Origin of the sequence: Streptomyces sp. NPDC005898, assembly GCF_040629635.1 — a bacterium.
In the GTDB taxonomy this organism is placed as follows: domain Bacteria; phylum Actinomycetota; class Actinomycetes; order Streptomycetales; family Streptomycetaceae; genus Streptomyces.
Map to the genome: position 1 here is coordinate 113414 of NZ_JBEXWC010000011.1, position 110615 is coordinate 224028.

The following is a 110615-nucleotide window of genomic DNA, read 5'->3' on the forward strand; positions in this document are numbered from 1 at the left end:
CTCGCGTTCCTCTTTCCTGCGCTTCGCCTTGCGTTCCGCCTCACTCTTCTCCGCGGCCCTCTGCGCTGCCTCGCAGGCCTTTCGATTCCTCTCCTTCTCGGCTGCCTCAAGGGTCAATTGCGCCCGTTCCAGCAGGGGGTCCCCGAGCATCCCGACACGATGGTCTACCGGTACTGCCTCCAGTTCATGCCTGATGTCGTCAAGGTCGCCCAGCGCCTCCATGGCCACTGTGGCCTTGGCCAAGCGCTCCAGTGTTGCAGCGAGTTCGCGGCGCAGGTGGGTGCGATCAGCTTCGGACAAGGCGTCAGATGGGGAATCAGGGTCACTCAGAGCTTCGATCGCCTGATGCAGCCGGGCTCGGGCCTTCCGCAGCTGTTCAGCGGCTCGGCGGTGTCGCTTGGCGGGCAGACCGACGAGCGCCGACGCCGCGGCGGCCAGGACGTCGACCGATCCCAGCCCATCCGTGTCATCGAGTTCCTCGCAGACGGCCTCGATGCGATTACCCGCGTACTGGCTGAGGTAGGGCGCTACCTGTGCCAACGCGCCATAGAGTTCCACTGCCGCGGTCCGGGCGCGTAGGTCACCCGCGCTGAGCATCTCCGCCCGGGAGTACAGCGTCATGACGGCATCCAGTTCCCCCGCCGCCTCGGCGATCGCCGCTGTCCCGGCCGCCGGGTCCTGGAGCACTGCGCGAAGGATGGGCCGGGCGGCTCCGGGACCGTTCAGACGAGTGAGCGTTCCGGCGGCACAGAGGAGTCGTGCGTACGGCTCGGGTTCTCGGAGGGCACCGGGAAACCCCTGATGCGCACGGTCCCGGGCCAGCCACTCTGCTGCCTCCCGCACGAGGGAATCGGTGTGCGAATTGGCCTGTCCGACGGAGGGCTGCCCCGCGTAGGCCAGTTCGACCGCCATGTCCGCCAGGTGCACGGCCCTGTCGACGGCCGTGGGCGCGGAGCGCGCCAAGCCGCGTGCGCGCTCCGCGTCCCCGAGCCTGACGTAAAGAGCCGGGGCTCCGTCGGGCACGGGCGTGTCATGTGCCCGGCGCAGCAGGGACCGCGCGCCGTAGAGGGAGATGAGCGTCGCCAGACGGTCGGCGTCGGAGGTGATGTCCGTCGCCGCTCTGATCTCCGTCTCGAAGGAGTCCAGCTGAGCGAGCGGGACGTCCGGACCGGTGGCGCGGGCCAGTTGACGCAGACGGAGCGGATCGAGGACGTACGACGCGCGTTGGGAGGTACCGCTCAGCAGGCGGAGCTGATGCCTCAGAGGATACGGAGGAGTGTCGTCCGGCCAGCCGGCCGCGTGCCACCTCCGCGACCAGAGCAGCAGCTTCTCGGTGTAGCGCAGGACCATGGCATCTCCCAAGTCCTCGCACACGGTGCGCACGAGGCGGGAATCCGCCAAGGCATACGTCCCGAGCAGTGGATCCTCGGTCACCAGGGCACGCCCCGCCGGGCCCTGTGCCAAGCGGTCCAGATGGGCTGCGGAGAGCCCGGTCAACTCCGCCAGATCTGTGGTCCGCAGGCCGCCGTCCGCCACAGCCAGTAGCGCCACGACCGGTTCGCCCAGAACAGTGATGTCGGGCGGTGGTCGCCGAAGCTTCGGTACCCCTGTGAGCGGCAAAAGCGTTCGCAGATAGCGGTTCTGACGCAGTGGATGCCGTTTTTCGGGAACGTCACGGGGAAGAGGGGCACAGCGCCGGAGAGAGACGATGACGCGCATGTTGGGCGGGGGGCGGGAGGGCAGAAGCGCGGCGATGCTCCTGCTCGCGGATCTCCGTACGGCTCGGTCCGGGTTGTCGAACTCGCCCCCGAAGTGATCCCTGGGCCTCACAGTTCCGCACCTGTTTGCAGGCTCCGGCCCGACCAGGTCGTCCGACCAGGCCACGTCGTCGTCGAGGCCGTCGACCATGAGCAGCAGGCTCCGTTCATGCTTCGCGCTCTTCGCGGCGGCTTTGGCGAAGAGCGCGTTCCACGCCCGCGTGCCTTTGGGCACCGGGCGCTCGGTCCTGCCGAGGAAATGGGCGATCTGGTCGGCGATCTCTCTCTCGAACGCGCCTCGCGTATCCGTGCCGTGGGTCTCCGAGACGAAAAAGGTCAGGATGTCGCAGTCGACAGGAGGCTTATGCCGGACGTAACCGGCGAGCAGCGTCGTCTTGCCCACAGGGCCATCGGCGTGCCAGCACAGATAGGACGGCGCCTCAGGGCGGGATTCCTGGACGAACGCCTTCATCTCCGCACGTTCGTTCGCCCGCAGGCGCACCTCGGCCACGGAGACCTCAGGGGCCGGATCGTGTAGCCCGATGAAGCGAGTGCCGGGGACCACGTGTCTCCGGTCCACGGGCCTCGGCTCGTGCCGCGCACTCTTCGCTTCCTTCTGCGCTGCCTTGAAGGCGGCTTCCCAGTCGGCTTCCGAGTACGTCGGAGTGCCGCTGTGCCCGCCCTGCGCCCTGGCCACTACGGCCAGGAAGTGACGCAATCGGTCCGGCGGGGGAACCGTCGCCCCCGCGATCCACCCTCGCAGCGTGGTGCGAGGGACCTCCAACTCCTTGGCCACGCCGCTGTAGGTGAGCTTCTGGGAGCACCACACCTCCTGCAGCATTCTGCGCAGCTCGTTCCTCGCGCGTCTGGTCGAACGCTTCACCGGCCCGCTCCCCTCCGTGGTCGCTGCGCGGAAAAACTTGGCCGCCACCGTACGATCTCAAGTTTCTGACCAGGGGAAACCGTGATGCCGGGGTTGGCGCAACTAGCGGCCACAAGGCCGCTGCCGCCAGCCTGGAGCCCTCACCACAGCAGCTGAAAGCGGCTCCCGACAGAAGGATGGCCCATGTCCCAGCTCCCCGAACTTCTCCCCTACACCCTGCTCCTGAGCGGGACCGCCGGCCTGCTCTATGTGGTCGCCCTGCTCACTGTGGCCCTCGTCTCGGTCCTCGCCTCCGCACAGGAGCGCCGCAGGGACGCGCGGACGACGCTCAGCATCCTGGTGCGTCGGCGATCGCGTTGAGCGCGACGGACGCATCCGATGCCGCGCGCGCCGACCGTACCGGCGCCTGCGCCTTGTGGCAGGCCCTGATGGGGCAGAACAAGTGCGTGACCCAGGAGGGGGAACTCGGGTACTTGAAGTGCACTGCACTCACTGAGTGCTCCCGCCCCTTGGATGGCCTGAAATCCCCTGTCAGACAGGGGAGTTGGCGGGAGAGGATCGTGCGCGTTGCCGCCCGCTCAAGCCGTGGCGCGGCCTGCAGCTCCGTGACCGCGGAGCTGCAGGCCCCGACACGAAGGGAGGGGCATGAAGAAGGCAGCACGCAAGTGGCTGGGGCGCCGCAAGGAGGAGTTGTTCCTGATCCTGGTGGCCGGAGTGGTCAGCGCGGTAGCGGCCAAAGTGGTCGACCAACTCTGGTAGATGGCCGTTCTCGACGCGAAGAAGGCGCCGAGAACGGCCGCCTCCGGCAGTGAGTGGTTCTCGTTCCGCGCGCACGGGGCGGGAACCACTCGCACCTCACCGGTCTCCCGGTGGGGTGTTACCGGGGGTGCCGAGACATCGGCACCCCCGAGTTTAGACCTTTGCTCAGGTGTCATCCGGCCGAGTGATCGAGTACCAGGTGCGACAAGGACCGACATGGCCGGCGAAGCGCTTCCCGCTCACTGCGGGAATGGCCCGTCGGGAGCCTGCAGAGCCCTGGAATGGGCTTTTCCCCGCGTGTGCGGGGGTATCCCGTACCTCCGGTCCTCACGAACCGCCCGGAGGACGGCTCGATGCGGGGACACCACCCTCGTCGGAGCCACCACCCGTTGGGTTTCCGGACATCGAACAGAAGGAGGTGGCACGGACTTGGCGGAGGTTCGACTGCCGATTCCCGCCGGACAGGGCGCCAGCTGGGACCCTCGCTTGCAGCCGTGCATCCCCGCCGTCGACCTCGACGGGGCGACCGCGCACCACTCACTGAGCGAGGTCTTCAACCGGGCCGACGACCTGGCCGCCCTCGACTGCGCCTCACCGGGCGAGACCGTCGCCGTCATCGAGTACTTGTTGGCCATCTGCTTCGCCTCCGGCACCTGCCCGTCCTCCGACGGGGACTGGAATGCCTGGGTCCTTGGCCAAAGATCCCTCGCGCCGGCCGCCGAGTGGCTGTTGGAACAACCAGCGGAATTTTGGGACTTGTTCCATCCTGTCTACCCTCTGGCGCAGAATTCCGACCTGTCGAAGGATCTCCGCAAGAGCGGCACGGGAACCGCCCAGCTGATCATCGAGCACTCCGGCGACTACAACCAGCACTTCGACCACCATCATCTCGAACGCGACAACCCTCTCCCGGCAGCCGACGCGTTCCGCGCCACCCTCACCCAACACGTCTACGGCCCTTATGGACGCGCGCGCATGTCCGGGGGTGAGCTCGGCGCCAGGGTCACCAATCTCGCGGCGGGCCGCCTGACGGGCCGGATCCGGGTCGTCATCCTGGGGGGAACGCTCGGTGAGACACTGCGTCTGAACCTCTATCCGCCCGACGGGCCGGGGAAGCCGCTCAACACCTCCTGGACCAACTCCGTCTTCGAGCAGCGCAGGTTCGAGGAGAAGCGGAAGCCCCGGGCGCCGCGGAGCTCCGCGGACCTGCACAGCGCCCTGGGGCGTTCCGTCCTGCTGCGTCCAGCCCACGGTCCCCACGGGCAGCTCATGGTCGACCGGGTTCTGATCGGAGCCGGTGAGGTACTGGAACTCGACCCGGCACGTCATCTTCAGGACGCCGTGTACAGCACGACCACGAACGGCGTGTCCAAGCCCCTGTGGCCCTCACCCAGCCGAGCCCTCTGGCAACAGGCCCACGCTCTGTACGGCGCCGTCAACGACGGCCGGGGCGGGATGTACGCGCGGCTGCGGTCCCTTCTCCCGTACCGTCGACCAGAACCCGAGGAACCGGGCCCGGAAACGCTGCAGGGCGCCCCCTACCACCTCTGGGCTGTCGGCCTGCTGACCAACAAGACACTCCCCGTCATATGGACCCACGGTTCCTACCCCTACGCCCCCGGCATGGCCGCGCACCTCTACCGCGCGTCACACCGCGGCTCGGACATCGCCGAACACCTGGCGCGGACTCTCAAGCACGCGGCGATCGTCGCCGCGGAGATCGCGTTCCCGGCCATGAGTGCCGCGGACGAGGCCGGTCCGGTGGCGCGTCTAGATGCCCGGTACGACTTCTGGCCCGCAGCCGAGGACCCCTTCCTCAAACTGCTGGACGAGGTGATCGACCGGGGGCTCGAGGACGACGACCCGGTGTCCGCGCCCTTGGTCGCCTACGCGATGAGCCTGACGACCACGGCTCGCACCCGGTTGCTCCAGCTCCTCGACACCCTGCCGCCCGGCGACCGCTACCACCGAGCACGGACCCGGGCCGTGCGACTTTTCGAGGAGGCCGTGTCCGGCGACCGGGCCCCGGCCGAACTCCGAGGGGAGACAGCGCTTGACTGAGCAGGATTCGTCGGCCGGTACGGATGCACCCCGTTTCACCCACGACAGCGCGGCACTCACCCATTGGCTCACCACCCTCGTCCGCAACCGCGAGTACGGGACGCTCGCCGAGCTCCGCCGGTCCCGGGTCCGTACCAACGCGCACATCCGCGCGGGCTGGTACGGAGGGGACGACCACCGCGACCTCTTCGAGCGGATGGCCTTCCTGTTCGCGATCTACCACCAGGGGCGCTCCACACCCTCGTACGGCCACGGCAGTCTCGGCGCCGCGGCCCGCAGGATCGGGGACGGGACCGGACGCGGTCCGGACAACCCCGGCGCTCAACGGCTTCTGGACCGTGTCGTCGCGAGCCGGCGCGTTCCCTGGCGACACCTCCAGCACGCGATCACCCGGCTCCGCTCCTGTGAACAGCCCCCGCCGTCCTGGACCACCCTCACCGAAGACCTCATCCGGTGGAACGACCGCAAGGCGCGCATCGCCTACGAATGGTCGGTCCATTTCCACACCCCTCCGGGGGCAGCCGGGAAGCGTGGAACGAACCCGTGACACGGGCGGCTCCTCCACCGACGTCTCGAAAGGACACCACCTCGTGACCGAGCCACCTCGGAGCCAGTTCCTCTCCTTGCATCTCATCGAGACCCTGGCCGCTGTCCTTCCCGTACGTGATGAGAACGGGCAGCCCAAATCCCTGGTCTTCGGCGGTGTGGAACGCCACATGATCACGAGCCAGGCCCGCAGGCGCGCCGAGCGGGTCCACGCCCGTGACCGGGCCAATGCCGGCCTGGGGGAGCTCAAGAGACGAAGCATGGGCGTCCGCACCCGGGAGTGGGCCCTTCTCACCGGACGTGAACTCGAGTCCGCCCACGGCTGGGAGCGGGACAGGGCTCTGGTCACGGCCCGTGCGGTGATGGAAGCCAGCGGTCTCAAATTCGGCGATCCGAAGAAGAAGACCGTGGCCAACCTGACCAAGGTGCTCATCTTCGCGCCGTCCGATGCCGGGGCGAGGATCGCGCACCACATCGCCGATCGGGCGGCGGAGGTCGAGGAGTGGCGCGACGCCTACCTCGAAGCCCAGGCTCGCGCCGAGGCGGCGAAGAAGACACGCCGCGGGGCGAGGGGCAAGGACACGACAGCAGGGGAGAACGAGGAGGCTCCCGCGGAAACCGCCAGGGCCATGCCCCTGCCTCCGCTGCCCAAGGCCACCCGCGACGCCGTCCTCCTGGCCCTCGCGCCTCGCGACGCCGTGGACATCGCCCTCTACGGTCGGTTCCTCGCCGAGATCCCCGACTCGCCCAATGTCGACGGCGCCGTCCAGACGGGGCATGCCTTCACCGTGCACGAAGCAGAACAGATCGAGGATTTCTACGCGGCCGCTGACGATGCGAAACTCGACCGCAAACGCAACGCTCTCGATTTTCTCGACGCCGCAGACGACGCGGGCGCGGGTATGACCGGGTACCAGTCCCTGATCTCCGGCACCTTTTACCGACACGCGGCCCTTGACCGCATGCAGCTTCGCGTCAATCTGAGGGTCGCCGGAATGGACGAGGCCGAGGCCGAACAGGTGGCGTCCGAGGCCGAGAAGGAGTTCGTGAACTCCTTCGTGGAGGCATTCCCGGAGGCGAAGAAGAATTCCACCGCGTCCACCGGGTCACTGCCGGTGCTCGTCCTCGCCTTCGAAGGGGAACGTCCCTACAACTACGCGTCCGCCTTCCAGAGGCCGGTGGACGAGGGGGCCTTGTCCGACGGTGGGGAAGGACCGGCGGGACCCGCCGCCGTACGCAGGCTGCTGCGTCACCACACCTTTGTCAGCCGCCGTCGTGGCGATCTGCGCACCACGCGGTTGCTCACGTACGACCCTGAAATCGATCTGCTTCTGGGAGAGCTGGAACTACCGGAGTCGCTGTCCGTTGTGGAACGCGTCGAGGATCTCACTCCGTGAGCGGCACGAACGACTCGCACGTCCTCCTCATCCGGTTGGCCGGCCCCCTCCAGTCCTGGGGCATCGCCGGCAGATTCGCCCGTCGCGACACACACAGCCGTCCGACGAAGTCGGGTGTGATCGGCCTGTGCGCCGCGGCCCTCGGGCTTTCCCGGGAAGAACCTCTGGGGGAACTCGCCGAGGTGCGCTTCGGAGTGCGGGCCGACCGGCCCGGCACGTCGCTCCGCGACTACCACACAGTCGGCGGCGGGAAGTACCCGCTGCGGCCACGGGACCTGATCACCGACCACCAGCGAGCTGCCAAGGCGACCACCGACTCATCGCCGACACCACCGCAGGATGACACCTTGAGGCCCGGTCCGTTCGGACGCGCCGAACTGCGTGCCTGGTACGGCTCACCGAAGTACGTCGGCACCGACCCGAGGTCAGGCGTGCTCATCTCCGGAGAGGTCCGCCGCCACAGCCTGATCACGGAACGCTGGTATCTCGCCGACGCTGCCTTCCTCGTCGGTCTGGAGCACCAGGACAGGGCGCTCCTGGAGCGTGTGGCCCATGCCCTGGAGCACCCGAAGAGGCTGCTCTGGCTCGGCCGCAAAGCCTGTCCGCCGTCGGGAGACCTTGCCGTCGGTATCGCTCCGGGCTCGCTCAAGGAGGTCTTCGAGACACACTCCCTGCTTCCCGATGCCGTCGGTCCCGAAGCCGAGCCGTCGGCGACGGCGCAGCGCATACGCCCGTGGGCCTGGCTCGAGAGCAGACGCCCACTCCCAGGCGTCGGCCCCCTGTCCGATCAGCCCGTGCAATTCGGAGCGGACGGAGGGACCCACAGCCTGCGTTGGGAAACCCGCCACCGCATCACCATCGCCGCACACGCCCGTGGATGGGACATCATCCTGTGAACACGAACACCACTGCGTCGGGCGCGGGTCGGGCCGCCAGATTCGTCGCCGCGCAGACTCTGCTGACCCTGGACGCCCGGCACCCTTTCGTCGGCAAATCGCTCATCGACGCACAGGACATGCACCGAACCGTCATGAGCGGCTTCCCCGGCTGGGTGGACGACGGCAGCCCGGACCCTCGTGCCCAGATGGGCATCCTGTCGACCTGGACCGTCGACCTCCGGCAGGCGCGGCTCAACTTGGTGGTCCAGTCGTCACTCCCCGCCGACTGGAGCGGCATTCCCCGTGCGGCCCTGGCCGAGAAGCCGGAGCCTCTCACCGTCGATCGCACCTTCCGCATCGGCGACCGGGTCGCCTTCCGCGCGGTCGTCAATCCCGTCCGCAGCGTTCCCCCTCCGCCGGGTTCTCCGCCGAAGACCCGGGGCACTCGCGTCCCCCACACCCGTCCCGAACACGTGAAGGGATGGTTCACGCGCCGCCTCCAACCGCCCGGCGAACCTGCGGTCGCCCCGGACGGCGTCACCCGCATCGGAGCAGACGCCGATACGGACCGGATCGCCGTACGCATGCTCCCGAACGTCTCGAGCCAAGCACCCCATAAGGGCCTGCGTATCGCTCGTGCGGAGATCAAGGGCACCTTGACGGTCACCGACCCCACGGCCTTCGTCACGGCCCTCGCCCAGGGCATCGGCCACGCACGCGCGTACAGCTGCGGACTGATTCTCGTACGTTGAACCGCTCAACGACCGACGAAAGCAGACCCTCCACCATCCAGACACCTCTCGTGTCCCGAACTGCATGCTTCCGAGATCACATGGCCTGCACACCGGACCGGTGGCACCGCACCCACACACACCGGACACCCGGTCCGCGTACACGCGGCCCTGATCCGCCGACTCCCTCGCGCCGGAGGCGTGTACGCACGACACTTGTGACCGCTGGTGACCGTTGCTCTCGGAGGGGGACCCATATGCGGGACAGCCATCGGGCCGAGGCCGAGCGGCTGTTGGCTCGGGCCGTGGAGGAGGAGGTGCGGCGTTCGGGCGGGCGCGTCGACGGGGGCGTTCTGCTCGCGCGGGCGCGCGGCTCGCTCGACGCCATGGCGCGAACGGCCGCCGAGGAGTACGAGACGTACACCCGGGCGCTCGACGAGGCCGACGCCGGGCAGCTCACCTTCGGGCAGCGCTACGCCCGCGAGGGCGCCGGGACGCCGCTGCTGGTGGCGGTGGTCGCCGCCGTCGCCGCCGGGGTCTGCGACCTGTCGTTCGGCACGGGCGCCGGCACGGCTTTGGGCACCGGCGCGATCGTCGTCGTGGCGGGCGCGGCGGCGACCGTCCTGAAGGTGACCGCCTCCCACGTGCCGGCCGCCGGCCGCCGCGCCGGGGCGCTCAGCCGGCCCGGCGGCGCCGAACAGCTGCGGCTCCAGTGGCTGACCGCGCTGGAGGTGCGGGGCATCCGGCCCTTCCTCGACCAGCAGCGGCTCCTCGCCGCCGCCACGGGCACCCGTACGACGAAGAAGGCGACGCCCCAGCTGCGCGGCACGGACAAGAGCGCGGCGGCGCGCAGGCGTTCCGTGCTGGAGCAGTCCTTCGCCCAACTCCCCGAGGTCGCGGGGCCCTTCGCCGGGCGCAGGGCCGAGCTGGCGCAGATCGCCCGCTGGGTGCACGCGGCGCGGGCCAGCACCGACACCCGGCCCACGGTCGTCGTGCTGCACGGCGCGCCCGGCTCGGGCAGGTCCTCGCTGGCGGTGCGGGCGGCGCACGATCTGCGGGACCAGTTCCGGGGCGCGTGCGTGGTGGACCTGCGCGGCGACGCCCCCGGGGAGAGTCCGCTGTCCACGCGTGACGCGCTGCTGCACCTGCTGAACCGGTTGGGGGCCCCGCGCGATCAGCTGCTCTTCCGGATCGGCGTCCCCCCTGCCCGGGCGCAGGCGGCAGCGGCGGGCGGCTCCTCCCAGGAGCAGCAGGTCAAACGGCTGAGCGAGCTGTATCACCAGTATCTGACCGGCCTCGCGGTCACCGTCGTCCTGGACGACGCCGCCGACGCCGAACAGGTCCGCACCCTCATACCCGAGCGCTCCGACAGCCTGGTCCTGATCACCGCCCGCGAGCCGCTGGAGCTGCCCGCGGACCTGCCCGCCTGGGTGCACCGGCTCCCCGTCGAGGCGCTGGACGAGGCGGGCGCCGAGGAGCTGCTGCGCGAGTCCGCCGAGGATCTGTCCGGACCCTACGACGCCGAATCGACCCAGGCCGTACGGGAGTTGTGCGGCGGCCTGCCACTCGCGCTGCGCGCCGCGGGCTCCTCGCTCGGACCCCGCTCTCCGCGCCGGCTGGCCGCCGATCTGGCCGCGTACGGGCCCGTCGGGAAGGTCGGTCCCGTCGAGCGCGTCCTGTGGCTGCGCTACACCGACCAGCCCGAGCAGGCCCGGCGGCTGCTGCGGCGGCTCGCGCTCGCCGGGCGCGCCTCGCTGGGACCGGCCGCCGCGGCGGCGCTGCTCGCCACCGACGAGCAGGAGGCGGGCCGCCAGCTGACCTCGCTCTCCGACGCGGGTCTGGTCGACCGGCTCCGGGGCGGCCGTTACCGTCTGCACGATCTCGTACGTTCCTTCGCCCTGGCCCGTCTCCTGGACGAGGAGGAGCCCGCCGAGCGCACGGCCGCGCAGGAGCGGCTCATCGTCAGCTACGGCGAGCTGGCCGACACGGTGATCCGCCTGGTCGACGGCAAGACGTCCACCAGGGCGGACCACTTCGGGCAGCACGGTTTCGCCTCCCTCGACGCGGCGCTGCGCTGGCTGGACGACGAGTCGACGTTCATCACCGCCGCGCTGCGGCACGCCGAGGGCGTCGACCAGCGGGCCGTGCTCAATCTCCTGGGCGCCCTGTGCGACTACTGCCTGCTGCGCGGCGACCTCTATCGCCTCGGCGAGATCAACGAACTCACCCAGTCCATCGACCAGGGCCCGCTCGGCCGCAGCGTGCAGTGGCGCACGGGCATCGCGGCCCGCCAGCTCGGCGAACTGGACCAGTCGCGCACCACGTTGAACTCCGTCGTCGACCTCTACTTCGAGGCCCACCAGGACGCGGCCGCCGCCCGCGCGCTCGGCTCCCTCGGCATCACGCTGCACCACCAGGGCAACCTCACGGAGGCCGCGGCCCGGCTCACCGAGGCGCTGGACCTCCAGGCCGCCGACGAACTGGCGGGCGACCGCGCCTGGACCCTGCACGCGCTCGCGGCGGTCGAGCGCGACCGCGCCCACCTCGCGCACGCGCTCGACATGCTGGAGCGGGCGCTCACGCTGCACCGCGCCGGCGGCTCCGTGCACGGCGAAGCGTGGACGCACTTCCAGCTCGGCCAGCTGCGGCTGCGCATGGGCGACGTACCGAGCGCGGAGAGCGAGCTGCGCGCCGCCCTCGAACTGTACGGGCGCACCCGCGACCAGCGGGGCGAGGCGTGGGCCATGACGCAGCTCGCGCGGGCCCGGCTGGTGGACGGCGACCCCTCACCCGCCCTGGACGGCCTGCGCCAGGCGGTCTCCCGGCACCGCGAGAACGAGGACGCGCGCGGGGAGGCGTGGACCCTGTACTACCTCGGCCAGGCCCTGGAGGAGACCGGCAGCCTCGATCAGGCGGTACGGGAACTGGAGCGGGCCCGCACGATGTTCTCGCGGATGCGGGACGTGTACGGGCTGGCGTGCGCCCGGCACCACTCCGCGCGCGTCACCCGCGACCAGCGTGCCGCCCAGACCGGCTCGCTGCGCAACTCCGGCTTCGCGCGCCAGCTCCTGGTGGACGCCCGCGCCGACTTCCAGCGGATCGGCGTCGCGCACGGCGAGGCGTGGACGTGCCTGGAGCTGGCGGTCGTGGACGCGGGCAACAACCGTACGCAGCAGGCGCTCGCCCTCTGCGACGAGGCGGCGGAGCTGTTCGCCTCGTACGGCGACCGGCGCGGCGGCGACTGGGCCGGCTTTCTGCGCTGCACCCTGCTGCCTTACGCCTCGCCGGGCGGCTGGGAGATCGGCACGGCGGTCGCCCAGGAGGAGCTGAACCGCCTCGCCCGCGCCGACCACCCCACGCGGGACGGCAAGCTCGCCGACTACTTCCAGGCCTACGCCCTGCTCCTGGAGCGCGGCGCGGACCTGGAGACGGGCTGGCAGGCCTGGCGCCTCGGCATGGTCCCGAACCGCCACGCGCGGGAGGTCATGGGGGTGGAGGTGCCGACAGCGGGGTCGGGCTCGGAGGTGCCGGGGGCGGAGGTGCCAGGGGCAGCCGGGTGAGGGGGCGCGGGGGGCGTGTGTTGGCGCCGGGGGCGCATGGCCGCGCGCCCGGCGTGCCGTCCCTACGCGCTGACGGGCGGCGTCGGCGTCGGGGGCGCATGGTCGCTGACCGGGGACGCCGTCCCTCCGCGCTGACCGCTGGCGCCGGGGGCGGGGGCGCATGGTGGCTGACCGGGGACGCCGTCCCTCCGCGCTGACCGGCGGTATCGCTCCCCCGCGCTGACGGGCGGCCCGGCTCCTCCGCGCTTACGGGGGACACCGCTCACCCGCGCTGACCGGGGACGCCGCTCCTCCGCACTGACCACCGGCGCCGGGGCCGGGGCGCATGGTCGCTCCCCGGCGACACCGTCCCCCCGCGCTGACCGGAGACGCCGCTCCCCCACGCCCACCGGCAACGCCACTCACGCGCGGCGCCGCTCCTCCGGCCACGGCCGCAGCCGCCTGCGACCGTACTCCGCCCCCCGCTCGATCATCCGGCGGCGCAGCCACGCCGCCCACAGGGCCAGAGGCGTCACCACGAGGCCGAACAGCAGCGCCGTCCACCAACTCGTACCGCCGTCGGCAAACCGCACGACCAGCACGGCGAACACATACAGCGCCGCCACACCCAACGCGTTCTTCGTCCGCTTCGAGAGCTCCATCGCCTCCCGCTACCCCGGTCACGGGACCCCGCGCACGGGACGTAGAAGATCTACGTCATCGTCCGCGGGGCCCTTCATCCGGCGCAAGGCCGGGTCCCTCGTACGGAGGCGGCGAACGGTTGCGCCGCTCAGGCGCGGCGAGGGGCGGGAAAGGATCACCGGCTCCCCCGGTTCCGGGCCCGCCCGCCACTCGAAGGTGAACAGCCGTGATCCTGGTCATCGTCGTCGCCGTGCTCGCCCTGCTCGTCGGGCTCGCCGCCAACCAGTTCCTGCGGCCCCGTCTGCTCAGCGAGGATGACGACACCGGTATGGCCGTCAAGGACCTCGTCGGCCCCTGCTGACGCTGACCGTCCTGTTGCTGGCCTTCGTCCTGGTCACCGCCAACGGCTCCTACGGCAAGGCGGAGGTCGCCTCCCGCGGCGAGGCCCGCGCCCTGGACCAGCTCGTGGAGACCGCCGAATACACTCCCGAGCCCCAGCGGGGGCGGATCCACGCCGACGCCGTCTGCTACGCCCGCGCGGTGCGCACGCAGGAGTGGCCCGCCATGGCCGACGGCAAGGGTTCGCGCGCACCCAGCGTGTGGTCGACGGACCTCCGGCAGACGTTCCGCGCCCTCCAGGGCAAGCCCGCCTTCGGCATGCTGGTCGGCGCCGACCACAAACGCTCCGACGAGCGCGAGGAACGCCTCACGCAGGCGACCGCCGGCATCCCCGGCGCCATCCTCTGGTTCCTGCTGGCCACCCTCGCCATCACCGTGATCGCACTCGGCATCTGCATCCCCCGCAGAACAGCCGCGGCCAGCTGACCACGCTCGTTGTGATCACCGCGCTGCTCACCACCACGCTGTGCATCATCCGTGACGTGGACCGGCCCTTCGGCGGCATCATCGACGTCGAGCCCACCGCGATCACCGAAGTCGAACACCAGGCGCAGCGCGACTTCCTCGCCCACCACACCGCCGCCGAACTGCCCTGCGACGCCAAGGGCAACCGCCGCACGACCTGACCTGCGCGAACCTCACCAGCCACCCCCGGCCCTCGACCCTTGGCCCTCGGTCCTTACTGGGGCTAGCCCCACCGGAAGTCGGGCGGCAGCAGGATCGTGGTGGACCCTCGCGGCCGGACATCCTGATGGGGCCCGGCGCGGACGCCGCCGGTCTCCCCCCGATCTCCAGGAGTTGGCGCGATGCGTGAGCAGGTGTGGCAGAGGTTCCGTACCCCCGGCCGGCCGAACGGCGGACGGAACGGCCGGCGCGTGACCGCGACGGCCGCGCTGGCCCTCGGCGTGCTGACGCTCGGCACCCTGGCCCAGCCCGCGGCATCCGCCGCACCCGCCGCACCCGCCGCTCACGCGGAGCCCGCCGCCGCCCGGCAGGACCCGGTCCAGCGGAGCCTGGACGCGCTGGTGCGTGACGGCGCCGTGCCCGCCGCGCTGGCGAGCGTCAAGGAGCGCGAGGGCCATACCCGTACCTACACCGCGGGCGTCGGGGACCTGGCCACCGGTGCGAAGGTGCCGAGGGACGGTCAGGTGCGGATCGGCAGCAACACCAAGGCGTTCACCGCGGTGGTCGTGCTGCAACTGGTCGGCGAGGGCCGGATCCGCCTGGACGACCCGGTCGACACCTACCTGCCGGGCCTGGTCCGCGGCGAGGACATCGACGGGAGCCACATCACCGTCCGCCACCTCCTGCAACACACCAGCGGCCTCCCCGACTACGTCCCCCACCTCGACGACGAGATACGGCCCTACGAGCCCCGCGAACTGCTCGACCGGGCCCTGGCGCACAAGGGCGAGTCCGAGCCCGGGAAGAAGTGGCACTACAGCAACACGAACTACGTACTGGCCGGCCTGATCGTCCAGAAGGTCACCGGGCACTCCCTCGCCGAGGAGATCGACCGGCGCGTCATCGAGAAGCTCGGGCTGCGCCACACCTACTTCCCCGCGCCCGGTGACGTGACCCTCCACGAGCGCCACCCCAAGGGCTACCACCAGAACGCCCCGGGTACGCCGCTGCTCGACGCCACCGAATGGGACCCCTCCTGGGCCTGGGCCGCCGGCCAGCTGGTGTCCACCAACTCCGACCTGAACCGCTTCTTCACCGCGCTCCTGGACGGCCGCCTCCTGCCGGACGCCCAGCTCGCCCAGATGCGCACCACCGTCCCGGCCGGCCGCCCCTTCGCCGCCGGCGCCCGCTACGGCCTCGGCCTCGTGAGCACCCCGCTGTCGTGCGGGGGCGTCTACTGGGGCCACGGCGGCAGCATGACGGGTTACGAGACGCGGGGCGGCGTCACCGAGGGCGGCCGCGCCGCGAACATAGCGGTGACCACCCAGCCGACCGACCCGACGACGATGGGCCGGGTCGAGAAGGCGGTGGACACAGCCCTGTGCCGCTGACCGACCACCGCAGGGTGCCGGGGGGCCGGGCACGGAGGTCAGACCTACGCCCGGTGGATCTCCCGAGGCCGACGTCGGAGCCCCCACCCGGCGAAGGCCCCGCTAGTCGAAGGCGTTCGTCCCCGGATCGACGATCTCGTCCAGCACCTTCCTCACGGCCTCGTACGCGACGACGCGGACCTCCGCGTCCGCCGCCCCGCCCGGCCCCTGACTCCCCCCGTCACCGGCCCGCGCCCGCCAGCGCCCCTCCTCCTGCCGGGCCCAGTCCCGGGCCCTGCGAATCCTGCGCAACAGTTCGTCCGAGTCCACGACATCACTCATGCGCGAAAGCTACCCACGAACACCGTGCGGCTAGCCCGCGCGCACGAGTTTCTCCCGCTCCACGAGCATGAGGCGGCGCGCGACCGTGTGCGGCCGCACCAGCCCGGCCCCTTCTCCGAGCGGCCGGCCCCTTCTCTGAGCGGCCGGGCCCTTCACGCCGCGCGGGGAGCGGGCGCGCCGGGCAACCGGACCGCGGCTACTTCCCCGCGCCGGGGAGCTTCTTCTCGGGTGCGGCGGCCTCGCCGGCCACCGCGCCGACCGGCTGCTTGCCCGATCCCGCCTGCGGCTCCGTCTCCGGCTCCTCGAAGTCGACCTTCCGCATGTGCCGGTTCATCGACTTCATCAGGCCCCACACCGCCAGGGCCATCACCGCGAAGACGATGAAGCCGAGGACGCCGGGGGTCACCTTGTCGTCGTCGACCTCCTTGGCAAGAGGGACGAGATGCGTCATTGCCAGATGTGCGTTCACGCTAGGCATTGTCGCGGATGCCCGCAAAGAGGTCGTCCTCGGGGAGGGACGTATCGACGAGCGACTTCGCCAGCTCGTACTCCTCCGTGGGCCAGACCTCCTTCTGGAGTTCCATCGGGACGCGGAACCAGCCGCCGTCGGGGTCGATCTGCGTGGCGTGCGCGATCAGCGCCTTGTCGCGGATCTCGTAGAACTCGGCGCACGGCACGTGCGTGGTCAGCGTGCGCTCGACGCGCTCGAACTCGTCCCACCGCTTGAGCCAGTCCCCGTACGGCGACTCCAGGCCGCGGTCGAGCATCGCCTGGTGCAGCGCCTCGGTGCGCGGGCGGTTGAAGCCCTGGTTGTAGTAGAGCTTCTGCGGCTGGAAGGCCGGGCCGTACTCGCTCTCCGGGTACTTCTCCGGGTCGGCCGCGCCGTCGAACGCCACCATCGTGATCTTGTGGGTCATGATGTGGTCGGGGTGCGGATACCCGCCGTTCTCGTCGTACGTCGTGATGACCTGCGGACGGAAGGAGCGGATCTGGCGCACCAGCTCGCCGGCGGCCTTGTCGACGTCCTCCAGCGCGAAGCAGCCCTCGGGCAGCGGCGGCAGCGGGTCGCCCTCGGGCAGCCCCGAGTCGACGAAGCCGAGCCACTCCTGCTTGACGCCGAGGATCTCGCGCGCCTCGTCCATCTCCTTCTTGCGCACCTCGTGGATGTGCTCCTGGATGTAGGTGTCACCCTGGAGCTTCGGGTTGAGGATGTCGCCGCGCTCCCCGCCCGTACAGGTCACGACGAGCACGTCCACCCCCTCGGACACGTACTTGGCCATGGTGGCCGCGCCCTTGCTCGACTCGTCGTCGGGGTGGGCGTGCACGGCCATCAATCGAAGCTGCTCAGTCAAGACTCGATCCTCAAGTTTTTGGGCGCCCTCGGTGATCCGGCGCAACGACCGGCTTCTATAGTGACGGAACCGGGGGGCGGAAAATTCCGGCATCCCCTGTTCCTGGAGGACGATCATGGCGGCGGTGGGTTCGAAGCCTTCCGAGGGCCCTTCCGAGGTCCCTGCCGAAGGTTCGGCCGAGGGCCCGGCCGAGGGGCTCCCCCAAGGCCGGTACGGCCGCTCGCGCACGGCCGACGAGGCCGCCGACCGCAAGCTGAAGATCGTCGGCTCCGTGCTCGGCGTCGTCCTGCTCGGCGTCATCGGCTGGTTCGGCTACGACTACATCAACGGTACGAAGCTCAGCGCCGAGGTCATCAAGTTCGATGTCGTCTCGGCCACGACCGTCGAGGCGCACCTGGAGGTGCGCAAGGACGCCGACGCCAAGGGCTACTGCACCCTGCGCTCACAGGCCGAGTCCGGCACCGAGGTCGGCCGCGCCGACTTCCGCTTCGACCAGCACCGGGGCCGTATCGACAAGGTCGTCACGCTGCGTACGACCCAGAAGGCGACCAGCGTCGAGCTGCTGGGCTGCCACTCCGACTGACAGACCGGGGTTTGGGTCGCTCACCTGCGTGGACGCATTTCTGGGGGGTTATGTCCTCCCCATGGAGCGCCTGAATTGTTAGGCTCGTGGTTTCGCCCACCCGTGAAGGAACATGCTTCTGGGTAGGGCGATGCTTTGTATTCCCAGTACCTACGAGGAGCACCTGTGACCCAGACCAGCGAGAACGTCACCTGGCTGACCCAGGAGGCGTACAACCAGCTCAAGGCCGAGCTGGAGTACCTGTCTGGTCCCGCGCGCACCGAGATCGCGGCCAAGATCGCGGCAGCACGCGAGGAGGGGGACCTGCGCGAGAACGGCGGGTACCACGCGGCGAAGGAGGAGCAGGGCAAGCAGGAGCTCCGCGTCCGCCAGCTGACCCAGCTCCTGGAGACCGCCAAGGTCGGCGAGGCCCCGGCCGCCGACGGTGTGGTGGCGCCCGGCATGGTCGTGACCATCGCCTTCGACGGCGACGAGGACGACACCCTGACGTTCCTGCTCGCCTCCCGGGAGTACGCGAGCGACGAGATCGAGACGTACTCGCCGCAGTCCCCCCTGGGCAGCGGGGTGAACGGCAAGAAGGTCGGCGAGAACGCGCAGTACGAACTGCCGAACGGCAAGCGCGCCGCCGTCAAGATCCTGGAAGCCAAGCCGTACCAGGCCTGAGCCGCACCGCAGAGCCGAGCAGCAGACAGGACACGGGCCCCCGCACCTCGGTCAGGTACGGGGGCCCGTGCTGTGTCCGGCCCCCGCCCGGGCAGCCGGTCTCGGTCCTCGCCAAAGGACGCCTACGTCCTCCACGGAGACCTCGGAGCGCTCACTCGATCTCCGCTCTCCAAGCTCCTCGACTGATCGTGCAGACGCCCTCCGGACTGATCTCCACCCGGGCGTGCGTCAGCGGGAGGGCTCCCTCCATGTTGAGTCGGAGCCGAATGCGCTCCAGATCGTCGTAGAGGCGCCTGGGTCCGCCTTGATGCACCGTGGGGAATTCCTTCCAAACGCCCTCAGCGCGAGCCCAGGAGCCGTCCGGATGGATCATCCACGCCTTTCGCCCCCGGTCGGCATCGTGCGAGAAGTAGTGCTGGATCCCTGGCACGGTCAGTTCGAGCATCGACCACACGTCATAGGACTCAGGGACATTCAAGACGGGGAAGCGGCCCATGGAGACCTCCTCCCCCTCCAAATGGGACACCTCCTTGAATGCAGGGCCCGTGTTGGGTGGGTAGTCGGCGCCCTGGCGTGTCGTCATGAAGCTCGCCCGGTCCGCTTCCACGCGGCCAATGGCGCTGCCGTCCTCTTGTTTGTCCGCTGTGACGATGAGCCAGGTGCCGGCCAGGGTCGTCACGAGCCTTCCACCAGGGCGAAGGGCCCTCAGCCAGGGAGCCGGAACGCCCCTCGTGGACACCGTGGCGATGATGCGGTCGAACGTGCCGGGAAGAGGCCCCGTGATGTCGCAGACGGCCGTCTGAGGGTGATGACCGATGTCGTGCAGTCGGTCGGCCGCTGCTGCCACGAGGTAGGGATCTACGTCCACGCTCGTCACGTGCTCAGAGCCAAGGCGTGCACAGGCCAGGGCCGTTCCATAACCCGTTCCTGCCGTCACAAGGATGTCCGAGTCGTCCGCCATCATTGCGTGGCGGTACATCTGGACCACCAGGGACGGCAGCGTCGAGGAGGACGTCGGAAGACCGTCAGCCTGTTCCTCCTTCGCCTGATCGGCGTGCACCTCTCCCACTCGGGTCACAAGGGTGCGGTTGGAGTACGCCGCAGCCATCCACGCCTCCGGATCCTGAGGGCCGTCCTGCAGCCACCAACGCCCCTCATCGGCCTTCCACCAACGGGGGACGAAGAGGTGACGTGGCGTGGTCGCCAACGCCTCCCGCCAGCGTGAAACCGGATGAGCGACTTCTTCGGCGAGTCGAGCGGCGCAAGTCGTCCACTCCATGAGCGCCCTCTCAGTCATAGGCGGGGTTACAGGCTTCAGTCTCCGCAGGAGAGCAGTCCGAACCATCCTGGTCCGGATTGCACGCGGTCACTGTGGTGAAATCGTCGGCCCCCGGAGAGGGCTGGCAGGAATCTTCCTTGGGGGTGCAGGAGTCAGGGACACACGCACCGCTGTTCCGCCGTGGAACAACGGCTGTGTGCGCTGCCCACTCGGAGCCGCGCACGATCTCGGTGAGGGGCTGTTCCTTCACATTGCCGGCGACCATCCAGCGGGACATGACGCACGGCGTCACCTCGCCATCGGGGTGAACGGCTGCCCGGTTGTCCCCGCAGTTGCCGCACAGCTCCTTGGGGTCGTGGAAATCGACGCCTGCGGGGTCGCCCTTGCCGATGGCCCTGACGCGGTCGTACCGGATTTCCCCGGTGACACCAAGGGCACGCAGCTCTGCCCTAGCACCGTCGACCCGCTGCCCCTCGAGAACGTGCACCAGCGACACCCGAAGCGGGATGCCGCGCCGCAGTGCTTCGATGATGTTGCCCTTGGTCCGTTTGTAGGAACCTCGGCCTCCTGTGAGTGCCTCGTGCTCCGCCTCAGTGTCGCTGTAATAGCTCGTTGCGAGACTCACGCCAGGAAGCGAGAAGACCCTCCACATTGCCGGGCGGACGTGCACGAGGTTCGAGAAGACCTCAACGCGGATGGTCCGAGCAAGAGTTCGCTCGACAAGTTGTGGAAGGTAGGGGTGAAGTGTCGCCTCCCCTCCGATGTACTGGATCAGCTTCACACCCGCAGCGGCGGCTTGGTCGATCACCGCGTACCAGTCGGCCGGCGTCATCGTGCCGTGGCTGCCCTGCGGCCCCGATTTTGCGTAGCAAAAGGTTCCGCACTGGTTCTGGCACTTCCCAGTGATCTCCAGCGCCAGGGTTTTGAGGGTGTTGGTCGGGGAGTCAAGGATGACTGTCACGCGACTTCCTCTCACAGTTGGGGCATGAGTTCCCTCGCCCGGAGTCGAACCGGGATCAGCGCCGGCATCAAGGAAGGAGGGAAACCTTGGCGTGGGTGCTGGCTCTGCCATGGAGCCACGAGGGATAGAACCCGCTTTCCGCCACGCGTCACCGCAGCGGTTGGCCGGGCGCGGGCGCGTGAGCCGTTCGTTGGCTGCCTGCCTCATCGCATGGAGACAGCCGCGATGAAGAACCCGATGGCGGCCAGGATCAGGGCGGTGCCCGCCACGGCCACCCGGCGGCCGTTCACAGGGGCCTCGGGTGACTCATGAGACCGGTACCACCGGGCGGTGCGCTGTCCTGGGGCCCGTGATGACCCACAGGCCGTGGTCCGTGAGGGTGAGCACCCGTCCGCCCAGGGATGTGCCCGGTCGTTTGGCCTCGACCCGGCGGTACGCCCCGGCCACCCAGATGTAGTCGCCCTCCTGGACGCTGTCCCCGTCCACCGTCGTGGGGACGGTGCCGCTGGGCGCGGCGTGCACCGCAGCGGCATGTGCCGGTGCGCACCGGCCCGCCGGCACGTCACGGCTACGCCCGTCCCTGTCCTGGATGCGGAGTGTGTCGCCGTGGCAGCTGATCACCCTGGCGAACACCCCGCGCCCCGAGTCCCAGATCTCCTCGTCCGGCGCGAACTTCCGCACCTGCGGCGGAACATAAGTTTCGCTCAGCCGTCGGCACAGGGTGTGCGCCTCCGCCAGGTTGACCGACCCCAGCACGATGCGGGGCTCCTCGCTCAACCAGTCCACGCGAATTTCCGGCAGGGGGGTACCGCCGTCGAGGAGCACCTTTCTCAGCGCTTCCAGGGTCGCCTGGGCCACGTTCGCGTCCTCGCTGATGGCGAACAGGGTGGGATGCGTGCGGGTGGAGTCCATCAGCGGTCCTCTGGTGTCTGCGTCTACGTCACGTTCTGTGTCCCACCGTGGACCCTGCGCCGGTAGCCTGAACAGAGCTGCATTGTTGCCCAGTTGGAGGGGACAACAGGATGGGAGCGGCATGCCGAGACGACGGCCGGAGGAGCGAGGAAATGACGAGTCTGCGCGCCATGTGCTCGCCCGGGAATTACGGAACCTCCGCGCTCGTTCAGGTAAGTCCCTGGCGCAGCTACACGAGGACACTACGTATGACCGGACGTACCTGCACCGGGCCGAGACCGGGGAGCGCCTCCCATCGATCCAGGTGATCGAAGCGCTGGAAGTCGTTTACAAGACCCACGGGCTCCTGGTCGGGCTTTGGAAGCTGGCCCGGCAGGAAGCTTTCAAGGAGCAGTACAAAGACTTCATGGCTTGTGAAGCCAAGGCCTCGATCATTCACAAGTTCATGTGCTCGATCCCTGGACTGCTCCAGACAGAGGACTACGCGTGGTTGCAGCTCTCGACGGATCCTGTCATGTGTGATCCAGACGAGATCGAAGAACAAGTAGCACTGCGGATCGGACGGCAACACCTGCTACGCCGCGACCCTCCTCCGCACCTGCGCGTCATTCTTGATGAGTCGGCTCTCCGTCGTGCCCCAAGGGATCGCAAGATCTGGGCGGGCCAGCTCGCTCATCTGCTGTTGTCGGCAGAGCAGCCGCACATAGTGATCCAAGTACTTCCGTTTGCAGCCGGGGTGCACGACCTGATGGGCGGGTCTCTCTCGCTGCTCTGGGACGCGAAGGGAAGCGCTGTTGCCTACCTAGAAGGCAACAAGTCTGGGGAGCTTATCGAGGACTCACGCGAAGTCGCTGCACATCGACTGTCCTACGATCGGCTTAGAGACCTGGCGCTCTCCCCGCCTGCGTCGGTGGAGTTCATCAAGGAAGTCATGGAGGACCGCGCAACATGAACGGCACACCCAACCTCTCCGCCGCCGTATGGCGTAAGAGCAGCTACAGCAACGGCGGCGACGCCAACTGTGTGGAGGTCGCTGGAGGACTGACAGGCATCGTTCCCGTCCGGGACAGCAAGAACCCCGAAGGCCCGGCCCTCGCCCTCTCCGACACCGCGTGGAACGTCTTCATCGAAGAACTTCGAAGGGGCACCTCGTGACCGACAATCCGCAGTGGTTCACGTCTTCGTACAGCAACAACGGCGGCCAGTGCGTTGAGGTCGCCGTCAATCTGGTCGCCTCGCGCGGCATCGTCCCCGTCCGGGACAGCAAGAACCCCGAAGGCCCCGCTCTGGCGATCTCCGACACCGCGTGGAACGTCTTCGTGGGCGCTGTGGGCGGCACCACGCGCTGACCCCATACGCCCAAAGCAAGAGCCCCCGTCCATATCCGTGACGGGGGCTCTCGTCGTCCGGCGCCGCCCGTCAGGCCGTCAGGCCGTCGCCGAGCGGTACTTGCGGACCGCCAGCGTGCGGAAGAGCAGGATGATCAGGATCGAGTAGAGCGCCGAGGCCCAGACCGGGTGCTGCATGGGCCAGGCCGTGGACGTCGAGACGCCCGGGTTGCCGAACAGTTCGCGGCAGGCCTGGACGGTCGCGCTGAAGGGGTTCCAGTCGGCGACATGGCGCAGCCACGGCGTCATCTGGCGGGAGTCCACGAACGCGTTCGAGATGAATGTGACCGGGAAGAGCCAGATCAGGCCGCCCGAGGTGGCCGCCTCCGGGGTGCGCACGGTCAGGCCGATGAGCGCGCCGACCCAGGTGAAGGCGTAGCCGAGCAGGAGCAGCAGCCCGAACGCGCCGAGCGCCTTCGCGATCCCCTCGTGGGCGCGCCAGCCGACGAGCAGCGCCACGACCGCGAGGACCAGCAGTGTCAGTGCGGTCTGCACGAGGTCGGCGATGGTGCGGCCGGTGAGGACCGCGCCGCGCGCCATGGGCAGCGATCGGAAGCGGTCGACGAGGCCCTTGTGCATGTCATCGGCGATGCCCGCGCCGGCGCCCGCGGTGGCGAAGGTGACGGTCTGCGCGAAGATGCCCGCCATCAGGAAGTTGCGGTAGACGGACGGGTCGGTGCTGGTGCCGATCTTCATGGAGCCGCCGAAGACGTAGCTGAACAGCACCACGAACATGACCGGCTGGATGAGCCCGAAAAGGATCATTTCCGGGATTCGGGACATGCGGATCAGGTTCCGCTTGGCCAGGACCAGGGAGTCCCTGACGGACTGGCCGATGCCCCCCGCGGGCCGGGGGCCCGGTGTGCGCACGGCGTCGGTGACGGTGCTCATGAGCCGTCCTCCGTGTTCTGGGTGTTCTCGGCGCCCTCCGCGACATGGCCGGTGAGGGAGATGAAGACGTCGTCCAGGGTGGGGCGGCGCAGACCGATGTCGTCTATCTCGACGCCCCGGACGTCCAGCTCGCGGATGACCTCGGCGAGCAGCTTGGCGCCACCCGTGACGGGCACGGTCAGTTTGCGCGTGTGCTCGGCGACGGTCACCTCGCCCTTGCCGAAGCCGCGCAGGACCTCGGAAGCGTCCGCCATGCGCTCGCGCTCGTGCACCACGACCTCGACGCGCTCGCCGCCGGTCCTGGCCTTGAGCTCGTCGGAGGTGCCGCGGGCGATGACGCGGCCGTGGTCGACGACGCAGATGTCGTGCGCGAGGTGGTCGGCCTCTTCGAGGTACTGGGTGGTCAGCAGCAGCGTCGTACCGCCCGCGACGAGTTCCTGGATGACCTCCCAGAGCTGCTGGCGGTTGCGCGGGTCGAGGCCGGTGGTGGGCTCGTCCATGAACATCACGGGCGGTGAGACGACGAGCGCGGCGGCCAGGTCCAGGCGGCGGCGCATACCGCCGGAGTACGTCTTCGAGGGGCGGTCGGCGGCGTCGGCGAGGTGGAAACGGTCGAGCAGCTCGGCCGCCCGCGCCTTGGCCTCCTTGGCCTTCATCTGATAGAGCCGGCCCACCATCTGGAGGTTCTCACGGCCCGTCAGATACTCGTCCACGGCGGCGAACTGGCCGGACAGGCCGATGGACCTGCGCACCTCGTTCGGATGCTTGAGGACGTCGATCCCCGCGACGACGGCCTTGCCGCTGTCGGGTGTCAGAAGCGTCGTCAGGCAGCGGACCGCGGTGGTCTTCCCCGCGCCGTTCGGCCCGAGGAGTCCGAGCACGGTGCCTTCCGGGACATCCAGATCGACGCCGTCCAGTGCCCTTACGTCGCCGAACGTCTTCACCAGACCTTCGGCATAGATGGCGCCTGGCATGTGGGTTCTCCCAGTGGTGTGGGTGACTTCCTGGGGAAAAGCTTAGATTTGCCGGACACCTCGCGCCCGGCGATCAGTGACGTGAGACACACCATAACGCGATACATCGCGAATCCGCAGCTGTTTTCCCGAAAGTTCACCCCCGCCTTCGCCTTCTCCCCCGCCCTCTCCCCGCCGGGCGGTGACGGCCGGCCCAGCCCGGGGCTCAGCCGATGATCGTGTAACCGGCCTCCCGGAGCGCCGAACCGACCTCCGCGCAGTGCTCGGGGCCCTTCGTCTCCAGGTGCAGCTCCACCTCCGCCTCCGTCAGACGCAGGCGCGGATCGGTGCGTACGTGGCTCACGTCCAGGACGTTGGCATCCATCACAGTCAGCACGCCGAGGAGCGTGGCCAGAGCGCCGGGGTGGTCGGTCAGGCGCAGCCGCAGCGAGAGGTAGCGGCCCGCCGCCGCCATGCCCTGGCGCAGGATGCGCTGCATCAGGAGCGGGTCCACGTTGCCGCCCGAGAGCAGCGCGACCACCGGGCCCTCGAACGACTCCGGCCGGCTCAGCAGGGCCGCGACCGGACTGGCGCCGGCCGGCTCCACGACCATCTTGGCGCGCTCCAGGCAGAGCAGCAAGGCGCTGGACAGCTCGTCCTCGGAGACCGTCACGATGTCGTCGACCAGGTCCGCGATCAGCCGGAACGGCACGTCCCCGGGGCGTCCGACCTTGATGCCGTCGGCCATGGTCGCGGGGTGGGACATCGACACCGGGTGCCCGGCGGCGAGCGAGGGCGGGTAGGACGCGGCGCCCGCCGCCTGCACGCCGACCACCCGCACGTCCGGGCGCAGCGCCTTGACGGCCACCGCGAGACCGGCCGCGAGACCGCCGCCTCCGACGCCGACGACGACGGTGCGCACCTCGGGGCACTGCTCCAGGATCTCCAGGCCGACCGTGCCCTGCCCCGCGACGATGTCGGGGTGGTCGAAGGGGTGGATGAACACCGCGCCCGTCGCGCGCGCGTACTCCTGCGCGGCGGCCAGCGTCTCGTCGACGACCTGGCCGTGCAGGCGCACCTCGGCGCCGTAGTCCCTGGTCGCCGCGGTCTTGGGCAGCGGCGCCCCGACCGGCATGAACACCGTGGAGCGCACACCGAGCAGCGAGGACGCGAGGGCCACTCCCTGGGCGTGGTTGCCCGCGCTGGCGGCGACGACTCCGGCCGCGCGCTCCTCGGGGAGCAGTCCGGCGATGCGCACGTACGCCCCGCGCAGCTTGAACGAACCGGTCCTCTGGAGGTTCTCGCACTTGAGGTGCACCGGGGCGCCCACCAGCCGCGTCAAGTGCCGGCTGCCCTCCATCGCCGTCATCCGGGCGACTCCGGAGAGCATCTTCCGCGCGCCGTGCACGTCATCGAGGGTGACCGTCGGCAGGGACTGGGGCAAGCGGTGACTCATGTCGGCAAGTCTGGCAGCCGTCGCCCGGGGCCTCCCGCGGTGACCAAGGGTCGAGACCGTTCCGGACGTAGGTTTGCGCAGCGCAGGTACGGTCCGCGCCGTGTCCGCGTACCCTGTCCCCCAACCCACCGCCCTCGCATGAAGTGAGCCCCCGGCCATGCCCACAACTCCGGACATGACGACCGCCAGCGAACCCGGTCTTCTCGACAGCCTGCAGCACCAGGTGGCGGTCTTCGCCCGCCGTGCCGAGCAGACCCGCCTCGGCGGCGTAGGCCAGGTCCGCAACTCCATGGACCGCGCCGCGTATCTGCTGCTCAACCGCCTCGACAAGGAAGGCCCAATGGGCGTCAAGGCGCTGGCCGCGAGCATGGGGATCGACTCCTCGACGGTCACCCGGCAGGTCGCCCCGCTGGTCGACACCGGGCTCGTCAAGCGCACCTCGCACCCGGAGGACGGCCGTGCCGTCGTGCTCCAGCTGTCGCCGCGCGGCCAGGCCAGGCTGGACGAGGTGCGCTCCTCGCGGCGCGAGCTGATGGCCGAGCTGACGCAGGACTGGGCCCCGGAGGAGCGGGAGAGCTTCTGCGCGCTCCTCACCCGCTTCAATGGCGCCCTCTCAGCGCGCCAGATGTCCCACGCGGCGCCCGGCGCGGAGGTTTCGGCCACTCCGGAGTCTTGACCCCGGCCCCGCGCCTGGCCTCATATGAGACCGGGACACTCCCTCGCCGGGGGTTGCCCTCTTCCCTGTGACCGGGAGGCGCGGTGCGAGGACGGCAGGCGCTCCAGGACGCCCGCCGGGCCCGGGAGTTCGAGGCGTTCGTCGCGGGCGCGGCAGGCAGACTCCTGCATGCCGCGACGCTGCTCACCGCCGAACGCCCCGACGACAACCCACGCGCGCGTGCCCTGCTGACCGGCGCCCTCGCGCACACGTACGCCACGTGGGACCGCCCGCGCGGCGAGGACCCCTACGACCGCGCGCGCCGGCAGGTCGCCCTGCGCTTCGTGCGGGGCGCCTGGCGCCACCACCGCGGCCACGGCGGCGTACTGGAGCGGCTCGGCCCCCAGGAACGGCTGATTCTCGTGCTGCGGATGTACGAGGGGGTGGCCGAGGAGCAGACGGCGGCACTGCTCGGGCTGACCACCGAGCGGGTCCGGGTCACCTGCGCCCGCGCGATCGCGAGGACCCTGCACCCGCCCCGCGGGCCCGCCCCGGAGCTGAGCGGGGCCGCGCCCTCATGAGCCGGTACGAGCGCAAGGAGAGCGCTGTGCGGCGCCTCCTGGAGGGCGCGCCGCCGCCGGTCCCGCCCGAGCTGTGCGCGCAGGCGGTGCGGCGGGGCGGGCGGATGCTGCGGCGGCGCAGGGTCGTGCGGCGCCTGCTGTGGCTCGTCCTGCTGGCCGGTGCCGTCGCGTTCGCCGTGTGGGCGTCCGTGGCCCAGCCGTGGGCGCCGCCGCCGGCCGACACGACCCCGCCGCTCACCCGCTGGTGACCGGTGGCCTACCGGCCGGTGCCGAGGGCCTGCTGGAGGTCCGCCAGCAGGTCGTCGGCCGACTCGATGCCCACCGACAGGCGCACCAGGTCCGCCGGGACCTCCAGGGCCGAGCCGGCGACCGAGGCGTGGGTCATGCGGCCCGGGTGCTCGATCAGGGACTCGACGCCGCCGAGGGACTCCCCGAGCGTGAAGAGCTTGGCGCGGTTGCAGACCTCGACGGCCGCCTCCTCGCCGCCCTCGACGCGGAACGACACCATGCCGCCGAACGCCTTCATCTGCTTGGCGGCGATCTCGTGACCGGGGTGCTCCGGAAGGCCCGGGTAGAGGACCTGCGTCACGCGCGGGTGCCGGGTCAGCATCTCGGTGACCTTGGTGGCGTTCTCGCTGTGCCGGTCCATGCGCACCGCGAGGGTCTTGATGCCGCGCAGCACCAGCCAGGCGTCGAAGGGCCCGGCGACGGCGCCCATCGCGTTCTGGTGGTACGCCAGCTCCTCGCCCAGCGCGTCGTCGTCGACCACGAGGGCGCCGCCGACGACGTCCGAGTGACCGCCCATGTACTTCGTCATGGAGTGCACGATCACGTCCGCGCCGAGCGCGAGCGGCTGCTGGAGGTAGGGGCTGGCGAAGGTGTTGTCGACGACGAGGCGCGCGCCGGCGTCCCGGGCGATCTGCGCGACCGCGGGGATGTCGGTGATGCCGAGCAGCGGGTTGGAGGGGGTCTCCACCCAGATGACCTTCGTACGGTCGGTCAGCGCGGCCCGCACGGCCTCCGGGTCGGAGGTGTCGGCCACGGACCACTCGACGCCCCAGCGCGAGACGACCTTGGCGAAGAGGCGGAACGTGCCGCCGTAGGCGTCGTTCGGGATGACGACGTGGTCCCCGGGGGAGAGCAGCGCGCGCAGGAGGCAGTCCTCGGCGGCCAGGCCGGAGGCGAAGGCGAGTCCGCGGCGGCCGCCCTCCAGTGCGGCCAGGTTCTCCTCCAGGGCGGTCCGCGTCGGGTTGGCGCTGCGGCTGTACTCGTAGCCGCCGCGCAGGCCGCCGACGCCGTCCTGCTTGTAGGTCGACACCTGGTAGATGGGCGGGACGACGGCGCCGGTGAGGGGGTCGGCCGTGTTGCCCGCGTGGATCGCCACGGTCTCGAAGCTCGGGGCGGTGGGCGTGCTGTGCAAGTCACTCATGCGGCCTGAGCGTAATGCGCGGGAGGGACCTTTGGCGGCCCGGGCACGGGGGTCGCCCTTCGGTGGGGGCGTCCGTCGGACATCCGGCGGGGACGGCCGCCGGACCATCCACCGGAACGTCCGCCGGGAGGTACGCCGGGAGGTCCGGTCGGTGCGGTTACGTCCCGGCAGGTTGGCCAATTGTCGGACCCGTCTGGTTCGCTTGTGCCATGGAGATTCTCTGGTTCCTGTTCGCGGTGATCATGATCGGTGCGGTCCTCGGGCCCGTGCTGCTGCGCAGGCGCGGCGGAATCAGGCAGGTGGAGCCGGGCTCCCCGGACGCCGCCGACCCGGCGGACTACGGCTTCGCGCGTCAGGAGGAGCTGGACATCCGCATGCCCGGCCCGGACGCCGACCTCGTCCAGGTCCTCGACCTCGTGCAGCGCACGCAGGAGTGGAAGGCCGCCTCGCAGTTGCTCGCGGGCACGGAGACGCACGGCGAGCTGCGCTGGCAGCGGGTGCAGGCCTTCGCGGGGGCGGCCTCCCTGGAGCTCCAGCACCGGCCCGGCGGCGTGAGCGACACCCCCGGCGGCCAGTGGCTGCGGGTGTGGCGGGCCGAGGCGCCCAAGGACGCGGGGGGCGCCGCGGTGCACGCGGAGTTCCTGGTGCAGCAGGCGTGGCGGACGGCGGTGCGGGGCACCGACGAGTTCCGGATCATCCTGGAGGAGGCCAAGGAGGCGTGCGCGCAGGCGGCGCTGCTCGCCCCGGGCGACCCCATCCCGTACATCATCGAGCTGTCCATCGCGCGTGGCCTCGCCTATCCGCGCGCGGAGTTCGAGCAGCTGTGGCTGAAGATCCTGGACCGCGCGCCCGCGCATATGGGGGCGCATCTGTCGGCGCTGCACTACTGGTGCGAGAAGTGGCACGGCTCGCGCGAGCTGGCGTACGCCTTCGCGGAGGCCGCCGCCGCGCGTGCCCCCCGGGCCTCCCTGCTCGCGGCGCTCCCGCTCTTCGCCGTCTACGAGCACATGCCCGAGGTCAATCTGGTCCGCGGCTTCTACGAGAGCGAGGTCGTCACCAAGGCCCTGGAGGGCGCCCTCTTCGCGGTGCACGCCGCGCGCCCGGACGACCCGATGCTGGCGCACGTCCGCCATCTCCTGGTGTTCTTCCTGGTCCGCTGCGAGCGCTGGGCGGAGGCGATGAACCAGCTGGTGCACGTGGACGGCCACGTCGGCGCCCTGCCCTGGACGCTCACCTCCGACCCCGCCGAGAGCTACGCGGTGTACCGCGCGCTGGCGGTGGCGGGCTACGAGGCGAACGGCGGCAGCCCGGCGACGCTGCCGCACTGACCCCGAGGAATGCCGGGGGCCGCCCGCACGTTCCCTTGATGCGTCCCCGCACCCCTGTCAGGTCCCGTACGAGGAGAGACCCCCATGATCTTCGGCCGCACGCCCGAGCTCCCCACCCCCGAGCAGGCCCTGAAGGGCCGGGCGACCCCGGAATTCGAGGTCCCCTCCCGCCACACGGTCCTCGGCAACGCGCTGCTGGGCCCCTACCCCGAGGGCCTGGAGGTCGCGGACTTCGCGCTCGGCTGCTTCTGGGGCGCGGAGCGCAAGTTCTGGCAGACGGAGGGCGTCTGGACGACGTACGTCGGCTACCAGGGCGGCTACACCGAGAACCCCTCCTACGAAGAGGTCTGCTCCGGTCTGACGGGCCACACGGAGGCGGTCCGCGTCGTGTTCGACCCCACGCACGTGTCGTACGCGGCGCTCCTGAAGCTGTTCTGGGAGTCGCACAACCCCACGCAGGGCTTCCGCCAGGGCAACGACGTCGGCACGCAGTACCGCTCGGCGATCTACACCCACTCCGCCGAGCAGGAGGCGGGCGCCAAGGCGTCCCTGGAGGCCTACCAGCGGGTCCTCACCGCCGCGGGCCACGGCACGATCACGACGACGGTGCTCCCCGCCGACCACAAGCCGTTCTGGCCGGCCGAGCCGTACCACCAGCAGTACCTGGACAAGAACCCCGACGGCTACTGCGGCATCGGCGGCACGGGCGTCCGCCTGGAGGACCCGTTCGAGACCAACTGGGGAGCGTCCTGCCCCACGGGCGTCGCCCCCGCACCGGAGGCGGCGGACCAGTAGGCCCGCCGCAGGAAAACCGGCAGGCGCTACGCGGCCAGTCGCACCTCGCCCCAGGAGGACGTCCTGGACGGCCTCGCGGTGGGGAGGGCGGTCAGTTGGCGGTGGGCCAGGGAGAGGAGGTCGGAGAGGCCGAGGCCCAGGGCGTGGGCGGCGGCCGCGAGGACCTCGGAGGAGCCTTCCTTGCGGCCGCGCTCCAGCTCGGAGAGGTAGGGCATGGAGATCTGCGCGGCGTCGGCCACGTCCTTGAGCGTGCGCTCCTGCGCCAGGCGCTCACGGCGCAGGACGTCACCCACGACGTCCCGCCAGAGAGGTTCCTTGGGGCGCTCCTCGACCGGTCGCAGGGGGATCACACGGGCTTCGTTCGGCTTCCGCCGCTCCTGGCTGCTCATCCTCCCAGCCTAGGAGCCAACGGCCCGGCGGGTCGCGCGGGGTGTTCCGCCACCCGCGAAATCCCGCCGACCGCGCCGCGTCGGGCCCGGCGCTACTTCGCCGCCGAGCCCACCGACGTCGCGTCCCGGCCCCAACTGGCCAGCAGCCGCAGGCCCTGCGCCGACGCCGAGTCCGGCTCCGCGTGGTACATGACCAGGGACTGGTCGCAGTCGTCCGGCAGCCGCAGCGTCTCGTACGCCAGTGTCAGCTCGCCCACCAGCGCGTGCCGCATCCGCTTGACGCCGTGGCCCTTCTCCCGCACGTCGTGCGTGGCCCACAGGTTCCTGAACTCCTCGCTCTTCACGGAGAGTTCACCGACGAGGGCGGACAGCTGCGGGTCGTCGGGATAGCAGCCCGCGTCCATGCGCAGGAAGCTCACGATGTCGGACGCCTTGTGCTCCCAGTCCACGAACAGCTCCCGCGAACGTACGTCCAGGAAACAGATCCGCGCCCAGTTACGGTCCTTCGGCGCCAGCTCGCCCCAGTCGCCGAAGAGCGCCGCGGCCAGCGTGTTCCAGCCGAGGATGTCCGTCCTGCGCCCCACGACGTACGCGGGCACGCCGTCCAGGGAGTCCAGGAGCCGGCTCAGCGCGGGCCGCAGATACTGCTGGCGGGTGGCCCGCTTCTTCTTCGCCGCCTTCGGCTTCGCGAGCCGCGTGAGGTGCGCGTGCTCGGCGTCGCTGAGCCGCAGGGCGCGCGCGATGGCGTCGAGCACCTCGCCCGAGACATTGCGGCCGTTGCCCTGCTCCAGGCGCGTGTAGTAAGCGACGGACACCCCCGCGAGCTGCGCCAGCTCCTCGCGGCGCAGCCCCGGCACCCTGCGGTGCCGCCCGAAGCTGGGCAGCCCGACGTCCTGCGGCTGGAGCCGCGCCCTGCGGGTGCGCAGGAACTCGCTCAGCTCGGCGCGGCCGTCCAGGGACACGGCCTCGGCGCCCCGGGGGTGCCCGGCGGTGGCCTCGGGGTTGTCGTCCATGCCTTCCATTGTCCCAGGCCGTGAGCGCGTGTCGCCGGTCGTAGGCCCAGGAGCCTGACCCCGTCAGTAGTAGGACCGCTGGACGTAGGCAGAACGGGTGGCTGGGTGATGTCGCAGGTCAAGGGCAGTGTCATAGGTATGACTGAGCAGATCACCACCGTTTCCGCCTACGCCGCCCCCGCCCCCGACGCCCCCCTGGAGCGCACCACCGTGCCGCGCCGCGCCGTCGGCGAGTTCGACGTCCTGATCGACATCAAGTACGCCGGTATCTGCCACTCGGACATCCACCAGGCCCGGGACGGCTGGGGCGAGGGCATCTTCCCGATGGTGCCCGGCCACGAGATCGCCGGCGTCGTCGCCGAGGTCGGCCCCGGGGTCACCAGGTTCGCCGTCGGCGACCGCGTCGGTGTCGGCTGCATGGTCGACTCCTGCCGCGAGTGCGAGAACTGCCGGGCGGGCCTGGAGCAGTACTGCGCCAAGGGCAACGTCCAGACGTACAACGCGCTGGACAAGAACGGCGAGCCGACCTACGGCGGCTACTCCACGCACATCGTCGTGGCCGAGGCGTTCACCCTGCGCATCCCCGACGGCCTCTCCCTGGACGTCGCCGCGCCGCTGCTGTGCGCCGGCATCACCACGTACTCCCCGCTCAGGCGCTGGGAGGCGGGCCCCGGCAAGAAGATCGCCGTGGTGGGCCTCGGCGGGCTCGGCCACATGGCCGTCAAGATCGCGCACGCGATGGGCGCCGAGGTGACCGTCCTCTCGCAGTCCCTGCGCAAGAAGGCCGACGGCGAGCGGCTGGGCGCCGACCACTACTACGCGACCAGCGACGACGCCACCTTCGAGCGGCTCGCGGGGTCGTTCGACATGATCCTGTCCACCGTCTCCGCGCCGCTGCCGCTGGACAAGTACCTGGGGCTGCTGCGCCCGGAGGGTGCCTTCGTGAACGTCGGCGCCCCGGAGGAGCCGGTCTCCCTCAACCTGTTCTCCGTCATCGGCGGCGGCAAGACCCTCGCCGGCTCCATGATCGGCGGCATCCGGGAGACCCAGGAGATGCTGGACTTCTGCGCCGAGCACGGCCTCGGCTCGGAGATCGAGCTGATCCGCGCCGACCAGATCAACGAGGCGTACGAGCGGGTCCTGGCCAGCGATGTCCGCTACCGCTTCGTGATCGACGCGGCGACGATCTGACGGCCTCCGTGGCCTGACGACCCCCGTGGCCTGACGACCCTCGTGGCCTGACGGCCGCGTGGCCTGAAGACGCCTCGGTCGCGGGACCTGGTCCGCTGGGCGCGGCGGAACCGGGACCCGTGACCGATACGGGCGCCGGGTGCCCCGGCCTAGCGTGGGCCGTGTCCGCGCGGGGTCCGCGTCCGCGCGGGAGCACGCGGGTTTCCGGCACACGAGGAGGTCACACGATGTCCATCGAGTTGAACCACACGATCGTCCCGGCCATGGACAAGAAGGCGTCGGCACGGTTCCTCGCCGACATCCTGGGCCTCGAAGTGGGCCCGCAGTTCGGCCCGTTCCTGCCGGTGGAGATCCCCGGCGGAGTCACCCTCGACTTCTACGAGAGCGACGGCGGCCCGATCACCCCGCACCACTACGCCTTCCTGGTGTCCGAGGACGAGTTCGACGCGATCTTCGGGCGCGTCAAGGAGCGGGGCCTGCCCTACGCGGCCGACCCGCACGGCCACCACCCGGGCGAGATCAACACCAAGGACGGCGGCCGGGGCGTCTACTGGGACGACCCGAACGGCCACCGCCTGGAGATCATCACCAAGCCGTACGGCAGCGGAAGCTGAGCCGGCACGAAACGGCGCCGACGGATACCGGCGATACGTGATCGCCGGTTCCGTCGGCGCCGCGCCGCGGGAACCGCGCCGACCGGGGTCGACGCGTCAACGGGGCAAGATCACTTGCCGTAGTACGCGTTGAGGATCGACACCGTCGACTTGTTCCCCTTCTTGTCCGTGATCTTGGCGTGGAAGGAGATCCCCTCGCCCTTCGCGGGGTTCTTCACGCTGACCTTCCCGGACCTGACCTTCACTTCCTTCCACGTCTGGCCGTAGTCGTAGGACACGTAGACGTAGAGGGACTTGAGGTTCGAGCCCGCCGCCGCGCCCTGGAGCGTGACCGGCACGGACTGGGTCCTGCCGGCCTCCGCCCTGCTGCGCAGGTCGACCGCCGGGCTGAACCGCGCCGTGGAGACGGGCAGGCTCGCGCCCTCCACCTTCTTGGAGCGGAACTTGAAGCTCGCGTCGACCCGCGTGGTGGCGGCCGCCACCTTCACGGAGCGCTTCACGGACGTCTTCAGCTCGTACGCAGCATCACCCGCGGGCACCTTGAACGGCTGCGCGCCGACCAGCGGGTCCTCGTTCTCCCCGACCTTGGTGCCGTTGCGGTACAGCGTCGTCTTCGCGGACGTGTAGAGCGACGAGCCCACGTGGTTGGCCCCGTCCGCGAACAGCGGCAGGGAGCCGAAGATCTCGTTGCCCTGGCGGAAGACACCGAGGTCGCCACCGATCCGCGGCCCGAACACGGCCGTGTTGAACGTCTTCTCGTAGCTCTGGCCGGCCTTGAAGGTCTGCGCGGCACCGAGCGTGTAACCCGCGTCGACGATGGGCCAGCCGTCGGCGTCGAGCCCGGCGTGCTGCTCCATCGTCATGCCCCACTTCACCTTGTCCGCGGTGGACAGGTAGAGCGTCCGCGTGGTGGGCAGCGGCCGGGGAATGCCGATCGACGAGCCGCTCGAGCTGCCCGGGATGGCGCCCATGGCATTGAGCGCGCCCTTCTTGCCGCTGGACGACGCGCCGAGGCGCGCCGTCACCTTGGCCAGCTCGTTCGCCTTGAAGTGCCGGGTGTACCCGGTCGCGAGCTGTTTGACCTTGCCGCCGGTGACGACGTCGTACTCGGTGTCCTCACCCTGGGTCCAGTGCCCGTCCCACTGCTGGAACAGCGAACCGTCGGTGATCTGCGGGCCGAGATGGGCGGTGCGGAAGTTCGCGTACGAGTCGAGGAACCAGCCGAAGCCGTAACCCGCCTCCGCGGTCTCGATGTTGAAGTCCGGCGCCGCGAACTGCATCTTCGCGCCCGCCGCCGGCACCGTGACGTCCACCGGCTTCGTCGTCCGCGCGTCCAGCGTCACCGTGGTGTTCCTGGTGATGCTCAGCTTGGGCTGGGCGATCCAGTCGGCGCCCTTGGCGAAGTCCGCCGGGTCCACGGTCATCCCGGAGTTCAGGATGTAACCGCCCTTGGGCACGCGCACCTTGATGGTGCCCGACGCGTCGAACGGGTCGTACGACTTGTCCTTGGCGAGCCCGCTGACGCCTTCGAGGTCGACGTCGTAGTCCTTGGCCGGAGCGCCGTCGCGGCCGATCAGCTTCAGCGTCAGGTCGTAGGACTCGACCTCGTTGTCCACCACGGCGGCCGTCCGCACGGACTGCCCGTCGCCGGTCGCGACGACGTACGCGGAGTACGTGCCGTCCAGGGCGGCGCCCCGCTTGGGGTCGGCGGTCAGGTCGACCGCGGCCGTGCCGCCCGCGGGGACGGTCACCTTCTTCGCGCCGAGGGCGAAGAAGCCGGACGGGGCCGGGCGGCCCTTGGGGTCGGTGCCGGAGACCGTGACGTCGAGGGTGACGTCCTTCTTGCCGACGTTCCTGTACGTCACCTTCTTGGTGACCGACTTGTCGTCGGCGTGCGGCCACCGCTGCGTGCCGAAGCCGACCGACACCGGCTCGGCGAACACGCTCTGCTTGATGGCCCTGTCGACGGCGATACGGCCCGAACCCTGCTGGAACGGCGTGTACTTGCCGCCCTTCGTGGACGCCGTCAGGGCGCCCTTCAGCTCGGCGTACTTCCAGTCGGGGTGCTGCTGCTTCAGCAGGGCGGCGGCGCCCGCGACGTGCGGGGTCGCCATCGACGTACCGGAGATCGTCAGATAGCCCTCGGGCTGCTGGCCGACCTCCTTGTCGAGGACGCTGCCCGACGCGGCGGCCGCGGTGATGTCCACGCCCGGAGCCGTCACGTCCGGCTTGATGGCGCCGTCGCCGAGGCGCGGGCCCTGGCTGGAGAAGTCCGCCAACTTGTCGTCGCCGTCGACCGCGCCGACGGTGAGCGCGGAGTCCGCGCTGCCGGGCGAGCCGACGGAGCCGGGGGCGCCGTCGTTGCCGGCGGCGATCGCGAACAGGATGCCCTTGTCCGCGGAGAGCTTGTCGACCTGCGCTTCGAGCGGGTCGACGCCCGGGGTGTCGCCGCCACCGAGGCTGAGGTTGACGATGTCGGCGCCCTCGGCCGCCGCCCAGTCCATGGCGGCGATGACGCCGGAGTCCTCGCCGTAGCCGTCGTCGCCGAGGACCTTGCCGTTCAGGAGCTTGGCGCCGGGCGCCACGCCCTTGAACCTGCCGCCCGACTTGGCGCCCGTGCCGGCCGCGGTGGACGCGACGTGCGTGCCGTGGCCGTAGCGGTCCTTGGCGTCCGGCGAGGGCGTGAAGTTCTTCTCGGCGACCACCTGGCCCGCGAGATCCTGATGAGTGGTGTCGATACCCGTGTCCAGGACGGCGATCTTCACGCCCTTGCCGTCGAACCCGGCGGCCCAGGCCTTGTCGGCGCCGATCTGCTTGACGCTCTTGTCCAGGCTCGCCTTGCGGACGCCGTCCAGCCACACGTGGCGGACACCGGCGGCGGCGGTACGGGTGTCGCCCTTGCCGCTGGTGAGCGCGGCCCACAGGTCGGCGGCGTCCCGCCGGGGCGTGGTGAGCGCGTCGGCGTTCAGCGACTTCAGGGTCCTGCGGACCGTGGTGTCACCGGCGGAGCGCACCTCGGCCCGGGCGCCGGTCGCGGCTCCCCGGTAGCCGACGATGACCTTCAGGCCCTTCTTCTGGGCCGCGCGGTTGCGCTTCTTGTTCAGCTCGGTGACGTCGAACAGCCGCTGGTCGATCCGGCCGTCGGCTATCAGGCGGCGCGCGTCGGCGGGTATCAGCAGCGTGTGTCCGCCACTGCGCCGGACCTGTACGGGGATGTGCTCGCGCCCCTTGGCCCGGTCGAGTCCGACCACGCGGCCCTCGGCGTCCAGGACGGCCCGGTCGCCGGTGATCAGCGTGAGGCGGGTGCCGGCCCCGGCGCTCGCGCCCCGGGCCTGGTAGGCGGGCCCGCCCGGCGTCGGCGCCGCGGTGGCCGGGCTGGTCATGCCCGCCGCCAGTGCCACGGCCGCCGCCGCGGCGACGGTGGCCCCGCCCGCTCTCTTCACTTGTCTGTGCAAGTCTCCCCCTGGAGGTTAAGGAGCTGTCGCCCCTCGGAGAGAGAAGTATGCCGATGGTCGAACATCTGCTCAACAGCGGGGCGAAAGGGGAGAGTTGGTGCCCGCGGTACGGGTGTCGACACGGGTGCGGCCCGCACCCCTCCTCGGAGTGCGGGCCGCGCCCGTGTCGTGCCGATGGGACGGCACCGCGGGTGGGGTCAGACGGCGGAGCCGGCCTTCCACTGCGCCCAGTCCATGTTCCAGCCGTTGAGGCCGTTGTCCGGGGCGATGACCTTGTCGCCGGTGTTGCGCACGTCGACCACGTCACCGGTGATGGTGTTGTCGAAGAACCAGGCGCCGGGCTTGCTCTTGTCGCCCGCGCCCTTGGCGTCCTCGAGGCCGATGCAGCCGTGGCTGGTGTTGGCCTGGCCGAAGATCGACGGCGAACCCCAGTAGTTGCCGTGGATGAACGTGCCGGAGGAGGACAGGCGCATGGCGTGCGGCACGTCCTTGATGTCGTACTCGCCCTTGCCGTCGCCGTCCTTGAAGCCGACGGTCGCGCCGTCCATGCGGGTCTCCTTGAACTTCTCGGAGATCACCATCTTGCCGTTGTACGTCTTGTTCTCGGGCGAGCCGGCGGAGATCGGGATGGTCTTGACGACCTTGCCGTCCCGCGTCACCTTCATCGTCTTGGTCTTCGCGTCGACGATGGAGACCTGATTGCGCCCGATCTTGAACTGGACGGTCTTCTGCTGCACGCCGTAGACCCCGTCGGCGCCCTCGACGCCGTCCAGGTCCAGCTTCAGCGTGACCGTGGAGTTGCCCTTCCAGTACTGCTCGGGGCGGAAGTCCAGGCGGTTGTTGCCGAACCAGTGGCCGACGACTTCCTGACCGCTGGTGGACGACACCTTGATCGCGGACTGGACTTCCTTCTTGTGCGTGATGCCCTTGTCGAAGCTGATCGACACGGGCATGCCGACGCCGACCGTCGAGCCGTTCTCCGGCGTGAAGTTGCCGATGAAGCTGTTGGCCGGCGAGACGGTCGTGAACGTCGAGTTCTCGTGCGCCTTGCGGCCCTCGGAGTCCTCGGCGGTCGCCGAGATCCGGTACTTCGTGGCGCGTTCGAGCTGGGCGGTGGGCTTCCAACTCGTCTTGTCGGCCGATATCTGACCGGCCACGGCATGGCCGTCGGCGGTCTTCATGGTCACCGAGCTGAGCGTGCCCTCGCTGACCGTGACCTTCGCCGCGCTGTTGATACTGGCGTTGTCGGAGCCGTCCTTCGGCGCGATCTTGATCTGGGCGGCGGAGGTCTTCTTGGCCGCCGCCTCGTCGACCTGGTTCTGCGACTCCTTGCCGCCGGAGGCCTTGTCGCCGTCGTCGCCGTTGCACGCCGAGAGCACCAGCACGCCGCCCACGAGAGCGGACACGGCCGCCAGGCCCCTGCGTCCACGTACTCGTCCGCGGCGCCTACTGTCCGTCATCACACGCATCTCCATAGTTGCCGAATCCCCGAATGCCGCCGAAATCCCGACCCGCCCCGGGAGTCCCTCGTAACCCCGCATAACGTCCTGCCCGGTTCGTCCCGTTCCACTACCGGGCGGACTGTGGGGAACACCACGTCCGCGGTACTGGAACCGTCCCGTGCCTCCACTGTGCGGCATTGGACGGCTCACACGAAAACGATCACCGTGCGGGGGCGGGACGACGGGACCCCGGACGGCGGTCGCTGTCCGGGGTCCCCGATTCCGGATCTTCCAATCCGGTAATCGCCGCCGAGCACTTCAGTCACGCGTCCGACCACACCGGTGACTACACCAGCTCGTCGTCCTCGTCGTCATCATCCTCGTCCGCCTCCCAGTCGGGCGAATCGGGGTCGTAGTCGATCAGCTCGCTGCTCCACGAGGCCTGGGTCAGCTCGATCCCGGGGACCTCGTCGACCAGGTCGAACGGATCCACCAGATAGGCGAGCGCCTCCGCCACGTCCTCCTTGACGGCGGCCTGCGCGTGCGCGCGCTCCTCGGCGGGCATCCGCTCGTCCTGTGCGACGCGGTCCAGCGCGGCACCCGTCAGTTTCCGGGCGTCATCGACCTCCACCACCATTTCAACCCGCAGTCGCACAAACCGTGATGTCTCGTCTCCAGTCATATGACGGAGCGTACGGCCCGGGCGCCCCGCGACTTTCCCGCGACCCGCGCCTTTCACTACCATCGCCCCACACGGCCAATTCGCCAGCACCACAAGGGGGATCCGATTCCGTGTCCGCACGTCGATCCATGCTGACCGCCACCGCCGCCGGAGCCCTCCTCGGCGCCCTGTGGTTCGTCCCCTCCGCGAACGCGACGCCCACCCCCGCGCACGAGAGCGCCCAGGGCGAGCGGCCCGCGGCCTCGCCGGCCCGGCCCCACGAGGCGACCATGACCACGGCGACGACCACCGCGACCACCACCGCGGCCGGCACCCTCGCCGACACCGGCGCCTTCGACACCACCCCGTACGTGATCGGGGGTACGGCCTTCCTCGGTCTCGGGGCGGGCTTCGTCGCCTACTCCGTACGCCGGGAGCGCACGGGCGGCGCCCGGGGCGCGGCCTACTGACCGGAGGCGCCCCCGGGCGCCGGCGAGAGTTCGCCTAGGCGAGCGGTCCGGTGACCGGCTCCACCGCCGCGAGCAGCGCGCCGGAGCGTACGAACGCGTCGGCCGCCGCCAGATCGGGGGCGAGGAAGCGGTCCGGGCCCGGGCCCTCGACGCCCGCCTCGCGGATGGCCTCGACGACCGCCCGCGTGGCGGGGGCCGGGGTGAGGCCCTCGCGCAGCTCGACGGCGCGGGTGGCGGCGTACAGCTCGATGGCCACGACGCGGGTGAGGTTGTCCACGGCCGTACGCAGCTTGCGCGCCGCCGACCAGCCCATGGAGACGTGGTCCTCCTGCATGGCGGAGGAGGGGATGGAGTCCGCCGAGGCGGGAACGGCGAGCCGCTTCAACTCGCTGACCAGGGCCGCCTGCGTGTACTGGGCGATCATCAGCCCGGAGTCGACGCCCGCGTCGTCCGCGAGGAAGGGCGGCAGGCCGTGCGAGCGGTTCTTGTCGAGCAGCCGGTCGGTGCGGCGCTCGGCGATCGAGGCGAGGTCGGCGGCGGCGATCGCGAGGAAGTCCAGGACGTAGGCGACGGGGGCGCCGTGGAAGTTGCCGTTGGACTCGACGCGCCCGTCGGGCAGGACGACGGGGTTGTCGACGGCGGCGGCCAGCTCGCGTTCGGCGACGGTGCGGGCGTGCGCCATGGTGTCGCGGCCGGCGCCCGCGACCTGCGGGGCGCAGCGCACCGAGTACGCGTCCTGCACGCGCGGCGCGTCGTCCTGGTGGTGGCCGGTGAGCTGCGAACCGGCGAGGACGGCCAGCATGTTGGCGGCGGAGGCGGCCTGGCCCGGGTGCGGGCGGATGGCGTGCAGCTCGGGGGCGAGGACCTTGTCCGTGCCGAGCAGGGCCTCCAGGGTGAGGGCCGCGGTGACGTCGGCGGACTTGTAGAGCTTCTCCAGGTCGGCGAGTGCCATGATCAGCATGCCGAGCATGCCGTCGGTGCCGTTGAGGAGGGCCAGGCCCTCCTTCTCGCGCAGCTCGACGGGGGTGATGCCGTGCGCGGCGAGCAGTTCGCCGGCGGGCTTCAGCTCGCCGTCGGGGCCCTCGGCGTCGCCCTCGCCCATGAGGGTCAGCGCGCAGTGGCTGAGGGGGGCGAGGTCGCCGGAGCAGCCGAGGGAGCCGTACTCGTGGACGACCGGCGTGATGCCGGCGTTGAGGACGTCCGCCATGGTCTGCGCGACCTCGGGGCGTACGCCGGTGTGGCCGGAGCAGACCGTCTTCAGGCGAAGGAACATCAGGGCGCGGACCACTTCGCGCTCCACGCGCGGGCCCATGCCGGCCGCGTGCGAGCGGACGATGTTGCGCTGGAGCTGGGCGCGCAGGTCGGGGCCGATGTGGCGGCTGGCAAGGGCTCCGAAGCCGGTCGAGACGCCGTAGACGGGTTCGGGCTTGGCCGCGAGCGCGTCGACGATCTCCCGCGAGGCGGCGAGGGCGGCGCGCGCCTCGTCGGTCAGCTCGATCCGCGCGTTCCCGCGCGCGACGGCGATGACGTCCGCCGCGGTCGTCCCGGACGTCCCAAGGGCCACGGTGCCCACGCTGTGCATATCCATATTCAGCAGCGTACGTATTGAATCGCCAGGTGTCACGGGCGGATCCCACCCGGGCCGCTTACCCCCCTCCGGGGCGCGGCGCCTTACGGGCGGGGGTCCCGTCCCCGGAAGCGGCGGCGCTCCTGGGGGCCGCCCTCGCGCGGGGGCGTGTCGGCGAGGCGGACCACCGCGTCGGGGCCGCTCGCGCCGCCCTCGCGGCCCGCGACCACCGGCTTCGCCGAGCGCGCCGCCTTGGCGCGGTACTGGGCCGCGTCCGCGAGGCGGAACAGGCGCCGGGCCGAGCGCACCGGGCCGATCGGGTCCCCGGTGGACGCGACCCCGCAGGCGACCCCCTCTCCCAGCTCCAACTCCGCCGCGCGCAGGCACAGTTCGTCGGCGACCCGCACCACCTCGTCGGCACTCGGCCCGAGGGAGAGCAGGCAGAACTCGTCCCCGCCGAGCCGCGCGGCCAGCGTCCCGGGGAGCATCGCGCCGCAGAGCGAGAGGATCGAGCCGAAGCGTTCCAGGAGGCGGTCGCCGACCGCGTGGCCCCGGGTGTCGTTGACCCGCTTGAGCCCGTTCAGGTCGCAGACGACGAGGCTCACCACGGCGCCCTCGACGCGGTGCCGCTCCACCGCCTCGTCGAGCCCGAGGTCCACCGCCCGGCGGTTGGCGAGGCCGGTCAGCGCGTCCGTGAAGGCCAGCCGGCGGACCTCCTCCAGGCGCTCGGTCTGGGCGATCCCGGCGGCGGCGACCGCCGCGAGGACGGTGGCGAAGTCGGCGTCGGCGCGGCCGAAGACGGGCGCCCCCACCGGCCGGGCCACATACAGCTCGCCCCAGGCCCGTCCGTGCAGCACGATCGGCGCGACCACGCAGCAGCCCCGGCCGCGCCGGCGCAGCGCCGTGACGCGCTGGTGGCAGTAGCCCGCCGTGCGGCCGCCCCGGGGGCCCTCGGCGGTCTCCACCCACGCGTTCGGCTCGCCGCCGCCCACCCAGCGCTCGTGCAGGAACTCGGTGATCTCCGGGAACTGGTGGACGGGGTAGGCCTCCCGCTCCGGGAACTCCTCCTCGCCCTCGGCGCGTTCGCCCGCGTTCACGAGCACGCGCAACCGGCCGAGGTCGCGCTCCCACACGGACAGCGCCGCGAAGCTGCCGCTCAGCGCGCGGCAGGCACCGAGGGCGGCCGCCCGCCAGGACTCACGCGGAGTCTGCGCGGCGGCCATCCCCTGCGCCAGCTCCACCACGGCCCGCAGCCGGACATCCTCACCCATCACTCCAGGTTATGACGTTTACGGCAATGTGGAACTTCGGGGCACAAAGCCGTGTATATCCCGGGAAGGCGCTCACCCGCCGGGAAGGCGTTCACTCCCCGGGCCACTGGGGCGCGCGCTTCTCGTTGAACGCCGCGACGCCCTCCGCCCGGTCGCCGGAGAACGCCACCGTGCGCCACGCGGCGTCCTCCACCTCCAGGCCCGCCCGCAGGTCGAGGCCGTGCCCCAGGCGCAGGGCGCGCTTGGCGGCGCGCAGGCCGACCGGCGAGTTGGCGGCCATCCGGGCGCCCAGCGCGAGCGCTTCGGCACGGGCCTCGCCGTCCCGCACCAGTACGTCGACGAGCCCCAACTCCCGTGCCTCGGGCGCCTCCACGCGCCGCGCCGAGAAGATCAGCTCGGCGGCGCGGGCGGCGCCGACACGGCGGGGCAGGAGCTGGGTGCCGCCGCCGCCCGGGATGACGCCGACGGACACCTCGGGGAGCCCGACGACGGCCGTCGGGTCGGCGACGATCACGTCGCAGGAGAGCGCCAGCTCGAACCCGCCGCCGAGGGCGAAGCCGCGGACGGCGGCGATGGTGGGCATGGGCAGCTCCAGCACGCCGGTGTAGCAGGCCCGGGAGGCGGGCCGCTGGCGCAGCAGCTCGGCGTCGCTGAGGGAGTTGCGCTCCTTCAGGTCGGCGCCGACACAGAAGGCCCGCTCGTGGGTGGACGTCAGGACGACGACCCGGGCGGCCGGGTCGTCGGACAGGGCGGCGCAGGCGGCGGTGATGGAGCGGGCCATCTCCAGGGAGACGGCGTTCATGGCCTTCGGGCGGTCCAGGACCAGCTCCACGACATGGCCGTGCCGCCTGACCGCCACGTACTGCCCGTACCGCTGCTCGTCGCCCATGACCGACGCCTCCTGTGGTTAACGACCGTTACCCCGGGATCATGTCAGCCGGGCGCCGCACCGGAAAGAGGCTCCGGGCGGCGAAGAGGGCGCCGCACCGGCAAGAGGCTCCGCGCCCGGAAGCGGGCCCGGCAGCGGGTCACCTCACGTACGGCGGGCCAGCAGCCACGGCTCGACGACACCGAGGCCGCGCACGGGCCGCTGCCACATCGGCTGGAGGGCGAAGCGGTACGAGGGCGGCTCCTCGCCCTCCTTCTCCGCCGCGGCGGCCGCCTCCGCGGCCTGCGCCTCGGAGGCCGGCGCGTCACCGGTGCGCGTCAGCTCCTCCGCGAACGCCCCGTCCACGAGGACCGCGTCCCGGGGCGCTATCGAGGTGAGCCGGCTCGCGAGGTTCACGGTCGTGCCGAAGACGTCGCCCATGCGGGTCGTCACGGTCCCGAAGGCGATGCCGACGCGCAGCTCGGGCATCGTCTCGTCGTTGGCCATGGTCTCGATGAGCCGCAGCGAGATCTCCGCGGCGACGCCCGCGTCGTCGGCCGCGTACAGGACCTCGTCGCCCAGCGTTTTGATGAGCCGCCCACCATGGGCGGCCACTAGGTCCGCGGCGGTGGTCTCGAAGGCCTCGACCAGCTCGCCCAGCTCCTCCTCCTCCATGCGGCGGGTCAGCCGCGTGAAGCCGACCAGGTCGGCGAAACCGACGGCCAGGCGCCGGTCGACCATCTCCTCGTCGTCCGCCGCCTGCACGACCCGGCCCGTGGCGGCGGCCAGCTGGCGGCGCCACACGTAGACGAGGAACTCCTCCAGCTCGGGAAGGAGCAGCTCGATCAGCGGGTACGTGACCTCGGTGCGGGTCATGCCCGGCTCGGGCGGTTCGGTCAGCCCCTCCAGGAAGGAGTCGATCTGCCACTCGGCGAGCCGCGCGGTGGTCTGGCCCGTGGAGCGGGCCACCTGCACCGCCATGGCCTCGCTCAGCAGCCCCGCCTCGACCAGACCGGCCAGCCGCCGCAGGGCCAGCACGTCGGCCTCCGTCAGCGCCTTGGCCTGGCCGATGTCGGGGAAGCCCATGGCCCGCCAGAAGCGGGACGCCAGCTCCATCGAGACGCCCGCGCTGCGCGCCGCCTGGAACGGGGTGTAGCGGCGGTCCGCGCCGAGGATGAGCTGTTCCAGCTGGAGGGCGAGGGGGTTCTTCGCGGGGCCGCCGTCCGCCTTGTCGTCCCTCTCGTCCACTTCGGGAATCCCGGAGGCGCCGGCCCCGGCGTCGGGACCGCGCTGTGCGCCCGCGCCCGAGCCCGTGTCGTCGACGCTCACGCCTGCTGCCCTTCCGATCTGCCGCGGTCAGGTATCGACCCGCGCCAACTTTACGGCAGGTGTGCCGCAGCTCACTCCCGACTCCCCGTGACCTCGCGCGCGGGCCCCTTCCGGCGGCCTGTGGTGTCCGTGCCGTTCCCGCGCCCCGCGGCCTCCCGGCGCTCCTCAGCCCGCCGGCCGCAGATGCACGATGTCGCCCGCCCCGACCGGCTCCTGCACGCCGTCCCCGGTGGCCAGGACCAGGCGGCCGTCGCCGTCCACCGCCACCGCCTCCCCCACAAGGGCCCGGTCACCGGGGAGTTCCGCGCGCACCCGGCGCCCGAGCGTCGCGCAGCCCGCCGCGTACGCCTCCTGGAGCCGGGAGGCACCCGGGTCGCCGTCCGCGTCCCGCCACAGCCCGTACCAGTGCTCCAGGGACCGCAGCACGGCCCGCAGCAGTGTGTCCCGGTCCGTGGTGGAGGCCCCGGCCAGGGCGAGCGAGCCGGCCGTGGGCACCGGCAGCTCGCCCTCACGCAGCGTGACGTTGAGCCCGATGCCGATGACGACTCCGCCGCCGGACCCTACGGGGCCCCCGGCGCGTTCCACGAGGATGCCTCCCGCCTTCCGTTCCTGCTCACCGACCGTGACCAGGAGGTCGTTGGGCCACTTGAGTGCCGTGTCCACGCCGGCCACCCGGGAGAGGCCCGAGGCGACGGCGACGCCGGTGAGCAGCGGCAGCCACCCCCACCGCTCGACGGGCACCTCGGCGGGCTTGAGCAGCACGGAGAAGAAGAGCCCGGAGCGGGCGGGCGCCGACCACCGGCGGTCCAGGCGGCCGCGCGCCGCGCTCTGCTCCTCGGCGACCAACACGGCCCCCTCGGCCAGGTCCCCGGCCCGGGCCGCGAGGTCGGTGTTGGTGGACCCGGTGGTGGGCACCACGTCCAGGGAGGTCCACAGCCCGCCCTCCCGCAGCAGGGTCCGCCGCAGGGAGGCGGCGTTCAGGGGCGGTCGCGCGAGGTCGGACCAGCGGTTGTCTTCAGCATCTGGCGGCGTCATGCAAGCCACCCTAGGTGTGGTAAACGCCGCACTGCCGAACGGTATCCGCGCCGATACGCTACGGGTCAGTAGCCAGCCGCAAGCCGCCATACGCACCTTTGAGCAGGCAGGGAGCCGCATCCCTATGTCCGAGATCGACATCCACACGACCGCCGGAAAGCTCGCGGACCTCCAGCGCCGCATCGAGGAGGCGACGCACGCGGGATCGGCCCGCGCGGTCGAGAAGCAGCACGCCAAGGGGAAGTTGACGGCGCGTGAACGGGTCGGGCTGCTGCTCGACGAGGGCTCCTTCGTGGAGTTCGACGAGTTCGCCCAGCACCGCTCGACGCAGTTCGGCCTGGAGAAGAACAGGCCCTACGGCGACGGCGTGGTGACCGGTTACGGCACCGTCGACGGGCGCCCCGTGGCGGTGTTCTCGCAGGACTTCACCGTCTTCGGCGGTGCGCTCGGCGAGGTCTTCGGCCAGAAGATCGTCAAGGTCATGGACTTCGCGCTGAAGACCGGCTGCCCGGTCATCGGCATCAACGACTCCGGCGGCGCCCGCATCCAGGAGGGCGTCATGGCTCTTGGCATGTACGGCGAGATCTTCCGCCGCAACACCCACGCCTCCGGTGTGATCCCGCAGATCTCCCTGGTCGTCGGGCCGTGCGCGGGCGGCGCGGTCTACTCCCCCGCCATCACCGACTTCACGGTCATGGTCGACCAGACCTCGCACATGTTCATCACCGGGCCCGACGTCATCAAGACCGTCACCGGGGAGGACGTCGGCTTCGAGGAGCTGGGCGGCGCCCGCACCCACAACGCCACCTCGGGCGTGGCGCACCACATGGCGGGCGACGAGAAGGACGCCATCGAGTACGTCAAGTCGCTCCTGTCGTACCTGCCCTCGAACAACCTCAGCGAGCCCCCGGCCTTCCCCGAGGAGGCGGACCTGGCGCTCACCGACGAGGACCGCGAGCTGGACACGCTGATCCCGGACAGCGCGAACCAGCCGTACGACATGCACGGCGTGATCGAACACGTCCTGGACGACAGCGAGTTCTTCGAGACGCAGCCGCTGTTCGCGCCGAACATCCTCACCGGCTTCGGCCGCGTCGAGGGCCACCCGGTGGGCATCGTCGCCAACCAGCCGATGCAGTTCGCCGGCTGCCTGGACATCGACGCCTCCGAGAAGGCCGCGCGGTTCGTGCGCACCTGCGACGCGTTCAACGTGCCGGTCCTGACCTTCGTGGACGTCCCCGGCTTCCTGCCGGGCGTCGAGCAGGAGCACACGGGCATCATCCGCCGCGGCGCGAAGCTGATCTACGCCTACGCCGAGGCCACCGTCCCGCTCATCACGATCATCACCCGCAAGGCCTTCGGCGGCGCGTACGACGTCATGGGCTCCAAGCACCTGGGTGCCGACCTGAACCTCGCCTGGCCCACGGCGCAGATCGCGGTGATGGGCGCGCAGGGCGCGGTCAACGTCCTGCACCGGCGCACGATCGCGGCGGCCGGTGACGAGGAGGCCCAGGAGGCGGCGCGGGCGAAGCTGATCCAGGAGTACGAGGACGCGCTGCTCAACCCGTACACGGCCGCCGAGCGCGGCTACATCGACGCGGTGATCATGCCGTCGGAGACCCGCTCGCACCTCGTGCGGGGTCTGCGGCAGCTGCGGACGAAGCGGGAATCCCTGCCCCCGAAGAAGCACGGCAACATCCCCCTCTAGTCCCCACCAGTCCCCCAATCCCCCCAGGGAGCGGTCATGATCAAGGTCGTACGGGGCAACCCGACCCCGGAGGAGCTGGCCGCCGCGCTCGCGGTGGTCCAGGCGCGCGCCGCGGCGGTGGCGAACCAGCCGTCCGGCGCGCCCGCGCCGCCCGCCGCGTGGGCCGACCCGGCCCGGGTGGCCCGCGACCGCCTGCCGGCCCCCGGCCCCACGGCATGGGGCCGCACGTACTGGCCCGCCTAGGCGGAGTGGGCCGGGGGAACCTGAGTACGCGTACTCAGGCGTCCCCGGCCCGCGCGGGCGCAGTATCGGAGTCATGCTGTGGTCGGATCCGGAGAACAACCCGCCCGAGGACATGCGGGACATGCAGGCGAAGATGCGCCGCGCGGGATTCGTCCTCGCCCTGGCCATGGTGATCGCGATGATCGTCCTCGGCATCCACTGAGGGCGGGCCCGCCGCATCCGTACGCTCGCTACGCTGACCGGCATGAACGATCAGCCGCGCCGTCTCGTCCTCGCCTCGCAGTCCCCCGCCCGTCTCGCCCTGCTCCGGCAGGCGGGCCTCGCCCCCGAGGTGATCGTCAGCGGGGTCGACGAGGACAAGGTCTCCGCGCCCACCCCCGCCGAACTGGCCCTCGCGCTCGCCGAGGCGAAGGCCTCCGTCGTCGCCGCGCGGCCCGAGGCCAAGGGCGCCCTGGTGATCGGCTGCGACTCCGTCCTGGAGCTGGACGGCCGAGCCCTCGGCAAGCCCGCCGACGCCGCGGAGGCGACCGCCCGCTGGCAGGCCATGCGCGGCCGCGCGGGCGTCCTGCAGACGGGCCACTGCGTCCACGACACCCTCACGGGGACGTACGCCTCGGCGACGGCGTCGACCGTCGTGCGCTTCGGCGAGCCCTCCGACGAGGAGATCGCCGCGTATGTCGCGAGCGGCGAACCGCTGCACGTGGCGGGCGCGTTCACGCTGGACGGCCGCTCGGCGCCGTTCATCGACGGCATCGAGGGCGACCACGGCAACGTCATCGGCCTCTCACTGCCGCTGCTGCGCCGTCTGCTCGGTCAACTGGGCGTGGACATCACGCGGTTGTGGGCGTAGGGCGGGCCGCCCTGTCGTAGGCCACGAGCGGCAGGACGATCAGGGCGAGCACGGCCATCATGAACACGAAGGCGGGCCAGCCCACCGGGCCGACGCAGAAGGCGCCGAGCACGCCGTGCACGACCGCGCAGCCGATCAGCAGCAGGCGCCCGAGGCGGCCCGGCGCGCGGTCGCGGAGGCCGACGAGCGCCAGCAGGACGCCGCACAGCGCCAGATAGCCGCCGAAGAGGGCGCCGCCGATCCAGGCCGCGACGGTCATCGCGTGCGGGTCGAGGCCGGCCAGGGACATCTTCTGGTTGTCGACGACAAGGCCGAGGAACCAGTTGAGGAGCACGATCCCGACCGCCTCCACGAGGAGAACGATCGCGCCCACCCAGGCCACCGGTCTGCGCGCCACGGCACCCACCCTCTTTCCGCCCCGCTGTTACCGCCAGTACGGTCGAACATCGCGCACGCTACACGGACCCGCGTCGGGCCGCGGGCAAAGAATCATTGGGCCATTCGTAGGGACTCCACAAAGAATGAGTCCGTGCCGCGGTGCGGCTTCACAGAGACCTTGACCACACCGGAGGGCTAGGCTGCCGGGCAGGAACCCCGCGTACCGTGGTGGGACAAGGGTTTTCGCGGTTCGAGCGCGCCTCGCATCACACTCCGTGTGGGCAAGCTCACCCTTGGGGACGGGTCGTACAGCCGTGTCGGCAGTCCCTAAACTCGGCTTGTTTCAAGGAGGGAGCCATCGTGCGCAAGGTGCTCATCGCCAACCGTGGCGAAATCGCTGTCCGCGTTGCTCGGGCATGCCGGGACGCTGGGATCGCGAGCGTAGCCGTCTACGCAGATCCTGACCGGGACGCCCTGCATGTCCGGGCGGCCGATGAGGCGTTCGCGCTGGGCGGTGACACTCCGGCCACCAGCTACCTGGACATCTCCAAGGTGCTGGCCGCGGCCAAGGATTCGGGGGCGGACGCGATCCACCCCGGTTACGGCTTCCTTTCGGAGAACGCCGACTTCGCGCAGGCCGTCATCGACGCGGGCCTGAACTGGATCGGCCCGCCCCCGCAGGCCATCCGCGACCTGGGCGACAAGGTCGCCGCCCGGCACATCGCGCAGCGCGCCGGCGCCCCGCTGGTGGCGGGCACGCCGGACCCGGTCTCCGGTGCCGAGGAGGTCGTCGCCTTCGCGGAGGAGCACGGCCTGCCCATCGCCATCAAGGCGGCGTTCGGCGGTGGCGGGCGCGGCCTGAAGGTCGCCCGCACCCTCGAAGAGGTCCCGGAGCTGTACGACTCCGCGGTGCGCGAGGCGGTGGCCGCCTTCGGCCGCGGCGAGTGCTTCGTGGAGCGCTACCTCGACAAGCCGCGGCACGTGGAGACCCAGTGCCTGGCCGACAAGCACGGGAACGTGGTCGTCGTCTCCACCCGTGACTGCTCGCTCCAGCGCCGCCACCAGAAGCTGGTGGAGGAGGCCCCGGCGCCCTTCCTCTCCGAGGCGCAGGTCGCCGAGTTGTACGCCTCGTCCAAGGCGATCCTCAAGGAGGCCGGCTACGTCGGCGCCGGCACCGTCGAGTTTCTCGTCGGCGTGGACGGCACGATCTCCTTCCTGGAGGTCAACACCCGCCTCCAGGTGGAGCACCCGGTCACCGAGGAGGTCGCCGGCATCGACCTGGTGCGGGAGATGTTCCGCATCGCCGACGGCGAGGAGCTCGGCTACGGCGACCCCGAACTGCGCGGCCACTCCTTCGAGTTCCGCATCAACGGCGAGGACCCGGGCCGCAACTTCCTGCCCGCGCCGGGCACGGTGACGAAGTTCGAGGCCCCCTCCGGTCCCGGTGTCCGCCTGGACGCGGGCGTGGAGTCCGGCTCCGTCATCGGCCCGGCCTGGGACTCGCTCCTGGCCAAGCTGGTCGTCACCGGCGCCACCCGTGAGCAGGCCCTGCAGCGCGCGGCCCGCGCGCTGGAGGAGTTCACCGTGGAGGGCATGGCCACCGCCATCCCCTTCCACCGCGCCGTCGTCAAGGACCCGGCGTTCGCCCCCGAACTGACCGGCTCCAGCGACCCGTTCACGGTCCACACCCGGTGGATCGAGACCGAGTTCGTCAACGAGATCCCGGCCTTCACCGCGCCCGCCACGGACGCCGAGGCCGACGAGGAGCCGGGCCGCGAGACGGTCGTCGTCGAGGTCGGCGGCAAGCGTCTGGAGGTCTCCCTGCCCTCCTCGCTGGGCATGACCATCGCGCGCACCGCGGCCGCGGGCGGGGCCCGCCCCAAGCGGCGCGCCGCCAAGAAGTCCGGCCCGGCCGCCTCCGGCGACACCCTGGCCTCGCCCATGCAGGGCACCATCGTCAAGATCGCGGTCGAGGAGGGGCAAGAGGTCAACGAGGGCGACCTCATCGTCGTCCTGGAGGCGATGAAGATGGAGCAGCCCCTGAACGCGCACCGCTCGGGCACGATCAAGGGCCTCACCGCGGAGGTGGGCGCCAGCCTGACCTCCGGCGCGGTGATCTGCGAGATCAAGGACTGATCCTGGTCCTCGGACGCCGGACGGGCTGAATTTCCGGGTATACCAAGCCCGTCCGGTGTTCGAGGACCGACTCGGCGGAGCCCATGACCGACCGGGCCGCGCTGCGGGGCACCCCCGCAACCGGCCCGCCCCCGCCCCGCGTCCTCCCCCACGCAGAACCGAGGACCACGGGGGGCTTCAGTGACACGCACAGGGGAATTACTGGCGCTGCTGACCACCGCGGGCGCCCTCAGCGGCACCGGGTGGCTCGCGGCGACCGCCGACACCGGGCAGCGCTACGAGGCGGGGCTCGTCCTCGGCCTCACCGCGGGGCTCGCCGTGGCACTCCTGCGGCGCTTCACCGGGCTGCCACCGGCCCGGCGCCGCCCCTACACCTACGCCCTGCCGCTCCCCGCGCCCGACTGGCGCGCCCCGCTGCCCGACCCGGCCGGCGACCCCGACGCCCTGCGCCCGTACGCCGAGCGGCGCGCGCGGCTCCTGAGCGACGCGTCCGCGCTCGGCGGCTCGCTGCGGCACAGCTGCGCGCTGGCGCCCCGGCTGCGGGACGAGCTGGCCGCCTTCGCCACCACGGCCTCCATCCAGGCGAGCAACTGCGTGCTGTACCCCGCGGGCGACGGGCCGAGCAGCCCCGATCCCGCGTACGACGCCGCGTACGCCCTGGGGGAGCTGGTGGCCGCCGTGGAGTTCAGCCGGATCGGGCTGCGGGCCGTGGAGGCCCTGGTGACCGAGCGGCCGCTGCGCGCCGACCCGCCCTGCTACTTCAATCCGCTGCACGAGCGCGGCCACGCCCGTCTGGCGATCGGGGACGCCGAGGAGGCCGCCGTCTGCCACGGCTGCGCCCGGCGGCCGGCGCCGCTGCTCGTGCCGTCGGCGGCCGGGCCCGTGCCCTACCACGACAGTGACGCCGTCGACCCGCGCTGGCGGCTGCTCGGTTACGGCGCGCTCGTCCCGGACAGCGGCGCCGCGATGATCGCCGCCGCCCAGGACGGCTGCCACGCGCCGCCGCGCGGTCGTGGCCCGCGCCGGGACCGGGCCAAGGCGCTCCGCGCGAAGGTGAGTTGATGATCATGGAAGAGTTGGTGGCCGGGGTGCTGAGCGGGCTCGCCGTCGGCACCTGTGTGACGTACCCCCTGGTGCTGTGGCTGATCCGGAACCTGCGCGGGGGCGCTCTGCCGCCGCACCGGCGCGAACGCAGGGCGCGAGCGGAGCTGGAGGCCTTCTTCGGGCCCGGGGAGACATGAGCGCGGCAGCGCGGGGCGCGACCTCCGCCGATCCGCCCGAGGCGGCAGTGGCATCCTTGAAGGACGCGTACGTTCACGAAGGGTGCGGGGATGACGACCGGCATGGACCAGCAGGCGGGTGCGGCGCAGCAGTCCACGCGGGCCATGCGGGCCGACGCGCGCCGGAACTACGACCGGCTGCTCGCACAGGCGCGGGCTGCCTTCGCCGAGCACGGCACGGGCACGTCGCTGGAGGACGTGGCGCGCCGCGCGGGCGTCGGCATCGGCACGCTCTACCGGCACTTCCCCAACCGGCACGCGCTGATGAGCGCGGTCTGGGAGGACGCGGTCAGCGATCTCCTGGCCCGCTCGCGGGCGCTGCTCGACGATCCGCAGCCCTGTTCGGCGCTGGTGACGTGGCTGCGCGCCATCGTCACCCACGCGGGTGAGTACCGCGGTCTGTCCAGCGCCCTCATGTCGGCCTCGCAGGACGACAGTTCGGCGCTGGCCCGGTGCAGCGCGCCCATGCGGCAGGCGGGCGCGGCGCTGCTCGCCCGCGCGCAGGAGGCGGGGGCCGTGCGGCCCGACGTCTCCATCTCCGACCTGTTGCAGCTGACCAACGCGATCTCCCTGGCGGCGGAGGAGACCCCGGACGATCCGGAGCTGGCCGACCGGCTGCTCACGCTGACCCTGCGGGGCCTGAAGGCCGACGGCCGCGCGGCGGCGTGAGCACCGCGCCGCGCCGGCCGTACCCGGCCGTCCCGGTCCCGCCCCTCGGTCAGCGGCGGCGCAGGTCCGCGACGCGCGCGGTCCGCTCCCCCGGCTGTTCCGCCAGGAGGGCGTTGCGCAGCTGCTGACCGGGGCCGGCCGCGTGGTTGCGGCGCTGGCCCGGCAGGGGCACGTCCCGGCGCGGCGGGCGGCCCGCCTGGGCGGCATCGGCGCCGGGCCCGGTCCCGGGGCCGGCGGCGCCGCCCGTCACCGCGATCTGGACGCCCTGGTCGGCCAGGGCCTGCAGTTCCGTGCCCGCCCGGTCGTCGTGCGCCGGGGGCTCGTCGGTGACCAGGCGGGTGATGACGTCCGTCGGCACCGTCTGGAACATCGTGTCGGTGCCGAGCTTGGTGTGATCGGCGAGGACCACGACCTCGGAGGCCGCCTGCACCAGCGCCCGGTCCACGCTCGCGGAGAGCATGTTGGACGTGGACAGGCCGCGCTCGGCGGTCAGACCACTGCCCGACAGGAACGCGCGGGACACCCGCAGCCCCTGCAGGGACTGCTCCGCCCCGCTGCCCACGAGGGCGTAGTTGGAGCCGCGCAGGGTGCCGCCGGTCATGACGACCTCCACCCGGTTGGCGTGGGCCAACGCCTGGGCCACCAGCAGCGAGTTGGTGACGACGGTCAGACCGGGGACCCGCGCGAGCCGTCGGGCCAGCTCCTGCGTGGTCGTCCCCGCTCCGACGACGATGGCCTCGCCTTCTTCGACGAGTCCCGCCGCGAGGTCGGCGATGGCCGTCTTCTCGGCGGTCGCGAGATGTGATTTCTGCGGAAAGCCGGACTCCCGCGTGAATCCGCCCGGCAATACCGCACCGCCATGCCGGCGGTCGAGGAGTCCTTCTGCCTCCAGCGCGCGCACGTCCCGCCGTACGGTCACTTCGGAGGTCTGGACGACGCGGGCGAGCTCGCGGAGCGATACCGCTCCGTTGGCCCGCACCATTTCGAGGATCAATTGGCGACGTTCTGCAGCGAACACGAAACTGACAGTAACCCCAACGACCGTCTGCTTTCAGCAGTATGCGCCGAATAACAGAAGTTGTTCGCACGGCCGCACAGGAAGTGGTATAGCTGCCCATCTCCCCGGCCTATGCCGCGCGCCTGGGTGACAACAGCGCGTGACCTGCGGCGCGTTGGGCCAAGGGCCGCGCCGGTCAGCCCTCGCCCGCCGTCTTGCGCGTGTGGAGCTGGCGCGCCACCTCCGCGATCGACCCCGAAAGCGAGGGGTACACGGTGAACGCGTTCGCGATCTGCTCGACCGTCAGATTGTTGTCGACCGCGATCGAGATGGGGTGGATCAGTTCCGAGGCGCGCGGTGCGACGACCACACCGCCGACCACGATGCCCGTACCCGGCCGGCAGAAGATCTTGACGAAGCCGTCGCGGATGCCCTGCATCTTCGCGCGCGGGTTGCGCAGCAGCGGGAGCTTGACGACGCGGGCGTCGATCTTGCCCGCGTCGACGTCGGCCTGGCTGTAGCCGACGGTGGCGATCTCCGGGTCGGTGAAGACGTTCGCCGAGACGGTCTTCAGGTTCAGCGGCGTCACCGCGTCGCCCAGGAAGTGGTACATCGCGATGCGCCCCTGCATGGCGGCGACGGAGGCGAGCGCGAAGACCCCGGTGACGTCACCGGCCGCGTAGACGCCCGGGGCGGACGTCCTGGAGACCTTGTCGGTCCAGATGTGCCCGGAGTCCTTGAGCTTGACCCCGGCCTCCTCCAGGCCCATGCCGCTGCTGTTGGGGATGGCGCCGACGGCCATCAGGCAGTGCGTGCCGGAGATGACGCGCCCGTCGGCCAGCGTGACCTCCACGCGGTCGCCCACGCGCTTGGCGGAGGCGGCGCGGGAGCGGGACATGACGTTCATGCCGCGGCGCCGGAAGACGTCCTCCAGGACGGCGGCGGCGTCGGGGTCCTCACCGGGCAGCACGCGGTCGCGGCTGGACACCAGGGTGACGTTCGAACCGAGCGCCTGGTAGGCGCCGGCGAACTCGGCGCCCGTGACGCCCGAACCGACCACGATGAGCTCCTCGGGCAGCTCGTCGAGGTCGTAGACCTGGGTCCAGTTCAGGATCCGCTCGCCGTCGGGCAGGGCGTCCGGGACCTCGCGCGGGTGGCCGCCGGTCGCGATGAGCACGGCGTCCGCCACGAGGGTCTCCTCGCTGCCGTCGGCGGCCCGCACGACGACCTTGCGGGAGCCGTCGGACTCCTGCTGGCCCTCCAGGCGGCCACGGCCGCGCAGCACGCGTGCGCCCGCCCGCGTGACGGACGCGGTGATGTCGTGGGACTGCGCGAGCGCGAGGCGCTTCACCCGGCGGTTGACCTTGCCCAGGTCCACGCCGACCACGCGCGCGGGCGTGTCGATGTGCGGGGTGTCGTCCGCGACGATGATCCCCAGCTCCTCGTACGAGGAGTCGAAGGTGGTCATCACCTCGGCCGTCGCGATCAGGGTCTTCGAGGGCACGCAGTCGGTGAGCACCGACGCCCCGCCCAGACCGTCGCAGTCGACGACGGTCACCTCCGCGCCGAGCTGGGCGGCCACCAGGGCCGCCTCGTATCCGCCGGGTCCGCCGCCAATGATCACGATCCGAGTCACGTCCTCCATTGTCCCGCACGCTCGCGGACGGGGACGCGCCGGGGCCACCGTCCGGGCGAGCCCCTCCCGCGCGGGCGGTACTCCCGCCGCGGGACCTGCGTCCTTGATTGCTGCCGTACCCTCGACCACATGTCGCTCTACGCCGCGTACGCCGGCAATCTGGATCCGCGGCTCATGTCACGCCGCGCCCCGCACTCACCGCTGCGCGCGACCGGCTGGCTGACCGGCTGGCGGCTCACCTTCGGCGGGGAGCACATGGGGTGGGAGGGTGCCCTCGCGACGATCGTCGAGGCACCCCGCTCGCAGGTCTTCGTCACCCTCTATGACATCGCGCCCATGGATGAGGAGTCCATGGACCGGTGGGAGGGCGTGGGCCTGGACATCTACCGGCGCATGCGGGTCCGCGTGGACACCCTGGAGGGCAAGGAGCCCGCATGGGTCTATGTCCTCAACGGCTACGAGGGCGGCCTTCCGTCGGCGCGCTACCTCGGTGAGCTGGCCGACGCGGCGGAGTCGGCCGGGGCGCCCCATGACTACGTGATGGAGCTGCGCAAGAGGCCCTGCTAGGGCATGTTTCGACGGGACTTTCGAAACATGCCCTAGCGGCCTCGGCGGGTCCTTGTCGGAAACGACAAGACAACGATCGGAATCCCGTGACCATCGTCATCTACGCGCGTAGGCCTTGACCGGCTACTCTCGTCGGCGTGAACGCTTCAGTTATTCCGGACGACATCCAGGGCGACCCCTACGCCGCCGCCGACGCCGCCGCCGCGCGGCTGCGCGAGCTGACGGGCGCCGAGACCCACGACGTCGCCCTCGTGATGGGCTCCGGCTGGGCGCCGGCCGTCGACGCGCTGGGCGAGCCCGAGGCCGACTTCGCCGTCACCGAGCTGCCCGGCTTCCCGCCGCCGGCGGTCGAGGGGCACGGCGGGCGCATCCGCTCCTTCCAGATCGGCGACAAGCGCGCCCTGGTCTTCCTGGGCCGCACCCACTACTACGAGGGCCGCGGCGTGGCCGCCGTCTCGCACGGCGTGCGCACCGCGGTGGCCGCCGGCTGCAAGACGATCGTGCTGACCAACGGCTGCGGCGGTCTGCGCGAGGGCATGCGTCCCGGGCAGCCGGTGCTGATCAGCGACCACCTCAACCTCACGGCGACCTCCCCGATCGTCGGTGCGAACTTCGTCGACCTGACGGACCTGTACTCGCCCCGGCTGCGCGCCCTGTGCAAGGAGATCGACCCCTCCCTGGAGGAGGGCGTCTACGCGCAGTTCCCCGGCCCGCACTACGAGACGCCGGCGGAGATCCGCATGGCCCGCGCGATCGGCGCGGACCTGGTGGGCATGTCCACCGTCCTGGAGGCCATCGCCGCGCGTGAGGCCGGGGCGGAGGTGCTGGGCATCTCCCTGGTCACGAACCTGGCCGCGGGCATGACGGGGGAGCCGCTGAACCACGAAGAGGTGCTTCAGGCGGGGCGGGACAGCGCTACGCGCATGGGTGAGCTGCTCGGCAAGGTCCTCAACCGGATCTGACGGGGGCGTCTTGGGCGACGTCTTTGTCGTTGCCCCGGGTCCCGGCTCGCTCTCCGGCGCTCCGCGCCGGGTCTCCCACCCACCCACCCGTGCACCCCGCGCACACCGGCGAGGTAGGGGCGGTCGCCCCCGCGCGGGTGGGTGGGCGGGGCCGTTTGCCCCGTACCAACCGGCGAGGTAGGGGCATGGCCCCTGCTCGGGTGGGCGGGCGGGACCGTTTAACCCGTACCAACCGGCGAGGTAGAGGCATGGCCCCTGCTCGGGTGGGCGGGCGGGACCGTTTAACCCGTACCACCCGGCGGGGTGGGGGCGTGACCTCCGCGCGGGTGGGTGGGACCGTTTGCTCCGCCGACCCCCATCCCATCCCCCGGACACACCGCCGACCGCTACAGCGACCGCCGCAACGAGAGGCTGACGACCCCGTGCAGGACAACCCCGTGCAGGAAAACTCCGAACTCATCGCGCGAGCCCGGACCTGGCTGGCCGAGGACCCGGACCCCGAGACCCGCGACGAGCTGGCCAAGCTCATCGACGCACAGGACACCACCGAGCTGACGGCACGTTTCGCCGGCACCCTCCAGTTCGGCACGGCGGGCCTGCGCGGCGAGCTGGGCGCGGGCCCCATGCGGATGAACCGCTCCGTGGTCATCCGCGCAGCCGCGGGCCTCGCCGCGTACCTGAAGGCCGAGGGCCACACGGACGGCCTGGTCGTCGTCGGCTACGACGCCCGCCACAAGTCCGCGGACTTCGCCCGCGACACCGCCGCCGTGATGACCGGCGCCGGCCTGCGCGCGGCCGTCCTGCCCCGCCCGCTGCCGACCCCGGTCCTGGCCTTCGCCATACGGCACCTCGGCGCGGTCGCGGGCGTGGAGGTCACCGCCAGCCACAACCCGCCGCGCGACAACGGCTACAAGGTCTACCTCGGCGACGGCTCACAGATCGTGCCGCCCGCCGACGCGGAGATCGCCGCGCACATCGACGCGGTCGCGAGCCTGCACGACGTGCCCCGCCCGGAGTCCGGCTGGCAGACCCTCGCCGAGGACGTCCTGGAGGCCTACCTGGCCCGTACGGACGCCGTCCTGTCCCCGGAGTCCCCCCGCACCGCCCGCACCGTCTACACGGCGATGCACGGCGTCGGCAAGGAGACCCTCCTCGCCGCCTTCGACCGGGCGGGCTTCCCCGCCCCCACGCTCGTCGCGGAGCAGGCCGAGCCGGACCCGGACTTCCCGACGGTCGCGTTCCCGAACCCGGAGGAGCCGGGCGCGATGGACCTGGCCTTCGCGACGGCGGCCCGCACCACCCCCGCCCCGGACCTGATCATCGCCAACGACCCGGACGCGGACCGCTGCGCCGCGGCCGTGGTGGACGGCGGCGAGTGGCGGATGCTGCGGGGCGACGAGGTGGGCGCGCTGCTCGCCGCGCACCTCGTGAAGCGCGGCGCCCGCGGCACCTTCGCCGAGTCGATCGTCTCCTCCTCCCTCCTCGGCCGCATCGCCGAGAAGGCGGGGCTGCCGTACGAGGAGACGCTGACCGGCTTCAAGTGGATCGCCCGCGTCGAGGGCCTGCGCTACGGCTACGAGGAGGCGCTCGGCTACTGCGTGGACCCCGAGGGCGTACGCGACAAGGACGGCATCACCGCGGCCCTCCTCCTCACGGAGCTGGCGTCCGAGCTGAAGGAGGAGGGCCGCACCTTCCTCGACCTCCTGGACGACCTCGCCCTCCAGCACGGCCTGCACGCCACCGACCAGCTGTCGGTCCGCGTGGAGGACCTCTCCCTGATCGCGGACGCCATGCGCCGCCTGCGCGAGCAGCCGCCGGCCGCGCTCGCGGGCCTGCCCGTGACGAAGGCCGAGGACCTGACGCGGGGCACGGAGACGCTGCCGCCCACGGACGGCCTGCGCTACACGCTGGACGGCGCCCGCGTCATCGTGCGGCCGAGCGGCACGGAGCCGAAGCTCAAGTGCTACCTCGAAGTGGTGGTCCCGCTGTCGACCAAGTCCGAGCTGCCGGCGGCCCGCGCGCGGGCGGCGGAGCTGCTCGCCGCGATCAAGCGGGACCTGTCGGCGGCCGCGGGCATCTGACCCGGGACGGGTGGCTCCGCCCCGGGAGCCACCCGTTCGAGTGATTCCGCTCCCGCAGCTGCCGCAGCGGAACGCTGCGCCGCCGGTCCCCCAGGAAGGGAGGACCGGTAGCGCACGTTCACCTCCGGGAGCCGCCGCAGTGCCGTACGGACCGATTCCCTCGACCGCCGCTCCCTCCCGGGTCCCGGCGTCGCGGCGCCCCCCGGGTGCCGCGCGGCCGCTGCCGGGCCTGCGCCGACGCGCGGCCCGTGCCCTGCGCCACGCCCTGCCCGCGCTCCTGGCGTACGCGGCGGTCCGCGGACTCGGCCTGCTGGTCTTCGTGCCCTGGGCGCACAGCGAACGCCGGAGCGTGCGGCACCTGCTCATGGCGTCCTGGGACTGCGACTGGTACCTGCGGATCGCCTCGCAGGGGTACACGCAGACGCTGGGCAGCGCGTACGACGCGAACAACCTCGCGTTCTTCCCGCTCTACCCCCTGCTGATCAGGGCGGGCGACACCCTGGTCCCCGGCCTGCCGCGCGGCGCGGCCGGCCTCGGCGTGTCGCTGCTCTGCTCGTTCCTCGCGGCGTGGGGGATCTTCGCGGTGGGTGACCGGCTGTACGGCCGCCGCACGGGGGTCGTCCTCGCGTTTCTGTGGGGCAGCCTCCCGGTGGCCCTCGTGCAGTGGATGGGCTACACCGAGTCCCTGTTCACGGCCCTCACGGCGTGGTCGCTGTACGCGCTGCTGACCGGGCGCTGGCTGTGGGCGGGCTCCCTGGCCGCGCTGGCCGGCCTGACCCGGCCCACGGGCGTGGCGCTGGCGGCGGCGGTCTGCGTGCCGGCGCTGCTCACCCTGCGGCGCGGGCTCTCGGCACGCCCGCTCCTGGGCGCCCTCCTGGCGCCCCTCGGCTGGCTCTCGTACGTCGCCTGGGTGGGCCTGCGTCTCGGCCGCTGGGACGGCTATTTCGCCGTACAGAAGCTGTGGCACAACAAGTGGGACGGCGGCGTGGAGACGGTCCGGCGCATGCAGGCGCTGTTCATGACCGAGCGGCCCGCGCTGTTCTACGCGATGGTGACGGCGGTGCTGCTCGGCGCGGTCGTGCTGTACGCGCTCGGCGTCGCCGACCGGCAGCCGCTCCCGCTGCTGGTCTTCACCGGCCTGCTCCTGCTGATCGTGGCGGGCAGCAGCGGCGTGTACTTCCCCCGGGCCCGCTTCCTGCTCCCCGGCTTCCCCCTGCTGCTGCCGCTCGCCGCGGCCCTGGCACGGGCGCGGACACCCGTCGCGGTGACGCTGCTGACGGCGGCGGCGTTCGCGTCGGCCGTATGCGGCGGCCACATGCTCCTGGGGTGGCACGGCCCGCCGTAAGACACACCGCGCCGGATCAGGTCAGGTCGGGTCAGGTCGCGCCGGATCAGATCAGGTCGGTCAGGTCGCGTCAGATGAGATGAGTCAGATCAGGTCAGATCGCGTCAGGTCACCGCGAGGAGCACCGCGAGCAGCACCGCTCCCGCCACGGCCGGCGCGAGGATCTCGTAGGCCCAGCGCACCTCGGCCTCACCCCGCGCGGACTCGGCGTCGGCCTGGCGCTCGGCCAGCTCGCGCAGGTCGTCCATGGCCAGGTCGCCGCCGGAGCGCGTGGGCGGGGCGGACGGGTCGAGGAAGGGGCGGCCGCCCGTCGGGTCACCGGCCGCGGCGGCCTGGGACCGGCTGCGGGCGGCCTTCTTGCGGCCGCGCAGCGAGACGGGGATGGCCCACAGCTGGTACTTGGCGCCCGAGCGGGTGAGGACCTCGTTGGAGTAGCCGGAGCGCAGCGCCGCGACGGACGCCCACGGCAGCGTGATGGTCCGGAAGGGGTTGCGCACGCGCAGCCTGTCGTCGTTGGCGAACACGACGGGCCGCACGGTGTACGCGACGACCAGCGGCACCGCGAGGAGCAGCCCGGCGAGCGCGATCCAGGGGGTGCGGCCCTCGCCGCGGATGACGGCGTCGAGGCCGAGCCACAGGCCCAGGGCGAGCAGCAGGACGCCGCCGGCGATGCCGGCGGGGGACCGGAAGGCGCGGTCCTGGTACGCGGGCTCCGCCACGGGCTTCTGGGGGTCGCTCATACCCTGATTCTGCCTGACGCGCGGCGCGGGCCCCGCGGGCCCACCCCTGTACAGCAGCTACGCGCGTAGATATGCTCCCCTCGTGACCATGCCCACTGCATTCGCTGACGTGACCGCGTCCGACAGCACGCTCCGCCGCTTCCTCCACGGGCTGCCCGGCGTCGACGCGGTCGGCCTGGAGGCGCGCGCCGCCTCGCTCGGAACCCGTTCGATCAAGACCACGGCGAAGGCGTACGCCATCGACCTGGCCATCTCGATGATCGACCTGACGACGCTGGAGGGCGCCGACACGCCGGGCAAGGTCCGCGCGCTCGGCGCGAAGGCCGTCCATCCGGACCCGACGGACCGGGGGGCGCCGCGCACGGCGGCCGTCTGCGTCTATCCGGACATGGTCGCCACCGCCAAGGAGGCCGTCGCGGGCAGCGGCGTCAAGGTCGCCTCCGTCGCGACCGCCTTCCCGGCGGGCCGCGCCGCGATCGAGGTGAAGCTGGGCGACGTGCGCGAGGCCGTGGCCGCGGGCGCCGACGAGATCGACATGGTCATCGACCGCGGAGCCTTCCTCTCCGGGGACTACATGACGGTGTTCGAGCAGATCCGCGCCGTGAAGGAGGCCTGCGGCACCGCCCGCCTGAAGGTCATCTTCGAGACGGGCGAGCTGTCGACGTACGACAACATCAAGCGCGCCAGCTGGATCGGCATGATCGCGGGCGCCGACTTCATCAAGACCTCGACCGGCAAGGTCGGCGTCAACGCCACCCCGGCCAACACCCTCCTGATGCTGGAGGCGGTGCGCGACTTCCGCGCGCAGACCGGGGTGCAGATCGGGGTGAAGCCCGCGGGCGGCATCCGCTCCACCAAGGACGCGGTGAAGTTCCTCGTCCTGGTGAACGAGACGGCGGGCCCGGACTGGCTGGACAACCACTGGTTCCGCTTCGGCGCCTCGTCGCTCCTCAACGACCTGCTGATGCAGCGCCAGAAGCTGGCCACCGGCCGCTACTCCGGCCCCGACTACGTGACGGTGGACTGACCCATGACTTCCACTCCCTTCGAGTACGCACCCGCGCCCGAGTCCCGCTCGGTCGTCGACATCGCGCCGAGTTACGGCCTGTTCATCGACGGCGAGTTCGTGGAGGCCGCCGACGGCAAGGTCTTCAAGACGGTCTCCCCCGCCACCGAAGAGGTCCTCTCCGAGGTCGCGCAGGCCGGCTCCGAGGACGTCGACCGCGCCGTGAAGGCGGCCCGCAAGGCCTTCGAGAAGTGGTCCGCGCTGCCGGGCGCCGAGCGCGCCAAGTACCTCTTCCGCATCGCCCGGATCATCCAGGAGCGCAGCCGCGAGCTGGCCGTCCTGGAGACCCTGGACAACGGCAAGCCGATCAAGGAGACCCGCGACGCGGACCTCCCCCTGGTCGCCGCGCACTTCTTCTACTACGCGGGCTGGGCCGACAAGCTCGACCACGCGGGCTACGGCCCGAACCCGGCGCCGCTGGGCGTCGCGGGCCAGGTCATCCCCTGGAACTTCCCGCTCCTGATGCTGGCGTGGAAGATCGCCCCGGCGCTCGCGACCGGCAACACCGTCGTCCTGAAGCCCGCCGAGACCACTCCGCTGAGCGCGCTGTTCTTCGCGGACATCTGCCGCCAGGCGGGCCTGCCCAGGGGCGTCGTCAACATCCTTCCCGGGTACGGCGACGCGGGCGCGGCCCTGACGGCGCACCCGGACGTGGACAAGGTCGCGTTCACGGGCTCCACGGCCGTCGGCAAGGCCATCGCCCGCCAGGTCGCGGGCACGGACAAGAAGGTCACGCTCGAACTGGGCGGCAAGGGCGCGAACATCGTCTTCGACGACGCCCCCGTCGACCAGGCCGTCGAGGGCATCGTCACCGGCATCTTCTTCAACCAGGGCCAGGTCTGCTGCGCCGGGTCGCGCCTCCTAGTGCAGGAGTCGATCCAGGAGGAGCTGCTGGACTCGCTCAAGCGGCGGCTGTCCACCCTGCGCCTGGGCGACCCGCTCGACAAGAACACCGACATCGGCGCGATCAACTCCGCCGAGCAGCTGGCCCGCATCACCGCGCTCGCCGACACCGGTGAGGCGGAGGGCGCCGAGCGCTGGTCGCCCGCGTGCGAGCTGCCCTCGTCCGGCTACTGGTTCGCCCCGACGCTCTTCACGAACGTCACGCAGGCGCACACCATCGCCCGCGACGAGATCTTCGGCCCGGTCCTGTCGGTGCTGAGCTTCCGCACGCCCGACGAGGCCGTCGCCAAGGCAAACAACACCCAGTACGGGCTCTCCGCCGGCATCTGGACGGAGAAGGGCTCGCGCATCCTGGCGGTCGCGAACAAGCTCCGGGCGGGCGTCGTGTGGGCCAACACATTCAACAAGTTCGACCCGACCTCGCCGTTCGGCGGCTACAAGGAGTCGGGCTTCGGCCGCGAAGGCGGCCGCCACGGTCTGGAGGCGTACCTCGATGTCTGACGCGCGACTTGACGTCTTCAAGACCTACAAGCTGTACGTGGGGGGCAAGTTCCCCCGCAGCGAGAGCGGCCGGGTGTACGAAGTGACCGACGCAAAGGGCAAGTGGCTGGCGAACGCGCCCCTCTCCTCCCGCAAGGACGCCCGGGACGCGGTCGTCGCGGCGCGCAAGGCGTTCGGCGGCTGGTCGGGCGCGACCGCGTACAACCGCGGGCAGGTCCTCTACCGCATCGCCGAGATGCTTGAGGGGCGCCGCGAGCAGTTCGTCCGCGAGGTCGCGGACGCGGAGGGCCTGTCGAAGTCCAAGGCCGCCGCCGTCGTGGACGCCGCGGTCGACCGCTGGGTCTGGTACGCGGGCTGGACGGACAAGATCGGCCAGCTCGTGGGCGGGGCGAACCCGGTCGCGGGCCCCTACTTCAACCTCTCGACGCCCGAGCCGACCGGTGTGGTCGCCGTCCTCGCGCCGCAGGACTCGTCCTTCCTCGGCCTCGTCTCGGTCCTCGCCCCGGTGATCGCCACGGGCAACACCGCCGTCGTGGTCGCCGCCGAGCAGGCGCCGCTCCCGGCGCTCTCGCTGGGCGAGGTCCTCGCGACCTCCGACGTGCCCGGCGGCGTGGTCAACATCCTCACCGGCGGGACCGCCGAGATCGCGGCGCCGCTCGCCGCGCACCAGGACGTCAACGCGATCGACCTCACGGGCGCGGACGCCGATCTGGCCCGCGAGCTGCAGATCGCGGCGGCGGACAACCTCAAGCGCGTCCTGCGTCCACAGCCTGTGGACACGGACTGGACCGCCGACCCCGGCACGCGCCGCCTGACGGCCTTCCTGGAGACCAAGACGGTCTGGCACCCCACGGGCTCCCTGGGCGCCTCGGGCTCGGCCTACTAGCCGCCCGTCCCGCACCCGATGAGGCCCCGGTTTCCTCCGTCCAGGAGGCCGGGGCCTCGTCGTGCCGCCACTCCAGGTCGCGGCCTAGCCTGGCAGCAGGCCCGCCGCGTGGCCGACCAGCGGGAGGTCGGCCGCCGACGCGCCCTGGGCGAGCGGGCCGGTGGCGACAGCCGTGGTGACCGGCTTGAAGTCCCCGATCTGGGTGCCCAGGGAGTTGTCGAGCGGGTCGACGCCGGTGCCCGCGAGCGGGTCGAGCTGGAGGTTCTTGGCCGGTGCGAGGCCGCCCGCCGTCGCGTCGCGCACCGCCCCGGTGAGGGCCCCCACCGCCGAGGCGCCGTCGAGGTCGCCCAGCGGCGTGGGGATCCCGGCCGCGCGCGCCGCCTGGACGGGCTCGGCCGCACTCGCGCCCGCGCCCCCGGCGCCCAGCGCCGCGCCCGCCGCGCCGATGACCAGCCCGGCGCGCAACAGCGCCCGGGAGCCGGCGCGCAGAGACCTGGATGCCGCGTGTCGTGTCATGAGTACCGCCCATATCCGTGCGTCGTCAGTAATCGCGCGAGCACGTAGCGTAGTTGACAGGTGGCGTGGCCGCCAATGCCGACCCGCGGGGGCGGTCGCGGGGCGCGATGCCGCACACTGTTCTCTCGTGACTTCCCATCCGCCGATACCCACCCGCGTCGTGCTGCTCTGCGGCCCCTCGGGCTCGGGCAAGTCGTCCTTCGCCGCCCGCTCGGGACTGCCCGTCCTGTGTCTGGACGACTTCTACAAAGAAGGCGACGACCCTACGTTGCCGCAGGTCCCCGGCAGTTCGGACATCGACTGGGACTCCCCCGCGTCCTGGGACGCGGACGTGGCGGTCGCCGCCATCAAGGAGCTGTGCCGCACCGGCCGCACCCGCGTCCCGGTGTACGACATCGCGACCAGCGCGCGGGTGGGCCAGGAGGACCTGGAGATCGAGCGCACGCCCGTGTTCATCGCGGAGGGGATCTTCGCGGCGGACATCGTGGAGCGGTGCCGGGAGATCGGCGTGCTCGCCGACGCGATCTGTCTGCGGGGGCGGCCCGCCACCACGTTCCGGCGGCGGCTTGTCCGGGATCTGCGGGAGGGGCGCAAGTCCGTGCCGTTCCTCCTTCGGAGGGGGTGGCGGCTCATGCGGGCGGAGCGGGCGATCGTGGCGCGGCAGGCCGCGCTCGGGGCGGATCCCTGCGGGGGCGAGGAGGCGGTGGGGCGGGTTGCCGCCGCCGCGGCTGTTTCTGCGCCGGGGGAGCTGGGCCGCCGCTTCGCGGCGGATTCTCTCCCACCCACCCGCCCGTTTGCCCCGCGTTGAGCCCGTACCGGAAAAGCAGTTCGTTTGCCGGGTAAACAGAAGGACCGGAAAGGCCCCCCCGGCCTTCCGGTCCCGCTGTTTCCCCCGTGCCCCCGTGCTTCCGCCGCTTCCCCCCGGAGCGGCGGCCCCCGTTCCCCCCGATCCTCAGGCGACCAACTCGCCGAAGGACTCCTCCTGGTCGCGGCCAAAGCTGAGGACCTCGTCCTCGCGCAGCCGGCGCAGGGAGCGCCAGATGCTGGACTTGACCGTGCCCACGCTGATGTCGAGGATGTCCGCGATCTCCGGGTCGGTGCGGCCCTCGTAGTAGCGAAGGACCAGCATCGTGCGCTGGAGTTCGGGCAGCCGGGCCAGGGCCTGCCACAGGACCGCGCGCAGCTCGGTGCCGCGCATCGCGTCCGTGTCGCCCACCGTCTCCGGCAGCTCCTCGGTCGGGTACTCGTTCAGCTTGCGGCGGCGCCACGCGCTGATGTGCAGGTTGGTCATGGTACGGCGGAGGTAGCCCCCGACCGCCGCCTTGTCGCTGATCCTGTCCCAGGCCCGGTACGTCGAGAAGAGGGCGCTCTGCAGCAGGTCCTCGGCCTCGAAGCGGTCCCCGGTCAGGTGGTAGGCCGTCGCGTACAGGGAGGCGCGGCGCTCCTGGACGTAGGCGGTGAACTCCGCCTCCGACAAGGTCTTCCGCTCCCCCGAGCCCTCCCCGCACACGCTTGTCCCGCGCGGCGCGTCAACCACCGTCATGTACGTGGTGTGCTGACGCCCGGCACCGCGAGCGCACCCCCGCCCGCTCACGGCACCGGACTTCTCAGAGCCCCGCCCGACGTCGTGGAGACGCGTGACAACTGCGCTTGAGCTGGTGCTGTGCAGCGTGTTCATCTCGCGCCCCCCGTCGGTGGAGTCCGGCTTGTTCCGTCTGGCTTCTGTACTTCTTGCGTGTGACCAGAACTCTGCCGGACCCACTTCATGACGGTGTCCGCCGACTGTCACAGGCCTGTCACAGGGCGCGGGGCCCGTCCTTCCGCGCGTGAGGGTGCGGTGAGGGAGCACGCCAACAGTCGAACTGGGGCCGAGCATGGGACAGAATGACCTCCGTGCCTTCCCTGTTGCTGATCGAGGACGATGACGCCATCCGGACGGCCCTGGAGCTCTCGCTGACGCGCCAGGGGCACCGGGTGGCCACTGCTGCCACCGGCGAGGACGGCCTGAAACTGCTCGGTGAGCAGCGGCCCGACCTGATCGTGCTGGACGTGATGCTGCCGGGCATCGACGGGTTCGAGGTGTGCCGCCGCATTCGGCGCACCGACCAGCTGCCGATCATCCTGCTGACGGCGCGCAGCGATGACATCGACGTGGTGGTGGGCCTGGAGTCCGGCGCCGACGACTACGTGGTCAAGCCCGTGCAGGGGCGGGTCCTGGACGCCCGGATCCGGGCCGTGCTGCGGCGCGGCGAGCGGGAGGCCAACGACGCGGCGACGTTCGGTTCGCTCGTCATCGACCGGGCCGCGATGACCGTGACGAAGAACGGCGAGGACCTCCAGCTCACGCCGACCGAGCTGCGGCTGCTCCTGGAGCTGAGCCGCAGGCCGGGGCAGGCCCTGTCGCGGCAGCAGTTGCTGCGCCTGGTGTGGGAGCACGACTACCTCGGCGACTCGCGGCTGGTCGACGCGTGTGTGCAGCGGCTGCGCGCCAAGGTCGAGGACGTCCCGTCCTCGCCGACGCTGATCCGCACGGTGCGCGGGGTCGGATACCGGCTGGACTCGCCTCAGTGACCACACCGCACGACGAGCTCCGCGGGCTGCCCGCGGCGCGCAAGGCCCTGCTGGCGGGGTGGCGCTTCACGAGTCTGCGGCTGCGGCTCGTGGTGGTGTTCGGCCTCGTCGCGCTCACCGCCGCCGTCACCGCGTCCGGCATCGCGTACTGGCTCAACCGCGAGGCCGTGCTGACGCGCGCGCAGGACGCGGCGCTCAAGGACTTCCGGCAGCAGATGCAGACCCGCGCGGGCGCGCTGCGGGCCGACGCCACGCAGGAGGAACTGCAGGCGGCGGCCGGGCAGATGGCCAGCAGCGGCCAGCGCTACAGCGTGCTCCTGGTCGCGGAGAAGAAGGGCGGCGGCCGGATCGTCGGCTACTCCGACCTGGACGCGTTCACCCTCGCCAAGGTGCCGCACCCGCTGCGGCAGGCCGTGGCCAAGAAGCAGGAGCTGACCTCCGGCAACGACAGCCCCTACCACCTGTACTGGCAGCGGACCGTGGACCACGGCACGCCGTACCTGGTGGGTGGGGCCACGGTGATCGGCGGCGGCCCGACCGGCTACATGCTCAAGTCTTTGGAGCCCGAGGCGAAGGACCTCAGCTCGCTCGGCTGGTCGCTGGCCATCGCCACGGCCCTCGCGCTGATCGGCTCGGCGCTGCTCGCGCAGGCCGCCGCCACGACCGTACTCAAGCCCGTGCACCGCCTCGGTGTCGCCGCGCGCAGGCTCGGCGAGGGCAAGCTCGACACCCGGCTGCGGGTGTCCGGCACCGATGAACTGGCCGATCTGTCCCGGACGTTCAACCGGACGGCCGAGAACCTGGAGAAGAAGGTCGCCGACATGAGCGCCCGCGACGAGGCGTCCCGGCGCTTCGTCGCCGACATGTCGCACGAGCTGCGGACGCCGTTGACGGCGATCACCGCGGTGACCGAGGTCCTGGAGGAGGAGCTGGACGCGCAGACCGGTTCCGTCGACCCGATGATCGAGCCCGCGGTGCGGCTCGTGGTGAGCGAGACGCGGCGCCTGAACGACCTCGTGGAGAACCTCATGGAGGTCACCCGCTTCGACGCGGGCACCGCGCGCCTCGTCCTGGACGACGTCGACATCGCCGACCAGATCACCGCGTGCATCGACGCCCGCGCCTGGCTGGACGCGGTGGAGCTGGACGCCGAGCGCGGCATCACCGCCCGGCTCGACCCGCGCCGCCTGGACGTCATCCTGGCCAACCTGATCGGCAACGCCCTCAAGCACGGCGGTTCCCCGGTGGAGGTGGCGGTGCGCCTGGAGGACCAGAAGCTCGTCATCTCCGTACGCGACCACGGGCCGGGCATCCCGCAGGACGTGCTGCCGCACGTCTTCGACCGCTTCTACAAGGCGAGCGCGTCCCGGCCCCGGTCCGAGGGCAGCGGCCTCGGCCTGTCCATCGCCCTGGAGAACGCGCACATCCACGGCGGTGACATCTCCGCGGCCAACTGCCCCGACGGCGGCGCCGTCTTCACGCTGTGGCTGCCGTGCGAGAGCGAGAGCGAGACCGGCTGCGGGGGCGCCGGCGAAGCAGCCGAGGGAGGCCAGGCATGACCGGTCGCAGGACGCGGGCGGCGGTGGCCGCCGTCACGCTCGCCGCGGCGCTCGCGGGGTGCGGGATCAGGTCGACGGAGGTGCCCACCGACTTCGGGCCCGCGCCGTCGCGGGTGCCGTGCGTGATGTCGGGCCCCGACATCGCCTCGCAGTCGAGCGGCGGGGTGCCCGTGCAGGTCTTCCTGGTGTGCGCGGCGCAGCTGGTGTCCGTCGACCGGACGGTACGCGTGCCGCAGGACAAGGCCGACACGGCGGCCACGGACCGGGTGCGCATCGCGCAGGCCCTCCTGGACGAGCTGGCCGTCTCCCCCTCGCAGGCCGAGAAGCAGGCGGGTCTCGCCACGGACGTGCGGGGCGGGACGCGGGTCCTCGGCCCCGCCGAGGGCGACCCCGAGGAGGCGCTGCGCTTCAGTACGCCGCCGGAGAACCTGTCCGCCTTCGCGCTCGCCCAGATCGTGTGCACGCTGGCCGACAGCGCCGCGGCGGCGGACGGGCCCTCGGTCGTGATGGGCGGCCCCGGGCACGGCCCGCCGCGGCGTTACACGTGCACCCCGGAGGTCCGCTCCCGGCCCGGCACGGTGGCGCCGCCCACCAAGACCCTGGAGTAACCGGCGCGCCGGTACGCGGAACCGATCCTGCCGCCTGAGGCGTCTTGGGGGGCGTGCGTCAAGGCTCGGGCGGCCGTACTGCCGCCATCCGCTTCCGTGCGGCAGGGGGATTCCTCCTCGTCGCACATCTTCTGCTCGTCGGATGGATCACGCTGCGTCCGCTGGACGTGCCCTGGGTGAGCGCCGCGAACCTGCGGCCGCTGGCCGGGATCAAGGCGGATCTGGCGCTCGGCGGCCTCCAGGCGGCCCGCCGGCTCGGTGAGGCGGTGCTGCTGCTCGCCCCGCTCGGGGTGCTGCTGCCCCTGGCCGGCGGGCGGCTCGTCGTCTCGCCGTGGGGTTCGCTGGTGCGCACGGTCGCCGCGGGGGCGCTGCTCTCGCTCGGCATCGAGCTGTTGCAGACCGGTGTGCCGGGGCAGGTCGTCGACATCGACTCGCTGCTCCTGAACACCCTCGGGGTCGCCGTCGCGCATGTCGCCGTGGTGCCCTGCGCCCGGGCGTGGCTGCGCCGCCGGACGGATCCCGCGCATGTCACGGCCCTCCTGCGGGAGGAGGCGTCTCAGGGGTCGACCCCGACGATTCCCAGGGTCGGGATCGCACCGTAGAGCGATGTTTTGGGGTACTTGGCAACCGTAGCTTCGAGGTATCGGGGTACACAGAGAGCCTCGGTCCCGACGGTTTGTGAAGGAGCCCGACATGAGTGCCCTTGCCCGCCCCACCCACGGCCGGATGATCGGCGGCGTGTGCGCCTCCCTGGCCCGGCGATTCGGCATGTCCGCGGCCAAGATGCGGGTGATCTTCGTGGTCTCCTGCCTGCTGCCGGGCCCGCAGTTCCTGCTCTACATCGCCCTGTGGATCCTGCTGCCCTCCGAGGACAAGGTCCGCCAGGCCTGGTGACGCGCGCGAAAGGCGCCCCTCCTGCCGGGAGGGGCGCCCTTCGGTGTGTCGCGCGGGGCGGGGCTCAGCCGAGCGGCAGGCCGTTGAGGCCGGTGCCGCCGAGGGGCACGCCGCCGAGCAGGCCGGAGAGCGGGGAGGCGGGACCGCCGGGGCCCTTGCCGTGGGGCGCCAGGCTCTCGGGGGCGGCCTTGTCGAGGGCGGGCTGCGTGGCGGTCAGGCCGCCGGCGACGGCGTTCTGGGCGGCGGCCAGGGACTGGGGGGCGCCGGCGGGGAGCGTCTTGGCGGCCTGCTCCAGCGGAAGGACCGAGCTGACCGGACCCAGGGCCGAGGTCGCGTCCGGGAGACCGGCGGCGGCGCTCGCGGCGCCGGCACCGGCGGCGGCGATGGCGGCACCGAGCGCGGCGACACCGAGGGTCTTGGCGGCAGACTGCTTCATCTTGAATGCGTCCTTGCGAATTCGATGACGGGGATCTGCGGGGTTCAACGACCGCGCGCGGCCCGGATCACGGGCAGAGGACCGCGAAAAGCGGCCGGGTGACACGCACCCGGCCGCCTTATCGTCGCGACAGACGCGAAAAGGCCCGCTAACCCGCCACAGACGCGCTGGTCGGGACGGTCTGGCGGAACAGCCATTCGGACTTCAGCTCGGCGTAGCCGGGCTTGATCACCTCGCTGATCATGGCGAGGCGTTCATCGAAAGGAATGAACGCTGATTTCATCGCATTGACTGTGAACCACTGCATGTCGTCGAGCGTGTAGCCGAAGGTGTCGACCAGGTGCTCGAATTCGCGGCTCATGCTGGTGCCCGACATCAGGCGGTTGTCGGTGTTCACCGTGGCCCGGAAATGCAGCTTCCGCAGCAGTCCGATGGGGTGCTCGGCGTAGGAGCTCGCGGCGGCCGTCTGGAGGTTGGACGTCGGGCACAGCTCCAGCGGGATGCGCTTGTCCCGTACGTAGGAGGCGAGGCGGCCGAGCTTGACGGTGCCGTCGTCGGCGATCTCGATGTCGTCGATGATCCGCACGCCGTGGCCCAGGCGGTCGGCGCCGCACCACTGGAGGGCCTGCCAGATCGAGGGCAGGCCGAAGGCCTCGCCCGCGTGGATCGTGAAGTGGTTGTTCTCCCGCTTGAGGAACTCGAAGGCGTCCAGGTGGCGGGTGGGAGGGAAGCCCGCCTCGGCGCCCGCGATGTCGAAGCCGACGACCCCGAGGTCGCGGTAGCGGTTGGCCAGCTCGGCGATCTCCAGCGCGCGGGCGGCGTGCCGCATGGCGGTCAGCAGGGCGCCGACGCGGATGCGGTGGCCGTTGTCCTTCGCCCGGCGCTCGCCCTCGCGGAAGCCCTCGTTGACCGCCTCGACGACCTCTTCGAGGGTGAGGCCGGCCTCCAGGTGCTGCTCGGGGGCGTAGCGGATCTCGGCGTAGACCACGCCGTCCTCGGCGAGGTCCTCGGCGCACTCGGCGGCCACGCGCCGCAGGGCGTCCTTGGTCTGCATCACCGCGCAGGTGTGGGCGAAGGTCTCCAGGTAGCGCTCCAGGGAGCCGGAGTCGGCCGCCTCGCGGAACCAGATCCCGAGCTTGTCGGGGTCGGTCTCGGGCAGGCCCTCGTACCCGCAGGCGCGGGCGAGGTCGACGATCGTGCCGGGGCGCAGGCCGCCGTCGAGGTGGTCGTGGAGGAGCACCTTGGGGGCGCGGCGGATCTGTTCGGCGCTGGGCGTTTCGCGGTCCGTGTGACCGCCCTTGATGGTCTGGCTCGTCATTTCGGCACTCTAACGCCTACGCGCGTAGAACTCACTGGTCGATACGTAACAGTGACCCTGCGGACGGGTGGCGTACACCGGGCCTTCTGACACTGTTCTGTCATGGCACACCAAGGGACGGCGCGGTCCACGGACGCGCCGCGGCTCGGACGCGCGATCGGCACGGCACCCTCCGCGGTGGGCGGCGCGGTCCTGCTGCTGCCCGGCGGCTGCGAGACCTCCACCCGCAGACCGTCGCCGCTCGCGGCGGGCGCCGTGCGCGCGCTCGGGCGCCGCCTCGCGCGGGACGGGCGCGCGGCGGGCCTCGCCACGCATGTCGTGCGCTACCGCTGCCGGGGCTGGAACGGCGTGCGCGCCCAGCCGGCCGAGGACGCCGCCTGGGCCGCGGACGAGATCGTACGGCGGTACGGCGACGTCCCCGTCTGTCTCGCCGGGGTGGACATGGGCGGCCGGGCCGCGCTGCGCGCGGCGGGGCACCCGGCGGTCAACTCCGTGCTGGCGCTGGCCCCTTGGCTGCCCGAGGACGATGTGGCGGCGCCACCGGAGCCGGTGCGGCAGCTCGCGGGGCGGCAGGTTCTGATCGTGCACGGCACGAACGACGAGCGGACCGACCCCGAGCTGTCGTTCCGGCTCGCGGCGCGGGCGAAGAAGGCCAACCGTGACGTGTGCCGGTTCGAGGTGCACTCCGACGGGCACCGGCTGCGGCAGCATCACGCGGAGGTCCTGGCGCTGGCCTCCGACTTCGTACGGGGCGCGCTCTTCGGGGAGGACTTCGCGCGGCCCCTGCGGGACGCCCTCGCGGCGCCGCCGCCCCTGGGGTTGCGGATGCCGCTCGCCTCGGGGTTCGGACGGTCGCTGCGGCGGTGAGCCCGCGCCGGAGTGCGGTCGATCACCGGCTCCGCCGGGTTCGTCCTCAAGCGCCGGACGGGCTGTGACCCACTTCCGGCAGCAGTTTTCCCTTCCTGCTCAGCAGGAACTGCTTGAACGCCGCCACCGGCGGTGTGTCCGGGTGGCCGTCCAGCCAGGCCACGCCGATCTCCCGGACCGCCCGCTGGCCCGTCACCGTCAGCTCCACCACTCCGGGCCGGGGCACGGCGGGCGGCGGCAGCAGGGCGACGCCGAGGCCGGCCGCGACGAGGCCGCGCAGGGTCTCCGCCTCCTCGCCCTCGAAGGCCACGCGGGGCTTGAAGCCCGCTTCCTGGCAGAGGTCGTCCGTGATGCGGCGCAGGCCGTAGCCCGGTTCCAGGGTCACGAAGGCCTCGTCGGCGGCCTCGGCCAGACGCACGCGCTTGCGCGCCGCGAGGCGGTGGTCGTCGGGGACGACCAGGCGCAGCCGCTGCTCGTCGAGGCGGCGGGCGACCAGGTCGGGGGCGTCGGGCACGGGCGAGGTGAGGCAGAGGTCCAGCTCCCCCGCCCGCAGGCGCTCCAGCATCGCCTCGCCGTAGTTCTGCACGAGGCTGAAGCGCACCCTCGGGTGGTCCGCGCGGAAGGCGCGGATCAGGCCGGGCACGGTCTCCGAGCCCATGGTGTGCAGGAACCCGAAGGCGACCTTGCCCGAGGCCGGGTCGGCGTCGGCGCGCACCGACTCGGCGGCGCGCTCCACCTCGCCGAGCGCCCGCTCGACCGAGGCGAGGAAGGCGCGGCCGGAAGGGGTGAGCGAGACGGTGCGGCCCCGGCGGGCGAACAGGTCGACGCCGAGGTCGCGTTCGAGCCTCACGAGGGCGCGGGAGAGCGTCGACTGGGGGATCTGCATCTCCTGCGCGGCGCGGGTGACGTGCTCGGTGCGGGCGACGCCCGCGAAGTACGCGAGGCGCGGCGCGAGCAGCGTCACGATGTCCTCCACGTCACTGTCACGTGACAGGCGCTGCTGTGACCTCTGCTGATGCGACATAGGAACGATTATGGCGATTCCATGCATTGGACGCATCAAAATGCGGGTCGTACGTTCATGGCATGCCTCCCGCCAGTAGCGGGGCGTCCGCCCTCCACGCGGACGCCCTCACCCCGTCGTCCCCCGCCGCCGATTCCCGACTGTTCCCGGGCGGTCCCGGCTACCGCCGGATGAGCTTCGCCCTCTTCCTCGCGGGCGTCGCCACCTTCGCCCTCCTCTACTCCACGCAGGCCCTGCTCCCCCTGCTCTCCGCCGACTTCGGCGCGAGCGCGAGCACGGCGAGCTGGACGGTCTCGGCGGCCACGGGCGCACTGGCTCTCCTCGTCCTGCCGCTGAGCGCGCTCAGCGAGCGCTTCGGGCGGCGCACGATGATGACCGCGTCACTGGGCGTCGCGGTGGCGGTCGCGCTCCTGGTCCCCTTGGCCCCGTCGGTGGAGGTGCTCATCGCGCTGCGGGCCGTGCAGGGCGCGGCCCTCGCGGGGCTCCCGGCGTCCGCGATGGCGTTCCTGGCCGAGGAGGTGCGGCCCAAGGCGCTGGTCGGCGCGATCGGCATGTTCGTGGCGGGCAACTCCATCGGCGGGATGAGCGGCCGCATCGTCACCGGCTGGGTCGCGCAGGCCTGGGGCTGGCGTGCGGCGCTGGCCGTGGTGGGCGTCGTGGCGGTGCTCTGCGCGGTGGCCTTCCGCGCGCTGCTGCCCGCGCCGAGGCACTTCACGCCGGGCTCGCCGACCCCCGGGTCGCTGGCGCGGACGGTCCGCACCCATCTGTCGGACCCGCTGCTGTGCAGGCTGTACGCGATCGGGGCGCTGTTCATGACCGTGTTCGGCGCGGTCTACACGGTGATCGGCTACCGGCTCACCGAGGCGCCGTTCTCGCTCCCCCAGGGTGTCATCGGCTCGATCTTCCTGGTCTACCTCGTCGGCACAATCTCCTCGGCGGCCGCCGGGAAGCTGGTGGCCCGGCTCGGGCGGCGCGGGGCGCTGTACCTGGCGGTGGGCACCACGGCGGGCGGACTGCTGATGTCCCTGTCCTCGTCGCTGGTCCTGGTGCTGCTGGGACTCGTGCTGATCACCGCCGGGTTCTTCGCGGGGCACGCGGTGGCGTCCTCCTCGGTGAGCCGTACGGCCACCACGGGCCGCGCGCAGGCCTCCGCGCTCTACCAGTCGGCGTACTACCTGGGCTCCAGCGCGGGCGGCACGCTCGGCGCCGTCGCCTTCCACTCGGGTGGCTGGGCGGGGACCGTCGCGCTCGGGCTGTTCGCGGTGCTCGGCGTCGTGTCGGTCACCGTGTGGGGCTCGCACGCGGCGCGGGCGGAGCGCCGGCGCGGCCTCGTCGCCCGCTCCTGCTGATTCCACCTGCGGGTTTTCCCACTCCGCGGGCCGTTGTCAGTGGGCTGCGGTAACTTCCGTTGTGTCGGGCCGCGAAGTGGTCCGGCGCCGGTAGCCGCAGGGGTGGGTGGGGATGGGCGACATCGCAGGGACGACGACCGATCTGGACGTCACGCTGGAGAGGTACCGGGTCGAACTGACCGGGTACTGCTATCGGATGCTCGGTTCCGCGTTCGAGGCCGAGGACGCCGTGCAGGACACGATGGTCCGCGCCTGGCGCAGCTTCGAGAAGTTCGAGGGCCGCTCCAGCGTCCGCTCCTGGCTGTACCGCATCGCGACGAACGTCTGCCTGGACATGCTGAACGCCGGCAACCGCCGCGCCCGTCCCATGGACCTGACGGCCGCCGCCTCGCTGGCCCAGGCGGCGCTCACCCCCCGCCCGGACAACACCTGGCTGGAGCCGATGCCGGACGCCCGTGTGCTGCCCACGCCCAGCGACCCCGCCGAGGCCGCCGTCGCAAAGGAGTCGGTGCGCCTGGCGTTCGTCGCCGCCCTGCAGAGCCTGCCGCCCAAGCAGCGCGCGGTGCTGATCCTGCGGGAGGTCCTCGCCTGGAAGGCCAGTGAGGTCGCCGAGCTGATCGACACCTCGGTCGCCTCGGTGAACAGCGCGCTCCAGCGGGCCCGCGCCACGCTCGCGGAGCGGCCGCAGGACGACACGGCCGTCTCCGATCCGCTGGACGAGGAGCAGCAGAAGCTCCTGGAGCGCTATGTCGCCGCCTTCGAGGGGTACGACATGGTGGCGCTGACCGCGCTGCTCGCCGAGGACGCCGTCATGACGATGCCGCCGTTCGACCTGTGGCTGCGGGGCACGGCGGACATCACCGGCTTCATGGCCACGATGGGCGCCACCTGTGCCGACGGCCGCCTGATCCCGGTGGACGTGAACGGCTCGCCGGGCTTCGCCCAGTACAAGCCCGACCCGGACAACGGCGGCTTCATGCCGTGGTCGATCCAGGTCATCGAGATCTCACAGGGCCGTATCGCCGGCTTCCACTGCTTCCTGGACACCGAGCGGTGGTTCCCGCTGTTCGGGGTGCCCTCGCATCTCGACGGCTAGCCCGAGCAGTTCGGCCAGGCCGACGAGCCCGAGGAGGGACAGCAGCGCGGGGGCGGGGTTCCGCAGGCGGATCCGGGCCCCGGCCCTGCGGGCGGCGAGGTGCAGCCGGGCGAGGGCGTCGACGGTGGCGAGGTCGGCGGTGGTGACGCCGGAGACATCGCAGACGACGTCCCTGCTCGCGCCGTCGCCGGGCCCGTGCCGGGCGGCGGCGACCCGCTCGCACAGGGACGGGACGTCGGCCGGGCGCAGGGGGCCCGCGACATGGATGAGGTTCGCTTCGGAATCGGCCACGCAGGGTGGACCGGCGCGGCGGACGGAACTCATCGGTCCCCGCCCCCGCGATCGGCATGCCCGCGTCAGTCGACGGGGAAGGCGCTGGTGTCGATCGGCAGGTCGAAGGGGGCGGGCAGCTTGATGGTCTCGCCGAACTTGCAGGCGCTCAGGAGGCGGTAGACGCCGCCTCGGGGCTCGCCGTAGAGGGTGACGGTGGGGCCGCCGGGGGCCCAGCGGTCGGCGAGGAGGTAGAGGGGTACACCGCCGGCCGCATACCCCGCGGCCTTGCTGATGCGGTCGTGGCGGGCATTGGACGGCGACGTGACCTCAAGGACAAGTTCGGTGACGGCAGCCGGAATGCACTGCTCCCCCTTCCCCACCACATCCGCTCGCGGGGCCACGACCAGGTCAGGAATGTAAGCGCCCTCCCGAGACGGCACAAGAATGGTCTGCTCGTGGTAGATGCCGAGTTCAAACGGGATCACACCTAGCTGGCGGTGAATCAGCTCGGCGATTTCGTTGTGGTTGTTCGACGGGCTGGGCGCCACGGTGATGATCCCCTCGATGATCTCCACCCTGCAGCCCTCGGGCCACTCCATCTCCGCCCGGAACCGGAGAACAGCTTCCCAGTCCTGGCTGGCTTCGTGGCCTACGGTGAGTGCGCTCATGGCGGTCTCCTCTATCGGTGCGTCACCGATCCCAGCATGCCGAACGGGACCGGCGGCGGTCCACCGATCCCGTTCACCCGTACGAGTAAGCCCTGGCCAGAGCGGCGCGGGCCCAGCTGTCAGCCGATCCGGTCCAGCACGATCGGCGGCGCCGAGAAGTCCGTCCCCGGGGCGGCGATGTCGTACGCCCCCTCCACCGACTCCAGCGCGTACGCGAACCGCTCCGGGGTGTCCGTGTGCAGGGTCATCAGGGGTGCGCCCGCCTCGACGGAGTCGCCCGGCTTGGCGTGCAGCTCGACGCCCGCGCCGGCCTGGACGACGTCCTCCTTGCGGGCGCGGCCGGCGCCCAGGCGCCAGGCGGCGACGCCGACGTCGTACGCGTCGAGCCGGGTCAGGACGCCGGACGTCGGGGCCTTGACCACGTGCGTCTCGCGGGCCACCGGCAGCTCCGCGTCGGGGTCGCCGCCCTGGGCCGCGATCATCCGGCGCCACACGTCCATCGCCGAGCCGTCGGCCAGCGCCTTCGCCGGGTCGGCGTCCTTCAGGCCGGCGGCGTCCAGCATCTCGCGGGCGAGGGCCAGGGTCAGCTCGACGACGTCCGCCGGGCCGCCGCCCGCGAGGACCTCCACGGACTCGCGGACCTCGAGGGCGTTGCCCGCCGTCAGGCCGAGCGGGGTCGACATGTCGGTGAGCAGGGCGACGGTGCGCACGCCGCTGTCGGTGCCGAGCCCGACCATCGTGGACGCCAGCTCCCGCGCGTCCTCGATGTTCTTCATGAAGGCGCCGGTGCCGACCTTCACGTCCAGGACGAGCGAGCCCGTGCCCTCGGCGATCTTCTTCGACATGATGGACGAGGCGATCAGCGGGATGGCCTCCACCGTGCCGGTGACGTCGCGCAGGGCGTAGAGCTTCTTGTCGGCGGGGGCGAGGCCGTCGCCCGCCGCGCAGATGACCGAGCCGACGGAGTCGAGGACGTGCAACATCTCCTCGTTGGAGAGGAGCGCGCGCCAGCCGGGGATGGCCTCCAGCTTGTCCAGGGTGCCGCCGGTGTGGCCGAGGCCCCGGCCGGACAGCTGCGGGACGGCCGCGCCGCACGCGGCGACCAGCGGGGCGAGCGGCAGCGTGATCTTGTCGCCGACGCCGCCCGTGGAGTGCTTGTCGGCGGTCGGGCGGGAGAGCGAGGAGAAGTCCATGCGCTCACCGGAGGCGATCATCGCGGCGGTCCAGCGGGCGATCTCCGCGCGGTTCATGCCGTTGAGGAGGATCGCCATCGCCAGGGCCGACATCTGCTCGTCGGCGACCGCGCCGCGGGTGTACGCGTCGATGACCCAGTCGATCTGTTCGTCGCTCAGCTCGCCCCGGTCGCGCTTGGTGCGGATGACGGAGATGACGTCCATGGCGGTCCTTCCAGCAGTACAGCGGCGTACGTAGACAGGGAGCCGACTCTACGCGCATAGAGCCGTCAGCTGAAGGTGGCCCCGCGGCCAAGATCTCCAAGGCCGCGGGGCCGGGCGTCAGTTGAGGTGTTGCGGGCCGAACGCGTCGGGGAGCATGTCCGCGAGCGTGCGTACGCCCGAGGCCGTCTCCAGGAGCAGTTCGGGGCCGCCGAACTCGTACAGGAGCTGGCGGCAGCGGCCGCACGGCATCAGGATCTCGCCCTTGCCGTCCACGCAGGTGAAGTGGGTCAGGCGGCCGCCGCCGGTGAGCTGGAGCTGGGAGACCAGGCCGCACTCGGCGCACAGGCCGAGGCCGTAGGAGGCGTTCTCCACGTTGCAGCCGACGACCGTCCGGCCGTCGTCCACCAGCGCCGCGGCGCCGACCGGGAAGCCCGAGTAGGGGGCGTACGCGCGGGACATGGCCTCGCGCGCGGCTTCCCGCAGGGCGTCCCAGTCGGTGTCGGCGGTGGTCGTCACTTGCCCTGTCCCTTTCGGTACGGCATGCCGTCCGCCTTCGGCATCCGAAGGCGCTGGGCGGAGAGCGAGAGGACCAGCAGGGTCACCACGTACGGCGTGGCGGTGACGACCTGGTTGGGCACCTCGTCGGTCAAGCCGTACCACAGGAACATAAGCGCGGAGACGGCCGTGGTGATCACCGCGGGCACGTACCGCTTGCGCCAGGCGAGGTAGACCGCGCCGATGACCAGCAGGATCGCCAGGAGCAGCAGCAGCGCGTGGACGTTGGTGCCGCCGCCCCGCAGCTTCAGGCTGTCGGTGTAACCGAACAGTCCGGCGCCGAGCGCGAGGCCGCCCGGCATCCAGTTGCCGAAGATCATCGCGGCGAGGCCGATGTAGCCGCGGCCGCCGGTCTGGCCCTCCAGGTAGATGTTGGAGGCGACCAGCGAGAGGAAGGCACCGCCGAGGCCGGCGAAGCCGCCGGAGATGATCACGGCCAGGTACTTGTACTTGTAGACGTTCACGCCGAGCGACTCGGCCGCGATGGGGTTCTCGCCGCAGGAGCGCAGCCGCAGGCCGAACGAGGTGCGCCACAGCACCCACCAGCTCAGCGGGACCAGCGCGACGGCGACCACGGTGAGCGGCGAGAGGTTGGTGAACAGCCCGCCGAACAGGCCCGCGAGGTCGGAGACCAGGAACCAGTGCTTGCCGTTGAGGTCCATGAGCCAGTCGGACAGCCCCGGCACGGAGAAGTCGCCGAGGGATTCGACGGGCGGCGACTGCTTCGACGTACCGCCCTCCTCGCCCTCGAAGACGAAGGTGGCGAGGTAGCGGGTGACGCCGAGGGCGAGGATGTTCAGGGCCACACCGGAGACGATGTGGTTGACGTTGAAGGTGACCGTCACGATCGCGTGCAGCAGACCGCCGAGCGCGCCGCCGAGGACGCCGAACATGACACCCGCCCACGGGCCCCACTGGAAGCCGGCCCAGGCACCGAACCAGGTGCCGAGGATCAGCATGCCCTCGAGGCCGATGTTGACGACGCCCGCGCGCTCGGCCCACAGGCCGCCGAGGCCCGCGAGGCCGATCGGCACGGCCAGCTTGAGGGCCGTGGACATCTGGCCGGTGGAGGTGATGCCGTCGGCGCCGGTGATGACGCGCACCAGCGAGGTCAGCACCAGGACGCCCGCGACGCAGAGCAGGAGGACGGGGAGCGAGATGCGGCGGCGGCCCGCTGCGGGCTGCTTGACCGGGGGTTTGGCGACGGATGCCGTGCTCATCGGGCAGCCACCTCCTTCACGGAGTCGTTGTTGCCGTTGTTGGCGTTCGCCCGGGCGGCGGCGGCCAGTTCCTCACCGACGCGCCGCTGCTGGCGGCGCAGGCCCCAGCGGCGGACGGCCTCGGAGGAGACGACGACCGCGATCACGATGAGGCCCTGCATGATCACCGCGATCTCCTTGTCGTACGCGACCGGGGTGGCGTAGTCCAGGGCGGGTGAGGCCTTGTCGAGGAAGGCCCACAGCAGCGCGGCGAACGCGATGCCGACCGGGTTGTTGCGGCCGAGCAGCGCGATGCCGATGGCGGTGAAGCCGAGGCCCGCGGGGAAGCTGAGGCTGTAGGTGTGGGTGTCGCCGAGCAGGATCGGCAGGCCCGCGAGGCCCGCGACGCCGCCGGAGATCAGCATGGCCGTGAGCACCATGCGCTTGGCGTTGACCCCGGAGGCCGCGGCGGCGGACTCGGAGGCGCCGGTGGCGCGCAGGTCGAAGCCGAAGCGGGTGCGGTTGAGGACCAGCCAGTACAGGATGCCGGCGAGGACGGCGACGAAGACGAAGCCGTAGACCTCACCGCCCGCCAGCTTGATGCCGGGGAACCAGCCGGACTCCTTCATCACGCCGGTGGTCTGGTTGTTGCCGACCGGGACGCCGAAGTTGTCGGTGAGGGTGAGGTAGCCGATGACGCTCGTCGCGATGGCGTTGAGCATGATCGTGGCGACCACCTCGCTGACCCCGCGCGTGGTCTTGAGCAGGCCCGCGATGCCGGCCCAGGAGGCGCCGGTGAGCATGGCGACCACGATGAGCAGCGGGATCTGCAGGGCGGCGGGCAGCGCGACGTGCGCGCCGACGACGGCGGTCACCACCGCGGCGAGGCGGTACTGCCCGTCCACGCCGATGTTGAACAGGTTCATGCGGAAGCCGATGGCCACCGCGAGCGCCGCCAGGTAGTACATGCCGGCCTGGTTGATGGTCAGGACCTGGACGTCGGAGTAGGAGATCTGCTTCAGCATCAGGGTGTACGGCTCGATCGGGCTCTTGCCCGAGGCGAGCAGCACGACCGAGGTCAGCGCCACGGCCACGACCAGCGCGATGACCGGGGCGGCCACCGCGAGGAGCACGCGCTCCTTGTCGAACTTCTTCATCGGGTCTCGTCCTCCTGTGAGCCGTCACCGGGCTCGATGTGTTCCAGGTGGCCGGAGGCCGCGCCCGTCATCGCCGACCCCAGCTCCTCCGGGGTGACGGTGGCCGGGTCGGCGTCCGCGACGAGCCGGCCGCGGTAGATCACGCGGAGGGTGTCGGAGAGGCCGATCAGCTCGTCCAGGTCCGCGGAGATCAGCAGGACGGCCAGGCCCTCGCGGCGGGCCTCGCGGATCTGGTCCCAGATCTGCGCCTGCGCGCCGACGTCCACACCGCGGGTGGGGTGGGCGGCGATCAAAAAGCGCGGCTTGTGGCTCATCTCGCGGCCGACGATCAGCTTCTGCTGGTTGCCGCCGGACAGCGAGGCGGCCGTCACGTCGATGCCGGGCGTACGGACGTCGTACTCCTCGACGATGCGGCGGGTGTCGGCCTGGGCGGCCTTGGGGTCGAGCCAGAAGCCCCGCGCGTTCGGCCGCTCCGTGACGTGGCCGAGGATGCGGTTCTCCCACAGCGGGGACTCCAGGAGGAGGCCGTGGCGGTGGCGGTCCTCGGGGATGTACCCGATGCCGTCCTCGCGCCGCTTGCGGGTGGGTACGGCGGTGATGTCCTCGCCCGCCATGCGGATCACGCCGGAGTCGGCGTGCTTGAGGCCGATGAGCGCGTCGATCAGCTCGGTCTGGCCGTTGCCCTCGACGCCCGCGATGCCGAGGACCTCGCCCTCGTGGATCGTGAAGGAGATGTCGTCCAGCAGGGCCCGGCCCGAGTCGCCCTCGGCGAGCAGCCTGAGGCCCTCCACCTGGATCATCGGGCGGTCGGTGACCGTGGACTCGGCGGTTTCGGGGGTGGGCAGTTCGCTGCCCACCATCAGCTCGGCGAGCTGGCGCGGCGTCGTCTCGGCGGGGATGGCCGTGCCGACGGTCGTGCCGCGCCGGATGACGGTGATGTCGTCGGCGACGGACAGGACCTCGCCCAGCTTGTGCGAGATGAAGATGACGGACAGGCCCTCGGACTTGAGCTCGCGGAGGTTGTCGAAGAGCGCGTCGACCTCCTGCGGCACGAGCACGGCCGTCGGCTCGTCGAGGATCAGCGTGGTGGCGCCGCGGTAGAGGACCTTGAGGATCTCCACGCGCTGGCGGTCGGCGACGCCGAGGTCCTCCACGTACGCGTCGGGGCGCACCCCGAGGCCGTAGCGGTCGGAGAGGTCGAGGATCGCGCGGCGGGCCGCGCCGCCGATGCCGTGCAGCTTCTCGCTGCCGAGAACGATGTTCTCCAGGACCGTCAGCTGGTCGGCGAGCATGAAGTGCTGGTGCACCATGCCGATGCCGCGGGCGATGGCGTCGGCGGGGCCGGCGAAGGCGACCTGCTCGCCGTCGACGGCGATGGTGCCCTCGTCCGGCTTCTGCATGCCGTAGAGGATCTTCATCAGCGTCGACTTGCCGGCGCCGTTCTCGCCGACCAGGGCGTGCACGGTGCCCTTGCGGACGGTGAGGTGGATGTCGTGGTTGGCCACGACTCCGGGGAACCGCTTGGTGATGCCGGCGAGTTCGACGGCGACGGGCGGAGGGTTGGTGGACGCGTCGATGGCGCACTCTCCTCGGGGGTGCCTGAAGGAAAGGGGCCGCCTACGCGCGCAGTGCCCCTGCTACTGGTGCTGCTGGGTGATGCTGGTCGGTCCCCCGTACGGGATCACCCCGTACGGGCGGACGTCAGGCGTGGCCCGCGCGAACGGGGCGCGGGTGGACCATCGTCCCCCACACCCCGTCGCACGAGAATCACGCTGCCGTCACGGCGGTGAGCCCGCCGCTGCGGCGGTCACGGCGTCGAGTCGACCTTGATCTTGCCGCTCTTGATGCCCGCCTCGGCCTTCGCGACCGCGGCCCGGACGTCCTTCATCTTCTGGAACTCCGGGTTGGAGTCGGCGAGCGCGACACCGCCCGACTTGAGGTCGGCGCGGACGACGCCGCCCTTGGCCTTGCCGTCCTCGACGGCCTTGGCCAGGTTGTACACCGAGGCCGCGACGTCCTTGGTCGCCGAGGTCAGGATGTACTTCTTGTACTTGGCCAGCGCGTTCTGCTTGTACTGGTCGGAGTCGACGCCGATCGCCCAGATCTTCTTGGCGGCGGCGGCCTCGATGACGCCCTGACCGGAGAGGCCCGCGGCGTGGTAGACCACGTCGGCGCCCTTCTCGATCTGGCCCTGGGCGGCGGTCTTGCCCTTGTCGGGGCTGGTGAAGCCGCCGTCCTCGGCCTTCTCGGTCAGGTACTGCTTGACGACCTTGACCTTGGGGTCGGTGTCCTTGACGCCCTGCGCGAAGCCCGCCTCGAACTTGTGGATGAGGGGGACGTCCACGCCGCCGACGAAGCCGACGGTCTTGGACTTGGTCGCCTTGGCGGCGGTGACGCCCGCGAGGTAGGACGCCTCCTGCTCGCTGAAGACCAGGTCGGAGACGTTGTCGGCCTTGACGGTCTCGTCGTCGACGATGCCGAAGGAAGTCTTCGGGAACTTCGCCGAGACCTCCTTGATGGCCGGGGCGTAGGCGTAGCCGACACCGATGACCGGGTTGTAGCCCTGCTTGGCGAGCTGCGTCAGGCGCTGCGCCTTGTCGGCGTCCGACTCGCCGTCGACCGGCTCGACGGCCTTCTCGCCGGTCTTGAACTCCTTGGCGGCCTTCTTCATGCCCTCGGTCGCGGCGTCGTTGAAGGACTGGTCGCCGGCGCCACCGACGTCGTAGGCGAGGGCGACGCCCTTGTTCTTGTCGTCCTTGGCGGCGTCGCTGGACGTGCCGCCGCAGGCGGAGACGGAGACGGCGAGGGCTGCGGTCGCGGCGCCCGCGACAGCTATTCGAGACACCCGGCGCATAGGAACGAACTCCTTGAGGGAAGCAAGCACAAGCAGGTACGAGCGCCTACCCGGCGCTGATTTCGCCGCAGCGTAACGCGCGTAGACCTCACATAAGAACCCTTCTGTCCGGTCCGTTATCGAGCTGTGGCCACCAGCCGTCCGTGGCTTGAACACGCGGTGGACGCCCCCCAGATGGGAGGCGCCCAGGCGCCGCAGGACGTACTACGTACAACGGCGGGGAGTGCGCGGGGAAGGTGCTACGTACAACCTTCGCGGGGTCCGGTGCGGGGCGAAAGCCCCGGGGAGGCACTGGCCCGAGGAGCCGGTGGCCTACGGAGCCGTCCGGACCTTCACCTTGCCGCTGATGATGTCCTTCCTGGCCTTCTCCACGGCGGCGACGACGTCCTTCATCGCCGTGTACCTGGGGTTGGAGTCGGCGAAGCCGACGCGGCCGGACTCCAGGTCGTAGCGCTGCTCACCCTTCATCGGCTTGCCCTCGACGACCGACTTCGTCAGGTCGTACACCGCGCCGCCGACGTCCTTGAAGGCCGAGCCGAGGATGTGGTCCTTGTACTTGGCGAGCGCCTTCTGCTTGTACTGGTCGGAGTCGACGCCGATCGCCCACTTCTTCTGCGAGCCGACCTCCTGGATGACGCCCTGACCGGAGAGCCCGGCCGCGTGGTAGATCACGTCCGCGCCGGCCTCCAGCTGACCGCTGGCCGCGTTCTGGCCCTTGTCGGGGCTGGAGAAACCGCCCTCCTCGGGCTTCTCCGTCAGATAGCGCTTCTCGATCTCGATCCCGGGGTCGACGGACTTCACGCCCTGCACGAATCCGGCCTCGAATTTGTGGATCAGCGGAATGTCCACGCCGCCCACGAATCCGACGTGCTTGACCTTGCTCGCCTTCGCGGCGGCGACGCCCGCGAGATAGGAGCCCTGTTCCTCGTGGAAGACCAGATCGGCGACGTTGTCCGCCTTCACGGTGTTGTCGTCGATGATCCCGAAGGTGGTCTCCGGGAACTTCTTGGCGGCCGCCTCCACGGCGGGCGCGTAGACGAAACCGACGCCGATCACCGGGTCGTACCCCTGCTTGGCGAGCTGTTCGAGGCGCTGGACCTTGTCGGCGCTGGACTCGCCGTCGCCCGGCTCCATGTCCACGCCGCCGAGCTTGAACTCCGCGCGGGCCTTGCGGTAGCCCGCGTAGGCGGCGTCGTTGAAGGACTGGTCGCCCTTCCCGCCGATGTCGTACGCGAGACCGATCCCCTTGCCCTTGTACGAGGACGACGTGCCGGAGCCCTCCTCCTTGCCGCCGTCCTCCCGCGAGGCCTCGCTGCTGGTCTTGCCGCACGCCGAAGCGGCGAGGGCGAGCGACGCCACCGCCACGGCCACTTGGGAAAGTCTTGATACACGACGCACAGGACGCACCCCTCACATTTCCCAACACGCCGTCGACGGCGCGGATTTCGCGGCACATTAACGCGCGTAGAAAGGGAGGGGAACGGGTTTCCGCGGGGCCGTTACCCATTCGTGCCGAAGGCCGCGGACGCCGGCCCCGCTCGTTTTACCCCCCGGCCCGCTCCCGGGCGCCCGCGGTCCCCGGCACGCTCCCGCGCGCCCTCAGTCCTCGGCGCGCGCGTGGTCCAACAGGGCGGCGGCGGTGAACAGTTCGACGCCGACCGCGATGGCCGACTCGTCCACGTCGAAATCCCCCTGGTGGAGGTCGCGGACGGTGCGCTCCCCGGGCCTGCGCACGCCGAGCCGGGCCATGGCGCCGGGCACGTGCTCCAGGTACCAGGAGAAGTCCTCGCCGCCGAGGCTCTGTTCGGTGTCCTCGACCGAGGCGATGCCGCGCCGCTCGACCATGGCGTCGCGCAGCAGGTCGGCGACGCCGCCGTCGTTGACGACGGGCGGGACGCCGCGGACGTAGGTGACGTCGGACGTGGCGCGGTAGAGGCCGGCGATCTCCTGGACGGCGTCGTGCACCAGGTCGGGCGCCTCCCGCCAGGTCTTGAGGTCGAGGCAGCGCACGGTCCCGGACAGCTCGGCGTGCTGCGGGATGACGTTCGCCGCGTGGCCGGACTCGATGCGGCCCCAGGTCAGCGAGAGGCCCGAGCGGGCGTCGGTGCGGCGGGCGACCACGGCGGGGACCTCGGTGGCGACCTTGGCGACGGCCGTGACCAGGTCCGTGGTCAGGTGCGGGCGCGCGGTGTGTCCGCCGGCCCCGTCGAGCGAGACCTCCAGGCGGTCGCAGGCGGAGGTGATCGGGCCGTGCCGCAGGCCGATGCGGCCCGCGTCGACGCGGGGGTCGCAGTGCAGGGCGATGATCTTGCCGACGCCGTCGAGGACGCCTTCCTTGATGGCCTGCGCGGCGCCGCCCGGCAGGACCTCCTCGGCGGGCTGGAAGATCAACCGCACCGCGAAGGGCAGCGTCCCCTCGCGCGCCATGGCGGCGAGGACCAGACCGGTGCCGAGGACGACGGTGGTGTGCACGTCGTGGCCGCAGGCGTGGGCGCGGTCGGGCACCGTGGAGCGGTAGGGCACGCCGAGCTTGGTGTCGGGGATCGGCAGGGCGTCGATGTCGGCCCGCAGGGCGAGCATGGGGCGTGCGCCGCTGTGCGCGCCGCTCCCCACGTCGCAGACGAGGCCCGTGCCGCCGCCCAGTACCCGGGGCGCGAGGCCCGCCTCCTCAAGGCGGGCCTTGATCGCCGCGGTGGTGCGGAACTCCTGGTTGCCGAGCTCCGGGTGCATGTGCAGGTCGCGACGGAAGGCGACCAGCTCGGCACGCAGCGCTTCGGGCAGCTCGCCGGGAAGCGTTTCCGTGAGTTCGCACTCCATTGCGGACAAGCCGTCGGACACCTCTTCGGTCGCACAGGACATCAGTTGGTTCACCCTTTGAAGGGTAGGGCGATGCAACGGCCAACTGACCCACGATCAACAAAAGTTCAGCCCGATAGGGGAAGAAACTTTGGCCTCGTGGCGCATGGCCGCTGATCGGGATGGGTACACATTCACGCCGCCACGGGGGATGCGTAAGCCGTCCGTCGCCGGTAGTAGGCGAGGGCGACCGCTGCCAGCAAGGGCGGCTAGGCGATCAGCGGTATATAGCAGACCACAAGCAGGGCGGTTTGCGCTGTTCTGTCCGTCACACCCGTTTCGCTCCCCAATCCGGCGATCTGTACATAGCAGGCCCAGCCCGGCAGGCACAAGAGCCCGGCCGCCCGCCCGGCACGGGTACCCGGCCGGGACGATCTCACCCCACTCACGCACCGGACCGCGTGGGAGCAGCGCGAGCCCCTCGGACACCAGGCTGAGCAGCAGGATGTCCGCGGCCTCGCCGGCCTGTCCCGGGCGGGGGCCTCAGGCCGTGATCTCCCGGGCCGTTCTGGCGAACGCCGCCACCGCCCCCGTGTCGTGGCCGAGGCGCCACACCAGGCCGTAGCCGGTCGGTTCCGGGTCCGCGAAGGGGACGTAGGCGACACCCGGGCGGGCGTAGTAGGTGGCCGTGTGGGCCGGGGCGAGGAGTGCGCCCCGGCCGGCCGCGACCAGGATCAGGCCCTCCTGCAGATTGAGCACGCCGGGGCCCCGCTCGATCGGGCGGCCGCTCGGGGTGCGGGCGGGGACGTGGTGCTCCAGCCAGTAGTCGGGGACCTCGCCCGCGAGGGTGAGGAGCGGGACGTCCGCGAGGTCCTCCCGGGTCACCGTCTCCCGCGCGGTCAGCGGATGGGCGGCGGGCAGGGCGAGGACGCGGTCCTCGGCGAGCAGCTGCGGGCCGCCGTCGAGGTCGTCCTCCCGGACGGGGAACTCGGTGAGCTGCACGTCGAACTCGCCCCTGCGCAGCTGCCCGTACGGATCGGCGAGGGGGACCTCGCAGACCTCCACGGCGAGGCCGGGGTGGCTGACGCGCAGCGCTTCCGTCGCCTTCATGACGATCTCGCCGGTCAGCGGGTTGGAGAAGCCGACGTGCAGCACGGCCTCGATGCCGCGCGCGGTGGCGGCGGCCCGGTCCAGGGCGTCCTCGATGGCGCGGTGGTGCGGCGCGAGGTCGGCGCGCAGCTGCCGGCCGAGCCCGGTGAGGGCGACGCGGCGGCTGGTACGGACGAACAGCGGAGCGCCCACGCGGCGTTCGAGCCGCTGCACGAGCTGGGTCACGCGCGCCCTGGACAGCCGCATCCGCTCGGCGGTGCGGCCGAAGTGCAGCTCCTCGGCGAGGAGGAGGAAGCACTCCAGTTCGTCGCGCTCGATCGGCATCGGGCCCCCAGGTCGTCGGATCGTTCAGCGTGCTTGAACGAACGTTGCGATCTTCGGCGTTGTTCCGCTCCGCCGCCCCACCGAAGGTGGTTGAGAAGGCAACAACAGCGATCGACCGCAGGAGAGTTGAGCCGCCATGAGCGCCCATGCCCCCGGCCCCGCCGAAGGACCGCCCCCCTCCTGGACCCCCCGTCAGTGGGGTGTCCTCCTCGTCCTGTGCGGGGCGATCTTCCTGGAGGGCATCGACATCGCCATGCTCAACGTCGCCCTGCCCGCCATCCGCGCCGACCTCGGCCTGTCCACCGGCTCCCTCCAGTGGGTGATGAGCGCCTACGTCCTCGGCTACGGCGGCTTCATGCTGCTCGGCGGGCGCGCCGCCGACCTCTTCGGGCGGCGCCGGATGTTCGTGTTCTGGCTCGCCGTCTTCCTCGCCTTCTCCGGGCTCGGCGGGCTCGCCACCGAGGGGTGGACGCTGATCGCGGCCCGGTTCGTCACCGGGATCGCGGCGGCCTTCATGACGCCCGCCGGCCTCTCGATCATCACCACCGGGTTCGCGCAGGGGGCGCAGCGCAACAAGGCCCTGCTCTTCTACTCCGGCACCGCGGCCGGCGGTTTCTCGGTCGGGCTCGTCGCGGGCGGGCTGCTGGCCTCGGCCGGCTGGCGCTGGGTGTTCTTCGCGCCGGTCGTGCTCTGCGCCCTGATCCTGCCGGCCGCCCTCGCCCTGGTGCCGCGGACGGCGCGTCCCGAGCGGGTGGCGGGCGCGGGCTTCGACCTGCTGGGCGGGCTCACCGTCACCGGCGCCATCGTGCTGCTCGTCCTCGGCGTGGAGCGCGCCCCGCACGCCTCGGCCGGCGGGACCGCGGCCACGGTCGGCGCCGGTCTCGCCCTGCTCGCCGCCTTCGTCGCGGTCGAGCGCCGCGCGGCGGCCCCGCTGGTGCGCCTCGGCATCCTGCGCGGCGGCGACCTCGTGCGCGCCAACCTCGCCGGGCTGCTCTTCGCCGGGGGCTTCTTCGGCTTCCAGTTCCTGGTCGTGCTCTACCTCCAGGAACTGCGCGGCTGGTCGACGCTGCGGACCAGCCTCGCGATGCTCGTCATGGGCACCGACGCGATCCTCTCCCCCCTGCTCACGCCCAGACTGGTGGCCCGCTTCGGCAACGCCCGGGTGATCTTCGGCGGGCTGCTCCTGGCCGCGCTCGCGTACGCCCTGTTCCTGCCGGTCGGCGCCGACTGGACGTACGCGATGATGCTCCCGAGCCTGATCGTCGTCGGCCTCGCGTTCTCGCTGGCCTACGGGCCGCTCACCATCGCCGCCACCGAGGGGGTCGCCGAGGAGGAGCAGGGGCTCGCCGGGGCGCTGCTCTACACGTCCTTCCAGTTCGGCGCGGCGCTCGGCCTCTCGGCGGCCACGGCCGTGAACGTCGCCGCCACGGCGTCCGGTGCGCCCGCCGACCTGCTGGACGGCTACCGCGCGGCCCTGTGGGTACCCCTGGCCGCCGCCCTGCTGGCCGCGCTGGTCAGCGCTTCCGGACTGCGCGCCCGGCGAAGCGCGCTGCCCGGGCCGGTGGCGGCGCCTAGTGTGCGGGCATGAGCGGCAGCGAGAACACGGGTTTGTGGCGGGCCGACGGCGCCGGGGTCCTGCGGCTGCCCTCCGGACGGCTCGTCCGGGGGCGGGGGCTCCGGCGCCCCCTTCCCGAGGGGGACGCACCCGACTTCGGCGTCTACCTCCTCGGCAAGCGGCCGCCCGACGTCCCCTGGGAGTCCCGGTGGCTGCGCTGGCCCGACTTCCTGCTGCCGAGCGACCGCGGCCGGGCGCGGGAGCTGCTGGGCGAGGTGTGGGAGCGGGCGGCCGGGGAGCGCGTGGAGGTGGCGTGCGGGGGCGGGCGCGGGCGCACCGGGACCGCCCTCGCCTGTGTGGCCGTGCTGGACGGGGTGCCCGCCCGGGAGGCCGTGGCCTTCGTACGCGCGCACTACGACCGGCACGCGGTGGAGACGCCCTGGCAGCGGCGGTACGTGGCGCGGTTCGGCGGTTGAGGGCCTTGCCCGGCTCACCCGGCCGCCGGGGACCCCACGCCCCTCGGGCCGCCGGCCGAGGTGATGACCGACGTCAGGCGGTGCACGTCCCGGGCCGTGCCCGTCACGCCGGACAGGAAGCCCTGGGCGCGCGGCGAGGCGTTCTCCGTGAGCCAGGCCGGGTCGATGTCGCAGACCGCCACCTTCACCCCGGTGCCCGCGAGGGCCAGCGGCAGGGTGTGCACGACCGTGGAGGGGAAGCTGAGGATCGTCGGGCCTATGGGGCCGCGGCGGGCGATCAGCTCCAGCGGGAGATCCGGGCGCACCACTTGGAGGCCCGTCTCCACCGCGAGCCGGTGGAGCTTCTCGGAGCTCTCCCGGCGGTGGGCGAAATAGCGCCGGGCGCCGTGGGCCAGGGCCAGGGCGCGGACCGCCTCCACGTAGCGGTCGGGGTCCACCACGCCCGTCTCGACGAGGGAGGTGCCGACCAGGTCGGCGCCGCCCGTGATGCGGGGCGGGCCGAAGCGTTCCTTCGTCCAGGCGAAGGCGTTGACGGTGATCTCCACGCCGGGCGGCGCCTGGTCGATCGGCATGGCGGAGAAGACCTCCACCGTGCGCGCCCCGCCGGGCGTGAGGCGGCGCCGGGCCGAGGCGGAGACCGGGGCGAAGACGAGGTCGCGGGGGCCGGGGCGGCCGCCCTTGCGGTGCCAGCGCACCAGGCGCTCGCCGCGGGCCAGCTGGGAGACGAACTCCATCGTCGCCGTGCCGTCGTCCACCACCACCAGGGAGCGGGCGCGGGTGATCGTCAGGAGGAGTTGCACGTAGCGGGAGAACGGGTCGCCTATGACGATCCGGTCCGCCGTGCGCAGCACGCCCGCGAGGCCGCCTATCGTGTGGAAGGGGGCGCTCGCGCCGCCGCGCGCCTCCTCCCAGCGCACTTCCACGCCCTCGTCGCGGACGAGCTGCGCCATACGGCGCAACTGGCCCCGCGTCATGGGGTCGTTGGGCGACAGGACGACGACGGTGAGGCCCCCGGCCGGGCCGGTCGCGGCCGCGGCGTGCGCCCACTCCAGGACGTTCAGCAGCTGAACAGGGCTCTCCACGAAGGCGAGCGTGGAGGGGGCGGTGGTGTCGGCCGTGCGGCCGGCGCGGGGGCTCATCGTCGTCTGTCCGTCTCCCGGTGCTCGGTGGGCGCTCAGACCGCGACCGGCTCGGCGTCCGCCGACTCGGCCTCGGCGACGACGCCCGTGACGCGGCGCAGCTTCTTCATCGGGCCGAGCTCCGACTCGTAGACCTTCTTGACGCCGTCGCCGAGGGAGGCCTCGATGGTGCGGATGTCGCGGACCAGCCGGCTCAGGCCCTGCGGCTCGACGGAGGCGGCCTGGTCGGAGCCCCACATGGCGCGGTCGAGGGTGATGTGGCGCTCGACGAAGGTGGCGCCGAGGGCGACCGCCGCGAGGGTGGTCTGCAGGCCCGTCTCGTGGCCGGAGTAGCCGATCGGGACGTTCGGGTACTCCTGCTGGAGGGTGTTGATGACGCGCAGGTTCAGCTCCTCGGCCTTCGCCGGGTAGGTGGACGTGGCGTGGCAGAGCAGGATGTTGTCCGAGCCGAGGACCTCGACGGCGTGGCGGATCTGCTTCGGCGTCGACATGCCGGTGGACAGGATGACGGTGCGGCCGGTGGCGCGCAGGGCGCGCAGCAGCTCGTCGTCGGTCAGCGAGGCGGAGGCGACCTTGTGGGCGGGCAGGTCGAACTTCTCCAGGAAGGCGACGGCCTCGGTGTCCCACGGGGAGGCGAACCAGTCGATGCCGCGCTTGGCGCAGTGCTCGCTGATGGCCCGGTACTCGGACTCGCCGAACTCCACGCGGTGGCGGTAGTCGATGTACGTCATGCGGCCCCAGGGGGTGTCGCGCTCGATGTCCCACTGGTCGCGCGGGGTGCAGATCTCGGGGGTGCGCTTTTGGAACTTCACCGCGTCGCAGCCGGCGTCGGCGGCCACGTCGATGAGCGCGAGGGCGTTCTCCAGGTCACCGTTGTGGTTGATGCCGATCTCGCCGGTGATGTAGACCGGCCGGCCGGGGCCGGCCGTCTTGGAGCCGAAGCGACGCAGACGGGAGGTGGCGTCGATCGAGGTGGTGGTGCTCATGGTGAGGCGTTCCTTACTTGTCGGGGGAGTCGAGAGAGGGGCCGAGGATCCAGCTGGCGATCTCTCGGATCGCGCCTTCACCGCCGGGCAGGGAGGTGACCGCGCGGGCCGCGCCGCGTACGACGTCATGGGCGCTCGCGACCGCCACGGGCCAGCCCACGAGGGCGAAGCACGGCAGGTCGTTGACGTCGTTGCCGACGTAGAGCACGCGCTCGGGCGCGATGCCCTGTTCCTCGCACCACTGCTTCAGCGCGAGGTCTTTGCGGTCGATGCCGTGCAGGACCGGGAGCCGGAGCTTCCTGGCGCGCGCGGCGACGACCGGGTTCTGTTCCGTGGACAGGATCAGCATGTGCAGGCCGCTCTTGCGCAGCGCCGCGATGCCGAGGCCGTCGCCGCGGTGCACGGAGACGAATTCCCGTCCCTCGGAGTCGACCAGCACCCTGTCGTCGGTCTGGGTGCCGTCGAAGTCGAGGACCACCGCGTCGATGTCGGCGGCGGTGGGGAGCGCGCCCTCGGGGCGTTCCGCATCGAAGAGCGGGGCCAGGGCGCGGGCGCGGGCGAGGTCGTGCGGGTCGTCGACCTCCAGGACGCGGGCCGGGTCGGTGCGGACCGGCTCGGTGTGCCCGAAGAAGCGGTGCTTGTGGGTGCGGAAGCCCGCCGCGTCCATCGCGTAGGCGGCGCCGGTCTCCAGGAGGTCCTGGGGGCGGTCCTGGCGGCGCGGCCGGAAGGACTTGTCGTGGTTGACGCCGTAACCGCCGCGCGTACGGGTGGAGTTGGCGAGGGTCGCCGTGCCGCCCACGGAGTCGGTGCGCCGCGCGGGGACGTCGGCGGGGCCGTCCGCGTCGTCGGCCGCGTCCCGCCAGATGAAGCCGTGGAAGGGGGCGACCGTGACGGCGGTGTCGGCGCCCTTGTCCAGGACGGCGCCGGCCACCCCGTCGACGTCCTCGCGGGTGAGGAAGGGGCTGGTGCACTGCACGAGCAGGACGACGTCGACCCGGGCGCCGTGCAGGGCCTCGTGGGCGTCCATGGCGTGCAGGACGGCGGCCTCACTGGTCGCGGTGTCCCCGGCGATCGCGGCGGGGCGCAGCACCACCTCGGCGCCGGCGGCGCGGGCGGCCTCGCCGATCACGTGGTCGTCGGTGGAGACCACCACGTCCGTGACGTGCCGCGCGGCCAGGCACTCGCGGACGGCGCGCACCACCAGCGGCACGCCGCCGACGGGGGCGAGGTTCTTGGCGGGCACCCCCTTGGAGCCGCCGCGGGCGGGGATGACGGCGAGGACGCGGCGGACCGGCGGCTCCGCTGGGCCGGGGTGGGGCATGGGGACTCCTGGGAGTGGGAGGTCGTGGGAGTTCACAGCTCGCCCATCCGCCGGATGACGGGGGCCACGCGCTGCACTCCGTGGCGGTAGGCGCCGCGGGCCGCGCGGCGCACGATCTGCCGTACGGGGCCCGGGTCCTTGTCGGCGGCGGGGGCGCCCGGCAGCGGGGAGCCGTCGGGGCCGAGGTGGTGGCGGGCGAGGATGCCGGGCAGATAGCCGCGGGCGGTGGTGAGGCTGTAGTACGGCTTCAGGGGTGCGAGGCGGCCGGCGGCGGCGTCGGCGAGGAGGTCGGCGACCTTGCGCCGCGCCTCGTCGAAGGCCCGTTCGTAGGCCCCGTCGGCGGCGACGCCCTGCCGGGCCAGCCAGCGCTCGTCGGGCACGGGCAGGTGGCCCGCGTCCAGCTGGTCCCAGGAGGCGAGGCACCCGGAGCCGGTGAAGTGGTGGTTGCCGAGCGCCTCGCGCACCCCGAGGTCGGTGAGGACCGCGGTGGGAACGCGCCGGTGCAGGGATTCCAGGGCGGCGGTGGAGCTGACGGTGACCAGCAGGTCGGTGCGGTCCAGGACCTCGCCCATGTGCCCGTAGACGAGGCGGCAGTTGGCGGGCAGGCCGCCCTCCAGCCGCTGGACCAGTTTCTGGTAGGGCAGTTCCTCGATGTGGGTGGTGTGCTCCCCGGGCCTGCTGCGCAGTTTGAGCAGGACCTCGCGCTCGGGGTGCAGGCGGGCGTGTTCGGCGAGCCGGCGCAGCAGGTAGACGCGGTGTGCGGCGCTCTCCGGGACGGAGGGCTGGGCGGCGAAGACGACCGTGTACGGGTCGTGCGCGGTGTAGGGCGCGCCGCCGAGGAAGGGCAGGGCGGCCTCCGTGACCGACGAGGCGTCGGCGCCCACTCCTTCGTACACGGCGCGGAAACGTTCCGCGTCCTGGCGGGAGTTGGCGAGGACGACGTCGGCGCCGTGCCGCAGCAGGAGGCCGTCGGCGAGCTTCTCGTAGACGACGCCGACGTAGCCGGTGACGACGACGGGGCGCTTGGCGGGCCGCCCGGTGAGGCGGGCGTCCTCGGTGAGGCGGGCGAGTCCGTGCAGCATCACCTGGACCGCCCCGCCCACCAGGGCGAGCACGATCACATCGGGCGTGTCCCGCTCCATCTCGCGCAGGAACTCGACGGCGGTGACCTCGCGCAGGCTGTCCGCGCGCACCCCCACCTCGTCGAGCTGCCGGGGCGTCGGGGTGGCCCGGCCGCGGAGCAGGAACCCGCTGAGGCGGTGGCCGTCGGACCCGGACCGGCTGTCCGACGCGATGCGGTGCGCGGTGAGGGCGCCCCACTTCCATCGTGTGTCGGAGTCGGCGAGCACGGCCACCCGCGGCGGGTTCTGGTTACTTGCTGGCACGTCCCAGACGCTAGGAAGCGATTTCGATTCGCGGCCCAACTCAGGTGCAACAAACGGTTAACAGCGTGCCGACGAATGGCGAAGCGGCTCCGGAAACGCCTCTTCGGCGGCCCGGTTAACCATTCCGCCACGCGTCGTTCACCTCGCATCCCCCTGCGGGTCGAGACGAATCACGGGCCGACACCTAACGTCACCCTCGTGGTTAAGCTCTCCGTCATCGTGCCGTTCTACAACGTGCAGCAATACGCGCCCGACACCTTGAGGAGTCTGCGCGCGAACGCGCGTGACGACTTCGAATTCATTCTCGTCGACGACTGTTCGCGCGACGAGACACCGGACATCCTGGAGCGTGCGGCGCGCGAGCTTCCCGGCGCCGTCCACCTCCGACACGAGAAGAACGGCGGGCTCGCGACCGCCCGCAACACCGGCCTCGACGCGGCGCGCGGCGAGTACCTCACGTTCCTGGACGGCGACGACTGGCTCGCCCCCGGGTACTACGAGCAACTCCTGGCGTCCATCGAGGACTTGGGCTGCGACTTCGTACGCACCGACCATGTGCAGTGCACCGCCCGGGCCCGTACGGTGCACCGGGTCCCGCACGGCAGGCGCGGCGAAGTGATGAGCCCGCGGGAGGTGATCCTGCCCGCCGACCGCTCGACGTCCGTCGACTACGCGTACGCCTGGGCGGGCATCTACCACCGCCGGCTCGCCGACGCGGGCCTGCTGCACTTCACCGACGGGCTGCGCACCGCCGAGGACCGGCCCTGGATCTGGCGGCTGCACCGCGAGGCCGAATCCTTCGCCGCGGTCGGCCTGCTCGGGGTGTTCTACCGGCGCGGGGTCGCCTCCTCGCTCACCCAGATCGGCGACGTGCGCCAGCTCGATTTCATCAAGGCATTCGACCAGGTGGTACGGGAAACCGCGGCGGACCGGGACGCCGAAAAACTCCTGCCGAAGGCCGTGCGCACCTATTGCGCGATCATCTCCCATCATCTGGGATCCATCGAAAGGTTCGAGCCGGCCGTGGCACGCAAATTGAAGTCGATGAGTGCGGCCGCGCTGAAGCGGATGCCGCAGGGCGTCCTAGACGACGCGCTGGACTCCATGGACATCCAGCGGGCGACCCGGCTGCGCAGGCTGCGCCGCCGCCCCGTCTCGGCGGAGGTGGCCGCGTGATGACGACCTCACCCGCCGGCCGGCGCACCACGCAGATCTTCCTGGCCTCCACGCTGTACGGCGTCGCGACGCTCGCCGCCGCCCTGGACGCCGACCTCTTCGGCCCCGCCGACCGCCGCGTCCTGCTCGTCAGCAACAACGCGGCGACCCCGGAGACCACGCCCTCGCTCGACGGGATGCCGGGCTTCGAGCGGCTGCGCGGCCGCTTCGACGACGTACGGTCCTGGAACGAGGCCATCGCCCCCTTCCACCCCGGCGGCTGGTCCCCGCGCGGCGACGACGTCGTCCTGTGGGAGCGGTACGTGCGGCTGCTCTGGGACCTCGGTGACGACCAGGTGGAGCTGGCCGTCGAGTCGATCCAGGTCCATCCCGCGCTCGCGCTGACCCAGATCTTCACCGGCGCCCCCGTGGACGTCTACGCCGACGGCCTGATGAGCTACGGCCCCACCCGCAACAAGCTCGACCCCCTGGTGGGCACCCGCGTGCGGCGGCTGCTCCACCTGGACCTGGTGCCGGGGCTCACCCCGCTGCTGCTCACCGAGTTCGGCGTCCGGCCCGAGATCGTGCCGACGGACACCTTCGTCAAGGTGCTCGCGGAACTCGCCGCGGACGGCGACGAGTCGGCAGGCGCCGCGCCGTCCGGTCCCGAGGCGCCCGCCCTCGTCCTCGGCCAGTACCTGTCGGCGCTGTCCATCCTCACCGCCGAGGAAGAGGAGGAGCTGCACATCCGCATGGTGCGCGGCGCCGCCGAACTCGGGCACACCCGCGTGGTGTTCAAGCCGCACCCCACCGCGCCCGCCCGCTGGTCGCGCGCCCTGGAGAAGGAGGCCCAGGCGATCGGCGTCGAGCTGACGGTGCTCGACTCCCCCGTGCTCGCCGAGGTCCTCTACCAGCGGATGCGGCCCGCGCTGGTGATCGGCTGCTTCTCCACGGCCCTGCTCACGGCGTCCGCGCTCTACGGCCTGCCCGTCGCCCGCACCGGCACCGATCTGCTGCTGGAGCGCCTCGCGCCCTACCAGAACAGCAACCGCGTCCCCGTCACGATCGTCGACGCGCTGCTGCCCGAGCTGGGCGACCGCGCGGCGGTCGAGGAGCGGCGTCCGGGCCTTGGCACCGGCGAGCTGACCGACCTGCTCAAGGCGGTCGGCTTCGCCATGCAGCCGCAGATCTACCCGGCGCTGCGCCCCGCCGCCGAGCGCTATCTGACCCATCACCTCGGCGCCGGCACCTGGCGCTACTTCAAGCGGCGCCGCCTGACCGCGCTCGCCCTGCCGGGGGCGCTGCCCTCCCAGCTCGCGTTCATCCCGCGCAACGCGGCGGTGCGGCGGGTGGCCCGCCGGGCCCGTTCGGTGCAGCGCTCCATCAAGCGGACCGCGCTCGGATGACGGCCCCCACCCCCACGCTCCCGGAGCTCTCCCCGGGGGCGGGCGCCGCCCCGCGCGCGGCCACCATCGTGCCCGCGCGCGCGAGACCCCGGCTGCGCGCCCTGGACGGGCTGCGGCTGATCGCCGCGCTCATGGTCGCCGCCTACCACTACGGCGGCCGGGACGGAGAGATATCCAAGGCCTGGGGCAGCTCGCCCAGGCTCCAGTTCCCGACCGCCCACGAGTGGTTCGCCTACGGCTGCCTCGGCGTCCAGATCTTCTTCGTGATCAGCGGTTTCGTCATCTGCATGAGCGGCTGGGGCAGGCCCCTGCGCTCCTTCTTCGCCTCCCGGGCGTCCCGGCTGCTGCCCTCCTACTGGGCGGCGATCGTCCTGGTGACGGCGGTCTTCGCGCTGCCGGCCGTGGCCTGGGACGCGGCCTCCCCCAGCGACACGCTGGTCAACCTCACCATGCTCCAGCAGCCGCTGGGCGCCGACCGGGTGCTCGGCGTGTGCTGGACGCTCTGGGCCGAGCTGCGCTTCTACGCCCTGTTCGCGCTCTGCGTCGTGCTGCCGGGGGCGACCCGCGCCCGGGTGGTGCTGTTCTGCGCGGTGTGGACCCTGGCGGCGGCGATCGCGGCGGGGGCCGACCAGCCGCTCCTCGACATGGTCCTGATGCCGCAGTACGCGCCCTTCTTCGTCGGCGGCATCGGCATGTACCTCCTCCACCGCGACCGCGCCGACCTCACCGCGTGGGGCATCGTGGGCGTGAGCTGGCTGATCGGCCAGCACTTCGCGGTCGCCGGGCTGTGGCACGCGCCGGACCCGGCCTTCTTCTCCCAGCGCTCCTCAGCCGTGATCATCGCGGTCGTCACGGCCGGTTTCGCCGCGGTGCTCCTCATCGCGCTCGGCCACTTGGACCGGGTGAACTGGCGCTGGCTGACGGTCGCGGGCGCCCTGACGTACCCCTTCTACCTCGTGCACGAGCATCTGGGCTGGGTGGCGGTGGAGGCACTGCACCAGGGCCTCGGGCTGCCGTCGCACGCGACCTTCGGGCTGACGATCGCCGGGATGCTGGCCCTCGCGTGGCTCCTGAACCGGTACGTGGAGGAGCGGCTGACGCCGCTGATCCGCACCGGCCTCTCCCGGAGCCTCACGCCCCCGAGGTGACGAGCGTCGCCGCGACGCCCGCCACGACCGCGGCGAGCCCCGCCTCGAAGCCGCGGTCGTGGTCGGCGAACATCTCCTCGCCCGCCGCCGCGGCCAGCGGGTACGCGGCCAGGCGCGCGGCGCGCGCCGCGAGGTCGTAGCCGTCCTCGCCGCCGCCGGGGGCGGGGGCCGTGGACTGCTCCTCGATGACGTATCCGATGGTGTAGCTGTACACGGTGAACCAGGCGCGGGCGGCCGCGCCCGGCGTGAAGCCCGCCGCGACGAGCGTGCGCAGGAAGGCCTCCAGGGGGGCCGCGTACGACAGGTCCGTGTAGCGGGTGCCGCTGAACACCTTGGCACCGTCGCGGTGGCGCAGCAGGTGGCCGCGGAGTCCGCGCATCGCGCCGGTGAGGGCCTCGCGCCAGTCGTCGGCGGGCGCGGCCAGGAAGTCGTCGGCCATGCGCCGCATCATCTCCGTCGCCATCTCGTCGAGCAGCGCCTGCTTGTCCTTGAAGTGCCAGTACAGGGCGGGTGCCTGCACGTCCAGGCGCCGGGCGATGGCGCGCAGGGTCAGCCCTTCCAGGCCGGTCTCGTTCAGCAGGTCGAGCGCGGTGCGCGCCACGCGGGTGCGGTCCAGCTTCGTCGTAGCCACCTTGACAATTTAACACCGTTAAGCGCAGGCTCTGCGGCATGGAACTTAACAGCGTTAAGGAGACGTCGGTGCTCGTCGTGGGCGCCGGCCCCACCGGGCTCGCCCTCACCTGCGACCTGGCGCGGCGCGGCGTGCGCGCCCTCGTCGTCGAACGGGCCCCCGCCCTCTTCCCCGGCTCGCGCGGCAAGGGCCTCCAGCCCCGCACCATGGAGGTCTTCGACGACCTCGGCGTGGCCGGCGCGGTCCTCGCGGCAGGCGGCCCGATACCGGTCGGGATGGTGTGGCGGGAGGGCCGGCGCCAGGGCGAGCACCGCATGTTCGACGCGCCGGAGCCCACGGAGAGCGCCCCGTACGCCGAGGCCCGCATGCTCCCCCAGTGGCGCACCCAGGAGATCCTCCTGGCGCGGCTGCGGGAGCTGGGCGGCGACGTCGCGTTCGGCACGGCCGTGACGGGCCTGACGCAGGACGCCGAGCGGGTCACCGCCGAGCTGTCGACGGGCACCCGGGTGCGGGCGGCGTATGCGGTGGCGGCGGACGGCGGACGCTCCACCCTGCGCCGGGCCCTCGGCATCACCATGACGGGCGAGACGGTCGACCCGAACCCGATCCTGGTGGCCGACATCCGCGTGTCCGCGCTGGACCGCGACAACTGGCACCTGTTCCCGGCCGCCGACGACAGCGGCCTGTACACGGCGATCTGCCCGCTGCCCGGCACCGCCGACTTCCAGCTGACCGCGCAGTTCCCCGCGGGCACGACACCCGACCTCTCCCTGTCGGGCATACGCGACCTCGTCGCCGCCCGCACCCATCTGCGCGCCGACGACGTGACCGAGGTCCGCTGGTCCTCCGACTTCCGGCCGCGCGCGGCACTGGCGGACCGCTTCCGGGAGGGCCGCGTCCTCCTCGCCGGGGACGCCGCGCACGTGCACTCGCCCGCGGGCGGCCAGGGCCTGAACACCAGCGTCCAGGACGCCTACAACCTGGGCTGGAAGCTGGGCGCGGTCCTGCGCCACGGCGCACCCGAGGCGCTGCTGGACACCTACGAGGAGGAGCGGCGGCCCAACGCCGCGGCGATGCTGGGCCTGTCCACCCGCATCCACCGCGGCGAGGAGCGGCGCGGCGCGGCCACCCGGCAGCTCGGCATCGGCTACCGCGAGGCGTCGCTGGCGGTGGAGACCCGGACGGGCCTGCCGCCGCAGGCGCTGCGGGCGGGCGACCGGGCACCCGACGGGCCGTGCGGTACGGGGACCCTGTTCGACGCGTTCCGCGGCCCGCACTTCACCCTGCTCGCGATCGGCACGGACACCGCGCTGCCGCCGCTGGAGGGCGCGGAAGTGCGGGCCCACCGCGTGCCCGCGTACGCGCCGTACGGGACGGGCCTGTTCCTGGTCCGGCCGGACGGGTACGTCGGGTGGGCGGGCGAGCGGGCGCGGGACGGGCTGGCGGACTACCTGGCCCGGTGCGGCTTGACCTCAAGTCGACTTGCGGTCCTACGTTCGGGCGCATGACGACCTTCACGTACTCGCACAGCGACGCGGACCTGCTCAACCAGCCCATCGGCTACTGGAGTTCGGCGGCGGGCGCGGCCGTGGTCAACCACATCCGCACCGCCCTCGCCGAACTCGGCCTCACCCAGCCCCAGTGGTGGATCCTCAACCAGCTCCAGGACGCGCCACCGGAGGGCCGCGACCGCGACGAGGTCGTGGCGGTCCTGCGCGGCTACCTGGAAACCGGCGAGAGCGCCCTGCGGCACAACATCGGCGCGCTGCACGACCGCGGCCTGGTCACCGAGGACGCGGCGGGCCGCATCGCCCTCACGGAGGCGGGCCGCGAGCTGCGGGACGGTGTGGCCGCGCGCCAGCGGGACATCCTCGCGGAGATCCGCGAGGGCGTCACGGACGAGGACTACGTCCACACCCTGAAGGTCCTCCAGCGGATGATCCACAACGTGGGTGCCTCGGCCTGGCACCACTGAGCCTGCCCGGCTCCCCTCAGAACGCGTCGACCGGCACGTGCACGCCCCACACCGCGCGCAGCGCGTCGCACACCTCGCCCACCGTGGCGAGGGCGCGCAGGGCGTCCTTCATCGGAGGGAGGACGTTGGCGTCGCCCTTCGCCGCGTCCGTCAGGGCGGCGAGGGCGGCGTCCACCGCCGCGCGGTCGCGTTCGGCGCGCAGCCGGGCCAGCCGGGCGGTCTGCCGCGCCTCGATGGCGGGGTCCACGCGCAGCGGCTCGTAGGGCTCCTCCTCGTCGAGCCGGAAGCGGTTGACGCCGACGACGACGCGTTCGCCGCTGTCCGTCTCCCGGGCGATGCGGTAGGCGTTGCGCTCGATCTCGCCTTTCTGGAAGCCGCGTTCGATGGCGTGCACCGCGCCGCCCAGCTCCTCGACGCGCTCCATCAGCCGCACCGCCGCCGCCTCCACGTCGTCCGTCATGCTCTCCACGGCGTACGACCCGGCGAAGGGGTCGACGGTCGCCGTCACGTCCGTCTCGTACGTGAGGACCTGCTGGGTGCGCAGCGCCAGCCGGGCGGAGGTGTCGGTGGGCAGGGCGATGGCCTCGTCGAAGGAGTTGGTGTGCAGCGACTGGGTGCCGCCGAGGACCGCGCCGAGGCCCTGGACGGCGACCCGGACGAGGTTCACCTCGGGCTGCTGGGCGGTGAGCTGGACGCCGGCCGTCTGGGTGTGGAAGCGCAGCATCAGCGACCTGGGGTTCCGCGCGCCGAACTCCTCCCGCATGACGCGGGCCCAGATCCGCCTGGCCGCGCGGAACTTGGCGACCTCCTCCAGGATCGTCGTACGCGCCACGAAGAAGAAGGACAGGCGGGGCGCGAAGTCGTCGACGTCCATGCCCGCCTCGATCGCCGTGCGCACGTACGCGATGCCGTCGGCGAGGGTGAAGGCGATCTCCTGCGCGGGCGAGGCACCCGCCTCGGCCATGTGGTAGCCGGAGATGGAGATGGTGTTCCACTTCGGCATCACGGCCCCGCAGTACCGGAAGATGTCCGCGGTCAGCCGCAGGGAGGGCTGCGGCGGGAAGATGTACGTGCCGCGCGCGATGTACTCCTTCAGTACGTCGTTCTGGATCGTCCCGGTGAGCCGGGAGGCGGGCACACCCTGCTCCTCGGCGACCAGTTGGTACATGAGGAGCAGCGGCGCGGCGGGCGCGTTGATCGTCATGGAGGTCGAGACCTGGTCCAGCGGGATGCCGTCGAACAGCACCCGCATGTCCTCGATCGAGTCGACGGCGACGCCGACCTTGCCGACCTCGCCGTGCGCGAGGGGCGCGTCGGAGTCGTGGCCCATCTGGGTCGGCAGGTCGAAGGCGACCGACAGGCCGGTCGTGCCGTGCTCGATCAGCCGCCGGTAGCGGGCGTTGGACTCGGCGGCGGTGCCGAAGCCCGCGTACTGGCGCATCGTCCAGGGGCGGCCCGTGTACATCGTCGGATGGACGCCGCGGGTGAAGGGGTACGCACCGGGGGCGCCCAGCTTGTGGTCCGGGTCCCAGCCCGCGAGGGCCTCGGGGCCGTACACGGGTTCGATGGGCAGTCCGGACTCCGACTCGTGTGTCATGCCTTCAGCTTGCGCCTGCCACCGGGACGCGTCACGCGCGCCAAACCGGGAAACACTCCCAGAAATGTTGTCCGGAGGCACCGGAGGCGTGATGGGCAGGGTCGCGATATCGGTGGGGGCCGTGGCGGTACTGGCGTTGACCGCGGGGTGCAAGGCGGTCGCGGTCGACGCGGAGGACGGCCGGCCGGGCGGAGCGGGCGCGGTCGGCGCGGACGGGACGCCACGGGTCTCGGCGGCGGCGCCGCGGGGCCCATCGGCACCCCCCGGTGGTCCGAGCCCGCGGACGCTGCTGCGCGAGGGCGACCGGGGTGCGCAGGTGCGTGAGCTGCAGGCGCGGCTCCGGCAGATCGGGTGGTTCCGCCAGGGCCCCTCGGGCACGTACGGCCCGGTCACGGCCGAGGCGGTCCGGGGCTTCCAGGGCAAGCGCGGCCTGCCTCCCACCGGCAGGACCGACACGCTCACCTGGCAGCGGCTCCTCGCGATGACGCGCGAGCCGGCGCGCTCCGAGCTGCACGCGGGTGGGGGCAAGCCGGCGGCGGCGTCCGCGCCCGCGCCCGCGCCGGACAAGCGGTGCCTGACCGGCCGGGTCCTGTGCCTCGCCAAGAACAGCCGGACGCTGACCTGGATGATCGACGGCAGAGTGGTGTCGACGATGGATGTGCGGTTCGGCTCGCAGTACACGCCGACGCGCGAGGGCACCTTCCACGTCTACTGGAAGTCGCGGCACCACGTCTCGACGCTCTACGACACGGCCATGCCGTACGCCCTGTTCTTCAGCGGCGGCCAGGCGGTGCACTACTCGGCGGACTTCGCGGCCAGGGGCTACGCGGGCGGTTCGCACGGCTGTGTGAACGTCCGGGACGAGAAGAAGATCGCGGCGCTTTTCGCGCAGGTGCGGGAGGGCGACCGGGTCGTCATCTACAAGTAGCGGGCCTCTCCCGAGAGGCGTCCCCCGGGAGGTGTCCCCGAAGAGGCGTCCCCGGGAAAAGCGGTGTGGGCGGGATCGGGGGAACAGATCCCGCCCACACCGATGGCACGGAGCCGAAGGTACGGGGGGAACCCCCGGCTCGTGCCCGGGCCGATGACCAGTCGGCTCACTACTTACTGCGCCGCGCCCCCGAAAAACGTCACACCTGGGGTGGGCGGCTTTTCCGGGGAGGGGTGGGAGGGGGTGCGAAGGGGGGGGCCCACTGCTTGTCCGCTGGGTCCGGTCGCGTGGGGTCCGGTCGCACGGGGGGCGGCCGCCTTTCGGCGCGAGAGGGCGGTGCGGCGGGACCTGCCGCACCGCTTCGGTACCGCTCCGGCACCGCTTCGGTACCGCTCCGGCACCGCTTCGGCGCAGCAGGTTAGCGGCGGAATCTGAGGAGAGGGTGAGAGTCCGGTGGCCCGCCGGCCCCTGGAGGGCTCACTCCACGAACAGGCCCCGCGCCGCCGCCCCCGCGTCGAACTCCTCCAGGCGGGCCTGCGCGTCCGACAGGCCGTCGCACATGGCCTCCAGGAGGACGCGGCCGAGGAGCATGGGGGCGCACGCCGTGTCGAAGGCCAGGCCGGTGCCGACGGCCGCCGGGAGCAGGAGGTGGGAGTACGCGGCCACCGGGGCGAACGGCGAGTCCGCCACGGTGATCACCGTGAGGCCCGCCTCCCTCGCGTGGGCCAGCGCGTCCACGACCTCCCGGGGGTGGCGCGGCAGCGCGAAGCACAGGAGCGCCGTGGCGCCCGCCCGTACCGCCGCGTCGACGCGGTCGGTGAGCATCGTGCCGCCCTCGTCGAGGAGGCGTACGTCGGGGTGGACCTTCGCGGCGAAGTACGAGAAGCCGTACGCCTGGGAGGCGGCGGCCCGCAGGCCGAGGACCGGCAGCGGGCGGGAGGCGGCGAGGAGGCGGCCCGCCCGCTCCACCGGCGCCGGGTCGGCGAGGGCCTCCGCGAGGTGGCGGAGGTTGTCGATCTCCGCCTGCACCGCCTGCTGGTACTCGTTGAGCGCGTCCCCGGCGGCCGGCTCGGCGGGCGCCACGTCCCGCAGGTGCTTGCGCAGGGCGGGATAGCCGTCGAAGCCGAGCGCCACCGCGAAGCGGGTGACGGAGGGCTGGCTCACGCCGGCCAGTTCCGCCAGCTCGACGCTGGAGAGGAAGGGGACGTCCGCCGCCCGCCGCACCATGCAGTGCGCGATGCGGCGCTGCGTGGGCGTCAGCCGGTGCCCCTCGAAGAGCACGTGCAGCCGTGCCGCAGGACTGTCACTCATACCGTTCCTTGTCACCGGTGACGCACGCCGGACCATTGACAACCTATTCAGTCAGCAAGAACTCTGCATGACGATATGCAGCCGAGCAAGACGCGCGAGCAGCGGAGGGCAGTCGTCATGGCAGCTGAAGACCTGGTGGAGCGGCGCTCCATCGACGTCGTCCCCGACGACGAACGGCACGGCACCGCGTTCAGTCAGTTCACGCTCTGGCTCGGTGCCAACCTCCAGATCACCGCGGTCGTCACGGGCGCGCTCGCCGTCGTCTTCGGCGGCGACGTGGTGTGGTCGATCGTCGGCCTCGTCGTCGGCAACCTCCTCGGCGGCGCGGTGATGGCGCTGCACTCGGCGCAGGGCCCCCGGCTCGGCCTGCCCCAGATGATCCAGTCCCGGGCGCAGTTCGGCGTGAAGGGCGCGGCCGTCCCGCTGCTGCTCGTCATCCTCATGTACGTCGGCTTCTTCGCGAGCGGCAGCGTCCTCGCCGGGCAGGCCACGGCCGAGCTGACGCACACGGACGACACCACGGGCATCGTCCTCTTCGCCGCCGTCACGGCGGTCATGGCGGCGGTCGGTTACCGCGTCATCCACGCGCTCGGCCGGGTGGCCAGCGTGATCTGCGCGCTCGCGTTCGTCTACCTCGGCGTGCGGCTCCTGGACCGCGTGGACCTGTCCGCCCTGCTGGGCGACGCCCACTTCGACCTGCCGATGTTCCTGCTCGCCGTCTCCCTCTCGGCGTCCTGGCAGCTGGCCTTCGGGCCGTACGTCGCCGACTACTCGCGCTATCTGCCGCGTACGACGTCGGCGAAGGCCACGTTCTGGTGGACGCTGTCGGGCTCGGCCATCGGGTCGCAGTGGTCCATGACCTTCGGGGTGCTGGTCGCGGCGAGCGCGGGGGACGCCTTCCTCGCCGACCAGGTCGGCTACGTCGTCGGCCTCGGCGGGAGCGGCCTGATCGCCTCCTTCCTGTACTTCGTGATCGCGCTCGGCAAGCTGACCATCAACGTCCTCAACACCTACGGCGGCTTCATGTCGATGGTGACCGGCGTCAGCGGCTTCCGCGGCCAGAAGGTGCTCGGACCGCGCGGCCGGACCGCGTACATCGCCGTGATCATGGTGGCGGGCACGGTGGTCGCGCTGCTCGGCAAGGACAGCTTCCTGACGTCCTTCAAGGACTTCCTGCTGTTCCTGCTGACCTTCTTCACGCCCTGGTCGGCCATCAACCTCGTCGACTACTACCTGATCTCGCGCGAGCGGTACGACATCCCGGCGCTCAGCGACCCGCACGGCCGCTACGGCGCCTGGCGCCTCGACGCCCTCGCCGTCTACGGGATCGGGCCGCTGGCCCAACTGCCGTTCCTCGTCACGCACTTCTACACGGGTCCGCTCGTCGAGCCGCTGGGCGGCGCGGACATCTCGTGGGTCGTGGGCCTGGTGGTGCCCGCGGTGCTGTACTGGGCCCTGGCCCGGCGCGGCAGCGTCGCACCGGGGGCTGGTCCCCGGGCGGATACGGGGGTTATCCCCAGCGCCGGCGAGGCGCCGGCCCCGTAGCGTGGACGGCTATGGAAGCCCGTGACGCCGAACTGAAGAAGGAACTCGACGCCACTCTGCACGCCCGCAGAGAGCTCGGCGAAGAGTACGACTCCGCCCTGGTCGACTCCTTCCTCGGGAAGATCGAGCAGCGCCTGGACGGCACGGTCGACCGACGCCTGCGCCGTCACCTGGCCGAGCAGCAGATGACCGTCGCCCGCGGCTCCCGCTCCCCGTCCGGCGGGGCCGTGGACGCCTGGAGCGAGCGGTTCGGCTTCGGCCTGATATCCCTGATCCTCGCGGTCCCGCTGTCCGGCATCGGCGCGGCCACCGCCGGCCTGCCCGGGCTCGTCACCACCTGGGTGGGCATCGTCGGTGTGAACGCGGCGCAGGCGCTCCGCGGCGCGGACTTCGGCCGCCGCCGCAAGGACCGCTCCACCTCGGAGTGGGACTGCTGACCGAGGGTGACGTGCCGGGCGGTCGAAGGCGGTGAGTGGCGCGGGGAGGCGGTGAGTGGCGCGGGGACCGCCGCACCCCCGGTTGCCCGGGGGGCGGGACGACGGCGGTCCCCGCGAGGGACGTGTGCCGGGTCAGGACCGGGCCACGTCCCGGCGTCCAGAGGTCCGGGAGCCGCTCCGGAGTTCCTGACGCCGACACCCATCACTGTGCCGGACCAGTGTTAAGCGGGTGCTGCGCGCACGTGTCGCGCTCGTACCACTTGCGCGAAGCCCCCGGGCCGGGCCGGGCTTGCTGCTCTAGTGACCCTGCTGCTCCGCGAGGAACGCGAGCAGGTCCTGGCGGCTCACGACGCCCGTCGGCTTGCCCTCGACCAGGACGATGGCCGCGTCGGCGCCGCCGAGCACCGACATCAGGTCGGCCACCGGCTCACCGGAGCCGACCTGCGGCAGCGGGTCCGACATGTGCTTCTCCAGCGGGTCGCCGAGCGAGGCACGCTGGGCGAACAGGGCGTCGAGCAGCTCGCGTTCGACCACCGAGCCGATGACCTCGGCGGCCATCACGTCGGGGTGTCCCGCGCCCGGCTTCACGATCGGCATCTGCGAGACGCCGTACTCGCGCAGCACCTCGATGGCCTGACCGACCGTCTCCTCGGGGTGCATGTGCACCAGGGAGGGCAGCGCGCCGCCCTCCTTGCGGCGCAGCACGTCGGCGACGCGCGGTTGGTCGCCGGGCTCCTCCAGGAAGCCGTAGTCGTTCATCCACTCGTCGCTGAAGATCTTGCTCATGTAGCCGCGCCCGGAGTCGGGCAGCAGCACCACGACGACGTCGTCGGGGCCGAGCCGCTCCGCGACCCGCAGCGCCGCCACGACCGCCATGCCGCAGGAGCCGCCGACGAGCAGCCCCTCCTCCTTGGCGAGGCGCCGCGTCATCTGGAAGGAGTCCTTGTCGGACACCGCGATGATCTCGTCGGTCACGTTCCGGTCGTACGCGCTAGGCCAGAAGTCCTCGCCGACGCCCTCCACGAGGTAGGGCCGCCCGGAGCCGCCGGAGTACACGGACCCCTCGGGGTCGGCGCCGACGACGGTGACCTTGCCCCCGGAGACCTCCTTCAGGTACCCGCCGGTGCCGGAGATGGTGCCGCCGGTCCCGATGCCGGTGACGAAGTGGGTGATCTTCCCCTCCGTCTGCTCCCACAGCTCGGGGCCGGTGGAGTGGTAGTGCGAGAGCGGGTTGTTCGGGTTGCTGTACTGGTCGGGCTTCCAGGCGCCGGGCGTCTCGCGCACGAGGCGGTCGGAGACGTTGTAGTACGAATCCGGGTGCTCGGGGTCGACGGCGGTCGGGCAGACGACCACATCGGCGCCGTACGCGCGCAGCACGTTGATCTTGTCGAGGGACACCTTGTCCGGGCAGACGAAGATGCACTTGTAACCCTTTTGCTGGGCCACGATGGCGAGCCCGACGCCGGTGTTGCCGGACGTCGGCTCGACGATCGTCCCGCCGGGCTTCAGCTCCCCGCTCTGCTCGGCCGCCTCGATCATGCGCAGCGCGATGCGGTCCTTCACGGAGCCGCCGGGGTTGAAGTACTCGACCTTGGCCAGGACGGTCGCCTGGATGCCCGCGGTCACATGGTTGAGCCTCACG

Annotated in this window: 108 protein-coding genes (2 of these 108 running past the window's edge); 58 read left to right on the forward strand and 50 right to left on the reverse strand. The window is 71.8% G+C overall.

Annotation, left to right across the window (positions count from 1 at the left end; translation table 11 throughout):
* Window positions 1-2640, reverse strand: the 5' portion of a protein-coding gene (locus ABZ385_RS17230; RefSeq protein ID WP_358912005.1) for a hypothetical protein. Its footprint begins 1500 nt before the window's first position; 2640 of the gene's 4140 nt are visible here — the first part of the coding sequence; its start codon is at window positions 2638-2640; its stop codon lies off the left edge, out of view.
* A 183-nt stretch (window positions 2641-2823) separates the two neighbouring features.
* Here ABZ385_RS17230 and ABZ385_RS17235 point away from each other — a divergent pair, with 183 nt between their 5' ends.
* The 7 genes from ABZ385_RS17235 to ABZ385_RS17265 all read left to right on the forward strand — a co-directional run bounded on the left by ABZ385_RS17235 (window position 2824) and on the right by ABZ385_RS17265 (window position 12572).
* Window positions 2824-3000 carry a hypothetical protein gene (locus tag ABZ385_RS17235; protein WP_358912007.1) on the forward strand — a complete coding sequence of 59 codons (177 nt, stop codon included), beginning with the start codon at window positions 2824-2826 and terminating at the stop codon, window positions 2998-3000.
* A gap of 828 nt (window positions 3001-3828) precedes the next feature.
* Complete coding sequence (locus ABZ385_RS17240; protein ID WP_358912009.1) at window positions 3829-5460, forward strand: type I-E CRISPR-associated protein Cse1/CasA; 1632 nt, start codon at window positions 3829-3831, stop codon at window positions 5458-5460.
* Window positions 5453-6007, forward strand: coding sequence for a type I-E CRISPR-associated protein Cse2/CasB (gene casB / locus ABZ385_RS17245; protein ID WP_358912011.1), 555 nt, complete (start codon window positions 5453-5455; stop codon window positions 6005-6007). Before ABZ385_RS17240 ends, casB begins: the two co-directional genes overlap by 8 nt.
* Before the next feature lie 43 nt (window positions 6008-6050).
* The gene (locus tag ABZ385_RS17250) at window positions 6051-7403 is read left to right on the forward strand and encodes a type I-E CRISPR-associated protein Cas7/Cse4/CasC (protein ID WP_358912012.1); all 1353 of its coding nucleotides are present in this window, start codon (window positions 6051-6053) and stop codon (window positions 7401-7403) included.
* On the forward strand, window positions 7400-8299 hold the full coding sequence (cas5e, locus tag ABZ385_RS17255; protein WP_358912014.1) for a type I-E CRISPR-associated protein Cas5/CasD: 900 nt from the start codon (window positions 7400-7402) through the stop codon (window positions 8297-8299). Before ABZ385_RS17250 ends, cas5e begins: the two co-directional genes overlap by 4 nt.
* Window positions 8281-9033, forward strand: coding sequence for a type I-E CRISPR-associated protein Cas6/Cse3/CasE (locus tag ABZ385_RS17260; protein ID WP_358912015.1), 753 nt, complete (start codon window positions 8281-8283; stop codon window positions 9031-9033). Before cas5e ends, ABZ385_RS17260 begins: the two co-directional genes overlap by 19 nt.
* A gap of 236 nt (window positions 9034-9269) precedes the next feature.
* Complete coding sequence (locus ABZ385_RS17265; protein ID WP_358912017.1) at window positions 9270-12572, forward strand: tetratricopeptide repeat protein; 3303 nt, start codon at window positions 9270-9272, stop codon at window positions 12570-12572.
* Between the two features lie 401 nt (window positions 12573-12973).
* Here ABZ385_RS17265 and ABZ385_RS17270 read toward each other — a convergent pair whose 3' ends face one another.
* Window positions 12974-13213, reverse strand: coding sequence for a hypothetical protein (locus tag ABZ385_RS17270; RefSeq protein ID WP_358590758.1), 240 nt, complete (start codon window positions 13211-13213; stop codon window positions 12974-12976).
* Window positions 13214-13419: 206 nt separating this feature from the next.
* On the opposite strand from ABZ385_RS17270, the gene ABZ385_RS17275 reads away from it, so the two are divergent.
* The 4 genes from ABZ385_RS17275 (at window position 13420) to ABZ385_RS17290 (ending at window position 15607) form a co-directional block, all read left to right on the forward strand.
* Window positions 13420-13554 carry a hypothetical protein gene (locus tag ABZ385_RS17275; protein WP_358590755.1) on the forward strand — a complete coding sequence of 45 codons (135 nt, stop codon included), beginning with the start codon at window positions 13420-13422 and terminating at the stop codon, window positions 13552-13554.
* A 14-nt stretch (window positions 13555-13568) separates the two neighbouring features.
* The gene (locus ABZ385_RS17280; protein ID WP_358696887.1) at window positions 13569-14018 is read left to right on the forward strand and encodes a hypothetical protein; all 450 of its coding nucleotides are present in this window, start codon (window positions 13569-13571) and stop codon (window positions 14016-14018) included.
* Window positions 14019-14029: 11 nt separating this feature from the next.
* On the forward strand, window positions 14030-14218 hold the full coding sequence (locus ABZ385_RS17285; RefSeq protein WP_358696889.1) for a hypothetical protein: 189 nt from the start codon (window positions 14030-14032) through the stop codon (window positions 14216-14218).
* Window positions 14219-14398: 180 nt separating this feature from the next.
* Window positions 14399-15607 carry a serine hydrolase domain-containing protein gene (locus tag ABZ385_RS17290; RefSeq protein ID WP_358912019.1) on the forward strand — a complete coding sequence of 403 codons (1209 nt, stop codon included), beginning with the start codon at window positions 14399-14401 and terminating at the stop codon, window positions 15605-15607.
* A gap of 102 nt (window positions 15608-15709) precedes the next feature.
* Here ABZ385_RS17290 and ABZ385_RS17295 read toward each other — a convergent pair whose 3' ends face one another.
* The 3 genes from ABZ385_RS17295 to mca all read right to left on the reverse strand — a co-directional run bounded on the left by ABZ385_RS17295 (window position 15710) and on the right by mca (window position 17280).
* On the reverse strand, window positions 15710-15928 hold the full coding sequence (locus tag ABZ385_RS17295; RefSeq protein ID WP_358584741.1) for a hypothetical protein: 219 nt from the start codon (window positions 15926-15928) through the stop codon (window positions 15710-15712).
* A gap of 196 nt (window positions 15929-16124) precedes the next feature.
* A complete protein-coding gene (locus ABZ385_RS17300; protein ID WP_358584751.1) occupies window positions 16125-16379 on the reverse strand; it encodes a hypothetical protein in 255 nt (84 codons plus the stop codon).
* Window positions 16380-16398: 19 nt separating this feature from the next.
* A complete protein-coding gene (mca, locus tag ABZ385_RS17305; protein WP_358584739.1) occupies window positions 16399-17280 on the reverse strand; it encodes a mycothiol conjugate amidase Mca in 882 nt (293 codons plus the stop codon).
* 124 nt (window positions 17281-17404) lie between these two features.
* Here mca and ABZ385_RS17310 point away from each other — a divergent pair, with 124 nt between their 5' ends.
* Together ABZ385_RS17310 and greA are read left to right on the forward strand one after the other, a co-directional pair.
* Window positions 17405-17863 (forward strand): DUF4307 domain-containing protein, encoded by a 459-nt coding sequence (locus ABZ385_RS17310; protein WP_358696892.1) that lies wholly within the window; start codon window positions 17405-17407, stop codon window positions 17861-17863.
* A gap of 165 nt (window positions 17864-18028) precedes the next feature.
* A complete protein-coding gene (gene greA, locus ABZ385_RS17315; RefSeq protein ID WP_358912021.1) occupies window positions 18029-18526 on the forward strand; it encodes a transcription elongation factor GreA in 498 nt (165 codons plus the stop codon).
* Between the two features lie 151 nt (window positions 18527-18677).
* Here greA and ABZ385_RS17320 read toward each other — a convergent pair whose 3' ends face one another.
* From ABZ385_RS17320 to ABZ385_RS17330, 3 genes are all read right to left on the reverse strand, one after another.
* Window positions 18678-19805: a methyltransferase domain-containing protein gene (locus ABZ385_RS17320; RefSeq protein ID WP_358912022.1), complete on the reverse strand. Its 1128-nt coding sequence runs from the start codon at window positions 19803-19805 to the stop codon at window positions 18678-18680.
* Between the two features lie 10 nt (window positions 19806-19815).
* Complete coding sequence (locus ABZ385_RS17325) at window positions 19816-20766, reverse strand: radical SAM protein (RefSeq protein ID WP_358912024.1); 951 nt, start codon at window positions 20764-20766, stop codon at window positions 19816-19818.
* A gap of 306 nt (window positions 20767-21072) precedes the next feature.
* Window positions 21073-21678: a hypothetical protein gene (locus ABZ385_RS17330; RefSeq protein WP_358912026.1), complete on the reverse strand. Its 606-nt coding sequence runs from the start codon at window positions 21676-21678 to the stop codon at window positions 21073-21075.
* A gap of 172 nt (window positions 21679-21850) precedes the next feature.
* Here ABZ385_RS17330 and ABZ385_RS17335 point away from each other — a divergent pair, with 172 nt between their 5' ends.
* Genes ABZ385_RS17335 through ABZ385_RS17345 form a run of 3 tightly spaced genes read left to right on the forward strand, consistent with a single transcriptional unit; the run spans window position 21851 to window position 23027 of the window.
* A complete protein-coding gene (locus tag ABZ385_RS17335; protein ID WP_358912101.1) occupies window positions 21851-22630 on the forward strand; it encodes a helix-turn-helix transcriptional regulator in 780 nt (259 codons plus the stop codon).
* Window positions 22627-22833, forward strand: coding sequence for a DUF397 domain-containing protein (locus ABZ385_RS17340; protein ID WP_358696900.1), 207 nt, complete (start codon window positions 22627-22629; stop codon window positions 22831-22833). Before ABZ385_RS17335 ends, ABZ385_RS17340 begins: the two co-directional genes overlap by 4 nt.
* On the forward strand, window positions 22830-23027 hold the full coding sequence (locus ABZ385_RS17345) for a DUF397 domain-containing protein (RefSeq protein ID WP_358584727.1): 198 nt from the start codon (window positions 22830-22832) through the stop codon (window positions 23025-23027). Before ABZ385_RS17340 ends, ABZ385_RS17345 begins: the two co-directional genes overlap by 4 nt.
* 78 nt (window positions 23028-23105) lie before the next feature.
* On the opposite strand, the gene ABZ385_RS17350 is transcribed toward ABZ385_RS17345, so the two are convergent.
* The 3 genes from ABZ385_RS17350 to ilvA form a co-directional block, all read right to left on the reverse strand.
* Window positions 23106-23957: an ABC transporter permease gene (locus tag ABZ385_RS17350; protein ID WP_358584726.1), complete on the reverse strand. Its 852-nt coding sequence runs from the start codon at window positions 23955-23957 to the stop codon at window positions 23106-23108.
* Entirely contained in the window at window positions 23954-24931 is a 978-nt protein-coding gene (locus ABZ385_RS17355; RefSeq protein WP_358584724.1) for an ATP-binding cassette domain-containing protein, read from the reverse strand. The genes ABZ385_RS17350 and ABZ385_RS17355 overlap by 4 nt, the downstream gene beginning before the upstream one ends.
* Window positions 24932-25136: 205 nt before the next feature.
* Window positions 25137-26366, reverse strand: a complete 1230-nt coding sequence (ilvA, locus tag ABZ385_RS17360) for a threonine ammonia-lyase (protein ID WP_358696904.1) — start codon at window positions 26364-26366, stop codon at window positions 25137-25139.
* 157 nt (window positions 26367-26523) lie between these two features.
* Here ilvA and ABZ385_RS17365 point away from each other — a divergent pair, with 157 nt between their 5' ends.
* The 3 genes from ABZ385_RS17365 to ABZ385_RS17375 all read left to right on the forward strand — a co-directional run bounded on the left by ABZ385_RS17365 (window position 26524) and on the right by ABZ385_RS17375 (window position 27850).
* Complete coding sequence (locus tag ABZ385_RS17365; protein WP_358584720.1) at window positions 26524-27042, forward strand: MarR family transcriptional regulator; 519 nt, start codon at window positions 26524-26526, stop codon at window positions 27040-27042.
* A gap of 83 nt (window positions 27043-27125) precedes the next feature.
* On the forward strand, window positions 27126-27602 hold the full coding sequence (locus tag ABZ385_RS17370; protein WP_358584718.1) for a sigma factor-like helix-turn-helix DNA-binding protein: 477 nt from the start codon (window positions 27126-27128) through the stop codon (window positions 27600-27602).
* Window positions 27599-27850: a hypothetical protein gene (locus tag ABZ385_RS17375; RefSeq protein ID WP_358912028.1), complete on the forward strand. Its 252-nt coding sequence runs from the start codon at window positions 27599-27601 to the stop codon at window positions 27848-27850. Before ABZ385_RS17370 ends, ABZ385_RS17375 begins: the two co-directional genes overlap by 4 nt.
* Before the next feature lie 8 nt (window positions 27851-27858).
* On the opposite strand, the gene ABZ385_RS17380 is transcribed toward ABZ385_RS17375, so the two are convergent.
* On the reverse strand, window positions 27859-29031 hold the full coding sequence (locus tag ABZ385_RS17380; RefSeq protein ID WP_358584715.1) for a cystathionine gamma-synthase: 1173 nt from the start codon (window positions 29029-29031) through the stop codon (window positions 27859-27861).
* Window positions 29032-29240: 209 nt separating this feature from the next.
* Here ABZ385_RS17380 and ABZ385_RS17385 point away from each other — a divergent pair, with 209 nt between their 5' ends.
* The gene (locus tag ABZ385_RS17385; RefSeq protein WP_358912030.1) at window positions 29241-30359 is read left to right on the forward strand and encodes a hypothetical protein; all 1119 of its coding nucleotides are present in this window, start codon (window positions 29241-29243) and stop codon (window positions 30357-30359) included.
* 84 nt (window positions 30360-30443) lie between these two features.
* Window positions 30444-31154: a peptide-methionine (S)-S-oxide reductase MsrA gene (msrA, locus tag ABZ385_RS17390; RefSeq protein ID WP_358696935.1), complete on the forward strand. Its 711-nt coding sequence runs from the start codon at window positions 30444-30446 to the stop codon at window positions 31152-31154.
* 26 nt (window positions 31155-31180) lie between these two features.
* Here msrA and ABZ385_RS17395 read toward each other — a convergent pair whose 3' ends face one another.
* Together ABZ385_RS17395 and ABZ385_RS17400 are read right to left on the reverse strand one after the other, a co-directional pair.
* Window positions 31181-31543 (reverse strand): helix-turn-helix transcriptional regulator, encoded by a 363-nt coding sequence (locus tag ABZ385_RS17395; RefSeq protein ID WP_358584709.1) that lies wholly within the window; start codon window positions 31541-31543, stop codon window positions 31181-31183.
* A 92-nt stretch (window positions 31544-31635) separates the two neighbouring features.
* Window positions 31636-32556 carry a helix-turn-helix transcriptional regulator gene (locus ABZ385_RS17400; protein WP_358912032.1) on the reverse strand — a complete coding sequence of 307 codons (921 nt, stop codon included), beginning with the start codon at window positions 32554-32556 and terminating at the stop codon, window positions 31636-31638.
* A 138-nt stretch (window positions 32557-32694) separates the two neighbouring features.
* Here ABZ385_RS17400 and ABZ385_RS17405 point away from each other — a divergent pair, with 138 nt between their 5' ends.
* Both ABZ385_RS17405 and ABZ385_RS17410 read left to right on the forward strand, forming a co-directional pair.
* Window positions 32695-33747: an NAD(P)-dependent alcohol dehydrogenase gene (locus ABZ385_RS17405; protein ID WP_358584705.1), complete on the forward strand. Its 1053-nt coding sequence runs from the start codon at window positions 32695-32697 to the stop codon at window positions 33745-33747.
* A gap of 227 nt (window positions 33748-33974) precedes the next feature.
* The gene (locus ABZ385_RS17410) at window positions 33975-34361 is read left to right on the forward strand and encodes a VOC family protein (protein WP_358696934.1); all 387 of its coding nucleotides are present in this window, start codon (window positions 33975-33977) and stop codon (window positions 34359-34361) included.
* A 110-nt stretch (window positions 34362-34471) separates the two neighbouring features.
* Here the strand turns inward: ABZ385_RS17410 and ABZ385_RS17415 are convergent, their stop codons facing one another.
* The 3 genes from ABZ385_RS17415 to ABZ385_RS17425 all read right to left on the reverse strand — a co-directional run bounded on the left by ABZ385_RS17415 (window position 34472) and on the right by ABZ385_RS17425 (window position 39940).
* The gene (locus ABZ385_RS17415; protein ID WP_358912103.1) at window positions 34472-37804 is read right to left on the reverse strand and encodes a S8 family serine peptidase; all 3333 of its coding nucleotides are present in this window, start codon (window positions 37802-37804) and stop codon (window positions 34472-34474) included.
* A 209-nt stretch (window positions 37805-38013) separates the two neighbouring features.
* On the reverse strand, window positions 38014-39276 hold the full coding sequence (locus ABZ385_RS17420; protein WP_358696932.1) for an Ig-like domain-containing protein: 1263 nt from the start codon (window positions 39274-39276) through the stop codon (window positions 38014-38016).
* Between the two features lie 328 nt (window positions 39277-39604).
* Window positions 39605-39940, reverse strand: a complete 336-nt coding sequence (locus ABZ385_RS17425) for a hypothetical protein (RefSeq protein WP_358584698.1) — start codon at window positions 39938-39940, stop codon at window positions 39605-39607.
* 128 nt (window positions 39941-40068) lie between these two features.
* On the opposite strand from ABZ385_RS17425, the gene ABZ385_RS17430 reads away from it, so the two are divergent.
* Window positions 40069-40389, forward strand: coding sequence for an LPXTG cell wall anchor domain-containing protein (locus ABZ385_RS17430; protein ID WP_358584749.1), 321 nt, complete (start codon window positions 40069-40071; stop codon window positions 40387-40389).
* Window positions 40390-40423: 34 nt separating this feature from the next.
* On the opposite strand, the gene hutH is transcribed toward ABZ385_RS17430, so the two are convergent.
* The 5 genes from hutH to ABZ385_RS17455 all read right to left on the reverse strand — a co-directional run bounded on the left by hutH (window position 40424) and on the right by ABZ385_RS17455 (window position 46459).
* A complete protein-coding gene (hutH, locus tag ABZ385_RS17435) occupies window positions 40424-41971 on the reverse strand; it encodes a histidine ammonia-lyase (protein WP_358584747.1) in 1548 nt (515 codons plus the stop codon).
* 89 nt (window positions 41972-42060) lie between these two features.
* Window positions 42061-43227: a GGDEF domain-containing protein gene (locus tag ABZ385_RS17440; protein ID WP_358584696.1), complete on the reverse strand. Its 1167-nt coding sequence runs from the start codon at window positions 43225-43227 to the stop codon at window positions 42061-42063.
* A 91-nt stretch (window positions 43228-43318) separates the two neighbouring features.
* Entirely contained in the window at window positions 43319-44116 is a 798-nt protein-coding gene (locus tag ABZ385_RS17445; protein ID WP_358584694.1) for an enoyl-CoA hydratase-related protein, read from the reverse strand.
* Between the two features lie 144 nt (window positions 44117-44260).
* Window positions 44261-45352 carry an adenylate/guanylate cyclase domain-containing protein gene (locus tag ABZ385_RS17450; RefSeq protein WP_358584745.1) on the reverse strand — a complete coding sequence of 364 codons (1092 nt, stop codon included), beginning with the start codon at window positions 45350-45352 and terminating at the stop codon, window positions 44261-44263.
* 237 nt (window positions 45353-45589) lie between these two features.
* Window positions 45590-46459, reverse strand: a complete 870-nt coding sequence (locus tag ABZ385_RS17455; protein WP_358912034.1) for a biotin--[acetyl-CoA-carboxylase] ligase — start codon at window positions 46457-46459, stop codon at window positions 45590-45592.
* Between the two features lie 124 nt (window positions 46460-46583).
* On the opposite strand from ABZ385_RS17455, the gene ABZ385_RS17460 reads away from it, so the two are divergent.
* The 4 genes from ABZ385_RS17460 (at window position 46584) to ABZ385_RS17475 (ending at window position 49260) form a co-directional block, all read left to right on the forward strand.
* Window positions 46584-48167 (forward strand): acyl-CoA carboxylase subunit beta, encoded by a 1584-nt coding sequence (locus ABZ385_RS17460; RefSeq protein WP_358584690.1) that lies wholly within the window; start codon window positions 46584-46586, stop codon window positions 48165-48167.
* A 36-nt stretch (window positions 48168-48203) separates the two neighbouring features.
* A complete protein-coding gene (locus ABZ385_RS17465) occupies window positions 48204-48410 on the forward strand; it encodes an acyl-CoA carboxylase epsilon subunit (protein WP_358912036.1) in 207 nt (68 codons plus the stop codon).
* A gap of 73 nt (window positions 48411-48483) precedes the next feature.
* Window positions 48484-48612 carry a hypothetical protein gene (locus tag ABZ385_RS17470; protein ID WP_358590315.1) on the forward strand — a complete coding sequence of 43 codons (129 nt, stop codon included), beginning with the start codon at window positions 48484-48486 and terminating at the stop codon, window positions 48610-48612.
* A gap of 42 nt (window positions 48613-48654) precedes the next feature.
* Window positions 48655-49260, forward strand: coding sequence for a nucleoside triphosphate pyrophosphatase (locus ABZ385_RS17475; RefSeq protein WP_358912038.1), 606 nt, complete (start codon window positions 48655-48657; stop codon window positions 49258-49260).
* Here the strand turns inward: ABZ385_RS17475 and ABZ385_RS17480 are convergent.
* The gene (locus ABZ385_RS17480) at window positions 49241-49657 is read right to left on the reverse strand and encodes a hypothetical protein (RefSeq protein ID WP_358590312.1); all 417 of its coding nucleotides are present in this window, start codon (window positions 49655-49657) and stop codon (window positions 49241-49243) included. The genes ABZ385_RS17475 and ABZ385_RS17480 overlap by 20 nt on opposite strands.
* A gap of 341 nt (window positions 49658-49998) precedes the next feature.
* Here ABZ385_RS17480 and ABZ385_RS17485 point away from each other — a divergent pair, with 341 nt between their 5' ends.
* From ABZ385_RS17485 to ABZ385_RS17500, 4 genes are all read left to right on the forward strand, one after another.
* A complete protein-coding gene (locus ABZ385_RS17485) occupies window positions 49999-51774 on the forward strand; it encodes a biotin carboxylase N-terminal domain-containing protein (protein WP_358912040.1) in 1776 nt (591 codons plus the stop codon).
* Between the two features lie 180 nt (window positions 51775-51954).
* Window positions 51955-52836 carry a hypothetical protein gene (locus ABZ385_RS17490; protein WP_358912042.1) on the forward strand — a complete coding sequence of 294 codons (882 nt, stop codon included), beginning with the start codon at window positions 51955-51957 and terminating at the stop codon, window positions 52834-52836.
* Entirely contained in the window at window positions 52836-53015 is a 180-nt protein-coding gene (locus ABZ385_RS17495; protein ID WP_358912044.1) for a hypothetical protein, read from the forward strand. The genes ABZ385_RS17490 and ABZ385_RS17495 overlap by 1 nt, the downstream gene beginning before the upstream one ends.
* A gap of 144 nt (window positions 53016-53159) precedes the next feature.
* Window positions 53160-53723 (forward strand): helix-turn-helix domain-containing protein, encoded by a 564-nt coding sequence (locus ABZ385_RS17500; protein ID WP_358590318.1) that lies wholly within the window; start codon window positions 53160-53162, stop codon window positions 53721-53723.
* Between the two features lie 49 nt (window positions 53724-53772).
* Here the strand turns inward: ABZ385_RS17500 and ABZ385_RS17505 are convergent, their stop codons facing one another.
* Both ABZ385_RS17505 and ABZ385_RS17510 read right to left on the reverse strand, forming a co-directional pair.
* Window positions 53773-54741, reverse strand: a complete 969-nt coding sequence (locus ABZ385_RS17505) for a DeoR/GlpR family DNA-binding transcription regulator (protein ID WP_358912046.1) — start codon at window positions 54739-54741, stop codon at window positions 53773-53775.
* Window positions 54742-54916: 175 nt separating this feature from the next.
* Window positions 54917-56365 carry an NAD(P)H-quinone dehydrogenase gene (locus ABZ385_RS17510; RefSeq protein WP_358589827.1) on the reverse strand — a complete coding sequence of 483 codons (1449 nt, stop codon included), beginning with the start codon at window positions 56363-56365 and terminating at the stop codon, window positions 54917-54919.
* 120 nt (window positions 56366-56485) lie between these two features.
* Between ABZ385_RS17510 and ABZ385_RS17515 the strand changes: the two genes are divergently transcribed.
* The 4 genes from ABZ385_RS17515 (at window position 56486) to ABZ385_RS17530 (ending at window position 61311) form a co-directional block, all read left to right on the forward strand.
* Window positions 56486-56923 (forward strand): gamma-glutamylcyclotransferase, encoded by a 438-nt coding sequence (locus tag ABZ385_RS17515; protein ID WP_358589825.1) that lies wholly within the window; start codon window positions 56486-56488, stop codon window positions 56921-56923.
* Window positions 56924-57060: 137 nt separating this feature from the next.
* Window positions 57061-57885 (forward strand): purine-nucleoside phosphorylase, encoded by an 825-nt coding sequence (locus ABZ385_RS17520; protein WP_358589823.1) that lies wholly within the window; start codon window positions 57061-57063, stop codon window positions 57883-57885.
* A 422-nt stretch (window positions 57886-58307) separates the two neighbouring features.
* The gene (locus ABZ385_RS17525) at window positions 58308-59966 is read left to right on the forward strand and encodes a phospho-sugar mutase (RefSeq protein ID WP_358589821.1); all 1659 of its coding nucleotides are present in this window, start codon (window positions 58308-58310) and stop codon (window positions 59964-59966) included.
* Between the two features lie 139 nt (window positions 59967-60105).
* Entirely contained in the window at window positions 60106-61311 is a 1206-nt protein-coding gene (locus ABZ385_RS17530; protein WP_358912048.1) for a glycosyltransferase family 39 protein, read from the forward strand.
* A 104-nt stretch (window positions 61312-61415) separates the two neighbouring features.
* Here the strand turns inward: ABZ385_RS17530 and ABZ385_RS17535 are convergent, their stop codons facing one another.
* Complete coding sequence (locus ABZ385_RS17535) at window positions 61416-62051, reverse strand: PH domain-containing protein (RefSeq protein ID WP_358912050.1); 636 nt, start codon at window positions 62049-62051, stop codon at window positions 61416-61418.
* Between the two features lie 88 nt (window positions 62052-62139).
* Between ABZ385_RS17535 and deoC the strand changes: the two genes are divergently transcribed.
* The 3 genes from deoC to ABZ385_RS17550 are packed head-to-tail and all read left to right on the forward strand — an operon-like array spanning window position 62140 to window position 65407.
* Complete coding sequence (gene deoC / locus ABZ385_RS17540; protein WP_358585340.1) at window positions 62140-63078, forward strand: deoxyribose-phosphate aldolase; 939 nt, start codon at window positions 62140-62142, stop codon at window positions 63076-63078.
* Window positions 63079-63081: 3 nt separating this feature from the next.
* Entirely contained in the window at window positions 63082-64521 is a 1440-nt protein-coding gene (locus ABZ385_RS17545) for an aldehyde dehydrogenase family protein (RefSeq protein ID WP_358585338.1), read from the forward strand.
* The gene (locus tag ABZ385_RS17550; protein ID WP_358585336.1) at window positions 64514-65407 is read left to right on the forward strand and encodes an aldehyde dehydrogenase family protein; all 894 of its coding nucleotides are present in this window, start codon (window positions 64514-64516) and stop codon (window positions 65405-65407) included. Before ABZ385_RS17545 ends, ABZ385_RS17550 begins: the two co-directional genes overlap by 8 nt.
* Window positions 65408-65491: 84 nt before the next feature.
* Here ABZ385_RS17550 and ABZ385_RS17555 read toward each other — a convergent pair whose 3' ends face one another.
* Entirely contained in the window at window positions 65492-65923 is a 432-nt protein-coding gene (locus ABZ385_RS17555) for a hypothetical protein (protein ID WP_358912051.1), read from the reverse strand.
* Window positions 65924-66050: 127 nt separating this feature from the next.
* On the opposite strand from ABZ385_RS17555, the gene ABZ385_RS17560 reads away from it, so the two are divergent.
* Window positions 66051-66731 carry an ATP-binding protein gene (locus ABZ385_RS17560; protein WP_358912053.1) on the forward strand — a complete coding sequence of 227 codons (681 nt, stop codon included), beginning with the start codon at window positions 66051-66053 and terminating at the stop codon, window positions 66729-66731.
* Window positions 66732-66875: 144 nt separating this feature from the next.
* Here ABZ385_RS17560 and ABZ385_RS17565 read toward each other — a convergent pair whose 3' ends face one another.
* On the reverse strand, window positions 66876-67601 hold the full coding sequence (locus ABZ385_RS17565) for a SigE family RNA polymerase sigma factor (protein ID WP_358585330.1): 726 nt from the start codon (window positions 67599-67601) through the stop codon (window positions 66876-66878).
* Window positions 67602-67816: 215 nt separating this feature from the next.
* Here ABZ385_RS17565 and afsQ1 point away from each other — a divergent pair, with 215 nt between their 5' ends.
* The 5 genes from afsQ1 to ABZ385_RS17590 all read left to right on the forward strand — a co-directional run bounded on the left by afsQ1 (window position 67817) and on the right by ABZ385_RS17590 (window position 71555).
* A complete protein-coding gene (gene afsQ1 / locus ABZ385_RS17570) occupies window positions 67817-68494 on the forward strand; it encodes a two-component system response regulator AfsQ1 (protein ID WP_358585328.1) in 678 nt (225 codons plus the stop codon).
* The gene (locus ABZ385_RS17575; RefSeq protein ID WP_358585326.1) at window positions 68491-70053 is read left to right on the forward strand and encodes a HAMP domain-containing sensor histidine kinase; all 1563 of its coding nucleotides are present in this window, start codon (window positions 68491-68493) and stop codon (window positions 70051-70053) included. Before afsQ1 ends, ABZ385_RS17575 begins: the two co-directional genes overlap by 4 nt.
* Window positions 70050-70661, forward strand: a complete 612-nt coding sequence (locus tag ABZ385_RS17580; protein WP_358698989.1) for a hypothetical protein — start codon at window positions 70050-70052, stop codon at window positions 70659-70661. The genes ABZ385_RS17575 and ABZ385_RS17580 overlap by 4 nt, the downstream gene beginning before the upstream one ends.
* 53 nt (window positions 70662-70714) lie before the next feature.
* Window positions 70715-71263 carry a VanZ family protein gene (locus ABZ385_RS17585; RefSeq protein ID WP_358585322.1) on the forward strand — a complete coding sequence of 183 codons (549 nt, stop codon included), beginning with the start codon at window positions 70715-70717 and terminating at the stop codon, window positions 71261-71263.
* A gap of 91 nt (window positions 71264-71354) precedes the next feature.
* A complete protein-coding gene (locus tag ABZ385_RS17590) occupies window positions 71355-71555 on the forward strand; it encodes a PspC domain-containing protein (RefSeq protein WP_358698992.1) in 201 nt (66 codons plus the stop codon).
* 64 nt (window positions 71556-71619) lie between these two features.
* Here the strand turns inward: ABZ385_RS17590 and ABZ385_RS17595 are convergent, their stop codons facing one another.
* Both ABZ385_RS17595 and ABZ385_RS17600 read right to left on the reverse strand, forming a co-directional pair.
* Window positions 71620-71991, reverse strand: coding sequence for an ATP-binding protein (locus ABZ385_RS17595; protein WP_358585319.1), 372 nt, complete (start codon window positions 71989-71991; stop codon window positions 71620-71622).
* Window positions 71992-72139: 148 nt separating this feature from the next.
* Window positions 72140-73309 (reverse strand): adenosine deaminase, encoded by a 1170-nt coding sequence (locus ABZ385_RS17600; protein ID WP_358585317.1) that lies wholly within the window; start codon window positions 73307-73309, stop codon window positions 72140-72142.
* A gap of 102 nt (window positions 73310-73411) precedes the next feature.
* Between ABZ385_RS17600 and ABZ385_RS17605 the strand changes: the two genes are divergently transcribed.
* Window positions 73412-74176 carry an alpha/beta hydrolase gene (locus ABZ385_RS17605; protein ID WP_358912055.1) on the forward strand — a complete coding sequence of 255 codons (765 nt, stop codon included), beginning with the start codon at window positions 73412-73414 and terminating at the stop codon, window positions 74174-74176.
* A 46-nt stretch (window positions 74177-74222) separates the two neighbouring features.
* Here the strand turns inward: ABZ385_RS17605 and ABZ385_RS17610 are convergent, their stop codons facing one another.
* Window positions 74223-75200: a LysR family transcriptional regulator gene (locus tag ABZ385_RS17610; protein WP_358585313.1), complete on the reverse strand. Its 978-nt coding sequence runs from the start codon at window positions 75198-75200 to the stop codon at window positions 74223-74225.
* 62 nt (window positions 75201-75262) lie between these two features.
* Here ABZ385_RS17610 and ABZ385_RS17615 point away from each other — a divergent pair, with 62 nt between their 5' ends.
* Both ABZ385_RS17615 and ABZ385_RS17620 read left to right on the forward strand, forming a co-directional pair.
* Window positions 75263-76549: an MFS transporter gene (locus tag ABZ385_RS17615; protein ID WP_358912056.1), complete on the forward strand. Its 1287-nt coding sequence runs from the start codon at window positions 75263-75265 to the stop codon at window positions 76547-76549.
* 112 nt (window positions 76550-76661) lie between these two features.
* The gene (locus tag ABZ385_RS17620; RefSeq protein WP_358912058.1) at window positions 76662-77645 is read left to right on the forward strand and encodes a sigma-70 family RNA polymerase sigma factor; all 984 of its coding nucleotides are present in this window, start codon (window positions 76662-76664) and stop codon (window positions 77643-77645) included.
* On the opposite strand, the gene ABZ385_RS17625 is transcribed toward ABZ385_RS17620, so the two are convergent.
* The 11 genes from ABZ385_RS17625 to ABZ385_RS17675 form a co-directional block, all read right to left on the reverse strand.
* Window positions 77556-77936, reverse strand: coding sequence for an STAS domain-containing protein (locus tag ABZ385_RS17625; RefSeq protein ID WP_358585308.1), 381 nt, complete (start codon window positions 77934-77936; stop codon window positions 77556-77558). The two genes, ABZ385_RS17620 and ABZ385_RS17625, sit on opposite strands and share 90 nt — an antisense overlap.
* Window positions 77937-78001: 65 nt before the next feature.
* Window positions 78002-78586 carry a Uma2 family endonuclease gene (locus tag ABZ385_RS17630; protein ID WP_358585306.1) on the reverse strand — a complete coding sequence of 195 codons (585 nt, stop codon included), beginning with the start codon at window positions 78584-78586 and terminating at the stop codon, window positions 78002-78004.
* 119 nt (window positions 78587-78705) lie between these two features.
* Window positions 78706-79983 carry a thymidine phosphorylase gene (locus tag ABZ385_RS17635; RefSeq protein WP_358585304.1) on the reverse strand — a complete coding sequence of 426 codons (1278 nt, stop codon included), beginning with the start codon at window positions 79981-79983 and terminating at the stop codon, window positions 78706-78708.
* 117 nt (window positions 79984-80100) lie between these two features.
* Window positions 80101-80499 carry a cytidine deaminase gene (locus ABZ385_RS17640; RefSeq protein ID WP_358585302.1) on the reverse strand — a complete coding sequence of 133 codons (399 nt, stop codon included), beginning with the start codon at window positions 80497-80499 and terminating at the stop codon, window positions 80101-80103.
* Window positions 80496-81758, reverse strand: coding sequence for an ABC transporter permease (locus ABZ385_RS17645; RefSeq protein ID WP_358912060.1), 1263 nt, complete (start codon window positions 81756-81758; stop codon window positions 80496-80498). The genes ABZ385_RS17640 and ABZ385_RS17645 overlap by 4 nt, the downstream gene beginning before the upstream one ends.
* A complete protein-coding gene (locus ABZ385_RS17650) occupies window positions 81755-82894 on the reverse strand; it encodes an ABC transporter permease (protein ID WP_358585298.1) in 1140 nt (379 codons plus the stop codon). The genes ABZ385_RS17645 and ABZ385_RS17650 overlap by 4 nt, the downstream gene beginning before the upstream one ends.
* Window positions 82891-84471: an ABC transporter ATP-binding protein gene (locus ABZ385_RS17655; RefSeq protein ID WP_358585344.1), complete on the reverse strand. Its 1581-nt coding sequence runs from the start codon at window positions 84469-84471 to the stop codon at window positions 82891-82893. Before ABZ385_RS17655 ends, ABZ385_RS17650 begins: the two co-directional genes overlap by 4 nt.
* A gap of 230 nt (window positions 84472-84701) precedes the next feature.
* Window positions 84702-85748 (reverse strand): BMP family ABC transporter substrate-binding protein, encoded by a 1047-nt coding sequence (locus ABZ385_RS17660; RefSeq protein WP_358585296.1) that lies wholly within the window; start codon window positions 85746-85748, stop codon window positions 84702-84704.
* 312 nt (window positions 85749-86060) lie between these two features.
* Window positions 86061-87146: a BMP family ABC transporter substrate-binding protein gene (locus ABZ385_RS17665; RefSeq protein ID WP_358696699.1), complete on the reverse strand. Its 1086-nt coding sequence runs from the start codon at window positions 87144-87146 to the stop codon at window positions 86061-86063.
* 201 nt (window positions 87147-87347) lie between these two features.
* Window positions 87348-88565, reverse strand: a complete 1218-nt coding sequence (locus ABZ385_RS17670; protein WP_358585342.1) for an amidohydrolase — start codon at window positions 88563-88565, stop codon at window positions 87348-87350.
* 522 nt (window positions 88566-89087) lie between these two features.
* Window positions 89088-89978, reverse strand: a complete 891-nt coding sequence (locus ABZ385_RS17675; protein ID WP_358912062.1) for a LysR family transcriptional regulator — start codon at window positions 89976-89978, stop codon at window positions 89088-89090.
* A 136-nt stretch (window positions 89979-90114) separates the two neighbouring features.
* Between ABZ385_RS17675 and ABZ385_RS17680 the strand changes: the two genes are divergently transcribed.
* Window positions 90115-91566, forward strand: a complete 1452-nt coding sequence (locus ABZ385_RS17680) for an MFS transporter (protein ID WP_358912063.1) — start codon at window positions 90115-90117, stop codon at window positions 91564-91566.
* Window positions 91563-92009 (forward strand): protein phosphatase, encoded by a 447-nt coding sequence (locus ABZ385_RS17685; RefSeq protein ID WP_358912065.1) that lies wholly within the window; start codon window positions 91563-91565, stop codon window positions 92007-92009. The genes ABZ385_RS17680 and ABZ385_RS17685 overlap by 4 nt, the downstream gene beginning before the upstream one ends.
* Window positions 92010-92023: 14 nt before the next feature.
* Here the strand turns inward: ABZ385_RS17685 and ABZ385_RS17690 are convergent, their stop codons facing one another.
* From ABZ385_RS17690 to ABZ385_RS17705, 4 genes are read right to left on the reverse strand one after another with little or no spacing between them, the layout of a single operon-like run.
* Window positions 92024-93148, reverse strand: coding sequence for a hypothetical protein (locus ABZ385_RS17690; RefSeq protein ID WP_358589591.1), 1125 nt, complete (start codon window positions 93146-93148; stop codon window positions 92024-92026).
* A gap of 35 nt (window positions 93149-93183) precedes the next feature.
* The gene (locus tag ABZ385_RS17695) at window positions 93184-94134 is read right to left on the reverse strand and encodes an N-acetylneuraminate synthase family protein (protein WP_358589593.1); all 951 of its coding nucleotides are present in this window, start codon (window positions 94132-94134) and stop codon (window positions 93184-93186) included.
* A gap of 13 nt (window positions 94135-94147) precedes the next feature.
* Window positions 94148-95455 (reverse strand): N-acylneuraminate cytidylyltransferase, encoded by a 1308-nt coding sequence (locus tag ABZ385_RS17700; RefSeq protein WP_358589595.1) that lies wholly within the window; start codon window positions 95453-95455, stop codon window positions 94148-94150.
* 32 nt (window positions 95456-95487) lie between these two features.
* Entirely contained in the window at window positions 95488-96840 is a 1353-nt protein-coding gene (locus tag ABZ385_RS17705; protein ID WP_358589597.1) for a DUF6716 putative glycosyltransferase, read from the reverse strand.
* A gap of 198 nt (window positions 96841-97038) precedes the next feature.
* Between ABZ385_RS17705 and ABZ385_RS17710 the strand changes: the two genes are divergently transcribed.
* The 3 genes from ABZ385_RS17710 to ABZ385_RS17720 are packed head-to-tail and all read left to right on the forward strand — an operon-like array spanning window position 97039 to window position 100549.
* Window positions 97039-98016, forward strand: coding sequence for a glycosyltransferase family 2 protein (locus ABZ385_RS17710; protein ID WP_358589599.1), 978 nt, complete (start codon window positions 97039-97041; stop codon window positions 98014-98016).
* Window positions 98016-99401: a polysialyltransferase family glycosyltransferase gene (locus tag ABZ385_RS17715; protein WP_358912067.1), complete on the forward strand. Its 1386-nt coding sequence runs from the start codon at window positions 98016-98018 to the stop codon at window positions 99399-99401. The genes ABZ385_RS17710 and ABZ385_RS17715 overlap by 1 nt, the downstream gene beginning before the upstream one ends.
* A complete protein-coding gene (locus tag ABZ385_RS17720; RefSeq protein ID WP_358912069.1) occupies window positions 99398-100549 on the forward strand; it encodes an acyltransferase in 1152 nt (383 codons plus the stop codon). Before ABZ385_RS17715 ends, ABZ385_RS17720 begins: the two co-directional genes overlap by 4 nt.
* Here ABZ385_RS17720 and ABZ385_RS17725 read toward each other — a convergent pair.
* Window positions 100533-101180 (reverse strand): TetR/AcrR family transcriptional regulator C-terminal domain-containing protein, encoded by a 648-nt coding sequence (locus ABZ385_RS17725; RefSeq protein WP_358912070.1) that lies wholly within the window; start codon window positions 101178-101180, stop codon window positions 100533-100535. The genes ABZ385_RS17720 and ABZ385_RS17725 overlap by 17 nt on opposite strands.
* A gap of 38 nt (window positions 101181-101218) precedes the next feature.
* Here ABZ385_RS17725 and ABZ385_RS17730 point away from each other — a divergent pair, with 38 nt between their 5' ends.
* On the forward strand, window positions 101219-102688 hold the full coding sequence (locus tag ABZ385_RS17730) for an FAD-dependent monooxygenase (RefSeq protein WP_358912072.1): 1470 nt from the start codon (window positions 101219-101221) through the stop codon (window positions 102686-102688).
* Window positions 102685-103155, forward strand: a complete 471-nt coding sequence (locus tag ABZ385_RS17735; RefSeq protein ID WP_358912073.1) for a MarR family winged helix-turn-helix transcriptional regulator — start codon at window positions 102685-102687, stop codon at window positions 103153-103155. The genes ABZ385_RS17730 and ABZ385_RS17735 overlap by 4 nt, the downstream gene beginning before the upstream one ends.
* 16 nt (window positions 103156-103171) lie before the next feature.
* Here ABZ385_RS17735 and ABZ385_RS17740 read toward each other — a convergent pair whose 3' ends face one another.
* On the reverse strand, window positions 103172-104752 hold the full coding sequence (locus ABZ385_RS17740; protein ID WP_358912075.1) for a methylmalonyl-CoA mutase family protein: 1581 nt from the start codon (window positions 104750-104752) through the stop codon (window positions 103172-103174).
* Window positions 104753-104816: 64 nt separating this feature from the next.
* Between ABZ385_RS17740 and ABZ385_RS17745 the strand changes: the two genes are divergently transcribed.
* Entirely contained in the window at window positions 104817-105680 is an 864-nt protein-coding gene (locus ABZ385_RS17745) for a L,D-transpeptidase family protein (protein ID WP_358912076.1), read from the forward strand.
* 477 nt (window positions 105681-106157) lie between these two features.
* Here ABZ385_RS17745 and ABZ385_RS17750 read toward each other — a convergent pair whose 3' ends face one another.
* Window positions 106158-106991, reverse strand: coding sequence for a MurR/RpiR family transcriptional regulator (locus ABZ385_RS17750; RefSeq protein WP_358698484.1), 834 nt, complete (start codon window positions 106989-106991; stop codon window positions 106158-106160).
* Between the two features lie 117 nt (window positions 106992-107108).
* On the opposite strand from ABZ385_RS17750, the gene ABZ385_RS17755 reads away from it, so the two are divergent.
* On the forward strand, window positions 107109-108536 hold the full coding sequence (locus tag ABZ385_RS17755; protein WP_358912078.1) for a cytosine permease: 1428 nt from the start codon (window positions 107109-107111) through the stop codon (window positions 108534-108536).
* 11 nt (window positions 108537-108547) lie between these two features.
* Window positions 108548-108973, forward strand: a complete 426-nt coding sequence (locus ABZ385_RS17760) for a hypothetical protein (RefSeq protein ID WP_358698488.1) — start codon at window positions 108548-108550, stop codon at window positions 108971-108973.
* A gap of 297 nt (window positions 108974-109270) precedes the next feature.
* Here the strand turns inward: ABZ385_RS17760 and ABZ385_RS17765 are convergent, their stop codons facing one another.
* On the reverse strand, window positions 109271-110615 hold the 3' portion of the coding sequence (locus ABZ385_RS17765) for a cystathionine beta-synthase (protein ID WP_358586602.1). 47 nt of this gene lie beyond the right edge of the window; the window shows 1345 of its 1392 coding nt (coding positions 48-1392); the start codon falls outside the window, past its right edge; the stop codon is at window positions 109271-109273.

What these genes read in the sequence shown, in the direction of transcription:
- ABZ385_RS17445 (WP_358584694.1), bottom strand. Translation starts at nt 44,116, where the DNA reads ATGGGCGACGAGCAGCGGTACGGGCAGTACGTGGCGGTCAGGCGGCAC.
- ABZ385_RS17405 (WP_358584705.1), top strand. Translation starts at nt 32,695, where the DNA reads ATGACTGAGCAGATCACCACCGTTTCCGCCTACGCCGCCCCCGCCCCC.
- ABZ385_RS17420 (WP_358696932.1), bottom strand. Translation starts at nt 39,276, where the DNA reads ATGACGGACAGTAGGCGCCGCGGACGAGTACGTGGACGCAGGGGCCTG.
- ABZ385_RS17635 (WP_358585304.1), bottom strand. Translation starts at nt 79,983, where the DNA reads ATGGACGTCATCTCCGTCATCCGCACCAAGCGCGACCGGGGCGAGCTG.
- ABZ385_RS17295 (WP_358584741.1), bottom strand. Translation starts at nt 15,928, where the DNA reads ATGAGTGATGTCGTGGACTCGGACGAACTGTTGCGCAGGATTCGCAGG.
- ABZ385_RS17375 (WP_358912028.1), top strand. Translation starts at nt 27,599, where the DNA reads ATGAGCCGGTACGAGCGCAAGGAGAGCGCTGTGCGGCGCCTCCTGGAG.
- ABZ385_RS17440 (WP_358584696.1), bottom strand. Translation starts at nt 43,227, where the DNA reads ATGGGTGAGGATGTCCGGCTGCGGGCCGTGGTGGAGCTGGCGCAGGGG.
- ABZ385_RS17460 (WP_358584690.1), top strand. Translation starts at nt 46,584, where the DNA reads ATGTCCGAGATCGACATCCACACGACCGCCGGAAAGCTCGCGGACCTC.
- ABZ385_RS17365 (WP_358584720.1), top strand. Translation starts at nt 26,524, where the DNA reads ATGCCCACAACTCCGGACATGACGACCGCCAGCGAACCCGGTCTTCTC.
- ABZ385_RS17470 (WP_358590315.1), top strand. Translation starts at nt 48,484, where the DNA reads ATGCTGTGGTCGGATCCGGAGAACAACCCGCCCGAGGACATGCGGGAC.
- ABZ385_RS17260 (WP_358912015.1), top strand. Translation starts at nt 8,281, where the DNA reads ATGGGACATCATCCTGTGAACACGAACACCACTGCGTCGGGCGCGGGT.
- msrA (WP_358696935.1), top strand. Translation starts at nt 30,444, where the DNA reads ATGATCTTCGGCCGCACGCCCGAGCTCCCCACCCCCGAGCAGGCCCTG.
- ABZ385_RS17590 (WP_358698992.1), top strand. Translation starts at nt 71,355, where the DNA reads ATGAGTGCCCTTGCCCGCCCCACCCACGGCCGGATGATCGGCGGCGTG.
- ABZ385_RS17400 (WP_358912032.1), bottom strand. Translation starts at nt 32,556, where the DNA reads ATGGACGACAACCCCGAGGCCACCGCCGGGCACCCCCGGGGCGCCGAG.
- ABZ385_RS17465 (WP_358912036.1), top strand. Translation starts at nt 48,204, where the DNA reads ATGATCAAGGTCGTACGGGGCAACCCGACCCCGGAGGAGCTGGCCGCC.
- ABZ385_RS17555 (WP_358912051.1), bottom strand. Translation starts at nt 65,923, where the DNA reads ATGACACGACACGCGGCATCCAGGTCTCTGCGCGCCGGCTCCCGGGCG.
- ABZ385_RS17645 (WP_358912060.1), bottom strand. Translation starts at nt 81,758, where the DNA reads ATGAGCACGGCATCCGTCGCCAAACCCCCGGTCAAGCAGCCCGCAGCG.
- ABZ385_RS17675 (WP_358912062.1), bottom strand. Translation starts at nt 89,978, where the DNA reads ATGCCGATCGAGCGCGACGAACTGGAGTGCTTCCTCCTCCTCGCCGAG.
- ABZ385_RS17760 (WP_358698488.1), top strand. Translation starts at nt 108,548, where the DNA reads ATGGAAGCCCGTGACGCCGAACTGAAGAAGGAACTCGACGCCACTCTG.
- ABZ385_RS17615 (WP_358912056.1), top strand. Translation starts at nt 75,263, where the DNA reads ATGCCTCCCGCCAGTAGCGGGGCGTCCGCCCTCCACGCGGACGCCCTC.
- ABZ385_RS17550 (WP_358585336.1), top strand. Translation starts at nt 64,514, where the DNA reads ATGTCTGACGCGCGACTTGACGTCTTCAAGACCTACAAGCTGTACGTG.
- ABZ385_RS17685 (WP_358912065.1), top strand. Translation starts at nt 91,563, where the DNA reads ATGAGCGGCAGCGAGAACACGGGTTTGTGGCGGGCCGACGGCGCCGGG.
- ABZ385_RS17695 (WP_358589593.1), bottom strand. Translation starts at nt 94,134, where the DNA reads ATGAGCACCACCACCTCGATCGACGCCACCTCCCGTCTGCGTCGCTTC.
- ABZ385_RS17430 (WP_358584749.1), top strand. Translation starts at nt 40,069, where the DNA reads ATGCTGACCGCCACCGCCGCCGGAGCCCTCCTCGGCGCCCTGTGGTTC.
- ABZ385_RS17745 (WP_358912076.1), top strand. Translation starts at nt 104,817, where the DNA reads ATGTTGTCCGGAGGCACCGGAGGCGTGATGGGCAGGGTCGCGATATCG.
- ABZ385_RS17565 (WP_358585330.1), bottom strand. Translation starts at nt 67,601, where the DNA reads ATGAACACGCTGCACAGCACCAGCTCAAGCGCAGTTGTCACGCGTCTC.
- hutH (WP_358584747.1), bottom strand. Translation starts at nt 41,971, where the DNA reads ATGCACAGCGTGGGCACCGTGGCCCTTGGGACGTCCGGGACGACCGCG.
- ABZ385_RS17730 (WP_358912072.1), top strand. Translation starts at nt 101,219, where the DNA reads ATGGAACTTAACAGCGTTAAGGAGACGTCGGTGCTCGTCGTGGGCGCC.
- ABZ385_RS17235 (WP_358912007.1), top strand. Translation starts at nt 2,824, where the DNA reads ATGTCCCAGCTCCCCGAACTTCTCCCCTACACCCTGCTCCTGAGCGGG.
- ABZ385_RS17735 (WP_358912073.1), top strand. Translation starts at nt 102,685, where the DNA reads ATGACGACCTTCACGTACTCGCACAGCGACGCGGACCTGCTCAACCAG.
- ABZ385_RS17580 (WP_358698989.1), top strand. Translation starts at nt 70,050, where the DNA reads ATGACCGGTCGCAGGACGCGGGCGGCGGTGGCCGCCGTCACGCTCGCC.
- ABZ385_RS17350 (WP_358584726.1), bottom strand. Translation starts at nt 23,957, where the DNA reads ATGAGCACCGTCACCGACGCCGTGCGCACACCGGGCCCCCGGCCCGCG.
- ABZ385_RS17620 (WP_358912058.1), top strand. Translation starts at nt 76,662, where the DNA reads ATGGGCGACATCGCAGGGACGACGACCGATCTGGACGTCACGCTGGAG.
- ABZ385_RS17300 (WP_358584751.1), bottom strand. Translation starts at nt 16,379, where the DNA reads ATGACGCATCTCGTCCCTCTTGCCAAGGAGGTCGACGACGACAAGGTG.
- ABZ385_RS17425 (WP_358584698.1), bottom strand. Translation starts at nt 39,940, where the DNA reads ATGACTGGAGACGAGACATCACGGTTTGTGCGACTGCGGGTTGAAATG.
- ABZ385_RS17320 (WP_358912022.1), bottom strand. Translation starts at nt 19,805, where the DNA reads ATGGAGTGGACGACTTGCGCCGCTCGACTCGCCGAAGAAGTCGCTCAT.
- ABZ385_RS17270 (WP_358590758.1), bottom strand. Translation starts at nt 13,213, where the DNA reads ATGGAGCTCTCGAAGCGGACGAAGAACGCGTTGGGTGTGGCGGCGCTG.
- ABZ385_RS17330 (WP_358912026.1), bottom strand. Translation starts at nt 21,678, where the DNA reads ATGGACTCCACCCGCACGCATCCCACCCTGTTCGCCATCAGCGAGGAC.
- ABZ385_RS17535 (WP_358912050.1), bottom strand. Translation starts at nt 62,051, where the DNA reads ATGAGCGACCCCCAGAAGCCCGTGGCGGAGCCCGCGTACCAGGACCGC.
- deoC (WP_358585340.1), top strand. Translation starts at nt 62,140, where the DNA reads ATGCCCACTGCATTCGCTGACGTGACCGCGTCCGACAGCACGCTCCGC.
- ABZ385_RS17515 (WP_358589825.1), top strand. Translation starts at nt 56,486, where the DNA reads ATGTCGCTCTACGCCGCGTACGCCGGCAATCTGGATCCGCGGCTCATG.
- ABZ385_RS17755 (WP_358912078.1), top strand. Translation starts at nt 107,109, where the DNA reads ATGGCAGCTGAAGACCTGGTGGAGCGGCGCTCCATCGACGTCGTCCCC.
- ABZ385_RS17600 (WP_358585317.1), bottom strand. Translation starts at nt 73,309, where the DNA reads ATGACGAGCCAGACCATCAAGGGCGGTCACACGGACCGCGAAACGCCC.
- ABZ385_RS17715 (WP_358912067.1), top strand. Translation starts at nt 98,016, where the DNA reads ATGACGACCTCACCCGCCGGCCGGCGCACCACGCAGATCTTCCTGGCC.
- ABZ385_RS17720 (WP_358912069.1), top strand. Translation starts at nt 99,398, where the DNA reads ATGACGGCCCCCACCCCCACGCTCCCGGAGCTCTCCCCGGGGGCGGGC.
- ABZ385_RS17750 (WP_358698484.1), bottom strand. Translation starts at nt 106,991, where the DNA reads ATGAGTGACAGTCCTGCGGCACGGCTGCACGTGCTCTTCGAGGGGCAC.
- ABZ385_RS17475 (WP_358912038.1), top strand. Translation starts at nt 48,655, where the DNA reads ATGAACGATCAGCCGCGCCGTCTCGTCCTCGCCTCGCAGTCCCCCGCC.
- ABZ385_RS17630 (WP_358585306.1), bottom strand. Translation starts at nt 78,586, where the DNA reads ATGAGCGCACTCACCGTAGGCCACGAAGCCAGCCAGGACTGGGAAGCT.
- ABZ385_RS17510 (WP_358589827.1), bottom strand. Translation starts at nt 56,365, where the DNA reads ATGGAGGACGTGACTCGGATCGTGATCATTGGCGGCGGACCCGGCGGA.
- ABZ385_RS17340 (WP_358696900.1), top strand. Translation starts at nt 22,627, where the DNA reads ATGAACGGCACACCCAACCTCTCCGCCGCCGTATGGCGTAAGAGCAGC.
- ABZ385_RS17660 (WP_358585296.1), bottom strand. Translation starts at nt 85,748, where the DNA reads ATGCGCCGGGTGTCTCGAATAGCTGTCGCGGGCGCCGCGACCGCAGCC.
- ABZ385_RS17495 (WP_358912044.1), top strand. Translation starts at nt 52,836, where the DNA reads ATGATCATGGAAGAGTTGGTGGCCGGGGTGCTGAGCGGGCTCGCCGTC.
- ABZ385_RS17670 (WP_358585342.1), bottom strand. Translation starts at nt 88,565, where the DNA reads ATGGAGTGCGAACTCACGGAAACGCTTCCCGGCGAGCTGCCCGAAGCG.
- ABZ385_RS17690 (WP_358589591.1), bottom strand. Translation starts at nt 93,148, where the DNA reads ATGAGCCCCCGCGCCGGCCGCACGGCCGACACCACCGCCCCCTCCACG.
- ABZ385_RS17265 (WP_358912017.1), top strand. Translation starts at nt 9,270, where the DNA reads ATGCGGGACAGCCATCGGGCCGAGGCCGAGCGGCTGTTGGCTCGGGCC.
- ABZ385_RS17650 (WP_358585298.1), bottom strand. Translation starts at nt 82,894, where the DNA reads ATGAAGAAGTTCGACAAGGAGCGCGTGCTCCTCGCGGTGGCCGCCCCG.
- ABZ385_RS17700 (WP_358589595.1), bottom strand. Translation starts at nt 95,455, where the DNA reads ATGCCCCACCCCGGCCCAGCGGAGCCGCCGGTCCGCCGCGTCCTCGCC.
- ABZ385_RS17410 (WP_358696934.1), top strand. Translation starts at nt 33,975, where the DNA reads ATGTCCATCGAGTTGAACCACACGATCGTCCCGGCCATGGACAAGAAG.
- ilvA (WP_358696904.1), bottom strand. Translation starts at nt 26,366, where the DNA reads ATGAGTCACCGCTTGCCCCAGTCCCTGCCGACGGTCACCCTCGATGAC.
- ABZ385_RS17545 (WP_358585338.1), top strand. Translation starts at nt 63,082, where the DNA reads ATGACTTCCACTCCCTTCGAGTACGCACCCGCGCCCGAGTCCCGCTCG.
- ABZ385_RS17385 (WP_358912030.1), top strand. Translation starts at nt 29,241, where the DNA reads ATGGAGATTCTCTGGTTCCTGTTCGCGGTGATCATGATCGGTGCGGTC.
- ABZ385_RS17395 (WP_358584709.1), bottom strand. Translation starts at nt 31,543, where the DNA reads ATGAGCAGCCAGGAGCGGCGGAAGCCGAACGAAGCCCGTGTGATCCCC.
- ABZ385_RS17680 (WP_358912063.1), top strand. Translation starts at nt 90,115, where the DNA reads ATGAGCGCCCATGCCCCCGGCCCCGCCGAAGGACCGCCCCCCTCCTGG.
- ABZ385_RS17290 (WP_358912019.1), top strand. Translation starts at nt 14,399, where the DNA reads ATGCGTGAGCAGGTGTGGCAGAGGTTCCGTACCCCCGGCCGGCCGAAC.
- ABZ385_RS17740 (WP_358912075.1), bottom strand. Translation starts at nt 104,752, where the DNA reads ATGACACACGAGTCGGAGTCCGGACTGCCCATCGAACCCGTGTACGGC.
- ABZ385_RS17355 (WP_358584724.1), bottom strand. Translation starts at nt 24,931, where the DNA reads ATGCCAGGCGCCATCTATGCCGAAGGTCTGGTGAAGACGTTCGGCGAC.
- ABZ385_RS17380 (WP_358584715.1), bottom strand. Translation starts at nt 29,031, where the DNA reads ATGAGTGACTTGCACAGCACGCCCACCGCCCCGAGCTTCGAGACCGTG.
- ABZ385_RS17595 (WP_358585319.1), bottom strand. Translation starts at nt 71,991, where the DNA reads ATGAAGCAGTCTGCCGCCAAGACCCTCGGTGTCGCCGCGCTCGGTGCC.
- ABZ385_RS17500 (WP_358590318.1), top strand. Translation starts at nt 53,160, where the DNA reads ATGCGGGCCGACGCGCGCCGGAACTACGACCGGCTGCTCGCACAGGCG.
- ABZ385_RS17605 (WP_358912055.1), top strand. Translation starts at nt 73,412, where the DNA reads ATGGCACACCAAGGGACGGCGCGGTCCACGGACGCGCCGCGGCTCGGA.
- ABZ385_RS17455 (WP_358912034.1), bottom strand. Translation starts at nt 46,459, where the DNA reads ATGACGCCGCCAGATGCTGAAGACAACCGCTGGTCCGACCTCGCGCGA.
- ABZ385_RS17610 (WP_358585313.1), bottom strand. Translation starts at nt 75,200, where the DNA reads ATGTCGCATCAGCAGAGGTCACAGCAGCGCCTGTCACGTGACAGTGAC.